A 113138-nucleotide genomic window follows, 5' to 3' on the forward strand; every position below is an offset into this window, starting at 1 on the left:
CGGCGCCGTGCCCGCCGTCGAACCGGATCTGCTCGCCGGACCGTTCGCGCACGTCATCGTCGACGAGGCACAGGAGCTGACGGACGCCGAGTGGCAGATGCTGCTGCTGCGCTGCCCGTCCCGGAGCTTCACCGTCGTCGGCGACCGCGCCCAGGCCCGCCACGGGTTCACGGAGTCGTGGCAAGAGCGGCTCGAAAGGGTCGGGCTCGACCGGATCAGCGTGGCCTCCCTGAGCGTCAACTACCGCACGCCGGAGGAGGTCATGGCGGAGGCCGAGCCCGCGATCCGCGCGGCGCTCCCCGACGCCAACGTGCCCACTTCCATCCGGGCCGGCGGCATCCCGGTCGCACACGGATCCGTCGCGGAGCTGGACACCGTCCTCGCGGACTGGCTCGCCGCCCACCCCGACGGGATCGCCTGCGTCATCGGCGCGCCGGAGTTCCGGGCCACCTCCCGCGTGCGCTCGCTGACCCCGCAGCTGTCGAAGGGGCTGGAGTTCGACCTGGTCGTCCTCGTCGACCCGCAGTCCTTCGGCGAGGGGATCGCGGGGGCCGTCGACCGCTACGTCGCGATGACGCGCGCGACGCAGCGGCTCGTCGTCCTCACCGGCGGCTGACGGACGGCCCGGCGCCGCGGTGCCGGCGGGGCCTGGGGCTCATGCGGCACCGTCCCTGAGGGAGCGGCCGAACTGCTCGTCCAGCACGGACAGCCGGCGCCAGTACTCCTCCTCGTCGATCTCGCCCGCGGCGAAGCGCCGGCCCAGGGCGGCGATCGGCGAGCGTTCGCCGTACCCCGTCTCCCGGATCTGCCAGGGGCCGCGGCGGGCGCCGCGCCATCCGGTGCGGCGCAGCAGGGTGACGACGGTGATCACGACCGCCGCCCAGACCAGCGGGAAGAACAGCACCCACGGGCCGGGCCCGTCGTACGCGAGGGTGGTCAGGGGGTTCATCTCGGTTCAGCTCCTCGGAAGCGCGGGTTTTCGTCTCGCTTCGAGACTCGCTCGGCGAGGGGGTCCGGGTCGTCGTACGGCCGGCTGCACCGGGGGTACTTCCACGGGAGTACCCGCGGGCGGGGGTCGGCGGGACGCGGGGGCCCGGGGGCGGGGGCGGGGCGCGGGTGGGGTCAGCCGAGCCAGCCGGGCCGGACCAGACCCGACTCGTAGGCCAGTACCACCAGTTGGGCGCGGTCGCGGGCCCCGAGCTTGATCATGCTCCGGCTGACGTGCGTCTTGGCGGTGAGGGGGCTGACGACCAGGCGCCGGGCGATCTCCTCATTGGACAGTCCCATGCCGACCAGGGCCATGACCTCCCGCTCGCGGTCGGTGAGGCGTTCCAGGGCGGCCGTGGAGGCGGGCTGTTTGGAGCGGGCCGCGAACTCCGCGATCAGGCGGCGCGTGACTCCGGGGGACAGCAACGCGTCCCCGTCGACCACCGCACGGACGGCACGCAGGAGTTCCTCCGGCTCGGTGTCCTTGACGAGGAAGCCCGAGGCACCCGAGCGGATGGCCTCGAAGACGTACTCGTCGAGCTCGAAGGTGGTGAGCATGACCACCCGGACGGCGCCCAGCGCCTGGTCCCCGGTGATGGCGCGGGTGGCGGCGAGCCCGTCGAGGGCGGGCATCCTGATGTCCATCAGGACGACATCTGGACACAGGGCGCGGACGAGCCGGACGGCTTCCTCCCCGTCGGCCGCCTCCCCCACGACCTCGATGTCGGGCTGGGCGTCGAGCAGGGCCCGGAACCCGGCCCGGACGAGCAGCTGGTCGTCGGCGAGCAGCACGCGGATCACGGGGCCTCCTGGTGCGGGACGGGCTTCAGCGGGACCCGGGCGACCACCCGGAAGCCACCGTCCGGGCGGGGGCCGGCCTCGATGGTGCCACCGAGGCCGCCGGCCCGCTCGCGCATCCCGGCGAGGCCGTTGCCGCTGCCGCCCGCGGGCGCGGCGGTGGCCGGGCCGTCGTCGTCCACGCGCAGTTCGAGGGTGTCCGGCAGCCAGCCGAGGCGGATGCGGGCGGTGCGCGAGCCCGAGTGGCGCACCACGTTGGTGAGGGCCTCCTGGAGGATGCGGAAGGCGGCGAGGTCGGTGCCGGGCGGCAGGCTGCGGGCCCGCCCCTCGGTGGAGGTGTGCACGGTGAGCCCGGCGGCGGCGGCCTGTTCGAGGAGTTCGGGGAGCCGGTCGAGACCGGGGGCGGGGGCGCGCGGAGCGGCGCCGGGGGCGCGGAGGGTGTCCAGGACCTGGCGGACCTCTCCGAGGGCCTCCTTGCTGGCGGCCTTGATGGTGGTGAGCGCCCTACGGGCCTGCTCGGGGTCGGTGTCGAGCAGGGCCAGTCCGACGCCGGCCTGGACGTTGATCACCGAGATGCTGTGGGCGAGCACGTCGTGCAGCTCGCGGGCGATCCGCAGGCGTTCCTCGTCGGCCCGCCGGCGGGCGGCCGCCGCGCGCTCGGAGCGTTCTCTGGACCACTGGTCTCGGCGGACGCGGATCAGCTCGAAGACGGCGAGCACCGCGAGGATCCAGGCGGTGATGCCCAGTTCCCGCGCCCAGGGCGCCGGGCCGTCCCCGGGGGGCGGCAGCCGTTGGTAGAGCCAGTGCCCGATGAGGAGGTGGCCGGTCCACAGCAGGGCGACGGCTCCCCAGGCGGCCCGCCGGTGTCCGGATATGACGGCGGCGAAGCAGGCGACGGCGAAGCTGACGAAGACGGGACCGTAGGGGTAGCCGGCCGCGAGGTACACCAGGGTGACGGCGCCGACCGCGTACGCCACGGCCACCGGGTGGCGGTGGCGCAGGAGCAGCAGGGCGGGGCCGAGCAGCAACAGGATCCGGGCCCAGACGTCGAGCGGCACGCGGCCGGTCTGCGCCTGCGCGGCCCAGCCCGTCCCGGCCTGGGCGAGGACGGCGACGAGCAGCGCGGAGCGCCAGCCCAGGCCGCGCCCGGCCCCTTCCACCCACCGTCGCCACGGCGGACCGGGGCTTTCGCGCTGTTGTTCCATACCGTCACGCTAGACGCGCGCCCACGTCACCGGCGTCACCCCGGCGTAGCGTTTGCGGTGTACTCCCCCGGTAGTACACCGGCCTGCTCCCCGGGTGCCGGCCGGCGGCCGCAGGGGGTCGGCACGTGCGCGCGGGCGGGAGCGGAGCCTGCCGCATTCCGGCCAATCGGTGACGTGTACATGACATCTCCGGACCCCTGTGGGACATTCCGTGACGCACGCACTCCGCACCGGCCTCGCACCACACCCCCACAAGGACGTGTCAAGGAGGAGCGACATGCTGCACCTCGCGCCACCGCGCCTGCGGAATCTCGGCATCGCGGCCCTGGCCCTCGCGGCCGCCGTCACGGGCGCCACGACCGCCACCGCGTCGCCCGCCGCCGACCAGAAGGTCGACGGCGTCATCGTCGTCGCGGGCAACACCTGCACCTGGAGCAACGCCCGCACCAGCGCGAATCCCCCCACCGCCCTCACCGTCGACCGCACCACCGTCAACAAACCCGGCGGCAACCTCGCCTGTGACGGGGGCATCAACGCCACCCTCAACAACAACCCGGCCTTCACCTTCGACTCCACGGCCGGCACCGCCCGTACCGACCTGATCGACATCACCGGGCAGCAGAGCTTCATCTCCTGCCGCTACAAGGCCGCCAACATCGTCTGGGACCGCGACGCGACCACCGGGAAGTACGTCAACCGGGCCTTCACCGCGACCAAGGCCTCGGGCAGCTTCCTGTGCCCGGGCTCGGTGACGACGGCTGCCGGCGGCGCGTCCATGCTCTTCCACTGATCCGCCCCGCCCGCCCCCTCCGCTCGACCGCTCCATCCGATCGCCGGCCGGTCCCGCCCCAGTTTGGGCGGGACCGGCCCGCGTCACTCCGGGCCGCCCGGCCCCCTCGCGTGCACCGCGCGCAGCCCCTCGACGAGCAGGTCGAGGCCGAAGTCGAAGTGTGCGGCGAAGGCAGTGCCCGCCAGGACGGGAAGGGCCGTGGTCAGGTGCGGGTACGCCCCCGCCGCCACCGCCTCGCGCAGCCGGGAGGGGTCCGCCGGTCCCCCGTCGCCCGGCTGGAGGGCCGCCTGCTCCTCCAGGGTGTGGCCGACGGTGAAGTTGACGACGGTCAGGACGGCGCGCGCCGCGTCCCCGTCCCCGAAGCCCGCCCCCCGCACGGCCCCGACGAAGGCCTCCGCGAAGCCGAGCGTGTTCGGGCCGGTGGCATGGGTGCCCGCGTAGACGCGCGCGCCGTCGCGGTGGGCCAGGAGGGCGCCCCGCATCCGGTGGGCGAGCGCGGTCAGCCGTCCGCTCCACTCGGGGTCCGGCACGGGTGCGGTGGCGCACCCGGCCAGCATCCGTTCGGCCATCGCGGTGAGCAGGTCCTGCTTGGTGGCGAAGTGCCGGTAGAGCGCCCCCGCCCGGACCCCGAGCGTCTCGGCGAGCCTGCGCATGGTGAGGGCGTCCAGGCCGGCTCCGTCCAGCAGGACCAGCGCCGCGTCGACGGTGCGGTCCCGGTCGAGCCGCGCCGGGCGGCCGCGCGCCGCGCGGGTCACACCGGCGGCCTCGGAGGGTCGTGCGGGGGGCTGCCGGTCCGGTGTCGGGGTTGACGGTGTGCTCATGGACCTCACTATAGTGAACATCGTTCACGTGAACGATGTTCACTAAATTGGGCCGACCGCATGGAAGAGGCACCATGGACACCGATGTGATCGTCGTGGGCGCGGGCCCGACCGGGCTGATGCTCGCCTGCGAACTCGCCCTGGCCGGCGTACGGGCGCTGGTCGTGGAGCGGCGTACCGAACCGCAGCGCGATTCCCGGGCGCTGACCCTGCATCCGCGCAGCATCGAGCTGATGGACCAGCGGGGCCTGTCCGACCGGTTCCTCGCGCTGGGCCGGACCGTGCCCGGCTGGCATTTCGCCGGTCTGGACACCCGGCTGGACTTCGCGCCGCTGGACACCCGGCACGGGTACACGCTGTTCCTGGCCCAGGCCCGGACCGAGGCGGTGCTGGCGGCGCGGGCGCACGAGCTCGGCGTGGAGGTCCGCCGGGGGCGCGAGGGCGTCGGCCTGCGCCAGGACGCGGACGGGGTGGAGCTGGACGTACGCGGCCCCGAGGGCGTCGAAACCGTGCGCGCGGCGTACGCCGTCGGATGCGACGGCGGGCGCAGCTTCGTGCGGCGGGCGGCCGGCATCGAGTTCCCGGGCACCGACGAGACCCTGACCGGGATCCTCGGCGACTTCGCCGTGGCGGACGCCGGGGGCGCGGAGCGGGCCCGCCAGCACGGGGTGCTGGCCGTCCCGCTGGCGGGCGGCCTGACCCGCTTCGTGGTGGTGGATCCGGAGCGGATGCGCACGCCGAGCGGCGAGCCGGTGACCCTGGAGGAGTTCCGCGCCTGCCTGGTACGGGTCTGCGGGAGCGACTGCGGGGTCGACGGGCCCCGGTGGCTGTCGCGGTTCGGGAACGCCACCCGGCTCGCCGCGCGGTACCGGTCCGGGCGCGTGCTGCTCGCCGGGGACGCGGCGCACGTCCACTTCCCCGCGGCGGGGCAGGGGCTCAACACCGGGCTCCAGGACGCGGTGAACCTGGGGTGGAAGCTGGCGGCCGAGATCCGCGGCCGGGCGCCGGCCGGGCTCCTCGACACCTACCACCGCGAGCGGCACCCCGTCGGACGGGCGGTCACGGAGAACACCGAGGTCCAGACCCTGCTGATGGAACTGACGCTCGTCGCCCCCTACCAGCGGCCCGTGGCGGCCCTGCGCAAGCTGTTGGACGGCCTCCTCGGCATCGGGGAGGTCAACCGGCGCCTGGCCGGGGAGGTCTCCGCCCTCGACATCGCCTACCCGACCACGGCCGGGGCGGACGCCGATCCGCTGGTGGGCGCGCGCATGCCGGACATCGCCCTGAGCGTCGCCGGATCGGGCGTCCGCCGCGCGTACGAGCTGCTGCACGAGGGCCGCTTCGTCCTGCTCGCCCTGGACGGGGAGGACCACGCGGGCGCGGGCGGGGCCCCGGAGTGGGCCGACCGGGTCACCGCCGTCACCGCCGTCACCACCACCGCCACCGGCGCCGGGCATCCCCGCCTCGACGGGGTCACGGAGGTCCTCGTACGCCCCGACGGCCACATCGCCTGGGCGAGCCGCACGGCCGGCGCCGCCGCCCGCGGCTCCGGCCGGTCCGCCGCCCTGACCGCCTGGGCCGGCGCCCCCGGCCGGGCCTCCGGCGCGGCGGTGGCGGTGGCCTGACGGGCGCGCCCGGCCGGGAGGCGGGCCGACCCGCAAGCCGCCGCCACACCGCCCCCACCAGCCGGTATCGCCCGGCACGGCGGGCCGGACGGACGGTCGGGGCGGGGCCGCGGCGGCCCGCCGGGACGGTACCGGGTCGCCAGGCTCCGGGCGGGGACGGAGCATGGAGGGAGCTCCGTCCGGGTGAGGAGGCCGGTGATGGCCGATGATGCGCAGCCCGCCCCGCGCGCCACCGGCGCCGGGACGGGAGCCGGGGCGGCGAGGTCTCCGGCGGCCGGTGCGGTGGCTGCGGGCGGGTTGCTCGACGTCCTGGGAGTGGCCGCGGTGGTCCTCGACGCCGAGGGCCGCATCAGTCTGTGGAGCCCCCAGGCGGCGGCCCTGTTCGGCTACAGCGCCGAGGAGGCCCTCGGCCGTCCCGCCGCGGCCCTGCTCGTGGCGGAGGACGACCAGGAGGAGGTCCTCGGCCTCTTCGCCCGGGTGATGGCGGGCGGCGGCGCCTGGGCGGGTGTCTTCCCCGTCCGCCGCAGCGACGGCCGGACCGTGCTCGTCGAGTTCCGCAACATGCGGCTCCAGGCCGGCAACGGCCGGCTGTACGCGCTGGGGCTCGCCTCCGAGCAGGCCACCCTGCACCGGGTCGAACGGGACCTGGCCCTCTCCCTGCGGCTGGTCGACCAGTCCCCCATCGGCCTGGCCGTCCTCGACACCGACCTGCGCTACGTCCTGGTCAACCCGGCGCTGGAGCGCATCCACGGCGTATCGGCCGACCGCCACCTGGGGCAGCGGATCGCGGAGATCCTGCCCTTCCTCGACGGCACCGCCATCGAGGACCGGATGCGCGAGGTCATGGAGACGGGCGTGCCGGTGCTGGACGAGTTCACCACCGGCCGGATTCCGGACGACCAGGACGGCGAGCACGCCTGGCTGGTGTCGGTGTACCGGCTGGAGGACCAGGCCGCCCGGGTGATCGGCGTCGCGATCTCGGTGATGGACGTGACCGACCAGCACCGGACGGCCGTCTCCGCCGCCCACGCCCGGCGCCGCCTGTCCCTGATCGCGGACGCCTCCGTCCGCATCGGCACCACCCTCGACCTGGACATCACCGCCCGGGAGCTGGCCGACGTGGCCGTGCCCGAGGTGGCGGACATCGCCGCCGTGGACGTCCTGGACACCATCCTCACCGGTACCCGGCCGGGCGAGGTGGCGGGCGAGGGTGCCCTGCGGTTCCGCGCGCTGGCAGTGAAGTCCGCCTACCGCAGCCCCGCCGAGGAGGCCGCCGACCCGGTCGGGGACGTCGCCCTCTACGGCCCCGCCCGGCTGGTGTCGCGCTGCGCCCGTACCGGCCGGCCCGTCCTCGTACCGCGCGTGCTGCCGGAGGACCTGCCCCGCATCGCCCGCGACGCGGACGCCGCCCGGCTGCTCGGGGAGGCCGGCGTGCACTCGTACCTGGCGGTGCCGCTGATCGCCCGGGGTCAGGTGCTCGGCGCCCTCGACCTGAAGCGGGCCCGCAACCCGGCCCCGTTCGGGCCCGACGACGTCCTGCTGGCCTCGGAACTCGCCGCCCACGCGGCCGTGTCCATCGACAACGCGCGCTGGTTCCAGCGGCAGCGGCACGCCGCCCTCGCCCTCCAGCGGCACCTGCTGCCCCAGCATCCGCCGGCCTCCCCCGGGCTCGACATCGCCTACCGGTACCAGCCGGCCGGCGCGGCGGACGAGACCGGCGGCGACTGGTTCGACGTCATCCCGCTCACCGGGGACCGTACGGCGCTGGTCGTCGGCGACGTGATGGGCAGCGGCATCAACGCCGCCGCCACCATGGGCCAGTTGCGCGCGACGGCCCGCGCCCTGGGCCGCCTGGACCTGGACCCGGCCACCGTCCTGACCCACCTCGACGCGGCCACCGCCGACCTCGGCGAGGCGATGGCCACCTGCGTGTACGCCGTCTACGACCCGCACACCCGGCTGTGCCTGTTCTCCACCGCCGGCCACCTGCCGCCGGTCCACCTGCACGGCGGCCGTCACCCGCGCCTGCTGCGCCTGAAGTCGGCCGTCCCGCTGGGCGTCGGCGGCATCCCCTTCAGCACCACCGGCCTCACCCTTGCGCCCGGCGACGAGCTGGTCCTCTACACCGACGGGCTGGTGGAGACCCGCGACCAGGACATCGACACCCGGCTGCTGACCCTGACCGACCTGCTGGCCGGCCCGCACCGCCCCATCGAGGAGACCTGCGACCTGCTCCTGTCCGCGCTGCGCCGCCCCGACACCCACGACGACGTGGCCCTCCTCATCGCCCGCGTACGGGCCTGACCGCTCACGGGTGCGGGGCGCGGGAGCGGATGCGGGCCGCGAGGACGGCCACGTCGTCCTCGGCGTGCAGCGCGTCGAGGCCGGTGACGATCGCGTCGGCCGCATCGGCGACGGTCCCCACGGCGGGCACCCGCAGGGCGGTCAGCCGGGCCAGGGAGACGTCGATGTCCTCGCCCCGCCGCTCCACCAGCCCGTCGGTGTACAGCAGCAGGGTCTCGTCCTCGGCCAGCGGGTGCGCGGCCGACTCGTAGCCGCCGAGGCCCGTGCCCAGCGGGGGGCCGACGGGCACGTCCAGGAGCCGGCCCGTGCCGTCGGCGGCGAACACCGCGGGCGGCAGGTGCCCGGCACTGGCGTAGACGGCGGTGCCGCGCCCGGGGTCGACGCGGACGAGCAGGCAGGTGGCGGGGCGGCGTCCGGCGTCCTCGGCGACCAGCGCGTCGAGCTGGCGCAGCACCCGGTGCGGGGCCAGGTCGGTGGACGCGACCTCGCGCAGGGTGGAGCGGTAGGCGTTCATGTCGACGGCGGCGTCCAGCCCGTGCCCCATGACGTCGCCGACGACGAGCAGGGTCCGTCCGAAGTGCAGGCGCACGGTCTCGTACCAGTCGCCGCCGACGAGGGCGCTCGATCCGACCGGCAGGTAGCGGCCCGCGATGAGGAGGTTCGGGTGGGGCCTGCCCGGGTCGGAGACCAGCGCCCGCTGGAGGTTCAGCGCGACGCTCTCGGTGGCGGCGAGCCGCCGGGCGTGGCGGATGTGCACGGCGGCGACGCGGGCCGCGAAGTGCAGCGCGGCGGCCTCGCGGTCGGTGAAGGCGGCGCCGGTGCGCACCACGAGGAGGTTCCCGTACGAGGTGCCGTGGCGGGTCAGCGCGAGGGACAGCCCGTGCAGCGGGGCGCCGCCCGGCCGCAGGATCCAGCTGCGCAGCGGGTGCCCGTCGTCGACGGCGCGGACGGCGGGACGGACGGCCGGGGCCGGCGGGCGCAGCAGTCCGGTGGCTCCGGCGACGGCCACCCGTTCGACGCGGCCGCCCTCGCGGACGAGGTCGACGGCCACCGCGTCGCACAGGGCGCGGAAGAGGAGGGCGGCCAGTTCGCCGCAGGTGGCGGTCTCGTCGTCGGTCGTGCCGATCGCGTCGAGGGTCTCGTCCGGGGACGGGACGAAAGCGCGGCTGTCGCGATCCGGCACAGTACCTCCGCCCGCCGGGCGGCCCCGTGCGGGCCGCCGGTCGGTCCATTGCACCAGTCCGGGCCCGGCGCGCGGCGCAGCGCGCCGGGCCGTCTTCACCTGCGCGGAGTCAGCCGCTCCCACAGGAAGGTGTGCACGAGGGCCTCGTTGAAGGCGGTCTGGCGGTGGTCGGTGGCTCCGGCGTGGCCGCCGCCGAGGTGTTCGTGGAAGAGGACGGGGTGGCCGAGCTCGCGCAGCCGGGCGGCGGCCTTGCGGGCGTGGCCGGGGTGCACCCGGTCGTCGCGGGTGGAGGTGAGCAGGAGCAGGGGCGGGTACGGTGCGCCGTCGGCGGTCATCCGGTGGTACGGGGAGATCCGCTCCAGGTGGGGCCGGTCGGCGGGGTCGTCGGGGTCGCCGTACTCGGCGGTCCAGCTGGCTCCGGCGAGGAGCTTGTGGAAGCGGAGCATGTCCAGCAGCGGAACGTGGGCGACGACGGCGGCGAACAGCTCGGGGTAGCGGGTGAGCATGGCGCCCATCAGGAGGCCGCCGTTGCTGCCGCCCTCGATGCCGAGCTGGGCGGGGGTGGTGATGCCCCGGGCGGTGAGGTCGCGGGCGACGGCGGCGAAGTCCTCGAAGGCGCGGACGCGGTGGGCCCCGAGGGCGGCCTGGTGCCAGGCGGGCCCGTACTCGCGGCCGCCCCGGATGCCGGCGACGACGTACGTCCCGCCGCGGGCGAGCCAGGTGCGGCCGGTGACGGCGCTGTACTGCGGGACCATCGAGATCTCGAAGCCGCCGTAGCCGTAGAGCAGGGCCGGGCCGGGGCCGGGGCGGTCCGCGGGGCCGACGACGAAGTAGGGCACCCGGGTTCCGTCGGCGGAGGCGGCGAAGTACTGATCGACGGTCAGTCCGGTGGTGTCGAAGAGCGCGGGGCCCCCTTTGACGCCCTCGCCGCCGTCGGGGGATCCGGCCGTGCCCCGGTGGAGGGTGGAGGGCTGGAGGAAGCCGGTGACGTTGAGGAAGTACTCGTCGCTCTCGTCCGGGTCGGTGCACACGACGGAGGCCGTCGACAGCGGCGGTACGCCGGCCAGCGGTGCGCGGCTCCAGCCGCCGGGGCCGGGGGTGAGGAGTTCCAGCCGGGAGGAGACGTCGGCGCGGGTGGTGAGCAGGAGGTGGTTGCGGGTCCAGCTGTGGCCGCCGAGCGCCGTGTGCGCGTCGGGGGTGAACAGTACGTCGGGCTCGCGTCCGCCGGCGCGGAAGGCGTCGAGGCCGAAGGCCAGGAGGCTGCCGGGGGCGTGGCCGAGCCAGGGCGATCGGGGGGTGACCAGCAGCCACTGGCGGTGGACGGAGGCCACGGCGTCGTCGGGCACCTCGATCTTCTCAGGCTGCCGGGGCACACCCTCCGGGGCGGCGGGCAGCAGGAACAGCTCCTGGTTCCAGAAGTCGATCTGGCGGGAGACGAAGTCCCGTTCGAAGCCGGGGGTGTGGTCGCGCCAGCCGGAGGCGGACAGGTCGGCGGGGCGGCCCTCGTAGAGGATCTCGGCGGTTTCCAGGGGGGTGCCGCGGCGCCAGCGGCGGACCTGGAGGGGGTAGCCGGAGGGGGACATCGAGCCGGGGCCGAAGTCGGTTCCGATCCACACGTGGTCGTGGTCGATCCAGCCGATCCGGGTCTTGGCCTCGTCGACGGCGAAGCCGCCCTCGACGAAACGCAGGGTCTCCAGGTCGAACTCGCGCACCACGCAGGCGTCGGCGCCGTCGCGGGACAGCGAGACGAGGGCGTGCCGGTGGCCGGGCGGCAGCACGCTGCTGCCGGCCCAGACCCACTTCTCGCCCTCGGCCCCGGCGAGGGCGTCGAGGTCCAGGACGGTCTCCCACGCGGGGTGTTCGGTGCGGTACTCCTCCAGGGTGGTGCGCCGCCAGACGCCGCGCAGGCGCTCGGCGTCCTGCCAGAAGTTGTAGAGGTGGCGCCCGCGCCGGACGACGTAGGGGATGCGCCCGTCGTCGTCGAGGACCTCGCGCACCTCCTGCTCCACGGCCTTGAAGCCGGGGCCGGTGGTCAGCGCCTCCACGGTCTCGGCGTTGCGCTCCCGCACCCACGCGAGCGCGTCCTCGCCGGACACCTCCTCCAGCCAGAGGTAGGGGTCGGGCTCGTGCTCGCGGAGGTCGCCGCCGGCTTCGTCGCTCATCCGACGATTGTGCCCGACCCGCCGCCCGCGCGGCCCTGCCGCCGGGCCGGTCACGACCCGTCGCATACCTGCGGACGGAGAGTGCCGAATGGTGGGCCAAGAAGTGCCGAACGGTACCAATCGGACGCCGAAAATTAATCTCTCGTCCAACTCTTGATCATGTTACGATCCATTGGCCGGTCAAGAGGCGGGCCAATCTGACGAGAATGCCATTAACAGCGGGGGCTCATGGCACATCATCAGCATTTACGTGAGGTCGAACGACCGCGGCACGTCGGGGCGGTGATCCTGGCCGCCGGACACGGAGAGCGCATAGGGGCCGGACCGAAGGCCTTGCTGGAGGTCGGCGGAAAACCTCTCCTCTTACATGTTCTGGAATCGATGGGTTCCAACTCCAGCATCGAATCGGTCGTGGTGACCGCGCCGCCTTCCTTGGTCGCGGATTTCCGGAATCTGGTCGCATCGACGGACCGGGAAGTCACCGTACGCGTCACACCTGGCGGACCGACCCGACAGCACAGCGCGCGGCTGGGTGTCGAGGCGCTGCCCCCGGAAGCGGACTGGGTGGCCATCACCGATGTCGCGCGCCCCTTCACACCGCCGGGAGCGGTCGACGCGCTGCTCGACGAGCTCCGCGGGACACCGGGCTCCGCAGGGTCCTCGCGCCCTCCCTGCGGGATCGTCCCCTCGCTGCCCCTGGTCGACAGCCTGCACCTCCTGGACGAGGACCCCTTTCTCGGGGCGCCGTTCGACAGGGCTCTGCTGCGGGCGGCCCAGACGCCGCAGATCTTCGACCGGAACTGCGTGAGCGAGGCCCATGCGGCCGCCGCGCGGGACCGCCTGGCGTTCACGGACGATGCCGGCATGATCCGGCACTTCGGAGGCACCGTGACCGCCGGGTCGGGCGACGCCTCCAATTTCAAGATCACCTACGAACGCGATCTGGCTCTGGCGGAAGCCCTCTACGCCCATCTCTCCTCGGCGCCGCCGTCAGGGTCGTCCGCGCATGGGTGACCTGCGAGGCAAGGTGGCCGTGGTCACCGGCGCCAGCTCGGGCATAGGCGCCGCGACGGCCCGGAGGCTGCACGCACTGGGTGCCCGGGTGGTGCTGGGAGCGCGGCGGGGCGACCGCCTGAAAGAGCTGGCCGAAGAGCTGGGCGACGAACGGGTGGCCTGGGCGGAGGTGGACGTCCGCTCGCGCGAGCAGGTAGAACACCTGTTCTCCCGCGCGGTCGACGCCTTCCGCGGAGTCGACTGCTTGGTGGCCAACGCGGGGGTGGGGGCCTACGGCGGCATCCTCGACCTCTCCGACACCCGGGTCGAGGAGCTCGTCGACACCAATCTGACGGGAACGATCTGGTCGGTGCGGCACGCCGTCCCGCTCCTGAGCGCCCGGGGCGGCGACATCGTCCTGGTGAGCTCCGTGGCCGGCCTCCGCGGACGCCCGGACGAAGCCGTGTACGCGGCCACCAAGCACGCCGTGGTCGGCCTCGCCGGCTCCCTCGACCGTGAGCTGCGGCCGAAGAGAATTCGCGTCACCGCATTGTGTCCGGGAGCGACCGATACGGAATTCGCCATGGGAAGCGGGCGGGCGCCCGGAATGCCGGAACTCCAGACGATGATGCGCGCCGAAGACGTTGCCGACGCCATCGCATATTCCCTCACACAACCCCCTTCCATGAGGACTCTGCTGTGGAGCATGCGCAGCGTGACGTCCGAGAACTGAGAACCAAAGGACTCGAAAGCTCTTGCCATGTCACACGTGAGGTCCATTGCCGTGCGCGCGCCGGCAAAAGTCAACTTGCAATTGGGAGTCGGGGGGCGACGCGATGACGGTTACCACGAACTCGCGAGCATATTCCTCGCGGTCTCCTTGTGCGATCGCATAACGCTCACGGCAGCGGACGAACTCCGTGTCACGGTAGGCGGGCCGGGAGCGGTCGGCGTACCCGCCGACGGATCCAACATCGCCGCTCGGGCCGTCGAACTCCTCGCGAAGAAGTGCGGTCTGCACCCGGGTGTCCGCGTGCACATCGACAAACACATCCCCGTGCAGGGCGGCATGGCCGGGGGCAGCGCGGACGCGGCCGGCGCGCTGGTGGGCTGCGACGCCTTGTGGAAGTTGGGCCTGGGCCGCCCCGAGCTCATGGCACTGGCCGCGGAGCTCGGCAGCGACGTTCCCTTCAGTCTGCAGGGAGGAGCAGCCTTCGGATCGGGCCGCGGTGAACGGCTCACCGTCCTCCCCGTCGGTGCGACCACGCACTGGGTCTTCGCCACCGCCGGTTTCGGCCTGTCCACACCGGCCGTCTTCGCGGAGCAGGAACGGCGCCGCAGGAGTGCGGGCAGGCCGTGGACCGCGCGCGGCATCCCGTCACCCCGGATGTCACGGAAGCTGGTCGACGCCCTGGCCGCGGGCGATACCGGGGCCCTGGCCGACGCGCTGCACAACGACCTCGAACCAGTGGCCACCTCCATGCGACCGGACCTCACCGCCACCCTGCGGACCGGCACCGATGCCGGCGCCCTGGCCGGCATCCTCTGCGGTTCCGGGGCCACCGTCGGTTTCCTCGTGTCCGACGGTCACCGGGCGCGGACCGTCGCGGAGGAACTCCTCTCATCGGGTACCTGCGCATCGGCCCACATCGCGTGTGGTCCCGTACCCGGACCCGAGCCGGAAGAAATCATCACGACGGGAGAAAACTGATGGCGACCCAGGCCCACTCGCACGAGGAACTCATGGCGGTACTCCGTCAGATCTGGGAGGACGTCCTGGAGACCACGGTCGACGATCCCGACGAGAACTTCATCGACCTGGGCGGAGACTCCCTGTTGGCGCTCGTCGTGGCCAACCGTGCTCAGGAGGCCGGTCTCACGATGCCGCCCACCGGTGTCCTGCGCCGACCGACACTGCGCGAGCTCACCGCGGCTGTCATGGATCCGCGCCAGTTCGAGCAGTGGTAGCCGGCGAAGCCCATGAGTAGCGATGAAAGGGGGGTTCCCTTGTCCCCGCGGCACCAGGTCTCCTGGAACCAGCGGCACCGGCTGGGTCAGATCCGGAGCGAAAAGGACGCCGGCGTCTACCGTCCGCACCACCCCTCGGTGACGCTCCGGATCCGCGGTGCGCTGCGTACGGCCGCACTGGAAAGCGCGTGGTTCCGCCTTCAGGAGCGCCATCCGGTCATTCGCTGCGGCTTCGGCCTCGACGACTTCACCTGGCGGCTCGACACACCGGCCGAGGTGAGCGCCGTCGTCCTGGCGGACGCGACGGAGGCGGACACCGAGAGCAGCGTGGTGGCCCGGATGGAACGTCTCGTCGACGCCCCGTTCGACTTCGGACGGGGGCCGCTGGCGCGGCTGGTGCTGCTTCGCCGCCCGGAAGAGGACCTGTTCGCCCTGGTCCTCGACCATCTGGTGGCCGACTTCTGGTCGCTCGACCTCCTCATGAGCGACCTCACGGCCCTGTACGCGGACGAGCTCGGCCTGACGGCGAAACCCCTGCCCCCCGTCCCCCTCCCCTATCCCGAGCAGGTGCGGCAGCAGAACGCCCATCTGGAGTCGGCCGACGGCATCCGGGCGCTGAACGTCCTGGCCGGCGCGCTGCGGACGGTGGGGCCGATCCCCACCACCGGCTTCGAAGGCTTCTCGGGCCGGACCCACGCCGGCTACGACCGCACCGGTCTCGTCCGCGCGTCCTTCGGCACCGGTCTCACGAGCGCCGTCTTCGCATGCGCACGCGGTTACCGCCTGACTCCGTGGACGCTCATCCACGCGGCCCTCCACCGTGCGCTCTACGCGCTGAGCGATCAGCAGTCCGTCGGTACGACGCTGATGACGGCCAACCGGGAATCGACGGCCGTCCACCAGACCGTCGGCTTCCTCGCCAGCAAGGTCGTCGTCGCGACGCAGCGCGACGACGGGGCCGACACCGCGTCGTTCCTGCGCGGATTCCAGCGCTCGATGATGAACGCCCTCGACTTCACGGCGATTCCGTGGCCACGGCTCATCGCGCACATGGAGCCCGACGCGCTCGGCCGCCACGCCCAGGTCCCCTACATCTCGTTCAATCCGCAGAACTCCACCATGCGACGGTGGATCGGGGGCTGGGAGTTCCCCGGATGCGAGAGCGAGCCACTGGACCTCGCGGGCAGTACACCCGACGCGGCCGTCGTCATCTCCCTCACCGAGGTGGAGGGGGACATCTCGGTGTCGCTCTATCACAGGACGGACTGGTACCCCGCGGAAGCCGTCGAGCGGCTCTGGCGGGTCACCGAGCACACCCTCCGGGACTGGGTGCGCGAGGCCGGAACCGGTGACGGGGCTCCGTGAACCTCACGGCCAGGCTTCCCCGACTGGACGGCCCCGCCCGGCCCCTGTTCGTGGGGACGTTCGCCTATGCGCTGGGCCGGGGCATGTACGGCACCGGCAGCATCGTCTTCTTCACCCTGTCGTTCGGGCTCTCCGTGCAGCAGATCGCCTGGTCACTGTCCGCGGCCGGCATCGCCGCGTTCTGCGCGGCGATGCCGGCCGGATACCTGGCGGACCGCTGGGGTCCCCGGCCCATGACCATCGCGGTGACCGTCCTCCAGGCACTGCTGCTCGCACCGATGCTCCTCTCCGGGTCGCCGCTGGTGGTGGTGCCGTTGATGATCGTTCTCGGTGCCGCGGACCGCGTGAATTCCATCGCGCGACGCACCTTGGTCTCCCATGTGATGGGTGAGGCGACACGGGTACGCACCCAGGCCTACCTGCGCAGCGTCGCGAACACGGGTATGTCCCTCGGCGCACTGGCCGTGACTCCCCTCCTCGCCGTCGGCAGCCGGGGGGCGTTCCAGATCCTCATCGCCGTGACGATGGGCGCCTACGGGCTGGTGGCCCTCACCACGCTGCGGCTCCCCGCGAACTCCAAGCCCGCCTCGACGGCGGCCGGGAGCGCCTCCACCACCCCCCGGCAGTCCGCGGCAACGCCCGGCCCGGCCCGGCGGCGTCTCGTGGCCTTCACCGCCTTGGGGCTGCTGAACGGGCTGTTCGCGCTCCACATCAGCATCCTGGAAGTGGGCCTGCCGCTCTGGATCACCCAGCACACCGACGCCCCCGCGTGGACGGTCGCCACCCTGGTCTTCGTGAACACGGTCCTCGCGGTCCTGCTCCAGGTGCCGGCGAGCCGCGGCTCTTCGAGCGTGCGCGGCGCCGCCAGGGCCCTTGCGGCCTCCGGGCTCTTCACAGCCCTGGCCTGCGTCCTGCTGGCCACGACCGCGAGGGGAACCGGAACCCTCGTGATCGCCGTGCTCGGCCTGGCCACGGTGGTCCTGACCGTGGGCGAGCTGCTCCAGTCCGCCGGCGAGTGGGGTTTGTCGTTCGGCCTCGCGCCCGCGCACGCGCAGGGCCGGTACATCGGGGCCTTCACCGTCGGAACGACCGTCCAGGACATCGTCGGCCCGGCCGTCGTGGGCGGCGTCGCGCTCGCGTACGTCCCGGGCGGCTGGCTCGTCCTCGGCGCGGTGTTCCTCGGGGGCGCGGTGCTGATCGCCCCCATGACCCGCCGGGTGGCCGCCCTTCACCGCGACGTGGACGGCCCGCAGCCCGGGGGCGAGCATGCCGTGCCGCCCGCCCCCGCAACCAACGCCAGGAGTTGACCATGTCCCAAGTCCGCTCGACGCTGCATCGGCGCTTCGACGAGGTGGCGCAGCGGTTCCCCGGCGCCACGGCCGTCATCGACGACGGGGGCTCCATGTCGTACGCGCAACTGCGGTCCGCCTGCCGGGAACTGACCGACGTCCTCGTCCCGCTCTGCACGGGCGACGACCATGTGATCGCCACCCGCCTGGGCCGCGGCAGGCCGGCTCCCGTCGCCTTCCTCGGGATCCTGGGCAGCGGCCGGGGCTACCTGCCCGTCGATCCCGACCATCCGCGGGCGCGCCGGGACCTGCTGCTCGATGACAGCGGGGCGCGGCTCGTCGTCACCGACGGCCCTCTGGAGGAGGACGAGTCGCCCTTGGCCGAGGTGGGAGGACTCACCATCGCGCGCCGTGACGCCCGTCCGGTCCGTTCCGGTGGGCAGGTCCCGGCCGGCACCGCGTACGTCATCTACACCTCCGGCTCCACGGGCACGCCCAAAGGGTGCGTCGTCGGTCATTGCCAGGTGCTCGCGCTCCTGGACGCATGCGCGACGGTGTTCGCCTTCCGCCCGGGCGACGTTTGGACGGTGTCCCACTCCTTCAGCTTCGATTTCAGCGTCTGGGAACTCTGGGGCGCCCTGCTGAGCGGGGGCACGGCGGTGCTCGTGCCCACGCACGTGGCCCGCGACCCCGAGGGCTTCGCCCGTCTCCTTGCGTCGCGGCAGGTCACCGTGTTGAGCCAGACACCGTCGATGTTCGGTTTCCTCGTCGGACAGCTGGGCCGGGATCAGCGGTCGCTGCCCCGGCTTCGCTACGCCGTGCTGGGTGGCGAGGCCGTCAGCCTCCAGGACGCCCGGACGTGGCTCGACGCCGGTATGGCGCCGAACGCACGGCTCGTCAACATGTACGGAATCACGGAAACCACGGTGCACGTCACCCATGTGGAACTCGACGTCGGAACGTGCCGCGCGGCAGCCGTCGGCCGCACCCCGATCGGCCGGCCGCTCCCGCACCTCAGCGTCTCGCTGAGGGACTCGGCGGGGCGGCCGGTGCCCGACGGGACGCCGGGAGAGATGTGGGTGGCCGGAGACGGAGTCTGCGCCGGATACCTGGGACGGCCCGAACTGACCGCCGAGCGATTCGTGGTGGACCGCTCGGGGGCTGAACCGCTGCGTTCCTACCGCAGTGGAGACTGGGCCGTACGCGCGGCCGACGGGACCCTCCACTACATCGGGCGGGTGGACGGACAGGTCAAGCTGCGGGGGCATCGCGTCGAACTCGCCGAGGTGGAGGCAGCGATCGCCGCCCTCGAAGGAGTGGACGGCGCCGGCTGCGCCCTGCACACGAACCAATCCGGCAGGGACGTCCTCGTGGCCTACGTCGTCACCGCCCCGGACGCCTGCCCGGACCCACGAAAGCTCCGCTCGGACCTGGGCGGCCGTCTGCCCGCCCACATGCGCCCCCATCGGTTCACGAGGGTCCGGGCCCTCGCCGTCACGGTCAACGGGAAGCTCGACCGCGACGCCCTGCACACCCTCCCGGTGCTCGACTGGGACGTCCGGCCGGCGACGAACCGATGACGCCCGCCCTCCCCCTCGTCGTCGTGTACGACCGCGGAGCGGCCGACGCGGGTGAGATCGCGAGGTCCCTCGCCGCCGTCGCACCCCTCGTCTTCGTGACGCGGCACGGCTCCGGCCATGCCGAACCCCTGCTCCCCCTGCTCCGCGACCTCGGAGAGGTGGTCACGTTCCGGCACACACCCGAGGAGGTGGCCGGCCGGCTGAAGGAGATCGGCCCGGGCGGCATCACCACCTTCAGCGAGTCCATGCTCGGCGTCACGGCCGGACTGGCCGCCGGGCTCGGCCTTCCCGGCCACAGCCGTGACACCGTACGGCTCCTGACGGACAAGTTCCTCCAGCGGCAGCGGCTGAACGAGACCGGGGCCGGCGGCGTCACCGGGCAGCTGCTGACCCGGCCCGGGGAATGGCCCGGAGCCGTCCGGCACGTGGGACTGCCGGCCGTCGTCAAACCCGTACGGGGCGAGGGGAGCCGGAACACCTACCGGGTCGACGACGCCACGGAAGGACTCGCACTCGTCACCGGGCTGCTGGCCACCGAACCCGCTCTCGTACTGGAGCAGTTCCTCGCGGGACGAGCGTCCGCCCCTTACGGCGACTACGTCTCCGTGGAGAGCATCAGCTGCCGGGGAGTGGTCTCGCACATCGCCGTCACCGGCAAGTTCCCGCTCCTCCACCCGTTCCGGGAGACCGGCCAGTTCTGGCCCGCCGCACTGGCCGAGGAGGAGGAACGGCGTGTGCTGGGCCTCGCCGGAAAGGCCATCGCATCCCTCGGGATCACCACCGGACTCACCCACACCGAGATCAAGCTCACCGACGCCGGCCCCCGGGTCATCGAGGTCAACGGGCGACTGGGCGGCTACGTCAACGATCTGTCCCTTCGCTCGGCAGGGCTCGACCTCGTCCGACTGGCCGGGCAGGTGGCGCTCGGCGAGGCCGTCGTGGCGCCGCCGGTGACGCACGGCCGGGTCGTGTTCCAGTACTCGAATCAGGCGCCTCCCCACCCCTGCCGGCTCGATGCCGTGACGGGCCGCCGTCAGCTCCGCGACACCACCGGGATCACCGGCTACCGCGCTCTGGTCCGGCCCGGCACGTGCGTCGAGGGCGGGGCGATGACCCGCGACCTGGACCTGATCCTGGGCGAGGCCCGTGACCACGCCGGCATGTTCGCGGTACGGGACGAGGCCCTGCGCCGGCTCTCCTTCACCTTCACCCCCGCGGGCTCCCCGACTCCGGTGGAGGTCGCCGCGCCGCGACTCCCCTCCCTCGGAGCGTCGTGGGTCCAGGCCTAGGGCCGGCCGGGGCGGTGGTGGAGGGTGGTGAGGGTGGTGAGCTCCGCTTCCGTCAGGCGCAGGGCTCCGGCGGCCACGTTGGCGGTGAGGTGGTCCGGGTTGCCGGTGCCGGGGATGGCGAGGACGTGCGGGCCGCGGTGCAGGGTCCAGGCCAGCCGGACCTGGGCGGGGTCGGCGCCGTGCGCGCGGGCGACGGCGAGGAGTTCCGCGTCCTCCCTGCCGCTCGCGCCGCCCTCGCGGCCGGTGGTGGCGATCGAGTAGAACGGGACGAAGGCGATGCCCTGCTCCCCGCAGTGGCGGACGAAGGCGTCCTGGTCGGGGCGCATGCCGATGCCGTACGGATTCTGCACGCAGACCACCGGGGCCACGGTCCGTGCCTCCGCGAGCTGTTCGGGGGTGACGTTGGAGACGCCGAGGTGGCGGATGAGCCCGGCCTCGCGCAGTTCGGCCAGGACGCCGAAGCGCTCGGCGACGGAGTCGGTGCCGAGCACGCGCAGGTTCACCAGGTCGAGGTGGTCGCGGCCGAGCTGGCGGAGGTTCTCCTCGACCTGGCCGCGCAGGTCGCCCGGGCCGCCGTGCTCCGTCCAGCGGCCCGAGACGTCGCGGGCCGGGCCGACCTTGGTGGCGATGACGAGGTCGTCCGGGTAGGGGCCGCCCAGCGCGCTGTTGATCAGCTCGTTCGCGGAGCGCAGCGGGGAGAAGTAGAAGGCGGCGGTGTCGATGTGGTTGACGCCGAGTTCGACCGCGCGGCGCAGGACGGCGATGGCCCGGGCGCGGTCGCTGGAGGCCGCGTCCGCCCGCAGGGCCGCGCCGCTCTGGGGCAGGCGCATGGCGCCGAAGCCGATGCGGTTGACTTCGAGGTCGCCGAGCTTCCAGGTGCCCGACGCGGCGGCGGTGATCGTTTCCGTGGTCATGGTCGTGGTCATGGGCGAATGATCCGTCAGCCGCTACGCTCCCCACCACGGATTCACGCATGTGTGAATCCGGGAGGGAGGGGCGGACCCGGTGGTGCGGCTCGGACATCCCGCCGGGGCGGTCAGGCTGGCGTTCTCGGCCGCTGACCTGGCGCAGGTGCGGTTCGCCGTCTCCCCGATGTGGGAGGTCGGCACGAGCATGCGGCTGCTGCGGTCCGGCGCCCCCCATCCCGTGCACGGGCCGTGGGCCGCCCAGGTGGGGCCGCGGCTGGCGGCCGCCGGGCTCGACCGGGGCCGGCTGGCGGAGCTGGTGCCGCCGCGCGGCTTCGTACCGGACTTCCTGAATCCGGCCCCCGACGGGCCCGCGCCGACGCTGGCCGAGGAGCTGGCCCGGATCAGGGCCGTGCCCGCGGCCGCCGTGCGGCGGGACCTCGACCGGGTGGCGCGGGAGCAGGGGCGGCTCGGCCCCCGGTCGCGGGCCCTGTACGCGGATCCGCCCGGGCGGCTGGTCCGGCTCGCGGAGGAGATCGAGGAGTACTGGGAGCTCGCTCTGGCCCCCTATTGGGCGCGGATCCGGGCCGTGCTCGACGCGGACGTCTTCCACCGGTCCCGGCAGGTCGCCGAGCAGGGGACGGCCCGGCTCTTCAACGACCTGCACGCCTCGCTGAGCTGGTCCGGCAACGCGCTGCGGCTGGCACTGCGGCAGCGCTCGCTGTCCCGCAGGACGGCGGGGACGGGGTTGGTGCTGATCCCCTCGGCGTTCACCGGGCCGGTGCCGCTGACCCGGGTGGCGTTGCCGGAGCCGCCGCAGCTGGCGTATCCGGCACGCGGCACCGGCGGGCTGTGGGCGCCCCGACCGGCCGTCGGGACGGCGGCGCTGGCCGCCGTACTGGGCCGCTCGCGGGCCCGGTTGCTGGCGGAGCTGGACGCCCCCGCCTCCACCACGGAGCTGGCCGCCCGGACGGGGCTCTCGCCCGCCGGGGTGTCGCAGTACCTGACGGCCCTGCGCGACGCGGGCCTGGTCAGCGCCCACCGGGCGGGCCGCTCGGTGCTCTACGCCCGCACTGCCGTCGGCGAGTCGCTGCTGACCGCGGGCGCCCCCTAGCGCTCCGCACGGGCCCGGCGTAGCGGCGGGGGCGGCATCGCGGCGGGGGCGGAGCCCACGCCTTCGCAATTCGGCCACGCGGGTGCACCACGGAGCGTTAGGGTCAGCCCCGCGCAGCTTCGCCACGGCGGTCATGGGCAGGGGCCGGGACCGGGCGGGGCAGGGGAGAAAGAGGCCGCCTTGAGTGGTGGGCAGACAAAACTGGCCGAGCACCCGGTACTGATCTTCATCGGCGTCGTCGCCACGATCATCGGCGCGCTGGCCGCCGGCAAGGACCTGTTCGGGTCCGACGATCCTCCGTCCAGGGCTGCGGACGCGGCCCCGTCCGTATCGCGTCCCGCCTCGCCGCCCGGTGACGACGGCGCGGGCGCGGCACCCACGCCGTCGCCGGACCGGACCCGGACGGCCGGCCCCGACCCCGATGCCGGTTCCGGGCCCGTTCCGGAGACATCCGAGCCCGGGGACCTCTTCCCCGGAGGGGACGATCCGGCGCCGAAGGCTCCCGTGGTTCCCACCGTGAAGGCCCAGCCCCCGGGCCACTCGGGTCCGTTGGTCGTGCGCATCGACATGGGGCTGAGCGGAAAGGTGGGGCCGAACACCTACCGGGCGCGGTCCGCGCCCGGCGCCGACACCTACGTCCAGGACGCCGGGGGCCGGCTGGACCGCGGCTGCTACGTGCAGTGGACGCTGAGGCGCGGCGGCGACGTGGTGCAGCTGGAGCGCAGCGAACGCTGCCGGCCGCCGAGCATCACGCTCTTCAACTTCGACAGCGGCAGCCTCCAGCAGCCGGGTTCGTACACCCTGACGGCCGACGTCACCACCGACTGGTCGCAGACCGGGAGCGCGAGCGTCACCTTCGAGGTGGTGCCCAAGTAGGGCGTGGCCGCACGCTTTTGCGATAGACACTGTCTACCCCGCGGTGGTAGACAGTGTCCATGAATGAGGGACCGCTGCGCGAGCGGCTGATCGACGTCGGCGTGGAGATGGTCACGGCGGAGGGCACCGGGGCCATCGGCCTGCGGGAGATCGCCCGCCGGGCCGGGGTCTCGCACGGAGCTCCCCGGCGGTACTTCCCCACGCACCACTCGCTCCTGTCCGCCATCGCCCGGCGCGGGTTCGCCGAGCTCGGCGCCCTGCTCGCCGCCGCGGCCGCCGGGGAGGGGACCCCGCGCGGGCAACTGCGGTCGCTGGCGCGGACGTACGTGGGCCATGCGCTGGAGCGGCGCGGGATGTTCGAGCTGATGTTCCGCCACGACCTGCTGGACGGCACCGGCCGGGAGGGCGCGCACGAGCCCCGGCTGCGGGAGTCGACGCTGCCGCTGTTCGCCCTGCTCGTCGACCTCGTGTCCCGCTGCGGGGCGGCCGCCCCCGAGGTCACGGCCGCCGCCCTGTGGGCGAACCTGCACGGGGTGGCCCAGCTGTGGGGCGCGGGGACCCTGCCGCTGATGCTGAACGGCGGTGCGGACCCGGGTACGGGGGCGGATCCGGACGCGTACCTCGACCGGCTCGTCGGCGCCGCCCTCGACGCCCACCTCGGGGCGGGGCCCGCATGAGGCCGCTGACGGCGCTGCTGGCCAGCGCCGCCGGAGCCGCGCTGGTGGCCCTCGACGGCACCGTCCTGATCGTGGTCCAGCCCGCCCTGCGCCGCGATCTGGGGGCGAGCGCCGCGCAGGTGCAGTGGACGAGCACCGCCTACCTGCTCACCGTCGCCGCCTTCCTGGTCATCGCCGGGCGGCTCGGGGACCGGTACGGGCATCCGCGGCTGCTGCTCGTGGGGGCGCTCGGCTTCGCGGCCGCCTCGGCCGGGATCGCGCTCGCGCCCGGGGTGGGCTGGGTGATCGCGCTGCGCGCCGTACAGGGGCTGTTCGGGGCGCTGCTCCAGCCCGCGACGCTGGCCCTGTTGCGGCTCGCGTACCCGCCGGAGCGGCTCGGGCGGGCGGTCGCGGTGCGGACCGGGGTGATCGCCGTGGCCGCCGCGACGGGGCCGCTGACCGGCGGGCTGCTCGTCGCGCGGCTGGACTGGCGGGCGGTGTTCCTGCTGAACGTGCCCGTCGCGCTGGGCATCGCCGTGCTGGCGGCGGCCCTGCGCCCGCCCGTGCCCGGCCGCGCCGGCTCCGGCCGGCTCGGTGTGCGCGGGCCGGCCCTGCTGGCGGCGGCGCTCGCGGCCGCCGTGTACGCGCTGGCCGGGGTACCGGAGCACGGCTGGAGGGGAATGCCGGTACGGCTCGGATCCACGGCGGCACTCGGGCTCGGGCTGCTCTTCGTCCGCGGTGAACTGCGTTCGCGGCGGCCGATGGTGCCCGTCGCGGTGGCCCGCTCCAGGCCGGTCGCGGCGTCGCTGGCGCTGCTGCTGGCGGTCTCCGGCGGCCTGTTCGGAGCCCTGTACACGGCCACCTTCCTGCTCCAGGACGTACGGGGGCTCGACCCGCTCGCCGCCGGGGTCCGGGTGCTGCCGATGACGGCGCTGATGGTGGCCGGGGCGCCGCTGTCGGGCCGGGCGGTGCGCCGGTACGGGGCCCGCTCGACGGCGCTGGCCGGCACCGGCCTGGTGGTGGCGGGGATCGCCGCCCTGGGTTCGGGCGGGCCGGTGGCGTTCGGGGTGCTGGGCGCGGGGTTCGCGGCGGTGATGGTCACGGCCACCGGGACCGTGGTGGGGGACGCCCCGCCGGGGTACGCGGGGGTGGTGGGCGGCCTCAAGCAGACCGCGATGAACGTCGGCCCGTCGATCGGAATCGCCCTCGCGGCGAGCGCCGGAGCGGGCACCGGAGCCGGAAGCGGTGCAGGGGCCGGGGCCGCGGGGGCGGCGCTGCCCGTGCTCGCGCTGCTGGCCGCCGCCGGGCTGGTCGCGGCGGCGCTCCTGCCGGGCCGGACGCCCATGGGGGAGGCGTCCGGCCCGGCCGGGGTCACGGGGCGAGGGTCCAGCGCTGCACGGGGGTGCCGGCGCAGGCGGTACGGGTGAGCCCGGTGCCGTTGGCGGTGCCGTAGCCGGCCGGGGTCAGGCACTGTCCGGCCGTACGCAGACTGCCGTCCGGGCCGGGCTGCCAGACCTGGCCGGAACTCCCGGAGCAGGCCTGGACGGTGACGGCGGCGGGGTCGCCACCGTCCAGGCAGACCCCGGCGAGGCCGGTGAGGCGGCCGTCGGGCCGCAGCGTCCAGCGCTGGTTCGGCCCGCCGTGGCAGGAGTACAGGGTGGGCCGGGTGCCGGGGGCGGTCGCGCTGTGCGGGAGGTCCAGACAGCTCCCGGAGCCGGAGTTGACGAGGGTGGCGTCGGTGGGCAGCGGCGCCGGGCGGCCGGTGAGGGTGATCTCGGCGGCGCTGGTCCAGGGGCCGCGGCCGCCCGCCTCGGTCAGGGACTTCAGGCGCAGGTAGCGGCCCGCCCGGGGGGCGAGGGGCACGGTCTTGGCCGTCGGGGTGTCGGCGAAGGTGCCGGTGGCGACGGGGGCGCCCCAGTCGGTGGTGGTGTCGGACACGTAGACCTCGTACCCGCCGATCCGGCCGTTGGCCCCGCCGTCCTGGCGGGGCAGGTAGCCGAGGCCGTCGACGCCGTAGCGGGCGCCGAGGTCGATGCGGATCTCGTGCGGGAGGGCCGCCGGGGTACCGGCGGACCAGGCGGTGTGCCAGAGGGTGGCCGGATTGCCGTCGAAGGAGTTGCGGGCGGCGCCGTTCTCGGCGGCGGTCTCCTGGCTGTCGGCGGAGACCAGGCTCCAGGCCGTCTGCGGGATCGGTGCCGAGCCGGTGGGGACCGGCTCGGCCGCGGGGACGGAGGTGCCGGTGGCGGTGACGGTGAACGCGCCCGTCCGCGTACCGGTCTTGACCCACAGGACGCCGGCCCGGTCGGCGGGGTCGTGGAACCAGCCGGTGGCGGCGGCGTCGTAGGCGCTCTTCGAGGCGAGGCGGGGCAGCGCGGCCCCGTCCACGGCGAGGGCGCTGGGGGCGGAGGCGACGTGGAGGGTGAACTCGTAGCCGCGGGAGGCCTGCTGTCCGGCGTAGCTGCCGGTGGGGGCGCCGACGGAGACCGTGACCGTGCCGGGGCCGGCGGCCGGGGCGCTGACGTCCACGCGCTGGCGGGCGTAGGCGCCGGACTGGTAGGCGCGGGTGCGGCCGTCGTCCTCGTAGAGGCTGAAGGTGGAGGTTCCGCGCGGGTGGATGTCGTAGGTGAGGGTGGAGAGGGGCTTCTCCCCCGTGTAGTTCATCTGCGGCCACATCGGCACGATCGCGCCGCCCTTGACGAACAGCGGGAGCGTGTCGAGGGGGGCCCGGTAGCCGTTCAGCCAGCCCGGTCCGGCGTACGTCCTGCCCGTCCAGTAGTCCGTCCAGGTCCCGGCGGGCAGGTAGATGCCGTCGCGCACGGAGGTGTCGGAGACGACGGGGGCGACGAGGAAGGAGTCTCCCGCCATGAACTGGCCGCTGGTGAGGTTCCCCCGGGCCACCGGATCCTCGGGGTACTCCAGGACCATGGCGCGGGTGCTGGGGACGCCGGTTTCGTGGGCGACGCGGCTCATCGTGTAGAGGTAGGGCATCAGCCGCATCTTGAGCTGGAGGTACGTGCGGTTGATCGACCGGTACGGCTCGGCGAAGCGCCAGGGCTGCTTGTCCTGGTAGCCGGCCGTCGGGTTGGCGGCGCCCCAGCCCGACATGGTCATGAAGGCGGGGGTGAAGGCCTTCCACTGGAGGTCGCGGACGTAGGTCTCGGGGCTGCCGCCGAAGATGCCGTCGACGTCGCCGGAGGCGTAGTTCAGGCCCGACAGGCCCGCGCCGGCGAGGGCGGGGACGTGCCAGCGCATGTCGTCCCAGGTGCCGTTGGTGTCGCCGGTCCAGACGACGGCGTTGCGCTGGGTACCGGCCCAGCCGTCGACGGTCCAGACGTAGCGGCGGGCGTCGGAGTTCTTCTCGATGCCGTCGACGGCCTGCTGGACGCCGTCGAAGGCGTATTCGTAGCCGCCGCCGATCCAGGCGACGTCCGTCTTGACACCCCTGCTGCCCGCCTTGCCCACCTCGTCGGCGATGGAGCCGAGGCCGGTGGAGGTCCACAGGCCGGTCTGGAAGCCCTTGGCCTTCAGGGCGTCGACGGTGGACTTCAGGGGCGCGGTGTAGCCGCAGCCGTAGCCGTCGTTGGGCAGGAACCAGCCGGAGGGCATGTCGGCGGCGCGGGCGTCGGCGGCGTACCCGGCGACGTCGGGGGTGGTCTGGTGGCGCGCCCGGTCATGGTCGCCCTGGTAGGCGGGGTTCGAGGCGTTGAAGCAGTCGGCGTTGCCCAGTTCGAAGCCCCAGGCCGGGGCCATGAACGGTTTGCCGCTGACGTCGGTGTACGCGTCGAGGACCGACTTGAGGGAGCCGCCGGTGAAGTACCAGGCGTCGAAGCGGTTCTCGTCGTGGGTCAGGGCGGTGGGCGCGTCGAAGGCGTACGAGCCCGGGGCCCAGGTGTTGCGCATGACGCCGTAGTCGTTGGTGGACATGTAGAAGGGGGCGGGGCTGGCGTTGTCGTTCTCGCGCCACTTGTTGTCGACGGCGACCGGGACGGTCTTGCCGCGCAGGGCCCATTCGCCGAGGCGCAGGCCGGTCCCGTAGAACTGCTCGTCGGCGCCGCGGGCCAGGTACTGGGTGGTGTGGCCGCCGCCCCAGGCGGTGGGCTTCGTCTCCTCCCACAGGAGGGTGGAGTCGTCGGCGCGGTAGGCCGCGAAGCGCAGGGGCGATTTGTAGACCCGGATCGAGACGGAGCCGGTGGTGATCCGGTAGTACGGGCCCGCATCGGCGGAGGCCGCCGTGACCGGGCCGAAGTCGGTGGTCGGGGCGAGGTCGGAGCCGGCCGGGTCGTCGGCGAAGGAGCCGTCGGGGGACAGCCAGAGCCGGAAGATGTCGGCCCGGGCGACGACCACGCGGGCCTTGGCGCCGCTGGAGGTGCTGACGGTGAAGGTGCCGCCCGCCTGGGAGAGACCGGTGACCGAGCCCGCCGTGGACGCGGGGGCGGCGCTCGCGCCCGGCGCGGTGGCGGACGCGGTGGACGCGGACGCGGCGCGGGCGGTGGCGGGTCCGGCGGCGGCCAGTGCGGCGACCGCGAGCGCGGCGGCGAGCAGGGCCGCGAGCGGGGACCGGCGGGGACGGGGGGCGCGGGGGCGGCGGCGGGGTGGTGGGTCGATGAAACTCATCGGGCAGCTCCTCGTGCGGTCCGGATCACGGACACACCGCTTTGGCATGCACCCGGCAAGATAGCGGACTCGGGTGCCGCTGTTGAAGGAATCTGCTCGAAGTCGTCCGGCATCGCGCATATTTGAGCATCCGGGCGGACGGAAACGGCCCAGGAGGGCGCTTCCGTCCGCCGGTCACGCGGGCGTACGCGTACGGACGTCAGGCGGCGGTGACGCGGATCTTGGACTGGCCGTGGCCGAGGAGCTCCCAGTCGTCCATGAAGCGGGCCCGGAGTCCGTGGCGGGCGGCCAGGTCGACGAGGGTCCGGGTGCGGTAGTAGAAGTCCTCACGGAGCACCTGGTGTTCGGTGCCCTCGGTGCGGTCGAAGGTGAAGTCGAACCGGCCGCCGGGCGCGAGCACGCGCCCCACGTGGGCCAGGCACTCGTCGATGACCGGCAGCGGCGAGTGCGAGAACACGCTGTGCGCGTGCACCACGTCGAAGTGGCCGTCGGGCAGGAAGTCGAAGGTCAGGTCCTGGGTGAGGGTGAGGTGGGGCTGCTTGTCCTGGAGACCGCGCTCCGTGAGGGTGCGCTTGGCGGCGATGAGGATGTCGGGCGATATGTCGATTCCGTAGTAGTGGCCCGCCTCCAGGTGGTCGATGAAGCGCCAGCCGGCGCGCAGGTTGCCGCAGCCGATGTCGAGCATGCGCTGCTGCGGGGTGAGGCCGTGGCCCATGAGGTAGTCGAACTGCATCTTGCCGAGGGCCAGCCAGCGCTCGTGGGTCTGGCTGCCGACCGCCGCCTCCGGACTGCGGCCCGCGTCGGAGGCCATGACGGCCCGGTAGTAGTCCACGTGGCCGGGGTGCTTGAAGCGCAGCCAGCTGTCGCGCGCCGCGCGCTTGACGTAGGGGGCGATGCGGGTCGGGTTGCTCAGCGCGTAGCGGACCTTGTGGCCGACGCTGGCGCGGTCGGCGGTGAGGTTCTTCTTGGTTGCCATGAGGGGTCTCCCCTGGGATCCGGACGACGGGCGGTGGTGTGCGTGCGTGCGTACGGGGAACTGCGGGAACGGAGGCCGTCGGGCCGTCGGGCCGTCAGGCCGTCAGGCCGTGCGGCGGCGCAGGACGGTGAGGGCGAGGGCGAGCAGCAGGCCCGCAGCGCCGAGGTACAGGGCGGTGTCGATCCACTGGAGCGTCCAGAAGTCACTGCTCGGATAGACCTTGTGGTAGCGGGCGACGAAGTCGTGCTCGGCCATGCACCGGCGCAGCTCCTCCCCCGAGGTCTGGCAGACGTTCCAGATGGAGTGCTCGCGGCCGTCGGGCGTCAGGTAGCCGAACTCCCCCGTGGACCAGGCGCTGCCGACGGGCCGTTTGGGCGTCATGCCGGGGGTGATCCGGGTCTCGGGATCGATCCAGCCGCGGCGGAAGAACGCCGTGCACGCCATGGCGGTGCCGGTCACCACGACGGAGACGGCCATCGCCGGAACCACCTTGCGCACCAGCAGCCCGGCGAGGGTGCCGACGGTCAGCGCGAACAGGGCGCAGGCCACGGCCGCCGGGCCGGTCGCGTTGTAGATGACGGCGTCGTGCCAGTACGGACCGTCCAGGGTGTTGGCGATCGGCGCCCACCACCAGGCGACGAGTGCCGCGATGACGAGCGAGACGAGCAGCGTGCAGAGCGCCGCGAGGCCGAAGCGGGCGGCGAACCAGCGGCGCGGGCCGACGCCCTGCGTGAGGGCCAGCCCGAACGTCCCGGTCTCCAGCTCCCGGCCGATCAGCGGGGCGCCCCAGAACACCCCGATGAGGGCGGGAAGTGCCAGGCCGAGGGTGCCGAGGATCCGGATGCCGGTGGTGTTGCCGTCCATGATCCGGAAGGTGTCGAGGCCCTCGCAGCCGCCGTTCCAGCCCGGACAGGGGGTCCAGCCGGTGGCGTCGATCAGCGAGACCATCTCGGAGCGCTCGTACACCACCCAGCCCGCGCAGAGCAGCAGTACGGCGGTGGCGGCGAGGATCAGCAGCCGTTGCTGGCGCCAGGCCAGCCAGATGACGCCCTTCACGCGGCGGCCTCCGGGCGGGTCGGGAGGACGGCCGTCGCGGTCGCCGTGGGCGGATCCGCGGGGGTCGCCGGGGTCGCGGGGGTGCGCAGGTGTGCGAGCAACAGGGTTTCCAGGGAAGGGGTTTCGGCCACCCAGCGGTCGTCGGTCCCCTCGGGCCGCGGGGTGCCGGGGGCGGTCCGGACGAGGGCGGTGACCTGACGGCCGGTGACGGCGGCGTGCACGACGGTGCTCCGGTCGAAGGCGCGCGGCAGTCCGTCGCGCTCCATCGGATCGGCCCGGCCGGTGAGCCAGGTGTGCGCGTCGCAGAGGTCCTGGACGTCTCCGGCCAGGCGGACGGAGCCGCCCTTGAGGAGCAGGACGTGGTCGCAGACCTCCTCCAGCTCGGCCAGGACGTGCGAGGACAGCACGATGCTGGCGCCGCGTTCGGCGGCCTCGGCCATCAGCAGGGACATCACCTCGTGCCGGGCGAGCGGGTCGAGGTCGGCCAGGGGCTCGTCCAGCAGGAGCAGGTCCGCACGCTTGCCGAGGACCAGCGCGAGGGCGACCCGGGTGCGGTTGCCCCCGGAGAGCGAGCCGACCCGGGCGTGGAAGGGTATGTCCCCGGAGCGTACGAGGCGTTCGGCGACGCCCTCGTCCCAGTGGCCCGGGTTCAGCATCCGCCCGAGGCGCAGGGTGTCCGCGACGGTGAAGCCGGCGTGCAGCGGCTTGTCCTGGGCGAGGTGGGCCGTGCGGCGGCGGGCCTCGGGGGTGCCGGGGGCGGCGCCGAGGACGCGTATCCGGCCGCCGCTGGGGCGGGCCAGGCCCGCGGCGAGCCGGAGCAGGGTGCTCTTGCCCGCGCCGTTCGGGCCGACCAGGGCGGTGACGTGCCCGGCGGGCAGTTCGATGTCGCACGCGTGCAGGGCCGGGCGTCCTGCGTAGTCCCGGCCGAGCCGGGTGGCCCGTAGGGCCGGCGCGTGGGTCGGATCGCTCACGCCGTGTCCTTTCTCGACGGTCCGGGCGGGGGCCCGGAGCTGCTGAAGCTTTCGTCCACGGCGGCCGCGATGAGCGCCGTGATGTCCTCCCGGTCCAGGCCCGCCTCGCGGGCCCGGGTCATCCAGGCGGCCAGGGCGGTCCGCAGCGGGGAGTCCGCCGCGGCCTCGGGGTGGGACAGGGACCTCCGTACGAAGGTGCCCGCGCCGGGGCGCGGCTCGACGAGCCCTTCGCGCTCCAGCTCCCGGTACGCCTTGAGCACGGTGTTGGGGTTGATCGCGGTGGCCGCGACCACCTCCCGGGCCGTCGGCAGCCGGTCGCCCGGTTCGAGCACGCCCAGGCGCAGGGCCTGCTTGACCTGGGTGACGAGCTGCAGATAGGTGGCGACGCCACTGCGCCGGTCGACTCGGAACTCCATCCTCCACCTCATTCCACTAACACGTTAGTGGAATAGTGCAGAGTCGGAGCGGGCGCGTCAAACCGGCCGCGAGCAGGCGGAGTATGACCGAACCGTCACAGCTCAGGGGGGAGGGAACGGGTGGGGGGTGCGGTACATCTAGGTGATCGGCGGGCCGTACGGCGGCGCGCCGATCGTTGACGATGACGGCGAGAACCGGCGGCGCCGGGTGTGAGCAGCAAGGTGGGGCGCGGGATGAAGGCGGAAACGGTGGCGGACGCGGGGGCCGGGGCGGCGGCGCGGACGCGGGCTGAGGGTGACCCGCAGGAGGGGGCTGCGACGCCGGACCGGCAGAACGCGGAGGCCGGGGGAACCGGCCAGGACCGGGAGTCCATCCGGCCCCCGGCGGACCCCGGCTCGGCGGAAGCGGACGGTCCGGCGGAAGCGGACGGTCCGGCGGAGCCCGGCGGCGCGGACGCGGACGCACCCACGGCCGAAGCCGAACGCGACCCGGCCGAACCGGAGACGGCCCCGGCCGCCCAGGAACCCGCCGCGACGCCGGGGGAACCCGACGAAGCCCCGGCGTCCCCTGCCGACGGCGAACCCGGGCCCGCCCGCGCCCGGAAGGAGCCGGCCGCAGCGCAGGCGCCCACGGCCGACGGCGACGGCGAACGCGAGGCCGACCAGACCCAGTCGGAACCGGCCGACGTACCGGCGGCCCCCGCCAAGGCCGAACCGGAACCCCCCGCGGCCGCGCGGGCAACCGCCGATGCGGAAGCCTCCCCTCCCGGCACCGGGCCCGAAAGGCCCGCGCGGGACCCGAAGGAAGCCGGCGCGACCGAGGCTGCGCCCGCCCGACCGCGCCACCCCGACACCCCGGCGGAAGCGACCCCCGCCAAGGCCGAAGCGGAGCCCGCCCGTACCGGCGCGGGACCGGTCGGCACCCGGGAGAAGAACGCCGGCGCCCAGGCCGACCACCGGCCCACCCCCACGGAAGCACCCCCGGCCACGGCCGAAGCGGAGGCCGACCCGGCACCGGCGGAACCCACCGAAGCGGAACCCACCCGGACCCCGGAGAAGACCGCCCCCGAGGCGGCACCCGAGCACGCCGGAGCGCCCTCCCCCGACGCACCCGACAGCCCGCGCCCGGCAGCGGTTGCGGACACGACGGAAGCTGACGCGGCCCGGCCGGAGGCCACCGCCGAGCGGGCGGCCGGCTCGAAGGCGGGCCGGGACGGCAACGGCGCCGGGGCCCCGGGCGAGCCGCGCCGTCCGGCCTGGGCCGCCAAGAACGGCCCGGCCCCGGCGCGGGCCGCCAAGCCCTCCTGGGCCAAGGCCGACACCGACACCGACACCGACACCGACCCGACCGCGGACGCCCCCGAGACCGACGCCGAGCGGACCAGTCAGTTCGTGGCGCTCAAGCCGCTGGAGGCAAAGCCCGCCCCCGCGACGGAGCCGGCGCGTCCCGTTCGCCCCGAGCCCGTCGAGGTGACGCGCGAGGCCCCGCTGCCCGCGCTCGATCTGCTGGCCGAGCTGACCAACACCCCTCCCCCGCCGGAGACCCCGCGCCGTACGGCCACCCGCCGCGTCAAGGTGTGGACGCCGATCGTGCTGCTGCTCGCCGCCACCGCCGCCGGGGTGCAGCTGGTGCGTCCGCTGCCCGCGCCGGAGCTGGTCGTGGCCGGGGAGGCCTCGTACACCGTGCCCGGGCAGACGGCCATCCCCTGGCCCGCCAAGGGCCAGGGCGCGATCCGCGTGCCCGGCTCGGGCGACATCGCCACCTTCGGCGAGCAGAAGCCGGTGCCGACGGCGAGCGTGGCCAAGGTGATGACGGCGTACGTGATCCTCAAGGGCCACCCGCTGCGCAAGAACGAGGCGGGCCCCGGCATCGAGATCGACGCGGCGGCCGTCGCCGACGGCACCGTCGCGGACGAGTCCCGCATCGAGGGCCTCACCGCCGGGACGAAGTTCAGCCAGCAGGACCTGCTGAAGATGCTGATGATCCCGTCGGGCAACAACATCGCCCGGCTGCTGGCCCGTTGGGACACCGGTTCCACCACCCCGGACGCCTTCGTCGCGAAGATGAACGCCGCGGCGAAGGAACTCGGGATGACGAACACCACGTACACGGATCCCAGCGGCCTCGACGCCGGCACCGTCAGCACCGCCGTGGACCAGCTGAAGCTCGCCGAGGCCGCCATGAAGGAGGAGGCCTTCCGCGCGGTCGTCTCGCTGGGGAACGCGCCGATCAAGGGGCTGACCGCTCCGCTCATCAACAACAACGACCTGCTCGTCGTCCGGGGCCTGAGCGTCTCGGGCATCAAGACCGGTTCGAGCAGCGCGGCCGGCGGCACCCTGTCGTGGGCCGCGTACAAGACGGTCGGCGACGAGACCCCGCTGATCCTCGGCACGCTGATGGACCAGCACGTCGACGGCCCCGACCCGGAGGGCGCGAACAGCCTGAAGCTGGTGAAGGCCAACGCCCGGACGGTCATCGAGGCCGTCCGCGCGGCGCTCGCTCCGGCCCAGGTCATCCGCAAGGGACAGACGGTGGGCCACGTGTCCGACGGGCTCGGTGGCCGGACCCCGCTCGTGGCGACGAAGGACCTGGTCGTGCCCGCCGTGCCGGGGCAGCGGCTGCGGCTGGCACTGGGCAAGGGCGACAAGCCGGTGCCGCACGAGGCGAAGGCGGGGACCGAGGTCGGCACGCTGACGGTCGGGGACGGCAGCGGCGCCAAGAGCGTTCCGGTGGCGGTGGGTTCGGCCCTGGCCGAGCCCTCGTTCGGTGCGCGGATCACCCGGCTCTCCTGAGCCGGGACCCGTCGTGGTTCGATGGCCGGATGGACATCCGGACCCGCGAACCCCATGACCTCGGCGCGTGCGTGCGCATGCTCGCCGAGGTCCACCACGGCGACGGCTACCCGGCCGACTGGCCCGCTTCGCCCGCGCGGTGGCTGTCGCCGTCCGGGCTCCTCGGCGCCTGGGTGGCCGTGGCGCCGGACGGCCCGGCGGCCGGTCACGTCACCCTGTCCCGCAGTGGACCGGGGGACGCCGCGCCGGAGCTGTGGAGCCGTCGGACGGGGACCTCCGCCGGTGCCGCCGCCGTGCTCGGCCGACTGTTCGTCTCCCCGGCGGCCCGGGGGCGGGGGGTCGCCGCCCTGCTGGTGGACCGGGCCGTGCGCGCGGCGGCGGAGCGCGGACTGCACCCGGTGCTCGACGTACTGGATTCCGACGGGGCGGCCGTCGCCCTCTACGAGCGCCTCGGCTGGGACCTGTTGGGCACCGCCCGGCAGCGCTGGAGCCCCACGCGCACGGTCACCGTGCACTGTTACGCCGCGCCCGCGGACCTCCCCGCGTAGCGCCCCACGGACCGCCCCGCCGTACGGCGGCTACGCGTTGGCGATGACCAGCAGCGTCCGGGCCGCCGCTCCGCCCGCCGGGAGCGAGCACCGGTGGGGGACGTCACCCCTGTGGTGGGCGCTCTGGCCGGGGCGCAGCCGCAGCGGCTCCTCGCCCTCCACCTCCAGGAGGATCTCGCCCTCCAGCACGTAGAGGAAGTCCTCCCCGGGGTGCGCGAACCAGCCGCGTTCGCCCCGGCCGGGCTCGAAGTGGTGCTCGTAGGCCTCCATCAGGCCGCTGCGCCCGCCGGGGATGAGCACCCGCGCCACCTGTCCGGCGGTTTCGGTCACCCGGATGACCTGCGGGTCGCTCTCGTGGCTGACGAAGCCCGGGCGGTCCGGGGGCCGCAGGAAGGTTCCCGGGGTGACGTCGAGGGCCTCGGCGATGCGGTAGATCGAGCTGAGGCTGGGGGTGGCCAGGCCGCGTTCCAGCTGGCTGAGGAAGGGCTGGGAGAGGCCCGAGCGGGCGGCCAGGACGGCCATGGACACGCGGCGCGCCGTGCGGCACTCGCGGATCGCCCGCCCGACCTCCAGCGCTTCGGGGGTGGGTTCGGGTCGAGACACGCTGGTGAACGTATCCCATCGGTCCGGCGGGTCCGGGCGGACCCGGAGGGTTTCACATCGCCGCAACACCCCGTTGATAAGCGTGGTCAATTATTGACCTCACTTATCGAGGTACGAGGAGTCGTTCGGTGCATGCCATTCCATCCCCGGCCGGCCGGGCCGTCCGCCGGGTCGTCCCGGCCCTGGGCGCGGCCGGCGTGGTGCTCGCGCTCTGGTTCCTGCTCGCCCGGTCCGGCGCCGTGGCCCCGGGGCTGCTGCCCGGACCCGCCGAGACGGTCGCAGCGCTGGTGGCCGGCGCCCGGGACGGCACCCTGGCCGCCGACCTCGCCGCCAGCCTGGCCCGCGCGGGCCAGGGCTTCGCGCTGGGGGCGGTGGCCGGTGGCGCGCTCGGCTTCGCGACCGGGTACCTGCCCCGGCTGTCCGCCGCAGTCACGCCCCTGGTCTCCTTCCTGCGGCCGATCCCGGCCATCGCGCTGGTTCCGCTGGCCACTGCCTGGTTCGGCATCGGGGAGAGCGCCAAACGGCTGCTGATCGCCTACGCCGTCCTCCTCGCGGTCTGGCTCTACGTACACGACGGGGTCTCGCGGGTGCCGGACTCCTACCTGCGGGCCGCCCGATCGCTGGGGGCGCCGCTGCACCGCCGGTTCACCGAGGTCCTGCTGCCCGCCGCCGCGCCCGCGCTGCTGGCCGCGCTGCGCTACGGGGCGTCGGTGGCCCTGCTCGCGCTGGTCGCCGCCGAACTGGGCGGCGCGGACAGCGGGCTGGCGTACCGGCTCCAGGTGGACGGCCAGTTCCTGCGGGTGGACCGGATGTTCGCGGGGCTGCTCGTCCTCGGGCTCCTCGGCGTGGCCGCCGACCTGCTGCTGGCCGCCGCCGGACGCCGCTTCGCGCACTGGAGCGCGTCATGAGCCTGGACGTACGGCTGGAAGGGCTCGTACTCGGGTACGGGGGCGCGCCGGTGCTGGAGCGCACGGACCTGGAGTTTCCGGCGGGGTCGTTCACGGCGCTGCTGGGGCCGAGCGGCGGCGGGAAGTCGACGGTGCTGAACACGGTGGCCGGCTTCGTGCGGCCCGCGGCGGGCCGGGTGACGGTCGGCGGGACGCAGGTGAACGGGCCGGGACCGGAGCGGGGGGTCGTCTTCCAGCACTACGCGCTCTTCCCGTGGCGCACGGCCCGGGGCAACGTCGAGTTCGCCCTCAAACGGTTCGGGCTGCCCCGGGCGCAACGGCGCGAGCGGGCGCTGGCCGCGCTCGCGGAGGTGGGTCTGGCGGACGGCGCCGAGAAGTACCCGGCGCAGCTGTCGGGCGGCATGCAGCAACGGGTGGCCCTGGCGCGGGCGTTGGCGGCTGCGCCGCAAGTGCTGCTGATGGACGAGCCGTTCGGGGCGCTGGACGCGCTGACGCGGACGCGGATGCAGGTGCTGCTGCGGGAGCTGTGGGAACGCAGCGGGACCACGGTGCTGTTCGTGACGCACGACCTCGACGAGGCGCTCGCTTTGGCGGGGCGGGTGGTGGTCCTCGGCGGCTCCCCGTCACGTGTCCTGGCCGACCACCCGCTCCCCCAGGGCCCTCCGCCCCCGGCCCTGCGGCCCCGGATAGAGGCGCACCTCTTCACCCCCTGACCCCACCCGCCGGTCCGCACGCCCCGCCCCCGGTGCCCGTGGCAGGCCGGGGCCCGTACGCCGCCCCGGCCCCGCGCGCCCGGACCCGGCCCCGCCCCGCCCCGCCACCCCCGCCTCCCCGCCCGGGAACCGACCCGGACCCTCCACCCACCACCCCGCCTCCCGCCCGTAGACCGACCCGGACCCTCAGGCCCCGCTCGCTGCCCGAAGGCCGGCCCGGCTCCTCCGACCACCGCTTCCGTCCCCCGTGCCCGCCACCCAGGAAGGCCCCCTCCCGTGCTCAGACCCCGCTCCCGGACCCGGTCCCGGACCGTCCCCGGGCTCCTGCTGCTCGTCCTGCTCCCGCTGTTCACGGCCACCGCCTGCGCCGGCTCCGGCTCCGGCCGGCCTGAGGGCGGCGGCGGGCGGCGGGCCGTGACGGTGGCCGGCAGCGACCAGCTGGCCGCCGCGCCCCTCTCGCTCGCCCAGCAGCGCTCCCTCTGGACCGCCGAGGGCCTCGACGCCACCGTGACCACCCTCCCCACCGGCCGCGACGCCCTCAACGCCGTCCTCGGCGGCCAGGCCCAGTTCGGCGTCGTGGGCGACCTGCCCGCCGTCACGGCGGCGCTGGGCGGCCGCGACGTACGGATCCTCGCCGACCTCTCCCGCTTCTCGGACTGGCGCCTGCTCACCCGCACCGACCGCGCGATCAGCGGCTTCGGCGCGCTGAAGGGACACAAGGTCGGGGTCCCGCAGGGCACGAACGTCGAGTACGCCCTGTCGCGGATGCTCGCCTCCGCCCAACTGACCCCGGCCGACGTGACGGTGGTCAACCTGGCCCCGAACCAAGTCGCTCCGGCCCTCGCCCGCGGCGACGTCGACGCCGGCGTCACCTTCCCCAGCTTCTACGACGCCGCCCGCACCGCCCTCGGCGCCCGGTACGCCGAACTCCCCTTCTCCGGCTACACCGCCCGCACCCTGCTCGTCGCGGGACCGGGCGCCGACGACGGGGCGGCCACCGCCGTCCTGCGTACGGTGCTGCGCGCACAGCGGGCCGCCGAGGCCGACCCGGCCGCCGCGCGGGCCGCGGTGGTGACCCAGTCCAAGGGCGCCCTGCAGGCCGGGTACGTCGACGCGTTCCAGCCCCGCTACACGTACGGGGCGAGCCTGGCCCCCGAACTCCTCACCGACCTCGCCGCCGAGGCCGCCTGGGCCAAGGCCGCCCAGTCCCTGCCGGGCGCCGCCGATCCGGCCGCCCTGCGCACCCGGCTGCACCCGGCACCGCTGCGCGCGGCCGACCCGGGCGCCGTCACCCTGCCCTGACCCCGCCCCGGCGGCCCCAGCGGCCCCCGCACCCCCGGCGTCCCGGAACCCGGGCGCCCCGAAACCCCGCACCACACCCCAGGAGGACCCCGTGACCATCGACCAGAACACTCTGCGCCGCCGCGGCACCGGCCTGCGCGCCCACCACCCCGAGCTCAGCTTCGGCGGCTACACCCTCTACACGCCCATCGCGGGCGACGGCCGGATCCACCTCGTCGACATCGACGGCCGGCCCGCCCACACCTGGAACTCCCCCCACCCGCCCGGCCGCCAGGCCCAGTTGCTGCCCGGCGGCACCCTCTTCTACGCGGCCAAGGACACCACCGGCCCGAGCCTCTTCCCGATCTGGGACGTCTACCACGGCGGCATCTTCCAGGAACTGGCCCCGGACTCCACCGTGCTGCGCGAGGCCCGCCACCCCTTCCACCACCACGACGCCTCGGTCCTGCGCAACGGCAACCTGCTGATCTGCGCCGTGGAACCGCTGGCTCCGGCGGACGCGGCCCGGATCCGGGGCGGCATCCCCGGCTCCGAGGCGGCGGGCGGGGCGATCTACGGGGACGTGGTCTACGAGATGACCTGGGAGGGCGAGGTCCTCTGGCGCTGGGCGGCGATCGAGCACCTGGACCCGGCGGAGGTCCCGCTGAACCCGCACTTCGCGCGCGAGCACTGGCCGATGGCCAACACCGTCAACGAACTCGCCGACGGCGGAATCGTGGTGGGCTTCCGCAGCGCCTCCACGACGGTGGCCGTGGACCGCGCCGACGGCTCGGTGCGCTGGCGGATCGGCCCCGACGTCCTCGCGCAGCAGCACCATCCGCACGAACTGCCGGGCGGCACGATCCTGGTGTTCGACAACGGGACCTACCGCGACACGACGTCCGTGCCGTACTCGCGGGTGCTGGAGCTCGACCCGGTGAGCGGCGAGCGGGTGTGGTCGTACGAGGACAACCCGCCTCAGAACTTCTACAGCCCCTACATGTCGAGTGCGCAGCGCCTGCCGAACGGGAACACCTTCGTCGCGGAAGGGTCGTTCGGGCGGCTCTTCGAGGTGACGCCCGAGGGGGACGTGGTGTGGGAGTTCGTCGTCCCGGAGTTCGGGGCGTTCAGCCGGGGCACCGGCCTGGAGTCCTCGCGCGGGGCGCAGAACGCGGTCTTCCGCGCCTACCGGTACGCGGCGGAGCAGGTCCCCTGGCTCTGATCCGGCCGGACCGCGAGGGGCGGCCGGACCGGCGCCGGTCCGCCCCCGCCGTCGTGGCGGGGGCGGACCGGTCCGGGCGTCTGCGTCCGGGACGTCAGTTGTTCGAGCCGACGGTGTTGTTGTGGCCCGCGTTGAAGACGTCGTCGGCGGCGAACTGCAGCCAGTCACCGAAGACGAGGGTGTAGCTGGGGCCTTCCGGGATGGTCACGTTCACGTCGGCGCTCGCGGCGCCGGCACCACCGAGCACGATGGCGGCGGTGGCGAGGACGGCGAATGCGGAGCGGACAGATCGCATGAATGACACCTTTCGGGAGGAACGGGAACAGTCCCCGAAAATAGGGCGGTGGGCTGCTCCTGTCCCGGCGGCGTTCCGCGTCGCGCCGAGTCCAATCCGAATGGCCGACACCCCCGATCCCCCGACGGCCCACCGGACGATTTGATTCCGCCACGCCTTCCGGCCGCGCCCGGCCGGGCGTGGAGCCGGGCGTGGAGCCGGGCGTGGAGCCGGGCGTGGCCGGAAGCCGACGGACCGGGGTGAACGGTGGGCTACGGGCTGGTAACTTGCGCGAGTTGATCAAGGCCGGGGCCCGGTTCGCGGTGGCGCCCGGCCGGAGCCACCCCCATCCAAGGAACCACATTGGCACGCACCGTCCGCACGACGGCCCTCACGTTCGCGCTCTCCCTCGCCCTGCTGCCCGGCGCCCCGGCGTTCGCCGCCGACTCCCCCACCCCGCACCTGGACGCGGTGGAACAGACCCTGCGCCAGGTCTCCCCCGGCCTGGAGGGCTCCGTCTGGGAGCGCACCGCCGGCAACCGCCTCGGAGCCACCGTCCCCGGCGGCGCCGACTGGCTGCTGCAGAGCCCGGGCTGCTGGGGCGACCCCGCCTGCGCCGCGCGCCCCGGCTCCGCCCGGCTGCTCGACACGATGCGCCGGGACATCGCGCGGGCCCGGCAGAGCGTGGACATATCCACGCTGGCCCCCTTCCCCAACGGCGGGTTCCAGGACGCGATCGTCGCCGGGCTGAAGGAGGCTGCGCAGCGGGGCGACCGGCTCCAGGTCCGCATCATGGTCGGCGCCGCGCCGCTCTACCACGCCAACGTGATCCCGTCCTCGTACCGCGACGAGTTGGTGGCCGAGCTGGGTCCGGCGGCGGCGAACGTCACGCTGAACGTGGCCTCGATGACCACCTCGAAGACCGGCTTCTCCTGGAACCACTCCAAGCTGGTGGTGGTGGACGGCAATTCGGTGATCACCGGGGGCATCAACAGCTGGAAGGACGACTACCTCGACACCGCGCACCCGGTCAACGACGTCGACCTGGCGCTGTCCGGCCCGGCGGCGGGCTCGGCCGGCCGTTACCTCGACACCCTGTGGGACTGGACCTGCCGCAACAAGGGCAGCTGGACCAGCGTCTGGTTCGCCTCCTCCAACGGGGCGGGCTGCCTGCCCACGCTGCCCCGGCCGGCCGCGCCGGCGGGTGGCGGCGGCGACGTCCCGGCGGTGGCGGTGGGCGGCCTCGGCGTCGGCATCCGGCAGAGCGACCCGTCCTCGGCCTTCCGGCCCGTACTGCCGACGGCCTCCGACACCAAGTGCGGCATCGGCGTGCACGACAACACCAACGCCGACCGGGACTACGACACGGTCAACCCGGAGGAGAGCGCGCTGCGGGCGCTGGTCGCGAGCGCGACCGGGCACGTCGAGATCTCCCAGCAGGACCTGAACGCGACCTGCCCGCCGCTGCCGCGCTACGACATCCGCCTCTACGACACCCTCGCCGCGAAGCTGGTGGCCGGGGTGAAGGTCCGCATCGTCGTCAGCGATCCGGCCAACCGGGGCGCGGTCGGCAGCGACGGCTACTCCCAGATCAAGTCGCTCTCGGAGGTCAGCGACGCCCTGAAGGGCCGGCTGACGGCCCTGACCGGCGACGCGGGCAGGGCCAGGACCGCGATGTGCGACGGTCTTCAGCTGGCGACGTTCCGCGCCTCCGACCGGCCGACGTGGGCGGACGGCAAGCCGTACGCCCTGCACCACAAGCTGGTCTCGGTGGACGACGCGGCCTTCTACATCGGCTCGAAGAACCTCTACCCGTCCTGGCTCCAGGACTTCGGCTACGTCGTCGAGAGCCCGGCCGCCGCCCGCCAGCTGGCGGCCGGGCTGCTGGCCCCGGAGTGGCAGTACTCGCAGGCGACCGCCACGTACGACTACGCGCGCGGCGTCTGCCAGGGCTGACCGGGAGCGGCCGGGGCGCACCGCGCGCCCGGCGGCGCCGCTCCGGCCGCCCCCCGGGTCAGCGCCTGCGCTGTCCCGGGGTGCCCGCCAGGAGCGCCTCGGAGACCAGCCGGACACCCCGGGACAGCCGTCCCAGCTGTTCGAGCTCGATGGCGTACATCCGGATGGTGTTCTCGATGACCGACTCGGCGACGCCCATCATCGGCAGTTCGGCCCGGCTGGTGTGCAGGGCCACGCGCACCGCGCGCGCCTCGTGCTGGAGCTGGAGCTGCGCGTGCCGGGCGAGGAGGGCGTGGTGACGGGTCAGTGTCAGGTAGCCGCCGTAGCGGGCCGGGAGCAGGTCCCGCAGCCAGCGGGTGGCGGTGCGCTCCCAGTCGTGCGAACCGGGGGCCTTCACCTGGAGGGGCCAGTCCGGGCTGCGCGTGAGGGTGGCCGTCTGGGGCATTCTCGTCACTTCCGAATGGTGTCGAAGCACTGATCGAGAGGGTGTGGGGGGCGGCCTCGGCCCAGGGGTTGACCGAGGCCGCCGGGGGCGCTCCTCCGGGGATCCGCAAGCCCTGACCTGTCACCCGGTCCCGCCGTGAGGAGGAGCGGCGTACTGGGTGTCTGTTCAAGAGGACGTGGGGCCGTCCTCCCTGGCATCTGATGGATCCGGAGCGCCGCCGTCAGTAAACATATATACCGTCGAGTACGCAAGCGCATGAAAAATTTCATACACACCCGGGCTCTGAATATCCCGCTGCGGAACCGGCCCGCGACGTGCCGCCGGACGGTGCCCCCCGCAGGGTCCTAGAGGAAGAATCCGTGCTGGTCGGCGACCTGCTCGTACTGTTCGAGACGCGCCTGGGTGCGCTCCGGATCGGCGTCCGCCATCGCCTGGAGCAGGGCGGCGGACAGCATGCCGGGGGCCGCGTACGAATCGAAGACCAGCCGGGATCCGGTGCCGGCGGTGAGCACCACGTCGGCCTCCTCCACCAGCGGGCCCAGGGTGGGGTCGGTGATCAGCACCACGCGCAGCCCGGTGCTGCGGGCCGCGCGCAGGGCCGCCAGGGTCTCGTTGGCGTGCCGGGGCATCGCAAAGGCCAGCACCCAGCTGCCGCCGGCCGCCCGGGACTGGAGCAGGGCGTCGTAGGCCACGCTGCCGCCCCGGGTCACCACGCGGACGTCGGGGTGGATGCGCCGGGCCGCGTAGGCGAAGTACTCGGCGAGGGAGACCGAGATGCGCAGGCCGAGGACGGTCAGCGGGACGGAGCGGGCCAGGTCCCGGCCGATCTCCAGGATCCGGTTGGTGTCGTCGAGGAGCCTGCGGACGTTCTCCAGGTTCTCGATCTCGGCGTCGACGGCGGCCTGGAGTTCGTTGTGACGGATCTGCTCGCGGCTGTCGGGGGTGCGGGCCACCGCGCTCAGCGCGATGGGCTGGAGCACGTCGCGCAGCGCGGGATAGCCGCTGAAGCCGAGCGAGGCCGCGAACCGGGTGACGGAGGGCTGGCTGACGCCGACACGTTCGGCGAGCTCGGTGATGGAGAGGAAGGCGGCCTCGGTGAGGTGGTCGATCAGGTACTGGGCGATCCGCCGCTGACCCGGTGACAGGCGGTGCCCGTCGAAGAGCGCGAGCAGCCGGTCGGCCGCCGGTTTGCCCTGCTCCGGTCCGGCCGTGCCCGGCGTGATCGCGGCCGCCTGTGCGCGCGCCTGCTGCCCCGATGACACCGGAGGGCCTCCTTCTCACGTCACTCTTGTTCCAACATAGCCCACGCTCCGTGGTCGGATGATCATTGTGCCGTGCGGGGCCGCCGCCCCCGTGGACGCGGCGGCCCCCCGGCGGGACGGGCCCCTCAGGCCTCGGACCGCGGCCGTCCGGGACGGCCCGGGCCCCGGGTCAGGGTGTACCCGTAGATGCCCGCGAGGGCTCCGAGCACCCCGCCCGCGGCGGTCCACAGCCAGCGGTCGGACCACCAGCCGCCGGACCAGCCGTCCTCGGGCGCGCGGGCCGCGCGCTGCTCCTCGGAAGCCCCCGCGATGCCGGGGACCAGCGGCTCGGCCAGGACGGCGTCGACCGCCCGGGCCCCGCCCGTCTCCTTCACGTCGGCCTCGACCTGCGCCCGTACGGGCAGGCCCAGGTCCTCCGCGGGCAGCCCGACGACGGTGAGCCGGACGTAGTAGCTGCCCGGGAGGGGGTCGTTGGACCAGGCCTCGGCCCCGGAGCTGACCGTGCGCAGGACGCAGGCCAGTTCCACGGTGGCGTCCTCCTTGGCCGCCGCCGCGCTCTGGGTTCCGTAGGTGCAGGCCTGGCGGCGGCGCAGCCCGTCGTAGACGTCGAGCCGCCAGATGGAGGCGCCGTGGCGCACGGCCGGTTCCGGGAGGGTGACCGCGGCCCGTACGGTGACCCGCTGGCCCGCGTCCACGGGCAGGACCCAGTACAGGTAGTCGCCGCTGGAGGCGGCCGCGGTGGCCTTCTGGCCGGGCCGGAAGGGGGTCGCGGTGCGAAAGCCCGTGCCCGCCTCGGTCGGACCGTCGCCCTTGGCCCCCGCGCTCGGCGTGGGGCTCGGGGCGGCGGTGGCGGCGGCCGCGGGTGCCAGGAGGGCGGCGCCCGCCAGCAGGGCGGCCGTCAGGGTGCGTACGGCGTGCATCAGTTGGTCCTCCAGACGGAGATGCGCCAGCGCGAGATCCAGCCCCAGACCAGCCCCGCGAGCAGGCCGGTGAGCACCAGCAGACCGAGCAGCCACCAGCCCCGGCCGAGACCGAAGGAGGCCACGTCGGAGGGCTCGTCGGGGCCGTCCACCAGGTCGACGGTCAGCTCGAGCGGCATGCCGGGCGCGGTCTTGACGGCCGGGCCCGCGGAGAAGGAGTTGCTGACCTGGAGGCAGACCGTCTCGGGCACGTCGGCGGCGTCCCCGTCCAGCGGGGCCTTCGGGTAGCGCAGGCCCGTGGAGACGACGTCGGTACGGCCGTCGCCGGCCTCGGAGCCGCGGACGATCTCCCGCCCGTGGACGGTGGAGGCGCGCAGCAGCACCCCGTAGTCGTTGTTCACGGCGCGGTCGGCGCCGATGCTCACCGACGCCCGCAGTTCCTGCCCGGGGCGGACGTCCACCCGGTACCAGCGGTGTTCGCCGAAGGCCTCGCGGTCGCTGTAGAGACCGGCCTTCAGCTGCGGGGCGCCCTCGCAGCGCCCGGCGCCCTCGGTGGCCACCGGGGTGACGACGGGGTCGGCGGCGCGGTCGACGAGCTGTCTGACCCTGCCGGAGAGTTCGGCCGTGTGCGCCACCGAGGTGTAGGTGCCTCCGGTGGCCTCCGCGATGCAGGTCAGCTGGGCCCGCGTCTTGGCGTCGGGCACGAGGCCCAGGGTGTCGACGACGAGGTGGATGCCCTTGGCCGCGATGTCGCGGGCCACTTCGCAGGGGTCGAGCGGGGCGCAGGTGTCCTCGCCGTCGGTGATGAGCACGATCCGGCGGGTGGCGTTGCCGCCGTCGAGGTCCTGGGCGGCGGCCTGGAGGGCCGGCCCGATGGGCGTCCAGCCGGTGGGCGCGAGGGTGGCGACGGCCGTCTTGGCCTCGGTGCGGTTGACCGTGCCGACGGGGTAGAGCTGCTTGGTGTCCTTGCAGCCGAGCGCCCGGTCGTCGCCGGGGTAGGTGGCGCCCAGGGTCCTTATGCCGAGGCGGACTTCGTCGGGCACGGCGTCCAGGACCTCGTTGAAGGCCTGTTTCGCGGCGGCCATGCGGGACTGGCCGTCGATGTCGGCCGCGCGCATCGAGCCGCTGACGTCGAGCACCAGCTCGACCTTGGGCGGCTCTTTGACGGGTCCGTCGGCGGCGACGGCGTGGGAGGGCAGGAGCCCCGCGGTCAAGGCGACGAACAGGCCGCAGGCCCGGACCGCCAGCCGTTTTCTTGTGATCATCGCCGGATCGTATTGAGGATCCGACGGCAAACCAAAACGTGCTGCAACGGCCGCCGTTCACCCGCGCGGCGCCGCCGGGGCGACCCGGCGGGCGGTGCGGCGGCGGCCCCGCGGGCGGTGGCGGGGCGCCCTACCAGCGCACCGGCAGCCGGCTCACCCCGCGCATCAGACTGCCCGGCAGCCACTGCGGCGGCCCGGCGTCCGGATCCTGCTCCAGTGCGGGGAAACGCTCCAGCAGGCGACGGAGCGCGATGCGGCCCTCCATGCGGGCCAGCGGGGCGCCGAGGCAGAAGTGCAGGCCGTGGCCGAAGGCGAGGTGGCCCTGCGGCGCCCGGCGGATGTCGAAGACGTCCGGGTCGGCGAAGCGGCCGGGGTCGCGGTCGGCTCCGGCCAGCGAGACGAGGACGACGGCTCCGGCGGGGATGACCGTGCCGCCGATCTCCACGTCCGTGGCTGCGTGCCGGTAGGTGCTGTTCTGCACGGGCCCGTCGTAGCGGAGCATCTCCTCGACGGCCCCGTCGAGGAGGCCGTCGGGGTCGGCGCGCAGCGCGGCCAGCTGGCCGGGGTGGGCGAGCAGCGCGCGCACGCCGTTGGAGATCAGGTTGACGGTGGTTTCGTGTCCGGCGACCAGCAGGAGGAAGGCCATGCCGATGAGTTCGTCCGGGGAGAGCGAGTCGCCGTCCTCGTCACGGGTGCGGATGAGCGCGCTGAGCAGGTCCTCGCCGGGGGCCTTGGCCTTGAGCGCGATCAGCTCCCCGAGGTAGCCGCTCAGCTGCTGGTGGGCCTCGTTGCCGACGACGCCCGGTACGGGTGTGACGACCGCGTTGGACCAGCCGCGGAAACGGTCCCGGTCCAGGTCGGGGACGCCGAGCAGCTCGCAGATGACCGTCATCGGGAGCGGGAAGGCGAGCTCCTTGATCAGGTCGGCCGTGCGCTCGGGGCGGGCGGCCATGGCGTCGAGGAGCTCGCCCGTGACCTCCTCCACGCGCGGGCGCAGTCCTTCGACCCGGCGTGCGGTGAACTCGCGGGCCACCAGGCGGCGCAGCCGGGTGTGGTGCGGCGGGTCGGCCTCCAGCATGTTGGAGTTGGCGGCGGTGGGCTCGATCTCGGGGAACAGGCCCGCGTTGCGCCAGTCCTTGCGCAGGGCCGGATGGTTGAGGGCCTGACGGGCCTCCTCGTACCCGACGACGATCCAGCACGCGACCTCGTCGGGCGAGCCCGCGCCGACCCGGTGGACCGGTCCGGCCGCGCGCAGCGCCGCGTAGTAGGAGTAGGGGTCGGCGTCGAAGTTCCCGGCGGCGGAGGTGATGTCGACTACGGGCATGGGATCACCGTACGACGGCCGACGCCCTCTGGAGACGGCCGGATCCGGCCACATGGAGGCCGCGTGTCCGGAGCGTGCCGTCAGCCGGCGAGCCCTTCGGGGAGCGGGCCGCTGTGCAGGACGCCGAGGTGCTGCGTGGCCCGGGTGAGGGCCACGTACAGGTCGCTGGGCTGGAACCGTCCGGGTTCGACGACGATGACGGTGTCGAATTCCAGCCCCTTGGCCTGGCGCGGGTCCAGCAGGACGACGGCCCGGGTGAGGTCCGGTTCCTCCCCCGCCGCCACCCCGGGCAGGGCGGCGGCCAGGGCCGGGTGCAGGGGCCGCGGGGCGATCACCGCGAGGCGGCCCTCGGCGGGCGTGCCGGTGCGGACGGCCGCCGCGAGGGCGCCGGGCAGGTCCGCGCTCTCGCGCACCCAGGGCCGTACGCCGGTGGAGCGCACCGAGCCGGGCGGTTCGAAGCCGGGGTCGTGGGCGCGCAGTACGGCGGCCGCGACCTCCATGATCTCGGCCGGCGTACGGTAGTTGACGCCCAGGCGCACCCGCTCCCAGCGCTCGCCGACGTACGGGGCCAGGATCCGCCGCCACGAGCCGCAGCCCGCCTCGTCCCCGGTCTGGGCCGGGTCGCCGACGAGGGTCATCGACCGGGTCGGGCAGCGTCGCATCAGCAGCCGCCAGGCCATCTCGGACAGTTCCTGCGCCTCGTCGACGATGACGTGCCCGAAGCTCCAGGTGCGGTCGGCGGCGGCGCGTTCGGCGGTCGTGCGGTGGTCGTCCTCCTCCTGCCGCTCCGCCATCCGTTCCGCGTCGATGAGGTCGTGGGCGGCGAGGTACTCGTTCTCCGCGTCCTCGAACTCGTAGGAATCGGAGCCCTGGGAGAGGTCGAGGACGCCCTGGGCGTAGGCGACCCGCTCCAGCCGGTCGCGTTCGGCGGCGGCCCGGTCGGCGCTGTCGTCGACGCCGAGGAGTTCCGCGGCCTCGTCCAGGAGCGGCACGTCGGCCGGGGTCCACGGGCCGCCGGTGCGCCGGATCAGCGCGGCGTCGGCGTCGGTGAGGTGGGAGGGGTCGGCGAGGAAGCCGGCGACGAGCCGCTCGGGGGTGAGGTGCGGCCACAGGGTGTCGATGGCGGCGTGCACCTCGGCGCTGGTGGCGATCTCCTTGCCGAGCTGGGCGACGTCGTCCGGGCCGAGCAGGTTGGGGCCGCCGTAGGGGTCGGCGCCGAGCCGGTCGGCGAGCTGCGCGGTGAGGGCGTCGATGACGGCGAACGCGAAGTAGGGGCGGGCCAGGTTGTGGGGCAGTGCGGTGGCGCGGGCCCGGTCGCGGGCGGCGTGTGCCATGGTCCGGTCGAGCAGCAGCGTCCCGTAGTCGTCGTGGTCGACCTCCAGAGCCGGTTCGGGGACCACGTCGTGCTCCTCGCCGCTGCCGGCGGGAACGCCCTCGGGGAGGGTCTGCCGGTCGGCGACGACCCGGGCGAGGACCCCGGCCATGGCGGCGCGGCCCTTGACGGCCGCGGCGCCGGGGCGGTCGGTGCCGGTGGCCCGGACGCCGGGGAACAGGTCCGCCGGGGAGGCCAGCAGCACCCCGGTCTCACCGAGGGAGGGCAACACCTCGCCGATGTAGCCGAGGAAGGCGGGGTTGGGTCCGACGATCAGTACGCCGCGCCTGGCGAGGAGCTCGCGGTGGGCGTAGAGGAGGTAGGCGGCGCGGTGCAGGGCCACGGCCGTCTTCCCGGTACCGGGGCCGCCCTCCACGACGAGGACGCCCCGGTGCGGCGAGCGGATGACCCGGTCCTGTTCGGCCTGGATGGTCCGCACGATGTCGTGCATGCGGCCGGTCCTGGCGGCGTCGAGGGCGGCGAGCAGCACGGCGTCCGCGTCGGCGCCCTCGTGGCCGGTGCGTTCGGTGTCGGCGAGGTCGAGGATCTCGTCGTGCAGGCCGGTGACCTCGCGGCCCCGGGTGGTGATGTGCCGGCGGCGGCGCAGCCCCATCGGCACGTGTCCGGTCGCGAGATAGAACGGGCGTGCCATTTCGGCGCGCCAGTCCAGTACGAGGGGAGTGCGTTCGGCATCGTCCTGCCGGATTCCGATGCGGCCGATGTGGTGGTCACGGCCGTCGGAGAACTCCAGGCGGCCGAAACAGAGTCCTTGTTCGGCGGCGTTCAGCGCGGCGAACAGACCGGACTGCTCGGCGACGAGCACATCCCGCTCCAGCCGCGCCTGGAACCCGTTCCCGCCCTGGCGCAGGGCCGTGCGGACGGCGCGGTCGGCCCGGTCCCGGAGGTCTTCGAGCCGCGCGTACAGCTCCGTGAGGAATTGCTGCTCACTCTGAAATTCGATGTTTGACAATTCCACTCCCGGCGCGATACGATGCCTCTGTAAACCTTGTTCACGCCTGTTCTCGAACGCGGCGCGAACCAACAAATATACGTGAATGCACGCCCTGGACGTCAATTCGTCCGGGGCGTTTTTGTTATTCCCACCCCCGCTTGCGCCGCACGGGGAACGGACCTCGCGCCAGGCGAGGCGTTCGGGGTGGTTTCTCCTAGTCTCTCCTCGCACGGGCCGTTCCGTCCGCCGCCCCCGAGGAGACGCATGTCCCGAACCCGCCGGTCCGCCGCCCTCGCGGCGGGCACCCTCCTCGCCGCGGGCCTGCTCGTGTCCCTCCCCGCCGCGACGACCGCCGGGGCCGCCGGAGCGGCCGGCGTGCAGCGGGTCCGGCCCGGGCACGACGGGGGCCACGGGTCCGGCGACGCGGAGGCCGCACTGATCGGCGCGGAACACGCGCGGGCGCACGCCGGCCGGCGGGCCGCCGCCCGGAACGCCGGAGGCTATCCGCAGGCCACCCGTACCGCGTCGCTCTCCGCGCTGACGGACTCCCAGGCCCGGGCGAACGCCGGCTTCAGCGCCGCTGCGTCGGGCCGGTTCGCGCAGTACTTCCCCTCCCCCGACTTCGGCGTCCACCTCGCCCAGCTGCCGACCGGCAAGGTGCTGCTGTTCTCCTTCGAGCGGGTGGAGACCGACCCCACCAAGGAGACCGGCCCCACCGACCGGACCGGGCCGACCAACGCGGGGCGCGCCTACCTGTGGGACCCCGCGCGCGGGACGGGCGCCCGGGCCTTCCACGAGGTCCGGCCGCCGACCGTGCTGATGCCCGACGGGACGCACGTCCCGCGCCCCGCCCCGTTCTTCTGCGCCGGGCACGCCTTCCTGCCCAACGGGATGGTCGCCGTCTTCGGCGGCAACACCGGCGGCAAGGGCGGCAGCGGAGCCCGGCTGTCCTTCGTGTTCGACCCCTGGACGGAGACCTGGTACCGCAACCGGGACATGTCCGTGGGCCGCTGGTACCCCTCGGTGGTCACCGGCGCCGACGGCCGCCAGATCATCATGTCGGGCCAGTCCGAGCGCGGTACGGGCACCCCCACCCCGGTCGTGGAACGGTTCCCGGCGAAGGGGCTGCCCGTGCCCCGGCGGACGTACGACATTCCGCTGGACATCGCCTCCGAACGGTTCGGCGCGGACGCCCCGTTCCGCAACGACTACCCGCACCTGTTCTCACTGCGGGACGGGATGATCTACGGGCTGGGGCGCGACGCCGACCAGCAGTGGCGGTTCGACCCGGCCGCGCAGACCCGTACCGACCTGCCCCGGCGCCCCGCCGACTTCCGCGGCTACGGGTCCGCCGTGCCGCTCCCGGCCGGACTGCGCGGCCCGGACTCCGTTCTGGTCCTCGGCGGCGACCCGCACGACCCGAACACGTACGAACTGACCGGCGCGGGCTGGCAGACCCGGGAACCCCGGGCCTTCGGCCGCACCCAGGACGACACGCTGATCCTGCCGGACGCCACGCTGCTCACCGTCAACGGCGCCCTGAGCACCCGGGACTACGGCAACGGCCCGTTCAACCCGAAGGCCGACCTCAAGTACCGCCAGACCGAGCTGCGGGACGCGGCCGGTCACTGGCGGCTGGGCCCGGCCCAGCGGCTGCCGCGCGGCTACCACTCCAACGCCCTGGTGATGCCGGACGGCCGGGTGATGGTGACCGGCGACGAGCTCCAGCAGATCGCCAACGACCCCGACATCGGCGACGCGATGGACGGCAGCATCGAGCTGTACGAGCCGGCCTACCTGCACCGGGGGCCGCGGCCCGCCCTCGACCGGGTCCCCGCCGCGGCGCTGGCCCACGGCACGGGCTTCGAGGTGCGCAGCTCGACGGCCTCCGCCGTGCGGCGGGCGGTGCTGCTGGCACCGACGACGGTCACCCACGCCGTGAACACCAGCCAGCGCCACCTGGAACTGCCGATCACCGGCACCCGCGGCGACACCATCGCCCTGCGCACCCCGCCCACCGCCGCCGACGCCCCGCCGGGCTACTACATGCTCTTCCTCCTCGACGCCGACGGCGTCCCCAGCCCGGCCCGCTGGGTGAAGCTCGGCTGAGGGGCTGCCCCGCGCCGGGCACGTCGCACGGATGGCTGTGGACGACGCTCCCCGGCACGACAGGCCACCGGGGGACTCGTAGCGTCGGCAGCGCGGGCCGAGGCGGCCCGGCGAGGTGAAGTCTCCTGATGAGAGGCCGTGCCGATGCGAAGCGAAGCCGCGATATCGAGCCTGCTCCGGGTCCACCGGGGCACCGCCGAACCCGAGGAACTGGCCGCGATCACCGTGGTCGTCGCCTGCCTCGCGGGCCGGGCCGCGGCCCGCGCCGCCGCCCCGGCCGGGCGGGCCGGCGCGCACCACCGCCCGCGGCCGCGGCCCGCGGGCCACGGCTGCTGGGCGGGGTGCTGGGCCTGCGGCTGAGCCGTCAGGGGCGGTGCAGCAGCCGCTTCATCGCGTCGAGCAGGACGGCCTCCGGGTCGGCGGCGGCGCCCTCCGAACGCCAGGCGACGAACCCGTCCGGGCGTACGAGGACCGCTCCGTCGGCCGCGAGCTCGTGCAGCTCCGCCCAGTCGGCGCCCTCCGACGGGACCAGGTCGGCGCCGGAGCCGGAGCCGATGGCGTACGCGTCCAGGCGGGCGCCCGTCTGCCGCGCCACCCCGGCCGCGGCCGCCTTCCAGGGCGAGCCCTCGCCGCTGAGCAGCACGAACGCCCGCTCGTACAGGTCGATCGTGGAGATCCGCTCGCCCGCCCGGGTCAGCCACATGTGCGGGGCGCGGGTGCCGACGTCGCCCCTCAGCCGCATCGTGTCGGGGATGACCGGCCGGGACGGGTCGCCGCCGAGGACCGCGCCCTTCCCGTAGGCGTAGCCCATCGCGGTGGTGAGGACCCCGCTGCCCGGACCGCCGCCCATGGTGGGCGGCGGCACGTACCCCGGGTGGCTGTGCTCGGCCGAACGGGCCGAGGCGCGCTCGCTGGTGGCGCGGGCCACCGGGAGGCGCTCCTGCTCGTAGGTCTCCAGCAGTTCCGGTCCGGCCGCGCCACCGAGGACGGCCGCCACCTTCCAGGCGAGGTTGTGCGCGTCCTGGATGCCGGTGTTGGAGCCGAAGGCGCCGGTGGGGCACATCTCGTGGGCCGCGTCGCCGACGACGAAGACCCGGCCGACCCGGTACTTCTCCGCCACCCGTTCGGCGGCGTGCCAGGGCGCCTTGCCGCCGATCTCCACGTCCAGGTCGGGCACCCCGATGGCCGCACGGATCTGCGCCGCGCAGCGCTCGTCGGTGAAGTCCTCCAGCGTCTCGCCCGTCTCGGGGTGCCAGGGGGCGTGGAAGACCCACTGGGTCTCGTTGTCCACGGGCAGCAGCGCCCCGTCGGCGCCCGGCTTCAGCAGGTAGCAGACGATGAAGCGCAGGTCGCCGAGGACGCCGGCGAGCCGCTCGGAGCGGAAGACGATGCTCACGTTGTGGAACAGCTCGCCGTTGCCCGTCTGGCGGATGCGCAGGGCCTCGCGGACGGGGCTGCGGGGGCCGTCGGCGGCGATGAGGTAGTCGGCGCGGACGGTGAGGTGTTCACCGGTCTCGCGGTCCTTGACGACCGCGCTCACGCCCTGCTCGTCCTGGTCGAAACTCATCAGTTCGGTGGAGAAGCGCACGTCGGCGCCCTGGGCGCGGCTCTGCTCGGCCAGGACCGGCTCGATGTTGTTCTGGCTGCACAGGCACCAGCCGGTGGGGCTGAACTTCTTCAGCGCGCCCGACGGATCGACGGCCTTGATCAGCCACTTGTGCTCCCCGCCGACGAGCGAGGACTCGCTCTGCAGGATGCCCTGATTGGCCTCCAGGGCGGAGGCCTCCTTGCGGATGGCGGGCTCGACCCCCGCCGTGCGGAACAGTTCCATCGTCCGGGCGTTGATCCCCCGGCCCCGGGGGTGGACGGACGTACCGGCGTGCTTCTCGACCAGCAGGTGCCTGATGCCGTGGCGGCTCAGGAACAGCGAGGTGGACAGGCCCACGAGGGAGCCGCCCACGACGAGGACCGGTACACGAACATCGGCATGCTCTTCCATCAGCTGCGGGCTCCTGTTTCGTGCGGGGGGCAGTGGACGCTTTATGCCCCCGATCGGGGTTCTCGCCCTGGCGAGTCGCGTCTTGTCACCCGCTTGATCCGGAGATGTAGCGATCCGTACCCGGCCGGATGACGATGAGCGACAGCGGCGGCCCCTCGCACCACACCCCCGCCGTCCCCGACCACGGAGGCCCGCGGACCCGCAGGCACGAAGGAGTGAGGAAATGACAACCACCCTGTCAGAGCGGGTGTCGCAGTCGGCCTTCGACGGCTCCATGCTCCGGGTCGTCCTGCTGATGGACCTGCACGAAGGCGCGCAGCAGCGCTTCTTCGACGCCTACGAACAGCTGCGCCACGACATCGCGTCGGTGCCCGGGCACCTCGGCGACCAGCTCTGCCAGTCCTTCGCGAACCCCTCGCAGTGGCTGATCACCAGTGAGTGGGAGAGCGCCCCGCAGTACCTCGCCTGGGTGAACAGCGAGGCGCACGCCGAGCAGGTCCGGCCGCTGGGCGCCTGCGCCCGCTCGATGCGCCCGCTGACCTTCACCGTCCTGCGGGAGACCGGCAAGCGGTACGAGGCCCCGCAGGGGCCGGGGCGCGCCCGGCTGCAGGGCGCGCCCCGGCTCGGCGCGGGCGTCGTGCGGCACGCGCTGACCTTCACGGTCAAGCCGGGCAGCGAGGAGCGGGTCGCGCAGATCCTGTCCTCGTACGACTCGCCGCGGGCCCGCGTCGACGACCACACCCGGCTGTGCCGCACCTCGCTGTTCATGCACGGCAACCGGGTCGTACGGGCGGTCGAGGTCGAGGGAGACCTGACGGCGGCCCTGCGGCACGTGTCGGAGCAGCCCGAGGTGCGGGCCGTGGAGCACGCCATCAACCCGTACCTGGAGCAGGACCGGGACCTGGCCGATCCGGAGTCCGCCCGGATGTTCTTCATGCGTGCGGCGCTGCCGGCCGTCCACCACGTGGCCGCGCAGGGCGCGCAGCCGTCGGAGGTGTCGCGGCACGCCCTGTACTACCCGGCCAAGCCGGGCTGCGGTCCGCTCGTGGCCCGCTTCCTGGCCCGGCAGGACGAGACGGCCGCGAAACTCCCGACCAGTCCCGTGCTGAGCAGCAGCATCTTCCAGCGCGACGACGTCGTGGTGCGGCTCCTGGACGTCCGCGGGCCGGCCGACGGCCGTTTCGCCGGCGGTTTCGGCATCGACGGACCCCGCAAGGCGGCGGTGCTGCGGCGCCTGCTCGCCGGGGAGCCCACCGGTGCGGGCGACGCCCCGCACCCCATGAACCCGATCACCGACCGGCACGCGCCGGAAGAGGACTGATCCGGAACGCAACGCCCCCGCAGCACCCCCATCCCCATCCGGCAGCCCATGCGCGCACCGCCAGGCTCCCGATCCGCCAGGAGGAAGTCAGCATGACCAGACATCACCCGCGCATCGTCGACCTCAGCGAGACCCAGCCCAACCTCAGGCGCGGAGGTGACCTGCGCGCCGTGCTGACCCCGACGTCGGTGGGTTCGACCAGCGGCTTCATGGGCCTGGCGGTGATGGCCCCGGGCGAGTCGATCGCCGAGCACTACCACCCGTACTCGGAGGAGTTCGTGTACGTGGTGGCGGGCAGCCTGGAGGTCGACCTCGACGGCGAGCCGCACCCGCTGCGCGTCGACCAGGGTCTGCTCGTCCCGCTGAACGTGCGCCACCGCTTCCGCAACGTCGGTGACACCGAGGCCCGGATGGTCTTCCACCTGGGTCCGCTCGCCCCGCGCCCCGAGCTGGGGCACGTCGACACGGAGGAGGCCCCGCACCCCGAGGCCTCGCTGTGGGCGGAGCGTCCGCCGGAGCACACGGGAGCGGTGTCGTGACCCGGCGGCGGGTGGCCGTGACGGGGGTGGGCGTCGTCGCCCCCGGGGGCATAGGCACCCCGGCCTTCTGGGACCTGCTGTCCAACGGCCGTACGGCGACGCGCGGCATCACCCTCTTCGACCCGGCCGGGTTCCGCTCCCGGATCGCCGCCGAGGTGGACTTCGACCCGGCGGAGCACGGTCTGGGCGAGGACGAGGCGGCCCGGGCGGACCGGTACATCCAGTTCGCCCTGGTCGCCGCCCGCGAGGCGATGGCCGACGCCGGCCTGGAGCTGGACGGCGAGAGCGCCTGGCGCACCGGCGTCTCCCTGGGCACGGCGGTCGGCGGGACCACCCGGCTGGAGCACGACTACGTCGCGGTGAGCCAGCGGGGCGAGTGGTGGGACGTCGACCACCGGCTGTCCTCCCCCTTCCTGCACCGCGCGTTCACGCCCGCCACCCTCGCTTCGGCGGTGGCGGAGCGGACGGGGGCGCGCGGCCCGGTGCAGACCGTCTCCACGGGCTGCACCTCCGGGCTGGACGCCGTCGGCTACGCCGTGCACTCCATCCAGGAGGGCCGGATGGACGTGTGCATAGCCGGGGCGTCGGACTCCCCGGTCTCCCCCATCACCGTGGCCTGCTTCGACGCCATCAAGGCGACCTCGGCCAACAACGACGACCCGGCGCACGCCTCCCGGCCCTTCGACGCCGACCGGGACGGTTTCGTCCTCGGCGAGGGCGGCGCCGTCCTGGTCCTGGAGGAGCTGGAGCACGCCCGGGCCCGCGGGGCGACGGTCTACTGCGAGATAGGCGGGTACGCCACCTTCGGCAACGCCCACCACATGACGGGGCTGACCGCCGAGGGCCTGGAGATGGCCCGGGCCATCGAGACGGCGCTGGCCCAGGCCCGCATCGGCTCCGGTGAGATCGACTACGTCAACGCGCACGGCTCCGGCACCAAGCAGAACGACCGCCACGAGACGGCGGCGGTCAAGCGGGTGCTCGGGGACCACGCCTACAAGACGCCGATGACCTCCATCAAATCCATGGTGGGGCACTCCCTCGGCGCCATCGGGGCGATCGAGCTCGCGGCCTGCGTCCTGGCGATGACCCATCACGTGGTGCCGCCGACCGCGAACTACGAGACCCCCGACCCCGAATGCGACCTGGACTACGTGCCGCGCACCGCCCGCAGCCACACCCTGCGCAGCGTGCTGTCCGTCGGCAGCGGATTCGGCGGCTTCCAGTCCGCCGTCGTCCTGACCCAGCCCAAGGAGGTACGCGCGTGAACAGCCGTACTGCCGGCAAGACGGTGGCCGTTACGGGCATCGGGGTCGTCGCGCCCAACGGGATCGGCGCGGACGCCTTCTGGAAGGCGACCCAGTCCGGCGACAGCGTCCTGGACCGGGTGACCCGGCAGGGCTGCGAGCACCTTCCGGTGCGGGTGGCCGGGGAGGTGCGGGGCTTCGACCCCGGGGCGCTGGTCGAGGAGCGGTTCCTCGTCCAGACCGACCGGTTCAGCCACTACGCGCTGGCCGCCGCCGACCTGGCGCTGGAGCACGCCCGGCTCGGGCGGGCCGACTACGAGGACGACCCGTACGCGGTGGGCGTCGTCACGGCGGCCGGCTCGGGCGGCGGCGAGTTCGGGCAGCGCGAGCTCCAGCGGCTGTGGGGGCAGGGCCCCCGCTACGTCGGCCCGTACCAGTCGATCGCCTGGTTCTACGCGGCCAGCACCGGCCAGATCTCCATCCGGCGCGGGTTCAAGGGCCCCTGCGGGGTCGTGGCGAGCGACGAGGCGGGCGGGCTGGACGCCTTCGCGCACGCGGCCCGGGCGATCCGCCAGGGCAGCCGGGCCATGCTGGTCGGCGCGACGGAGGCCCCGCTCGCCCCCTACTCGGTGGTCTGCCAGCTCGGTTACGAGGGCCTCAGCACCTGGGACGACCCGCAGCGCGCCTACCGGCCCTTCACGGCCAAGGCGTGCGGGTTCGTACCGGCGGAGGGCGGCGCGATGTTCGTCGTCGAGGACGCGGAGGCCGCCCTGCGGCGGGGTGCGACGGTCCGGGCCCTGCTGGCCGGGCACGCCGCCACCTTCACCGGGACGAACCGGCCGGACGCCTCCGGCGAGGGCCTGGCCCACGCCATCCGCGGCGCGCTGCGCGAGGCGGGCTGCGCCCCCGAGGAGGTGGACGTGGTCTTCGCGGACGCCCTGGGCACCCCCGAGGCCGACGCGGCGGAGGCGCGGGCGATCCACGACGCGCTCGGCGGCCACGGCTCCAGAGTGGCGGTCACCGCTCCCAAGACGGGGACCGGGCGGGCGTACTGCGCGGCCGGCACCCTCGACGCGGCGGCGGCCGTACTGGCCCTGGAACACGGGGTGGTGCCGCCGACCCCGAACGTCTTCGACGTCTGCCACGACCTCGACGTGGTCACCGGCAGCGCCCGGGTCGCCCCCCTGCGGACCGCGCTCGTCCTGAGCCGGGGCCGGATGGGATCGAACGCGGCACTCGTCCTGCGCAAGGGGCCCGCATCCCCCGCGTAGGGAGCGGGACCCGGTTGGTCAGGGCCGCGCAGGGTTCGGCGCGGCCCCCGGAACAAGGAACAGAGAGAAGGCACCATGTCCGACCGACTGACCATCGAAGAGCTGGCGAAGCTCATGAAGACCGCCGGCATCACCGTCGACCCCACCGAGCTCGCGAACCGTCCGGAATCCCAGTTCGACGACTACGGGCTCGACTCGCTCGGCCTGCTCGGCATCGTCGGCGAGCTGGAGAACCGGCGGGGCCGCTCGCTGCCCACGGACGCGGACCGCTGCAAGAGCCCCCGCGAGTTCATCGACCTCGTCAACAACAGCCTCATGACCGGAGCCTGACATGCCTGGACACACCGACAACGAGATCACCGTCAACGCGCCCGTCGACGTCGTCTGGGACGTCACGAACGACCTGCCCAACTGGCCTGAGCTGTTCAGCGAGTACGCGTCGATCGAGATCCTGGAGAAGGCCGGGAACACCACCCGGTTCCGCCTCGCCATGCACCCGGACGAGAACGGCGTCGTGTGGAGCTGGGTCTCGGAGCGGACCCTCGACCGCGACGGCCTCACGGTCAAGGCCCGCCGCGTCGAGACCGGCCCGTTCGCCCACATGGACATCCACTGGGAGTACGGCGAGGCGCCCGGCGGCGGCACGCGGATGCGCTGGGTGCAGGACTTCGCGATGAAGCCGGAAGCGCCCATCGACGACGCGGGGATGACCGACCGCATCAACCAGAACTCCCGCATCCAGATGGAACTGATCCGGGACAAGATCGAGCAGGGTCATCACGGCCGGCGCCGGCCCGCGGCGGCCCGGCGCTGAGACGGCGCCCCCGCTCACCGCGCCCCTCCCCGCGTCCCGCTTCCCTCTTCTCCGAGCCGAAAGGCAATCCTCCCGATGCACCAAGCCCTCATCGTGGCCCGCATGGCACCCGGTTCGGCGCCCGACATCGCCGGCCTCTTCGCCGCCTCGGACGCCGGTGAACTCCCCCATCTGGTCGGGGTCAGCCGCCGCAGTCTCTTCCAGTTCGGGGACGTGTACCTGCACCTGATCGAGTCCGAGAAGGACCCCGGTCCGGCCATCGCGCAGGTCACCGGCCACCCGGAGTTCCGCGACCTCAGCGACCGGCTCTCGGCGTTCATCAGTCCGCACGACCCGGAGACCTGGCGGGGCCCCAAGGACGCCATGGCCCAGCGGTTCTACCGCTGGGAGCGGGGCGCCGTCCGCTAGTGCGTACGGGTGCCCTTGCCGCCGCCGCTCCGGCCGGCCGGCCTGGGCACCCACGGACACCGCTCGTGACGGGGGGAATTCGGCAGGTAGTTTTTACGTGAAAACCTGACTGAATTACCGTCAATAAGCTTCCGCTTCATATCTCGTTTTGATAACGACATCCTCCAAAAGGCCTGGACCTTTCCGGATCGACGCGCGTAACTCCCTTATTTTTATTGGCAATTGACAGTTCATCAAATCGAGTCACCAGGTAACGGATAGATTTCTCGGACCCGGCTCCCGTTTGTCCGAATTCTCCACGGCGTACGTCTGGCAAGCTTCCGCGCACCCACTCTCCTGACCAGGACTTGAGGTGCGCATGACAGCACGACGCACGGCCGGCCGACGCCGCAGACCGCGTGAACACCGGCGCAGACCCCGCCGGCTGATACTCCTCACCGCCGCCATGGCCACGGCGGCGGTGATCGCGGGCGGGATCGCCTACTCGGGCCTCGGCCCGGACGCAGAGGCGACCACCCCCGCGCAGGCCTCGGGGGCCGGCGCCCCCACCGCACCGGCCGCCGCACCGGCCCGCGACGCGGAACCGGCCGCCCTCTCCAAGGCGCCGGCGAACGAGAACGCCCGCGGCATGGTCTACGACGGGCTGGAGGCCGCCCCCCGGGGCGACCGCTGCGTCGGCGTCTACCGCACCGACGCCGGCCTGTGCACCCACGGGCCCGACGCACCCCCCGGGGGCGTGGACATCAAGAAGGACGTCCAGCCCGTGGTCCGCACCAAGGCCCCCGCGGCCGACCCCGCGGCCCCCGCCGCCGCCGACCCGGCCGCCACGGAAGGCGGCGGGCGTCCTCAGGACGCGCCCGCCGCCGACGCCCGCGGCGCGGGCACCGCCGCGGCCGCGGCCCCTCCTGCCTCCGGCAGCCAGGGCATCGCGGCCGGTCCGGCCGGACAGACCGTCCAGTGCGACGGCGACGGCACCTCCGGCAACCGCGTCCAGGTCGTCTACGCGCACGGCCCGGGCCGCGACCGGTACGCCGAGTACCTGGCCTCCTTCCGCAAGTGGGCGGCCGACGCAGACGTCATCTACGCGGCCAGCGCAAAGGAGACCGGCGGCATCCGGCACATCCGCTACGTTACCGCCGCCGACTGCACGCCGTCCGTGATCGGCATCGAGCTCCCCGACTCCGCGCTCGCGGAGTTCAGCGCCACCAACGCCGCGCTCGCCGCGAAGGGCTTCGACCGGCGCGACCGCAAGTACATGATCTTCGCGGACACCCAGATCTACTGCGGCATCGGCACCTTCAACGGCGACGAGCGGCCCGGCCAGAACAACCTGAGCAACTTCGGCCCCTCCTACGGGCGCACCGACTCGGGCTGCTGGGGCGGCCACACCGCCGCGCACGAACTCGGCCACAACCTCGGCGCGGTCAACAACAGCGCCCCCAACACCAGCCGCGGCGCACACTGCACGGACGAGTTCGACGTCATGTGCTACTCCGACACCCCCTACTACCCGCAGATGCGCAACGTGTGCACGAACCAGGCCTCCGAGAACATCCTGGACTGCAACCACGACGACTACTTCCACACCAGCCCGAAGCCAGGCAGCTACCTGGCGACCCACTGGAACATCGCCGACAACCAGTTCCTGATGCGCACCGACGGCGGCGGCACCGGCCCGGGCCCCGGCCCGAACCCGAACCCCAGCCCGACGGCGAAGCCCACCCCCTCCCCCTCGCCCACCAAGAAGCCGGGCGGCGGACCGGCCGTGACGGCCGGCCAGATCCAGTCCGACTCCGTGGTGCTGAGCTGGCCGCGCACCGAGGGCGCGGCCTGGTACCAGGTCCTGCTCGACGGCAAGCACCTGACCTGGGTGCAGTCCACCTCGCTGCGCGTCTACCACCTGCGGCCCGGCACCGCGTACACCGCGGCCGTCTCGGTCCGGGACACCTCCGGCCGTGACAGCGGCCCCGGCAAGACCGCGTCCTTCCGTACGACCGCCTCCGGCACCACCACCGCCCCGGGCACCCGCTACGTGCTCGGCAACGGCAGCAGCGGCATGTCCGCCGAGCTGTGGGACGGCCGCACCGCCGACGGGACCGTCCTCGTGGCGGGCCGCACCAACGGCTACGCCCAGCAGCAGTGGTACTTCGACGACGCCGGGAGCGGCCTCGTACGGATCCGCTCCGCCGTGTCCGGCAAGTGCCTCCAGCCCGGCGGCGCCCCCGCCGCGGGCATGTGGGTCGCCCAGCGGCCCTGCGCCGCCACGGCCGCCCAGCAGTGGCGGCTGACCTCCCGCGACGGCGCGGTGACGGTCACCGACCCGGGTGGCGGCTTCGCCCTCACCGTCAGCGGCCGCCCCTACTACGGGAGCTGGCTGCTCGACCTCCAGCGCGCGGACGGCCGTGCGGCGCAGTCCTGGACGGTCCGCAAGGCGGGCTGACCCGCGGGGCCGGAGGGCGGTCACCCCCACGGCCGCCCTCCGGCCCCTCCCCGGGCCCGCGTCTCCCCGCGCCTCCCCGCGCGGGGAGGCTCCCAGACCTTCCCCGCGTCCCCTCGTCCCCTCGTCCCCCCACGCCCACCCCTGCCTCCCTCCTCCCGCCTGGAGCACCATGACCATGCGCCCGCGGTCCCCGCGCCCGTCCCTCGCCACCCTCGCCTTCGCCCTGCTGTTCCTCGCCCAGGCCCTGGCCCTGGCGCTGGCCGGCACCGCCCACGCCCACGGCGACACCCTGAAGGTGGTGATCACCGGTCAGCGCGACGCCCGCGTCACCGCCGACGTCACCTGGGAGAACGACGGTGATCCCGTCGAGGAGGCCGTGGCCGCCACCGTGAACGCGGTCAGCGCCGACGGCACCCGTACGGCGGGCCCGTGGCGGCTGGTCCGCGACCTCGCGGGCGGGGCCGCCGCCTGGACGACGGCCGAGACGCTGCCGCCCGGCAGCTGGACGGTGACCGTCGACGCGGGCTTCCCCTCGTTGGGCCACGCGGAACGGGAGATCGCCGTCCCGGTGGTGGACCCGGCCCCGACGGCCGCCCCGTCCGGCCCGGTGACCGCGGCTCCCCCGGCCCCGGCCGCCCCAGTACCGGCCCGGCCCGCCTCCACCGGCCGGGACGCCGGGACCGGCACGGGCAGCGCTGCCGGCCCCGGCACGGACGGCGCCGCATGGTGGACCACCGCCGGGGTGGCCGGGATCGCCCTGGCCGGCGCGGCCGCCGGCGTCCTGCTGCGCCGCAGGCGGCTGCGTCACCGCTGACGGAGTGTCGCCCCGCGCCCCCGGCCGGGGCCCTGCAAGGTGGTCCCGTCAGCGGCCGAACGGTTCGGCGGACGTGGCGGGAGGCGCACATGAAGGGCACCGAGGTGATCGCGGACGGCTTCGGACGCATCCGGGAGGTGGTCCACGAGACCGTCGGGGGACTCTCGGCGGACCGGCTCAACGCACGCATCGACCCGGCGGCGAACTCGGTCGCGTGGCTCGTATGGCACCTGACCCGGGTGCAGGACGACCACGTGGCCGACGCCGCCGGTCTCGGCCAGGTGTGGACGGCCGGGGGCTGGGAGGAGCGCTTCGGGCTGGGGCTGCCCGCCGGGGCCACCGGGTACGGACAGACCGCCCGGCAGGCCGGGACCGTGCGCGTGGACTCCTCCGAGCTCCTGCTGGGCTACTTCGACGCGGTCCACGCGCAGACCCTGGACTTCCTGCGCGGGCTCGCGGCGGCCGACCTCGACCGCGTCGTCGACGAACGCTGGGACCCGCCGGTCACCCTCGGCGCCCGTCTGGTCAGTGTCCTGGCCGACGACCTCCAGCACGCGGGCCAGGCCGCCTACGCCCGGGGCGTCATCGAACGCCTGGGGTAGCGGGCTTAGGGTGGTGACCTGTGACGACACCTGTGAACTCCCGGTTCGGCGACCCCTTCCTGTTCGAGGCCGAACGGCACGCCGCGTGGGGCGCCGCGCAGCTGCGGACCCTGATGGCCTTCCTGCCCGAGGGCGAGTGGAGCGCCGACCTCGACGCCTGCCTGTACCGGCAGGGCGGCCTGGACCTGCGCGTGTCCGTCCTCGGGACCTACGACGCCGCCGCGCGGTCCTGGATGTGGGGCTGGGCCAATCCCGGCCTGCGCGCCACCCCGGTGGTGGCGCTCTCCGCGCGCGCCGGTGAGTACGGGCGGGCGTACGGCATACCCGAGTTCGCGCACGAGGTGCTGGACCTGTCGGGGTTCGCGGACCCGGGGCGGGCCGCGGAGACGCTGGCCTTCGCCGCGATGGGGGTGCTCGGCGCGCCGGGTTACATCGGTGTGCAGGCCGGCCCGGACACCCGGCTGTTCCTGCTGCCGGACGACTCCCGGGTGCCCTACGCCGCCTTCGACCCGGTGTCCCTGGCGAACACGCTGACGTCGGCGACGGGCCTGATCGGCCACTCCCCGTACGCCATGGTGGCGGGCTACTTCGAGCGCTTCGGCCTGCCGCAGCGGCAGGAGCCCGGCCGGATCAGCGCCGCGCTGCCGGGCGAGGTGACGGCCGTGGTCGAGTTCGACGCCCCGGGCCGCATCGCGAACATCCGGATGACGCTGGCCGGGCACGCCTGATCGGTGCCCGGAGCGCGCCCGGGCCGGTCCCGGGCGCGCCCGGTCCCGCTGCGGCGTCAGTCGTCCGGAGTGTGGTCGCCCGCGCGGGCGAGGCCCGAGTCCGCCGAGAGGTCGAGCGTACGGGGGGCCGCGGGATCGCTGAGGCCGTCCTGCACCTCGCACCGGCCCGCGCCCGCACGGCTGGTGACGCGGTAGCGGGTGGCCGGGGGGACGGTCAGATCCAGCCGGCCGGTGCCCGCGCGGGCGGTGACCCGGTCCGGCGGGACCAGGAAGCGGACGTCCGCCCGGCCGGCTCCGGCGCTGAGATCGGCCTGGCGTGAGGCGAGGCCGACGGTGCGCAGGGTGCCCGAGGCAGACCTGGCCCGCAGGGGTCCGCGCAGGCCTTCCAGGACCAGGGTGCCGGAGCCGGTGTCCGCGTCGACGGGCCCTTCCAGACCGCTGACCGTGATGCGTCCCGAGGTGCCGGAGACCGTGACCGGGATCCCGGTGGGCACGCTCACCGCGAGGCGCACGGAGCAGCCGGGCGCGTCGGCCCGGTCCAGGGTGTCGCCGGGGCAGCTCGGGGTCAGCCGGAGGGTGTCGCCGACCCAGCTCCGCTCGATGTCGGGCCGCCCGAACGCCCAGCGGACATCGGCCCGGTAGCCGACGTCGGCGTCCGCGCGCGCGGTGACGGCGAGGTCGGCGGCTCCCGCCACGATCTCCACCGCGGTCACCGCCCGGCCGTCGCTGCCGCCGCGCAGGACGGCGCGCTGCCCGGCTCCGTGCGTCCAGACCTGCCAGCCGGCCGGCAGCAGGACGAGGACGGAGCCGAGGGCGGCGGCCGCGTGCCAGGCTCCCCGGTGCTTGCGGCGGACCGCCGGGTCCGGCGCCGGAGGGTCCGCCGCCGGGGTCACGGCGTGCCGTCCAGGAAGCGCAGGACGGCGAGGACCCGGCGGTGCGCCTCGGCGGCCGGGGGCAGGTCGAGCTTGGCGAAGATGTTGTTGATGTGCTTGGCGACCGCGCTCTCGCTGACGACGAGCGCCTGGGCGATGGCCGCGTTGGAGCGGCCCTCCGCCATCAGCGCGAGGACCTCGCGCTCGCGCGGGGTCAGCCGCTCCAGCGGGTCGGGGCCGCCGCGCCGCAGCAGGAGCTGGGCGACGACCTGGGGGTCGAGGGCCGTGCCGCCCGCGGCGACGCGGCGCAGGGCGTCGATGAACTCCTCGACGTCGGCGACGCGCTGCTTGAGCAGGTAGCCGATGCCGGATCCGCTCTGGGCGGCCAGCAGGTCGGCGGCGTAGCGCTCCTCGACGTACTGGGACAGCAGCAGCACGGCGGTGCCGGGGTACTGGCCGCGGATCACGAGGGCGGCCCGGACGCCCTCGTCGGTGAAGCCCGGGGGCATCCGGACGTCCACGAGGGCGAGTTGGGGGCGGTGTTCCTCAACGGCGGCGAGCAGTCCCTCGGCGTCGCCGGTCTCGGCGCACACCTCGAATCCGGCCATTTCGAGGACTTTGACAAGACCTATGCGCAGGAGGACGGAGTCCTCCGCGATCACAGCCCGCACGGCAGCTCCACGGTGACGACGGTCGGGCCCCCGACGGGGCTGTTGATCAATAGTGTTCCGTCGACCGACCCTACGCGTTTGCGCAGGCCGACCAGTCCGGTGCCGCCCGCCGGATCCGCGCCGCCGACGCCGTCGTCGGTGACGACGACGCGCAGCAGGTCCGCGCGGCCGGCCGGGACGCGGCTGACGCGCACCGAACAGCGTTCCGCGCGGGCGTGTTTGGCGACGTTGGCGAGGGCTTCGGAGACGACGAAGTAGGCGACGGCCTCGACGGTGGGGCCCGGACGGCCGGTGAGGTCCACGGCGAGGTCGACGGGGAGCGGGGCGCGGGCGGCGATCCCGGAGAGCGCGGCGTCCAGGCCGCGGTCCTCCAGGACGGCCGGGTGCAGTCCCCGTACCAGGTCGCCCAGTTCCTCGATGGCCTCCTTGGCCTCGCGGTGGGCCTCGTCGATGACGGCCCGGGCTTCGGGCGGCAGGCCGGGGAGGGTGGCGCGGGCGATGCCGAGGTTCATGGCGAGGGAGACCAGCCGCTGCTGGGCCCCGTCGTGCAGGTCGCGTTCGATGCGGCGGCGTTCGAGGTCGGCGGCGTCCAGGACCCCGGCGCGGCTCTCGGCGAGGTCGTCGACGCGCCGCTGCAGTTCGCGGGCCCGGCTGGGGCCGAGCAGGGCGGTCGCGGCGAGGGTGTCCAGCCGGGTGAGGGCGGCGGCGGCCCACGGCGCGGCGCACAGCAGCAGGGCGCCGAGCACGGTGATCACGTCGTACTGGGCGGCCAGGCCGGGCAGCCGCTCCGGAGGGCCGGCCACGCCGGGCAGGCCCGGAAGCCGGTCCGGGGGGAACATCCAGGCCCATCCGTACACACCGGCCGCGGCGGCGCCGAGGATCCAGGCGAGGACGAGGAGGACGGCGCCGGTGGCCATGAGCGGGCTGACCGCGAGGTGGTAGCCGAGCTGGCGCCAGGTGGACTCGGAGCGCAGCCGTTCGACGAGCCCGGACGGGGTCCGCCAGGGGTGCGCGTGGCGGACGGCGGGGACGTCCAGGTCCAGCAGCGACCAGAAGCGGCTGCGCTGGAGCACCGTCAGCAGCGGGCTCAGCGCGACGGCGGGCAGCAGCGGGCCGGGGCTGTGGCCGGGCCGCACGGCGACGAACAGGCAGCCGAGGAGGAGGGGCAGGGCGGGCGGGATGGCGGCGGCGGCGAAGGCCGTGTTGCGCCGGGACCACGCCGACCAGGGGGTGTGCGCGGCGATCCGGGTGTACGTACGCGTGAGCGCGCCGCGAGTCGTCATGGCCGTACGGTAATCGCACTGGTCAGGGCGGTGCCATCACCCTGGTGCCCGGTGGGGGGTGGCGCAGGCACCACCCCCGGTTCGGACGGTGGAGCTACTGATCTTGGCGGCGTGCGGAACCAGAGTGGTGGTGTGCCCGGCGGACGGTCCGGCGGGCCGGAAGGAGCCCCGTCGCCATGAGCCTCGCCGTCCCCCGGATCCAGGTCCGGCGCACCGCCCGCCTCTCGACCGCGCTCACCGCCGCCGGGCTCGCGCTGGTGCCGTGGATGGCGGTGCTGGCGAAGACGATGCCGGTGACGGCCGAGGTGTCCAACTGGTCGGCCGCGTGGATCGGACTGGACGCGATGCTGGCCGTCGGACTCGCCGGTACGGGGGCGCTGCTGCGCAGGGGGGACCCGCGGGTCTCGCCGGTGGCGGCGGCCACCGCCGCGCTGCTCCTGATGGACGCCTGGTTCGACGTCACCACCTCGGCGGGCACGAGCGGTCAGGGCATGGCGCTCGTGCTGGCGCTCGCGGCGGAGCTGCCGATGGCGGGGCTGTGCGCGGTGGTGGCCGCCCGTCGCGCGGTTACTCGATGACGAGCTCGACCTCGATGTTGCCGCGGGTGGCCTTGGAGTAGGGGCACACCTCGTGGGCCTGCTTGACGAGCAGGGCGCCGGTCTCGCCCGCCAGGGATTCGGGGAGCTCGATGCGCAGGGTCACGGCGAGGCCGAAGCCGCCGGCGTCCTGGCCGATGGAGGTCTCGGCGGTGACCGAGATGTCGCCGGTGTCGATCTTCGACTGGCGGCCGACCAGACCGAGCGCGCTGGCGAAGCAGGCCGCGTAGCCGGCGGAGAAGAGCTGCTCGGGGTTGGTGCCCTGGCCGTTGCCGCCGAGTGCCGGGGGCATGGCGAGCGCGAGGTCGATCTGGCCGTCGGAGCTGACGGCGCGGCCCTCACGGCCGTTGGCGGTGGCGACGGCGGTGTACAGCGCGTCCATCGGGAGGTCCTTTCAGAGGGGCGGAGCGGCCGGTGGCCGTTCCTCGTCCACTAATAGACCACACAATTCAGTTGTGCACAACTCAATCGCTTACGGGTGTGCTCCGGTACACTGGCCCGCATGACCGAGCAGCCCGCGGACACCCTCCGCGACCAGGACTTCCTTCGCCTCGACGGGCAGATCTGCTTCGCGCTCAACGCCGCGACCCGCGCGTTCGGGGGCCTCTACCGCGTCGTCCTGAAGGACCTCGGGCTCACCTACCCGCAGTACCTGGTGATGCTGGTGCTCTGGGAACACGGCACGACGCCGGTCAAGGAGCTGGGACTGCGCCTGCGCCTGGACTCGGGCACGCTCTCGCCCCTGCTCAAGCGCCTGGAGGCGGCCGGCCTGATCCGGCGCGAGCGCAGCACGCTCGACGAGCGCTCGGTGCGCGCGGTGCTGACCCCGGAGGGCGTCGCCCTGCGCGAGCGCGCGGTGGAGGTGCCGCGCCGGATCGCCGCGGCCACCGGCTTCGAGCTGGCCGAGATCCGCGACCTCCAGGCCCGCCTGGGCCGGCTCACCGCCGCCCTCGACGCCGCCGCCCCGCAGGACTGAGGTACGCGCGCCGGGTCGCCGGTCCGGGAGCGGCGGGTCGCCGGTTCAGGAACTGCGCTCCATCGTCGGGCGCAGCCGCTCCAGCAGGGCGTGGAGCGTGGCGCTCTCGTCCCGGTCGAGGGTGTCCAGCGCCCCGTGGGTCGCCTGCATCTCCTCGCGGACCCGGCGGATGGTCTCGCGGCCCCCGTCGGTCGCCACGACGTTCTTGACCCGCCGGTCGGCCGGCGAGGCCTCCCGGCGCACCAGTCCGCGCGCCTCCAGCCGGTCCACGATCCCGGTGACGTTCGAGGCGTCGCAGGCCAGGAGGGTGGCGAGGCCGCGCATCGGCACGGGTCCGTCGAGCTGGGCGAGGACCTTGGCCTGGGTCGAGGTGAGCCCGTGCCGGGCGGCCGCGGCGGCGAAGTCCCGCCACTGCGCGGTGCCGATCGCGGCGAGCAGTTCGAGCAGTTCGAGCTTGGTGGGGCCGTACGGGGCGGTGGCGCTCATACCTCCGGAGCGTACTCCAGGATGCTTGACATTATCAACCTTTTACTTGACCACCTTAACTATTGGTGGATACCTTCACCCAAGTACTTGATGACATCAAACATCTGCGTCCTGAAGCAGTAAGAAGGTCCTGCCAGTCATGAGCTCCGCCGCATCCGCCCCCGCCGACGCGAGGAACAGGAACGAGACGGTCATCGTCTTCGCCCTGAGCCTCGCCGCCATGGTCGTGTCGATGATGCAGACCCTGCCCGTACCGATCCTGGGTTTGATCCGCAACGACCTCGGCACCTCCACCGCCAACGTGAGCTGGGTGACCACCGCCACCCTGCTGTCCGCCGCCGTCTTCACCCCCCTGCTCGGCCGCTTCGGCGACCAGCACGGCAAGAAGCCCACGCTGGTGGCCGTCCTCGGCGTGATGGTCGCGGGGTCCGTCGTGGCGGCACTGGCCACCTCGCTGCCGCTGCTGATCCTGGGCCGCGTGCTCCAGGGCGCGGCCACCGCGATCTTCCCGCTGGCCCTGTCCGTCCTGCGCGAGGAGGTCCGGCCGCAGAAGCTGCCCGGTGCCATGGCGCTGGTCAGCGGCACGCTCGCGTTCGGCAGCGGCCTGGCGCTGGTCGCCACCGGCCTGCTCACCTCCGGTGACGACGCCGACTACCGCAACGCCTTCTGGATGGCCACGGGCTTCGCCACGCTGGCCCTGCTCGCCGTCGTCTTCCTGGTCCCGGCCACCCGTCACAAGACCGGCGGCCGCACCGACTTCCTCGGTGCCCTGACCCTCGGCATCGCCCTGCTGCTGCTCCTGCTGCCCATCTCCCAGGGCCACGAATGGGGCTGGGCCTCCGCCCGCACCCTCGGCAGCTTCGCGGGCGCGGCCGTCATGACCGCCGTCTGGGTCCTGGTCGAGCGCAAGGTGCGCGAACCCCTCGTCGACATGAAGATGTTCGTCCACCGCCCGGTGCTCATGGCCAACCTGGCCGGCATCCTCGTCGGCTTCGGCATGTTCGCGAACTTCCTCGGCGTCTCCTACCTCGTGCAGATGCCGGAGAAGCTCACCGGCTACGGATTCGACGCGTCCATCCTGCGCGCCTCCGTGCAGTTCCTGCTGCCCGGCGCGATCGTCTCGCTGCTCGCCTCACCCGTCGGCGGCCAGCTGGTCCGTCACCGCGGTCCGCGGATCGCGCTCGCCCTGGCCGCCGCGCTCGGTGCCGCCGGCTTCGGCTGGCTCGCCCTGGACCACGGCCACACCTTCTCGGTGATCGGCGCCGGTCTCGTCGTCGGCGCGGCCGTCAGCTTCGGCTACGCGGCCATGCCGGCCGTGATCATGGCCAGCGTCCCGCACCACCAGAGCGGCATCGCCAACGGCATCAACTCGATCTCCCGCTCCACCGGCAGCGCGATCGGCAGCGCCATCGTCACCACCATCCTGGCCTCCAAGACGATCGAGCACCTGCCGCCGGGCGTTCCCGCCCTGCCCGCCGAATCCGGCTTCACCCTCACCTTCGGGATCGGGGCCGCCGCCTTCGCGCTGGTCGCACTGATCAGCTGGCTCGGACTGCGCTCCGGCCACGGCCCGCGCACGCCCGTGACCGCCTCCGCGCCGGCCGCGCCGAAGGCCGCCCCGACACCCGTGCAGAAGGTCGTGGACACCGCCGACGCCGTCTGATTCCGCACCGCTTCCCGCCGCTGCCTCCCGGTCCCTCGGACCGGGGGGCAGCGGCGCGTCCGGGTCCGCGAACCCCTGGAGGGGAGGGACGGCCACCCTCCGCAACGCGTTGTCAGTGGGGCTCGCTAGTCTCCCGACATACCGCAGCTCACCGGGCGTTGGCGCCCTCCTTCGGGCTGCGCAAGGGCATTTTCGGACAGGCGGAGGGGCACGGCTGATGGCGTGGCTGGCGTTGGACGAGGGGTACGAGATCTCCCTCGTGGAGGGACGGGTCGCGGTGCGGCGGCCCGCGGGGCGGCAGTTGAAGACGGTCCCGAAGGCGTTGCGCGACCACCCCGAGGTGGACCGGCTGCGCCGGCTCGCCGAGTGGCTCGACCGGCACGAGGCGGCCTGCGCCGCCCAGGTGGACACCTGGATGGTGTCCTCCCTGCCGGTCCCGACCACCCTCCTCGCCCGGGTGTGGCCCGACGCGGCCTGGCAGGCCGCCCTGCGCGACCTGGCCGTCGTCCCCGGCTTCGACCCCGACGAGGTGGGCTTCCTGCGCGACGCCACCCCCGAGGGCGAGTTGAAGGTGGTCAACCTCGACGGTGAGACGGTGCGCCTGCGCCCCCGCACCGTGACCCTGCCGCACCCGGTGCTGCTGCCCGACCTGGACGACGTACGGGAGTTCGCGGCCGAGCTGGACATCGTCCAGCGCGTCGAGCAGATCCACCGGGCGACCTGGGCGAAGCCCGCGGGCCTGGCACCGGCGGCGACCGAGGTCCAGGACTACGCGGGCGGCGTCTTCCCCACCCGGTTCAGCCTCGCGGCCCGCGCCACCAGCCTGGGCTACCGGGTCTCCGGCGGCTACGCCACCTGCAAGGTGCGCGACACGGGCCGGGCGGTGGAGGCGGCCGTCTGGATCGGCGAGCCGTACTGGGAGGACGACACCCGGACCGGGCCGCTGAACTGGCACGACGGGGAGGGCCGGGCCGTACGGCTCGGCGAGGTCGGGCCGGTGGCCTGGTCCGAGGGGATGCGGATGGCCGCGGCGCTCTACGCCGGGCGCAAGATCGAGGAGGGCGGGGACGCATGAGCACCACCGACACCGTGAACACCACCGGCGGTACCGACCACGCCGTCGGGGAGAACGCCGGACTGCTCGCCGCGGGCGCCGTCCTGCCCGTCGGCGCCACCGGCGCCGGGCCGTCCGCCGTGCCGCTCACCGCGCGGGCCTACCACCACCCCGCGCTCGGCGACGAGCGGGTCGTCGTACGGCTCGCCGCCGCCGAGCTGGGCGCCGCCGAGGACCTGGCGGCGGGCTTCCTGGGCCTCGTACCGCAGGGCGAACCGCCCGTCGTCGGTCTCGGGCGGCGCCAGGCGCTCGGCTTCCCCGAGTGGGTGCTCGTGCACCACCCCGAGGACGGGCACCACGCCCTCGCCGTCGTGCCCGAGCTGGACCGGCTCGCCCGACAGGCGAAGACCAAGCCCAAGGCCGCCCTGGACGCCTGCCACGAGCTCGCCGAGCGGCTCGCCGCCGCCGTCCCGCACTTCCTGCCCGTCTTCCACGAGCAGGCCGCGCGGATCTTCCTCGGCGTCGAGAACGCCACCTACGCCGCCCAGCTGTTCGGCCGGGCCCGCGCGAGCGAGGCCCGCTACGGACTGACCGTCGACGAGGACCGCCTCGACGCCGTCTTCCTCGAATTCGCCCTCGCCGGCGCCCTCCCGGTGAAGGTCCTCACCGGATACGGCAAGGAACTGGCCCTGCGGGTCTCCCCCGCCGAGGCGTTCACCCGCTTCCGCCGCCTGTGCGTACGCCGCACCGCGGGCGGGCTCGCACCCTCCGCGCAGGCCACCACCGAACTGCGCCGCCTCGCCCGGGCCGCCAAGCTGGACGGCGGTGAGGCCGAACAGGACTACCTGGCCGAACTGCTGCCGCTCCCCGCCACCCTGCGGGCGGCGGCCGGCTGGTGGAAGTCCCACCGCGGCGCCCTCGTCGCGCTGGCCCGGCGCGTGCCCTCCGTACGGGGCATCCTGCTCGGGATGACCCCCGGCAGCGGCGGCGAGGCGGGCGACATGGCCGCGTTCTGGCTGGAGGTGCTGGAGGAGTCCGGCGCCACCGCCGCCCTCTCCGACGCCACCCTGCCCGCCGAGCAGCGCTGCGCCGACGGCACCGCCGGCTGGCTGGAGCGCTTCCACACCGCCCGCCACGGCGGCTGGGGCAAGCCGCCCACTCTGCCCGCCCTGCTGGATCTCGTCACCCGCTGCGCCGAGCGGCTGCGCGCCGAACTCGACGCCCCCGGCCGCGAGGAGGGCCTGCGCCTGGCCCTCCAGGACGTCAACCTCATCGACCTGCTGCTCTCGCTGGGCCTGCCCGTGGCCGACCCCGGCACCGAGCGGGGCGGGTTCATGGGGCTGGAGCAGTGGGCCCAGTCGCCCGAGCCCCGCGATCTGCGCGCGCTGTGCGCCGACGAACGGATGCGGCCCGCATTCCTGCGCACCCTGAACGGCTCCCGCCACCAGCACGGTACGGGCAATCGCGACACCGTCCGCAAGCTCGCCGCGTGCCCCGGCAGCAGCCCGCTGGTCGCCGAGTGGGTCCGCCAGGTGGCCGCCGAGTCCACCGCCGCCGCACTGCCGGAACTGCCCGAGGCGATCCGACGGCTGACCTGGCTGCCGGCCGAGGCGCTCGCCCTCGCCCCCGTGGAGGTCTCCCGGGCCGCCTCCGCCGACCTCGGCGCGATCCTCGCCCGCACCCTGCGCGGCGGCCTGCTGGAGGAGCTGGTCTGGCCCGCCTGGGAGAGCGCCGTCGCCGAACTGGCCCCCGCGGACGGGCGCGTGCGCCTGACGGTGATGGACGCCTGGCCGTACGTCATCGTCGCCAACGCCACCCAGGTCCGCGTCCTCGACGCCGACTCCACCGTGCTCACCCACGACCTGCGCGTTCCCGCGGACGCCAGCCACCGCCGGTACGGCTTCCACTACGCCGACGGCGACCTGCTGGTGTTCTGGGTCCCCTACGACGGCCCCGTTCAGGGCTACTGGCTCAGCGCCCCCGGCGACGTCCTGACCCTGGACACCCGCGCCACCTACTGGTCGGTGCGCACCGAGCACGTCACGCTGCCCCTGCCGGGCGGCGGCCGCACCACCGGCGCCGGAGTCCTGCACCGCGGCGACAGCCTGCTGCCCGCGGAACGGCCCGTCATCGGCGACGGCACCTCGTACTGGACCTGGGAGACCGCCGGAGCGCGGGGCTCCGAGCACGAGGAGGCCGGCTGGGCCGAGTACGACCCCGCCACCGGGACCACCGGCCGGCGCTCCCTGCCCGGCTTCCTCGCCGACGCCCTGGCCGGCCACCCCACCGGCGCCATCCCGTCCGGCCGGCCCGGCCAGGACTGGCTGCGCCCGACGCCCGCCGTCACGGGTTCGGTGCTCGGCGCGCCCGTGGACGGCGTGCTCGGCTGGCGCACCGTGCGGCTGCCCGGCCGGGGCTGGCACGGCTGCGACACCGCCGGCCGGTCCGTCTCCCTCGGCGAGGGGCACCACCACCCCCGCCACGCGGTGACCCTGCCGGGCGACGACCGGCCGCGCGCCGTGTCCTGCGACTGGCGCACCCTCACCCTGCACGACCCCGAGGGCGTCGCCGTCTCGCGGATCACCGGCGACCACCACGGCGAGGCCTACTCCGCGCGGGGCGCCGAACTCCCGCCGCTCCCCTACTGGTACTGCCTGCGCGCCCGGGACCCCGAGGGCTCGGCGGCGCTGCGCGCGGTGGACACGGCCACCGCCACGGCCCTGTGGAAGGCCGCCGACGCGGCCGCCAAGGGCGAGGACGTGTCCCCGCTGGTGCGGGCCGCCCTGCCGCAGGTCACCGCGCCCGCGCTGCTCGCCGGCGTGGTCGCGGCCGTGCACGCCACCCGCGTCCAGGGCAGGGCGCTGGCCCAGGTCGCCGACTCACTGACCCGGGGACCGCGGGGGCCGCGCACCGCCCCCGCCGACCGGGGGCCCGGCGACAACGTCCTCGACGGAGCCCTGGACGGCCTGGTGGGCTCCGGCCACTACCGCTACGGCGGGGACAACGACACCGCGTACCGGTTCCTGCGGGAGCTGGCCCGGGCGGCCGCCGACACCGCCGCCCCGGGCGTGCCCGGACGGCTGCACGTGGACGTCCCGAAGCTGGCGTACTCGGCGTTCCCGTGGACCGCGCCGTTCCTGGAGCAGCCCGCGGCGGTCGCGTACCGGATGGCGGTCACCGGCGCCACGGACGAGCAGCGCACCGCCCTGCGCCGCCTCCTCGGCGAGGTCGACGCGCTGGGTCTGGACACGGCCGAGGGATCCGCCGCGCGCTGGCGTCGGATCCGGGTCCGGCTGGACGAAGGCCTGCTCGTCGGCGACAACGGCCGCGAGCGCAACCTGCGCCAACCGAGCGTCATGCCGCTCGGCGGGGGCGCCGTCCTGGCGGTCACCGCGCAGGGTGAACACCCGCCCCGTGAACGGGTCTTCGAGGCGCTGCTGCACGACCCGGCCGGGGCGTTCGCCCTCCCCGCCCCCTACACCGGGGTGGGGCCGGGCGCACCCGTCGGCGACCCGGACCGGCAGGCGGGCTGGCTCGCCGCCTTCCTCGCGGAGACCGACGCCCGCGGACCGGCCCCCTGGTTCCCGGGGGCCGCCGAGGAGTTCGGCCGGCTGACCGGGGTGTCGGCCGCCGTGGCGCGGCTGGTGCTCGCGGGACTGCCGCGCGTGGACTCGTACGAGCAGGGGTTCCTCTCCCCCGAACTGCGCGCCACCCTCGGGGTGAAGGCCACCGAGGCCGCGCACGCCCGGGACGACCTGAAGGACCTCGGCTTCGACGTGCGCCGGGAACTGGTCGCCGCGCTGCTGCCCGCCGACCCGGCACTGCTGTGGACCGAGGGCCCCGACGCGGCCGCCGCCGCGCGGGTGTGGAACCAGCGCGTGGGGCGCCGTACGCCGGTGCCCGAGTGGCTGCTCGCCGACGCCGCCCGCGAGGTGCGCACCGGCTGGCGGCCCCACCGCGCACTGCCCGCCCTGCTGGACCCCGCGGCATCGGCGGCGCTGTCCGCCGACGTCGAATGGGCCGTCAAGGGGGACCACGCCCAGCCCGTGGCCCCCGTCACCCGGCCCTTCGACGACTCGGTGCTGACCGCGGCGGCGGCCCTGACCGCCTGGCTCGCGCACCGGCTGCCCGCCGGGCATCCCGTACGGGCCTGCCTGCCGCCCGCGCTCACCGCGGTCCGCCAGCGCCTCGCGGCGCCCGGACTGCTGCTGACGGCCGGCCACTACACGAGCCTGTCAGAGTTCCGGAAGGCGGCCGGCGCCCCGACCGAGACCGGCCCGGGGTTCGAGCGGTACGGCGCGGTGGTCCTGGCCACCCACGACGACCGGCCCCGGCCCGCACTGCGGACCTCGCTGCTGGACTCCACCGGCTCGGACCCGTACCTGCCGCTGCTGCGCGGCACCGACCAGTCGCCCTCCGCGCCGGAGACGGCGCTGCGCCTGGCGCACGACCCGGGCTTCGCGGCGCTGCTCGCCGACCCGGGGGCCCCGGTGGCGGGCGCGGTGGACGGGGACGGCACCTGGTGGGCGCAGGATCCGGGCCGCAGCGTCCCGGAGCTGGTGGCGCAGGCGGCCGACGCGTACGGGCTGGGCGCCGACGCGGCCGCCCTGTACCTCGTCCTGCTCGCCATGCCGGACCCCACCGACCGCAACACGGCGCGCTGGACGGGCTGGAAGCCGGCCCGGATGAAGGCCGCGCGGGCCGAACTGGGCGCGACGGAGCTGGTGGTGACGGCCAGCCGCAGCCGGGCCGGGCGCACCCTGTTCCTGCCGGGGGGCTGGGCCGAGCCGGCGTCGCCGGTGCTGCCGGTCGAGCGGTGGAAGCTTCCGATGTACTCCCTGGTCGCACCCGGGGGGCACCCGGCGCTGGGCGTGCTCGTCCCCACCGAGCCGGCCGCCGACCTGTACCGCCGGGCGTGGGGGCGGGTCCGGGAGGGCGACGGGCCGCGCTTCGAGCAGCTGAAGGTGAAGCGCACCGCGGCGCGGCGGCGCTGAGCCCGCCGGACCGGGGGCGGGGCGCGCCCGCCGCGCCCCGCCCCCGGTCCGGGAGCCCCGCTCCGGGCGGACCGACGTCCGGAGCGTCCGAAGCCCTCCGCAGTCCTCCGCAGCCTTCGACAATCTTTCAGAACGAGAACCCGAGGAACCGATGAACCCCACCGAACAGCCCGCCGCCGACCGGCAGGTCGTGCCCGCCGAGGAGCGGTACGCCGCCGAGCTGGCCTTCCTCGCCGCCCAGGACACCGGGCCGCGCCCGCCGGGCTGGGCGCTGACCCCGCGCGCGGTCGTGACCTTCGTCTGCGGCAGCGACGGCGCGGAACTGGCCCTGGCCAAGCGGCGGGCCGGGCTGCCGTCGAAGCTGGTGATCGCGCCGAAGTTCGTCGGCGAACGCGCCCTGGTGGAACGGTGCGTGGTGACCCTGGCCGGGGAGCGCGGGCTGCTGCTCACCGGTGAGCCGGGCACGGCCAAGTCGATGCTGTCCGAGCTGCTGTCGGCGGCCGTGTGCGGCACCAGCGCCCTGACCGTGCAGGGCACGGCGGGCACCACCGAGGACGCCTTCCGCTACGGCTGGAACTACGCGCTGCTCCTCGCCCAGGGTCCGACGCCCGGGGCGCTCGTGGACTCCCCCGTCCTGTCCGCGATGCGCACCGGACGCGTGGCGCGGGTCGAGGAGATCACCCGCTGCCTGCCCGAGGTGCAGGACGCCCTGGTCTCGATCCTGTCCGACCGGCGGGTCAGCGTCCCCGAACTGACCGCCACCGAGGACGCGTCGGTCAGCGCGGCGCCCGGCTTCACGGTCATCGCCACCGCCAACCTGCGCGACCGGGGTGTCTCGGAGATGTCCGCCGCGCTCAAGCGGCGCTTCAACTTCGAGACGGTCGGGCCGATCGCGGACGCCGACGCCGAGGCCGCGCTGGTGCGCCGGCAGGCCGTGGCCGCCGTACAGCGGGCGGGGGCGGCCTTCGGGGTGGACGACGCGGTGCTCGACGCGCTCGTCACCGTCTTCCGCGACCTGCGCTCCGGGCGCAGCGCCGAGGGCTGGGACGTGGAGCGGCCCGGTACGGTCATGTCCACCGCCGAGGCCGTGCAGGTGGCGGCCTCGCTGGGGGTCGCGGCCGCGTACCTGCCGGGCGGGGACGTGCTGGACCTGCTGCCGGGGCACCTGCTGGGCGTCGTGCGCAAGGATGACCCGACCGATCACGGGCGGCTGCTGGGGTACTGGGACGGCCCGGTCCGCCGCCGGGCCGAGGACGGCTCGGCGATGTGGCGCCGGCTCTGGGACCTGCGCGGGAGCCTGCGTTGACGGTCACCGATCCGCGGCGGGCGGTGGCGGCGCTCGCCGCCTCGCGCGAGCCGTACCTGCTGGGCGTGCGCCACCACAGTCCCGCACTGGCGGCGGTCGTGCCGGCGCTGCTGGAGGAGTCGGGGGCGGAGGTCGTCTGCGTGGAGCTGCCGGCCGAGTTCCAGCCGTGGCTGACGCACCTGGCCGACCCGCAGACGTGCGCACCGGTGGCGCTGGCCGGGCTGGGCGCCGACGGCCGGCTGGCCTTCTACCCGTTCGCGGACTTCTCCCCCGAACTGGCGGCGGTCCGCTGGGCACGGAGCCGGGGCGTGGAGGTCGTCTGCTGCGACCTGCCGCTCGCCGACCGCGGGTGGTCCGCGGAGCCGGCGGCTCCCGGCGCCGCGCAAGGCCCGGACGGGACGGGCGCGGCGGGCGCGGCGGGCGCGGCGAGCGGGCCGCCGCGCTACGCGGACGGAATCGCCCGGGCCGGGTCCGGGCGCACGGGGGACGACCTCTGGGACCGGGCCGTCGAGGTGCTGGCGCCCGGCTGTTCTCCCGAGGCGGTGCGCCGGGCGGCGCTCGGCGTCGGCTGGGCGCTGCGCGCCGACACCGGCACGGTGTCCGGTGTGGACCTGGCCCGCGAGGCCCACATGCGGCGCACCCTCGCCGACGCGGCGGCCGGCGGCCGCCGCGTCGCGGCCGTGGTCGGCGCCTTCCACGCCCCGGCCCTGCTGCCGGGGTACGCCGGCCGGCCGGGGCAGGACGCGGAAGCCGTCGTGGGAGCGGGGGGCGGGACGGAGGTGGTGACCTCGTTCGTGGCCTACTCGTTCGACCTGCTCGACTCCCGTTCCGGCTACCCCGCCGGGATCCGCGATCCGCTCTGGCAGCAGGCCGTGCTCACGGCGGGCGGGGACCCCGAGCGGGTGCGGGAGGCGGCTTCGGTCGCCGTCACCGGCGTGTGCCGGGAACTGCGCCGCGCCGGGCACACCGCCGGGACCGGCGAGGCCGCCGAGACGCTGCGGCTCGCCTGCGACCTGGCGGTGCTGCGGGGGCTCCCCGCGCCCGGCCGGGGCGAACTCCTGGAGGCCGTCCAGACCGTGCTCGGGCACGGTGAACCCCTCGGCCGGGGGCGGGCGCTGGCCCGCGCCCTGGAGGCCGTACTGGTGGGCGCGGGCCGGGGCCGGACCACCCCGCACGCGCCGCGTTCCGGGCTGGGTCCGGCCGTGGAGGCGGAGCTGGCCGCATTGCGGCTGCCGTCGCCCGAGGACCCGGCCGCCCGGGAGGTCCGCCTCGATCCGTTGCGTTCCGAGCTCGACGGGCGCCGCGAAGTGCTGCTCCGGCGCCTGCTGGTGTGCGGGGCGTCCTACGGGGAGCCGGTGGACGTGGCCGCCACCGGCGACGGCACCGCCCTGGGGAGCAAGTGGCGGCTGTCCTGGACCCCCTCCGTCCCGGCCCGGCTCGACCTGGCGGGGGTCCGCGGCGTCACCGCCGCCCAGGCGGCCGCCGGGACGCTGCGCGAGGTGGCGCGCCGCGAGGCGGCCGAGGGCGGCCCGACGGCGGCGCAGGTGCTGACCGGGCTGGCCGCCGCCGCGCGGTGTGACCTGCCCGGGCTGGTCGACGTACGGCTGGACGAGCTGGCGCGGGTGCTGCCGGCCACCGCCGCTCTGCCGGAGCTGCTGACGGCCGTCGACCTGGTGGAGGGGCTGCGGCGCGGCCACCTGCCCGCCGCCCCCGCGGCGCGCGAGCGGGCCGGCGCGCTCGTCGGTGATCTGCTGGACACCGCCGTACGGGCCCTGCCGGGCCTCGCCGGGAGCGACGACCCCGCCGACGCGGGGGCCCTGGTGGCGCTCGCCGACCGGGCCGCCGCCCGCCGCCTGGGGCTGCGCATGGACGCCGCTCTGGCGGAACTTACCGCCGACGGCAGCCCGTTGATGCGGGGTGCGGCCCTCGCCGTGCGGGTGCTGCTGGACCTCGACACCGCGGCCGGGCTCGGCGCGCGCGCCGCCGCCTGGGTCGACGGCGCGGCCACCGCCGAGGGGCGCCGTGCGCTGGCCCGCCGGCTCACCGGCCTGCTCAGCGCCGCCGGGCCGCTGCTGGACGCCTCGCCCGCGGCGCTGACCCCGCTGCTGGACCGGGTGGACGGCCTCGCCGACGCGGAGTTCCTGGAGCGACTGCCCGCGCTGCGGGGCGGGTTCGACGTACTGGCCCCGGCAGCGCGCGAGCGGCTGCTGGCGACGGTGACCGAGCGGCTCGGCGACCGGGTCGACCTGTCGCTGGACGCGCCGCCCGCGCTGCTCGCGCTCTGGGCCGCCGCCGACGCGGCCGGGCTCGCCGCGCTCGCGTCGCTTCCGGCGGCGCCCGCCCCGGCCGGGTCCGCACCGGCTGCGGCCGGGCGGGGCGGGGAGGTGCCGGCCGGTCCCCGGCCGCAGCGGGACGGGCGGCGGCTCGCCCCCGCCGACCGGTGGCGGCTGCTGCTCGGCCGCCAGCGCGACCGGCTCCCGGCCGGTGCGCGCCGCTACGCCCGGGCGCTCGACGAGCTGTACGGGGCCGGGCGCGGCGAGGGCGCCGACGACGTGGGCCGCGCCGGCCCGGGCGGCGGGGACGAACCCTCGTTCCCGACCGCGCGGGAGTGGTCGGCGGAGCTGGAGTCGCTGTTCGGGGCGGACGTACGGGAGGAGGTGCTGGCCGACGCGGCCGGGGCGGGCCGTACCGACGTGCTGGCCCAGCTCGATCCGGACTCCGTACGCCCCTCCGTGGAGCTGCTGACCTCGGTGCTCTCGCTGGCGGGCGGCATGCCGGAACAGCAACTGGCCCGGCTGCGGCCCTTGGTGCGCCGGCTCGTCGACGAGCTGGCCAAGGAGCTGGCCACCCGGCTGCGGCCGGCCCTCACCGGGGTCGCGACCCCGCGCCCGACCCGCCGTCTGGGCGGCCGACTGGACCTGGCGCGCACCCTGCGGGCCAACCTCGCGCACACCCGGCGCACGGCCGACGGCCGGGTCGTGGTGGTCCCGGAACGCCCGGTGTTCCGCACGCGCGCGTCCCGCGAGGCGGACTGGCGGCTGATCCTGGTGGTCGACGTCTCCGGGTCCATGGAGGCCTCGGTGATCTGGTCGGCGCTGACGGCGGCGGTGCTGGGCGGGGTGCCGACGCTGTCCACGCACTTCCTGGCCTTCTCCACCGAGGTGGCCGACCTGACCGACCGCGTCGACGACCCGCTGTCGCTGCTGCTCGGGGTCCGCGTGGGCGGGGGCACGCACATCGCGGCGGGCCTCGCGCACGCGCGGACGCTGGTCACCGTACCGAGCCGCACCCTGGTGGTCGTCGTCAGCGACTTCGAGGAGGGCGCGCCGCTCGCGGGTCTGCTCGCGGAGGTACGGGCCCTGGCCGCCTCGGGGGCCCATCTGCTGGGCTGCGCCGCCCTCGACGACGCGGGCGCGCCCCGGTACTCGGTGCCGGTGGCGCGGCAGCTCGTGGCGGCCGGCATGCCGGTGGCCGCCCTCAGCCCCCTCGCCCTCGCCCGCTGGGTGGGCGACCGACTCCGTGGAGAAGCCCGATGAGCCGTGACCTGCTGCCCCCCGTCGCGCCCGAAGTCCTGGCGGAGGCGGTGGAGGGGCTGACCGCCCGGCTGCGCAAACGGCTGGACGCGGCCGTCGCGCAGTGCGGGGCGGGGGCCGTGGCGGTGGCCGTGGCCGGGGCGGAGGGCGGCGTCAGCCTCCGCTTCGGCGAGGACGCGGTGGTGACGCTCCGCCCGGGCCCGGCAGGCACCATCACCGACCCGGGCCAGGCGTCGTGCAGTTGCCTGCTGGCCCCGCGCTGCCTGCACCGCGCGGCGGCCCTGGGGGCGGCCCCCCTGGCGGACCCCGCCCTGGACCCGGCTGGTGACCCCGCCCTGGACCCGGCCGCGGACCGTGCTGGAGACCCCGCCACGGAGCCGGCCGAAAACCGCACCCCGGACCCCGCCACGGAGCCGGCCGGGGTGCCCGCCCCGACCCCCGCGGCGAAGCCGGCTCCGGCGACGCCTGCGGGTCCCGCCGTGACCCCCACGGCGAACCCCGCCGGGGAAGCAGCCGCGGACCGCACCCCGGGCCCCGCCACGGAGACGGTCGTGGCTTCGGCGTCCGGGGCGGGCGCCGCCGCCGCGCCGGGGGACGGGCGGGCCGGGGACGCTCCGCTGACGGGCGCGCAGGTCGCGGCCGGGGCCGGGCTGTGGGCGGCCGCCGCCGAGGCGCTGGCCGCCGGGGTCAGCGCCGCCGGGGCGGTGGCCCAGGCGGAGCTGCTGCGCGCCGCGCACACCGCACGCCTCGCCGGGCTGCCGCAGGCGGAGGCCGCCGCCCTGCGGGTCGTACGCGGTCTGCGTGGTGCCCGGGAGCCCGCGGCCGCCCAGCGGCTCGACGACCTCACCGCCGCGTTCCGCGAACTGCTGCACACCGCCGCCCTGCTGGCATCCGGCACGGACGGTCCCGGAGCGAGCGGCGGGCGCCGGGCCTACGCCGCCGCGGGCAGCCTGCGGGTGTACGGCCTGTGCCGGGAGCCGGTGCTCACGGCGACGGGCTACGCGGGCGTGGTCACCCACCTGCTCGGCGACGACGGCCGCGCCTACTCGCTGTCGGACGTCCGGCCCGGCGGCCTCGCCCGGGCCCGCGGCGCGGGAGCCGCCTCCGTGGCCCTCGGCGGCGGCGCCCTCGACCACGCCGGGCTGGCCCGGTCGGGCCTGCGCGTGGTCGGGGCGACGGTGTCCGCCGACGGGCGGCTCGGTGCCGGGCGCGGGGTCCGGGCCACGCCCGCACCCGGGGCCACCTGGGCCGAGGAACCGTCGGCCGCCCTGTTCGCCCGCCCGGTGGCCGGGGCCGTCGCCGGGCTGCTCGCGGAGCCGGGCCTGCTCGGCGTCGACATCGAGGTCGTCGGCGCGGCGGGCGACCACCTCCTGGTACGGGAGCCGCGCGCGGACGCCCCGCTGCTGCGGCTGCGTCCCGCCCATCCGCATCCGGAGCTGGGGCACGGCGCCAACCTGCGCCGCCTGGCCGGGTATCCGGGGCTGGCGGTGCGCGTGCTGGGCCGCCCCGACGCCGACCGGGCCGCGACCTTGAGCCCGCTCGCCGTGGGGCCGGTGCCCGGCGCCGCGTACACGCTGCGGCTGCCCCCGGAGTGGCACGAGCGCGCCGACCTCGGCTACGACCGCCTCCAGGGCGCCCACTTCCCGCCCGCCACCGCCACCGCCCCTGCCGCCGCCACCGCGGTCCCGCCCGTCGGCCCCGGGGCGGACCCGCTGGCCGACGCGCCGCTGTGGCGGGTCGGGCGGCTGCTGGAGACCGGTGTCGCGGGCGGCCGCCGGGCGGTGGCCGAGACCGCTCGGGGCCCGCAGCCGCTGACGGCGTACGGACCGCTGCGCCGGGCCGGCTTCACCGGGGCGGCCGATCTGGCCGCCGCCCTCGTCGGCGAAGCGGACCGCCGGCCCCGGAACGTCTTCGGCCGGCTCACCGACCCTTCGGCCGATGCCTACGCCCGGGCCTGGCTGGCGGCCGCCATCCATCTGACGGCGGCCCGGCGCACCCTGGTGACCGCCTCCTGGACCTGACGCCCGGGGCGGCGGCTCCGGCGCGGACCGGGGAGGGTTGCGCGCCGGTGGTTTCCGGCCAACTCGGTGGTGCGGTCGATCCGTGCGGCGGCTTTCGGGGGCACCGGAGGGCAGGCGGCGCGGGGCCGCGGGCGCGGCCGGATCCCGACCCCCGGTCCGGCTTCCGTCGCGAATCCAGCCCCTCTCGCTCGCGGCCTGTCCACACTCTTCCCCGGAGGGCCCCGCACCGCGGCCGGCCCCTGAACGGAGGGGGGTCCGATGCCACGGGAGGATCGTCGCCGCGTACCGGCCGGCCGGGGCCGCTCCCGGCCCGTCCGGCGCGTCCGGCCCGGGGGGCCCGGGCAGTTCGCCGCCCTGGCGGTGCTCCTGGTCGCCGGGGCCGTCCTGGCCGCGGGGGCGGGCCGGCCGGTGGTGCTGGCCGTCACGCTCGCGGCGGCCGCCGCCGTGTGCCGGCGCGCCCTGCACGCGGCGGCCCGGCGCTGAGAAGGGCGCCGGGAACAACGCCGAGAGTGGCGCTGAGGGCGGCGCCGGGCTAACGGCGGGCGCCCCCGGCCGGGTTGCCGGGCGGCCGGTTCCGTACGCGGACACTCCGTCCGGCCCGGTGCCGGGTTGGATGTCCGGTTATGGGTAGGCTCCCCGGGTCGGTGGAGTCTGAGCGGGGTGGGGTCATGGGTCGTCAGACAGGTGTACGCGGTGCGGCGCTGGCCGTGGCGCTGCTGCTCGGGGCGAGCGGATGCGGGGGCGCCCTGCCCTCGGGGCCGGACGGGCCCGACGGCAAGACCGGCAAGAGCGGCGCCCCGCCCGCCGCGAGCGCGCCCGCCCCCTCCGGCGCCGCGGGCGGTCCGGCCGCCGGTGACGTGCTGCCGGGGATGGTCACGGTCGCGGTGGCCCGGACCCAGCTGGCGGCGCTGACGGTCGGCAAGCCCGGCACGATGGCCGGCTACAGCCGCGACAAGTTCACGCACTGGGCCGAGCAGGGCAACAAGTGCGACACCCGTGAGGTGGTCCTCAAGCGGGACGGCGCGGACGTCACCCAGGACGCCGAGTGCCGCGCCCTGACCGGCCGCTGGAAGAGCCTCTACGACGGGGCGACGGTCACCGAGGCGTCGAAGCTGGACATCGACCACATGGTGCCGCTCGCCGAGGCCTGGCGCTCCGGCGCCGCCGGCTGGGACGCGGCCCGGCGCAAGGCCTTCGCCAACGACCTGACGCGGCCGCAGCTGCTGGCGGTCTCGGCGGGCTCGAACCGTTCCAAGGGCGACCAGAGCCCCGACCTGTGGCAGCCCACGGACAAGGCCGCGTGGTGCCCGTACGGACGCGCCTGGACCACCGTCAAGTCCCACTACGGCCTGACCGTGACCGAGGCCGAGAAGGCGAAGCTCACCGCGATGCTCGACACCTGCGCGTCATGAGCGCGCCCCGGCAGTGGCAGGACGAGGTCCCGGCCGGTCCGGGCGGGGCCATGACCGACGAGGTCGGCGTGATCACCGGCCCGCTCACGCTGCGCACGACCGCGGGCCCCGACGGCAAGGTCGCGTTCGAGGTCCAGTACACGGACGCCGACGAGTGGTACACGCTGACCGGCAGCCCGGTCGCGCACGGCGATCCGCACGCCCTGCACCGGGCCGCGCTGGCCGCGATCCGGGCCGGCGGCGGGGCGCAGGCCCCGGCCCCGCCCGCCTGACGGCCGCCCCGGCGGATCCCGATGGCCTGCGGGGGGCGCGGCTGACAGACTGGGCGGACTTGATCACTCCAGGAGGCACACATGGCTGACGCATCAGACACCCCGCAGGCCGACGCGGCGCGGGCGGACGTTCCGCAGGACGAGTCCCCGGCCGACGCCGCGAAGCGCAAGTTCCGCGAGGCTCTGGAGCGCAACGCCGCCAACGCGCACGCCCAGCAGGGCCACCAGAACCGTTCCAAGGTGCAGGGCTCCAGCAGCGGGGCCGGCGGCAAGAACAAGAAGGTCCGCCGCAAGACCGGCTGAGGCTGCGGGTCCGCCGCCCGGGAACGCCGGGGGCCGCCGGGAACCCGGCGGCCCCCGGCGTTCACCGGGACCGGGCGGGTCCGGGCAGTGGGACCGAGGGGATCGTTGGGCCGCACGGGTGATGAGCGATAACCCCTGGAGCCGGGGGCAGTTGATCAGGACGTCCCGCCGGGGACAGCTCATGCGACAGAAGGATCTTCACGATGCTCAAGAAGTTCATGGCCACCGCCGCGGTCACCGCCACCGTACTGGGCACGGGCGCCCTCGTGGCCTCCCCGGCGATGGCGATCGGCAACGACAACGGCGTCAACACCGTCAACGGCAACGGTGCCGCGCAGGTCTACGGCAACCAGGAGACCTCGGGCGACAAGAGCCCCCAGCTCAGCGCCATCCAGGGTTCGCTGAACAAGCTCTGCGTCGGCCTGCCCGCGAAGGTCAACGCCCAGTCGGTCCTCGCCGCGCTCAACGTCGGCGTCCAGGACGTCAACGTCCTGTCGAACCCGCAGAACCAGCAGTGCGCCGAGAACTCCACCCAGGCCAAGGGTGACGAGTCCCTGTCCCACATCGTGGACAACATCCCGGTCCTGTCGGGGAACCTGTCCGCCGGCAGCTGATCAGGGCGGCAGCGGCATCCCGAACGGCGTGACGACCCCGGTCGTCACGCCGTTCGGGCGTTCAGGCGGTGCCGGGCGGCACGGTCGGCGGGATCGGAAACATTTGGTCTAGACCTTGACAGGTCCAGACCACTTCGCTTCAGTGGCGGTAGTCGTCGCGCCCCCCACCTCACGCGACATGTCCCCCCACTCCAGGAGCAGTTACGTGATACGCACCCTCCGCCGCCGCACCCTCTCCTTCGCCGCGGCCGCCGCCGTGACCCTCGGCCTCGCGGTCGCCCTGCCCGCCTCCCCCGCCGCCGCGGCCCCCGCCTGCGCCGGGGCCTGGACCTCCTCCGCCGTCTACACGGGCGGCACGAACGCCTCGTACAACGGCCACAACTGGCAGGCGAAGTGGTGGACCCAGGGCGAGACGCCCGGCACCACCGGCCAGTGGGGCGTCTGGTCCGACCAGGGCGCCTGCGGCGGGGGCGGCGGCACCGACCCCGGCACCGGCAACCCGTCCGGATTCGTGGTCAGCGAGGCCCAGTTCAACCAGATGTTCCCCAACCGGAACTCCTTCTACACCTACAACGGCCTGGTCGCGGCCCTCTCCGCCTACCCCGGCTTCGCCAACACCGGCGACGACACCGTCAAGCGGCGCGAGGCGGCGGCCTTCCTCGCCAACGTCTCGCACGAGACGGGCGGGCTGGTGTACGTGGTGGAGCAGAACACCGCGAACTACCCGCACTACTGTGACGCGAGCCAGCCCTACGGCTGTCCCGCCGGCCAGGCCGCCTACTACGGCCGCGGCCCGATCCAGCTCAGCTGGAACTTCAACTACAAGGCGGCGGGCGACGCCCTGGGCATCAACCTCCTCGCCAACCCGTACCTCGTCGAGCAGGACCCGGCGGTCGCCATGAAGACGGCCCTGTGGTACTGGAACACCCAGAACGGCCCCGGCACGATGACCGCCCACGCCGCCATGGTCAACGGCGCCGGCTTCGGCGAGACGATCCGCTCCATCAACGGGTCCCTGGAGTGCAACGGCGGCAACCCGGCCCAGGTCCAGAGCCGGGTCAGCAAGTACCAGGCCTTCACCCAGCTGCTGGGCGTCACGCCGGGCAACAACCTCAGCTGCTGATCCGCCTTCCCGGGCCCGGCGGGCCCACCGCTCAGCCGCCGCGCAGCGCGGTGGCCAGCTGGGCCCGGGAACGGACGTCGAGCTTCTGGTAGATCCGGGTGAGGCGGGCCTCCACCGTCTTCACGCTGAGGAAGAGCTTCGCGGCGGCCTCCTGGTTGCTGGCCCCGCCGCCCACCAGCAGCGCCAGCCGGGCCTCCGCCTCGGTCAGCGCCGGCGCACCCGGGTGCGGGACGGCGCCCTCCCCCGGGGTCTCCCGGGCGAGGTCCAGCCAGGGCTTGGCCCCGGCCCGCCCGAAGACCTCGGCGGCCGCGGCCAGGGCGGTCCGGGCCGGGGCCCGGCGCCGGCGCCGGCGCTCCACCCGGGCCAGCGCCAGCAGCGTACGACCCTGCTCCAGGGGCAGCCCGAGGACTTCGAAGCGCTGGGCGGTGCGCGCCAGGAGCGCGACGGCCGGTTCGGGCTCGCCCTGGGCGGAGCGGCACAGGGCCCGGGCCCGGTCCAGGGAGGCGAGGACGGCGGTCCGGCCGAGGGAGCGGGCCACCGGCGTGACGCGGTCGAGGAGTTCCGTCGCCGCCGACGGGTCGTCCGCGGCGATCAGGGCCTCGGCCAGTTCCCCGTGCCAGCGCAGCACCGAGGGGTCCACCACCTGCTGCGCCCCCTCCAGTTCGGCGACCCGGCGCAGGGTGGCGACGGCCTTGGCGGCTTCGCCGGTGGCCAGTTCGACGGTGCCGAGGGCGTACAGGCCCCGGGAGAGGAAGACCTGGTCCTGCTCCTCCTCGGAGGCTCGGATGCCGCGGCGGGCGTATCCGGCCGCGCGCGCGAAGCTGCCGCCGGCCGCCTCGGCCGTGGCGGCGACGTACCAGGCGGGGCCGGGTGAGAGGCCCGCCTCGATGGTGAGCTCCAGGGCGCGGCGGGCGTGCGCGCCCGCGGGGGCGCAGCGGCCGCGCCGCAGTTCCACCTCGGTGAGGCTGCGCAGCACTTCGAAGACGTCCTCGGCGGAGCCGGTGCGCTGGACGGCGGGCAGCAGGACGAGGAGCTGGCGGCGGGCGTCGGTGAGCCGGTCGTCGAAGAGGGCGTGGCGGACGGCGAGGTACTGGGGGGCGTTGCGCATGCCGAGGGGGACCTCGGGGGCGGGCAGGGCGAGGGCCTGGGCCAGGATGTCCTCCGCGCCGGGGTCCCCGAGGATGCGGCCCATGCGGGCCCGTACGGTCAGCGCCATGGCTTCGGCGACCTGGTCGCCGCCCGCCTTGGCGAGGGCGCCGGCCTCGGCGGCGGCGTCCCGGGAGCGGACCGGGTCGCCGTCTCCGATGTTGTGCTTCCAGGCGATGCGCAGCTGGACGGCGGCCCGCAGGGAGGGGTCCCCGGCGGCGTCGGCGACTGCGTGGGCGATGGTCTCGTCGAGGTCGGCGAGGGCCTGGCCGGCGGCGTCGATCACGGCGAGGCGGGCGCGCACCCGCTGGGCGGGCGAGGCGTCGCGGGCCAGGACGGCCCGGGTGGCGCGGCGGGCGAGGTCGGCGCGGCCGGCCCAGCCGGCGTCCTCGGCGGCGGCGACGAGCCGGGCGAGCTCCTCGCGGTGCAGGAAGGCCGGGGTGCGTTCGGCGGCGAGGAGTCCGAGTTCGGCGGCGAGGGCGCGCTGGCCCCGGCGGCGGCAGGCGGCGGCCGCGTCGGTGATCTCGGTGGCGAGCCGGGCGTCGGGGGTGTCGACGGCGAGCGCGCGGTGGCGGACGGCCTGGACGGGGTCGTCCACGGCGGCGGCGAGCGCGGCGTGCCCGGCGGCGCGCTCGGGCCAGCCGGCGTCGGCGGCCAGGGCCGTCGGCAGGGCGCCGGCGGTGAACGTCACGGCGCCGTCCTCCCCCACAGTGACCAGCGCGGCCCGCTCGGCCTCGGCGAGTTCCTCTTCGGCGTCGGGGCGTCCGGCCCGGCGCAGCAGGGCCGTGGTGGGGCGGGCGGCGAGGGCGGCGAGCAGCAGGGTGCGGCGGGCGCGGGCCGGGGCGCCGGCCAGAAGGCGGCGGGCGACGTCGCGGGCCTGGCCGGAGACGGGCAGGGTGTCGGCGTGGTGGGCGCCGCCGCCGGGGCCGCCGCAGGCTTCGGCGAGGGAGTGGCCGAGGGCGAGGGCGAGCCGGGGGTTGCCGCCGCTGGCCTGGTGGATGCGTCCGGCGAGGCGGGCGGGCAGGTCGTGGCGGAGCAGGAGTTCGGCGACCTCGTCGGCGCCGAGCGCGGGGACGCGGACGGTGGGGGTGCCGGGTCCGCAGAGGGGTTCGGCGACGGGGGCGCCGCCTTGGACGCGTTCGGCGACGAGGACCCGTACGCGCGGCGGGGTCAGGCGCAGGACGAACCGGAGCAGATCGGTGCTCTCGGCGTCGAGCCACTGGGCGTTGTCCAGGACGAGGAGGACGGGGCCCGGGGCGGACAGGGTGCGCAGCACCTCGACGACGGCCAGCCGCAGGGCGACGTGGTCGCGCCCCGCGCCGGGGGCGTCGGCCTCGCGGCGGAGCAGGGCGATGGCGGTGCGCTGGGGTCCGGCGAGCCGGTCGAGGGCGGTTTGGGGGACGGAGGCGAGCAGGGCGGCCGCCGAGGCCTCGGGTATCCACTGGTCGGCGGCTTCGGGGGCGAGCCTGAGCACGCTCTCGCCCCGGGCCCGGGCGGCGGCCGCGACGGCGCGCGCCACCTCGGTCTTGCCCGCCCCGGCGGGTCCGGTGAGGACGGCGCGGCCGTGCGTGGTCAGCGCACGGTGGACCGCCTCGATGAGTTCACGGTGTCCGACGTTGGTGTGTCCGACCTCGGTGTCAGCGTGCCCCGTCGCCGCCACGCACAGCCACCAGCCTTTCGCGCCCCAGTTCTGTGCCCTTCCTGTGAAACGCGACAATACGAGGTCGGCCGCCCGGCGGACCCGGATTGTGACGCAGAATTCAGTCGGTGGACCGGAAAGCACGACGGACCTGTCGGTACGGGAGGTACCGGCAGGTCCGCGCGCTGGGGGATGGTCCGTACTATCGGCCCGTCAGGGGGAGTTGGGGGGCTCCACGGACGGGCCGGGACCGGTCAGAAGCCGAGGCTCCAGGAGTCGATCTTGCCGGTGTCGCCGGCCGCGTTGTCGTTGACGCGCAGCTTCCAGGTGCCGCCCGCGACCTCGGAGGAGGCGTTGACGGTGTACGTCTGGTTGATGTTGTCGGTGCTGCCGCCGGCCCGGTTGTGGAGCGTGTAGACGCTGCCGTCGGGGGCGACCAGGTCGACCTTCAGGTCACCGATGTAGGTGTGCGCGATGTTCACGCCCACCTTGAGGGCCGCCGGGGCGTTGCCGCTCACGCCGGAGACGGTGATCGGGCTCTCCACGGTGGCGTTGTCGGCGATCGCGAAGTCCGTGGTGTTCTCGAACGACGGCGTGGTGGGCGTCGAGGTCACGGCGGTGACGGTCTTGGCCGCGTCGGCGAGACCGGCGCCGCAGCCGCCGGTGCAGGTGCCGGCGAGCGGACGGGCGTTCGCCTTGATGGCGGACTCGACCTGCGCCGGGGTGAGCGAGGGCTTGGCGGCGACGAGCAGCGCGGCGAGGCCCGCGATGTGCGGGGCGGCCATGCTGGTGCCCTGGTAGGGCTTGTAGATCTCGGCGCCGGGCGTGGTGGTGCCCGCGTTCAGGCTGGAGAGGATGCCGTTCTCGGGGGTGGTGACGGTGCCGGGCGTGTCGGTGGCGCGGCGGGTCTCACCGCCCGGGGCGGCGACGTCGATGATCGAGCCGAAGTTGGAGTAGAAGGAGCGGTCGCCGGTGCGGTTGGTGGCGGCCACGTTGATCACGTTGTTGCAGCTGGCCGGGGTGAAGCCGGCCGCGTCCGCGTTGCTGTTGCCGGCGGCGACCACGACGGTGGTGCCGCGGCCGACGGCCGCGTTGATGGCGTTCTGGTAGCTGGTGGTGCAGGAGCCGGAGCCGCCGAGGCTCATGTTGATGACCTTGGCGGGGGTGGCGTTCGCCGGGACGCCGGGCACGGAGCCGCCGGACGCCCAGGTGATGGCGTCGACGATGTCCGAGGTCGCGCCGCCGCACTTGCCGAGCACGCGCACGGGCTGGATCTTGGCGTTGTACGCGATGCCCGCGACGCCCTTGGCGTTGTTCGCGGCGGCGGCGATGGTGCCGGCGACGTGGGTGCCGTGCCAGGAGGAGTCGCTGGCCTTGGAGCCGGTGCCGCACTCCTCCGCCGCGCTCCAGTCGCCCTGGTCGGCGGGGTTGCTGTCGCGGCCGTTGCCGTCGCGGGCGGCGGAGCTGCTGGTGATGAAGTCGTAGCCCGCGACGATGTTGGGGGCCACGTCCGAGTGGGTGACGTAGCCGGTGTCGATCACGGCGACGGTGACGCCGGAGCCGGTGGTCTTGTCCCAGGCGGCGGGGACGTTCATGCCCGCGGTGGGCTCGAAGAGGTCCCACTGCTTGGCGTACTCGGTGTCGTCGGGGGTGCTCATCGCGTAGGCGCGGGAGTCGGGCTCGACGTAGGCGACGTCGGGGTCGGCGCGGAACTGGGCCATGACACCGGCCGCGTCCGAGGGGGCGACGGCTCCGCCGAGGCTGACGAGGGCTGCGCCGGTGCCGAGGCGGCGGTCGAACGTGGCCTTCTTGCCGGCCTTCTTGCCCTTGGCGGCCGCGTCGTCGGCGGCGGCGGTGTTGGAACTGGCCTCGGAGGCAGAGGACTTGTAGCCGACGATGAGGTTCTCGACCGGGGCCGCGGCGGGTGCGGCGGGGGCCGCGGCGGCCGGGAGGGTGGCGGCCGGGTCGTTGCCCGCCGTCACAGCCACGGAGGCGGTGGCGGAGCCCGCGAGGAGGGTGACGGACATGGCCACCACGGATATCAGCCGACGTCTGGATGCGTGCACGTGTTCCCCTTTGGAGGCCGTTTCCGGGCAGGCCGGAGCGGCCGGTCGGTGCAGTGTGGGAGGTGGATCGGCGGCCGCGGGACCGGTGGGCGGGCTGGTCAGGCCCGCTCCGGCCGCCGCCGCGCGCCTCGTTGCCCGGCCACGACGGCGGGGCCTCGGCAACGGCGGTGCCGGCGGTCAGCGCGCCCTCGTACGGCTTCGCACCATGTGGGGTTGGTGCGGAGCCGGGCGGAGGCCGGAAGATCGCCGGTGGGCAGACAGTAGGCAACACGGGGGTGAACCCGATACGGGGAAAACCCTTGTCCGGACCCTGCCGGACCCCGTTCCTCCCGCCCCTCGCCCCCCCTCCCCCCTCCGCTACCTCGGGTTGAGCTTGCGGAAGTACGTCCAGCTGGTCTCGTTCGGCTCGCTCCACTTCTCCGGGGCGTGGGCGAACTCCGGGTGGTGCTCGGCGATGTGGTCCCGGGTGCGCGCGGGGACCTCGGCGTAGGAGCCGAGCTTCACGCCCCGGCAGTGGAAGGTGAGGCCGCCGGGCCGCTGCCCCTGTTCCATCCAGGGCAGCCACGGCGAGCGGCGGGTCCAGGACATCGTGGCGGGCACGCTCGGGGCGTCACCGGCGAGGGCCTCGGCGGGGACGAAGAACTGGAACAGCTCCAGGGCCCGGTAGGTGTCGTCCGCGGAGTTCAGCGGGTAGTCCGCGACGGGCAGCGGGGAGGGGTAGGCGAGCGGGATCTCCAGGCTGAAGCAGACCTGGTCGCCCAGCACCGTCCGCGGGACGGGGAAGGGACGCCACTGCTGGTTGGCCGGGTCGTTCCAGACGTGCACCACGGGCTTGCCCTCCCACGTCCGGAGGATCTCCCGGGTGCCGGGGTCGAGGTAGAAGGCCGCCTCGCGCGAGAGCATGCGGTAGCCGCCGCTCCCGCCGTCCTGCGGATCCGTTCCCGCCTCGATCCGGGCGACGTTGAGGCCCTCGAAGCCGAACAGGCGGCGGTAGGGCTCGTCGGGGGCCGAGGAGTACACGTCGCCGGACCACCAGAAGGTGACCTCCGCCCCGTCGAGGGAGGCGCGGGTGCGGGCGAAGTCGTGCAGCAGTTCTTCCGGTGTCATGCGGACCACTGTGCGTGGTCGGCTCCGCTCCGGACAAGCACCGGACGGGCCAACCGCGTCCGGTGCGCGCCCGGCGGACGCCGTACGCGCGGACGCCCGGTTGACGGCCGTGGCGGGCACCGGCGACCGTGACCGCCATGGGGAACGAACACCGACTTCTGGCGCTGCTCGTCTGCCTGGTGCTGGGCACCGGGCTGGCCGCCGCCGTGCTGGGCGCCTCCCGCGCGGCGGACTCCCGTCCGGCGGCCGTGGCGGGCTCCCGGGTGGACATCCGCGGGGTCCCGCTCGGTCCCCCGGCCCCGCCGGCGGGCTCCGGGGCCTCCGCCGGCTCGGTGCGCGTGGAGTGCGGGCGGGGCGGGGAGGGCCACCGCAACGAGGACAACCTGGTGGTCTCGCCGGGCGTGCGGGCGGGCGCCCACCACACCCACGCCTACGTGGGGAACCTGTCCACCGACGCCCTGTCGACCGACGACTCGCTGGCCGCGGCCGCCACCAGCTGCGCCGGCGGCGACCGCTCCACCTACTACTGGCCCGTGCTGCGCCGGGTGGACCGCCCGGGCGGCGGTGCGCACGAGTCCCCGGCGGGGCACGGCAACACCGGCGAGATCCTGCCGGAGGCCTCGGTGGAGGTGGAGTTCCGGGGCAGCCCGGTCAGCAAGGTCGTGCCGATGCCCCGCTTCCTGCGGGCGATGACCGGCGACGCGCTCGCGTACACGGCGGGAGCAGGGGCCGACGTCCGGGCCCGCTGGGGCTGTACGGGCTTCCCCGGCCGCTCCACCACCTCCTACCCGCGCTGTCCGGCCGGTTCGCTGATCACCCGTACGCTCGTCTTCCCCAGCTGCTGGAACGGGCTGGACACGAGCTCCCCCGACCACCGTTCGCACCTGCTGTTCCCCTCCGCGCGCGGCGTGTGCCCCCGGGACACCTTCCCGGTGCCCGAGCTGCGGATCTCCCTGTCGTACGCGGTGGCGCCGGGGATACCGGTCGCGCTGGACTCCTTCCCCGAGCAGCGGCACAGCCCGCGCACGGACCACGCGATGTTCGTGGACGTGATGACCGACGGACAGATGGACGCGGTCGTCGCCTGCCTCAACGAGGGACGCGACTGCCGCACCTGAACTGCGCCCGACCGCGCCGGAGCGCGCCCGGGTGACGCACGTCACGTGAACCGGAGGTGTATCCACCGCGTGTTCCGACCGCACCAGGCAACACCAGGCGGACGGAGAGGGTGAGATGGCCGGACCACTGTGGCCCCGCACTCGGCGGGGCTCGACCGACGAGGCACTGATCAGGGCGGTCTACGAGGAGCACGGCAACGCCCTGCTCGCGTACGCCACCCGGCTGACCGGGGACCGGGCCGCCGCCGAGGACGTCGTCCAGGAGACGCTGATCCGGGCGTGGCGGCACGCGGAGGTACTGGTCAACGGGAAGGGGTCGGTGCGCGGCTGGCTGCTCACCGTCGCCCGCAACATCATCACGGACCGCTATCGCGCGAAGGCCGCCCGGCCGCCGGAGGTCTCGGGTGCGGCGGCCTCGCCGCCCGTCGAGGGGGACCACGCGGACTCCGTCGTGGACACGATGACGGTGCTCGGGGCCCTCGACCGGCTGTCACCGGAACACCGGGACGTGCTGACGGAGTTGTACTACCGCCAGCGCAGTGTCGCCGAGGCCGCCGACCGGCTCGGGATTCCCGCCGGGACGGTCAAATCGCGCTCGCACTACGCGCTGAAGGCCCTGCGCGAGGTCTTCGCGGACGGCGCCGGCGACGGCACCGGGAACAGACGATCAGGCCGGCCGCCCCAGCAGCCCGGCGGACTGCGGGAGGTGGTGGCGTGAACCGGCAGCGGCACGAGGAGGAACTGCTCGGACCGTACGTGCTCGGCGTCCTGGACGACGAGGACGTACGGCGCGTGGAGGAGCACGTCGGCGACTGTGTGCGGTGCCGTGAGGAGGTGGCCGCGTTGCGCGAGATGGAGGGCGTGCTGGGCGAGGTGCCCGGGGAGGCGTTCCTCGAAGGGCCCCCGCAGGGCGGTGACCTGCTGCTCCAGCGGACCCTGCGGCAGGTGCGCGGGGAGCGGGCGGCGTCGGCGCGGCGGCGGGTGGGTCTGGCCGGGCTGGCCGTGGCGGCCTCGCTGGCGGCCGTGTTCTGGGCCGGGGCCCAGCTGGGGGCGGACCGGGAGCACCCCGGCGCGTTGCCCGGGCCGACGGCGCCCGCGCCGGGCGCTTCCGCCGCGCCTTCGCCCGTACCGGGGACCAGGGTGGCCGCCGCGACGGACCGGGGCACGGGCGCGCGGATGAACGTACAGCTGACGCCGGCGGCGAAGTGGGTACGGGTGCACGCGGCGGTGACCGGGATCCCGGCGGGCGAGCGCTGCCGGCTGGTGGTGGTCGCCAAGGACGGTACGCGGTCCACGGCGGGCGGCTGGGTCGTGGGGACGGCCGAGCACGGCGAGGGCAAGGGGGCGGCCCTGGACGGTTCGGCGGCGGTGGACCCGGCGAACGTCAGGGAGGTGCTGGTGGAGAACGAGTCGGGCCGGACCTTCGTGTCCGTGCCGGTGTAGTCGCGGGCGTGACGGAGCCCGGGAGCATGTCCAGCTCCCGGGCTCCTGCGTGCCACCCAATTGCGCACACCGGCGGCGTTTAAGAACGGGGATCAAGGTGAGGCCGACGTGTTCTGCCTTTGAACTACCGCGCCACGAAGAGAGGCGCAGGAGGGACTTGAACCCCCATCCGTCAGTGGTCGTCCCCGCTCGGTCGATCCGGTGTTCGGCGGCGAATACTGAGACTGGAGCGATAATCTGAATTTCAAAGGGGCCGCCTCTGCCTGCTTGGGCCACCCCGGCACGTGTGCCGGGGGAGGGATTCGAACCCCCACTGTGACACCCCTGTTGTCAGCTTCAACATCAGTTTCAGCTTGCGCTCTCGCGCACCCCCTGCGACACAGGGGGCGTTTTCGGGGCTACCCGAACAGGTAGCCGAACACGGCGTCGCCGACGCGCTGGTCGGTGACGTCGGTGCCGTTGGCCTCCTCGCGGGCGAACTTCACGGCCTGCTGGAGCCGCTCGACCCGGTCGAGGAGCTCGTTGACCCGGCGGGCCGGAAGGGCTCCGGAGAACTTCACGGTCGTCCAGTAGCCGACGGCCACGTCCTCGTAGTAGACCTCGACCTGGGCCGGGTGCTGCTCGGTGGCCTCGGCCTTGACGTGGTTGCGCGGGACCTTCTTGGTGCGGATCGTGCGCACGGCCTCCGTACGCCAGGAGTCCGTGGACGGGTCCAGGTTCCAGGACTCCGAGGCGTCCAGGACCGGCAGCTTGCGCACGAAGGTGTGCAGGTCGGTCAGCTGCTTCTCCAGGAAGAGCAGGTAGGGCACCGGCACGTCGGCGAGCAGCACGCGGCCGTCGACGACGACGTCCGCGGCCGCGGTGCGGTTGGCCCAGTCCTTGGTGGCCGCGACGTCGAAGAGGCGGGTCAGGGTGCTCGCCGTCGCGCGCAGGACGTCCTCGGCCTTGACCTGCACCCGGGTGGACTCGGGGGGCAGCTGCTCGCCCTCTTCGTCCTTGGGCTGGTACGTCCGCGAGATGCCGGCCAGCAGGGCGGGCTTCTGCACGTCGTGGTGAGCCTGGGTGAGCTCCTGGAGGGACTTGGACTTGACGCCCTTTTCGACTGCGATGATCTGATTCAGCTTCGGCACGTGAGCAACCTAGCCTTCTCCGGCGTGAGATGACCATCGGATTTACGAGGGGTCGTGGAAGCGGGCCTCGGGGGCGTCGGCGGACGGGCCGTCCAGCACGGGCCGGTCCTGCCCCTTGAGGTGGCGGTCGAGGAAGGCGCTCACGTAGCGCCGGGTCAGTTCGACGGCGCGGGCGCCGGGCAGGGGCGCGCCGGGGTGCGGCAGGCCCAGCTGGTCGCGCTGGACGGGGAAGTCGGTGAAGCCGAAGTGGTCGGTGCCGTCGAGGGTGATCCAGCGCTTCCAGCCGTCGAAGTGCCGCCAGGGGCCGGTCCAGTCGGCCGGGTCGGCCCCCGGTGTGCTCGTGGCCGAGCCCAGCAGCATGAAGGGGCGCCCGCCGATGCCCGCCGCCGGGTACGGCTCGGGCAGGGTGCCGTCCATGTCCAGCCCCGCGCGGATGCGCGGGTCGGCGGCCATCGCCGGGAGGGCGGAGGCCCCGCCGATGGAGTGGCCGGCCATGGCGATGCGGGTGGGGTCGATCAGGCCGGAGCGCTGCCAGGCCGGGTGGCGGCCGGTGAGCCGGTCCAGCAGGAAGGAGGTGTCGCGGGCGCGGACCGCGGTGACGGCCTCGCGGCCGCCCGGGCCCTCCGCCTGGCCGCAGGCCAGGCAGGTCAGGACGCGGCCGCCGGGGAAGGCGGTGGCGGCGCTCTCGTACGCGTGGTCGACGGCGGCCACCACGTAGCCGCGGGAGGCGAGCTCTTCGGCGAGGGAGCTGAGGGTGGCGCGCGGGACGGTGAAGCCGGGCGAGAGGACGACCAGCGGGTAGCGGCCCTGGACCGGGCGGGCCGCGGTGCGGGCGTGCCCGCGGGTGGCCGCGTACGCAGCGGGGTCGACGGCCCCGTCCATGCCCTGGTCGGCGAGGATCAGCCGGGCTTCCTCGGTGCTCATGTACGGCGCGGGGGCGCGGCCGGTGCCGCGTTCGGCCGGATAGCGCAGGGTGACCATCAGTTCGCGGGGCCCGGAGTGCGCCCACGGGTCGGTCCGGCTGCGGTCGACGAGGTGGAGGTCCTCCTGGCCGACGGCGAACCGGCCGGTGGGACGCGGGAGTTCGGGCCCGGCGGTGCGGGTGTCCGGGGCCGCCGCGGGCGCCTCCCGGGCGGCGGACGTCCCGGCGAGGGCGAGCGGGAGCGAGAGGGCGAGCAGGGCCACGGCGGCCGCGGTGCGGTGTCTGATCTGCATGGCACCGAACCTAGGCGGGCCGCCGTGACCGTACGTCGGCTCCCGGTCTGACGCGGGGTCAGCCTGAGGTCGTAGTGAGCGTCACCGGCAGGTCGAACAGGTCGTTCTGGGTGAGGATCGGCTTGTTGCGCAGTTCCTTCGGAGCGACGGCCAGGGTCAGGTCCGGGAAGCGGGCGTAGAGCGCCGGGAGGGCGACCAGGGCCTCCAGCCGGGACAGGGCCGCGCCGGGGCAGACGTGGGGGCCGTGGCCGAAGGAGATGTGCCGGTTGGGGGTCCGGGTGACGTCGAACGCGCCCGCGCTCTCGCCGTGCTGGGCCTCGTCGCGGCCCAGGGCGCCGAAGGAGACGATCAGACCCTCGCCGCGGGGCAGGATCCGGTCGCCCACCTCTATGTCCTCGGTGGCGAAGCGGATGAGGACGTGCGAGGTCGGGGTGGACCAGCGCAGCGTCTCCTCGATGACGTTCTCCCACGGCACCTCGCCCGCCAGCACCAGGGCGCGCTGCTCCGGGTGGGTCTCCAGGGCGACGACCGCGTTGACGATCAGGCTGATGGTGGTCTCGTGGCCGGCGGCGACCATCAGCTGGAGGGTGTTGGTGATCTCCTCGGTGCTGAGGTGGTCGCCGTCCTCGGAGGCCGCGATGAGCGCGCTGGTGAGGTCGTCGCCCGGGTTCTCGCGCTTGGACTCCACGATCCGGGAGAAGAGCGCGCCGAGGTCCGCCATCATCTGCGGGACTTCCTCGGGGAGGGTCTGGGTGGAGAAGAACTTCTCGAAGAGGGCCTTCAGGCGCGGGTGTTCGGCCGCGTCCACGCCCATCAGCCGGCTGATCACGTTCATGGGCAGCGGGTAGGCGAACCCGGCCTTCAGGTCGACGCTCTCCCCGGCCGGGAGCGCGGCGAGCCGGTCGAGCATGTCGGTGGTGAGTTCCTCGATGCCGGCGCGCAGCTTCTCGACCCGGCGCACGGTGAGGGCCTGGGCGACGAGGGTGCGCAGCCGGCGGTGCTCGTCGCCGTCGACGGTGAGCATGGAGCGGCCGGGGTTGGCGAGGCCGATCAGCGGCCAGTCCAGGGGGATCTCGCCGCGCTGCCAGGCGCCCCAGGCGTTGATGTCCTTGACCACTCTGGGGTCGGTGAGCAGTCTTCGCGCCTCGGCGTGGTGCGTGACCGCGTACACGCCGACGCCGCCGGGCAGCACGACGGGGACCAGCGGGCCGGCGGCGCGCAGCGCGGCGCTCTCGGCGTCGAGGTCGGCGACGAAGGGGTCGAGGACCAGGGGGGCGGGGCCGGTGTGGTCGATCGGGCAGGTCATCGGGCGGCTCCAAGCGCGGGGGTGGGTGTGTAGGTCACGGGAAGGGCGCTGAGCCCGCGAAGCCAGGGCGAGGGGCGCCGGGTGAGCGCCTGCTCGGGGCCGGCGAGGTCGACGTCGGGGAGCCGGTCGAGAAGGACTTCGATGCCGGTCCGCGCGATGACCTCGGCGACCTCCTGGGCCGGGAAGGGGCAGCGGTGTTCGCCGTGGCCGAAGGAGAAGAAGGCGTTGTTCCCGCCGGTGAGGGCGCCCGCGTCGGTCCGGACGTGGGGGTCGCCGTTGGCGGCGGCCAGGCCCAGCAGGACCAGGTCGCCGCGGCCGATGCGCTGTCCACCGAGCTTGGTGTCGCGGGTGGTCCAGCGGCCGGCCACGTTCTGGGTGGGGGTGTCCTCCCAGAGCACTTCGTTCATGGCCTCGCCGACGCTGTGCCGGCCGCCGGCCAGGGAGGCGGCGAAGCGGTCGTCGGTGAGCATCAGGCGCAGCGAGTTGCCGATCCAGTCGGCGGTGGGCTGGTGGCCCGCCGCCATCATCACCATGAGGTCCTGGGCGATCTCGTCGACGGTGAAGCCCGCGGTGTTGGCGAGCATCCGGGAGGCGACGTCGGGGCCGGGCTCGGCGGATTTGGCGGCGAGCAGCGCGTACATCGACTCGCCGAGGTGGCGCTGGCCGTCCAGGGCGCCCTCGCGGCCGTTGATCATGTCGTTCATGGCGGTGACGAGGCCGGGGCCCTGCTCGTCGGAGAAGCCGTAGAGGCGGGCGAGGACGCGCAGGGGCAGGAGCATGGCGTACTGGCCGACGATGTCGCACTCGCCCTTGCCGCACAGCTGGTCGATGAGCTCGTCGGCGAACCGCTCGGCGTGGCCCTTGAGTTCGAAGGGGTCCACGGCCTCCAGGGCGCCGGAGATCACGGCGGCGCGCTCGCGGTGGCGTTCGCCGACGGTGTAGAGGATGGACGGCTGCTTGCGGCCGATCATCGGGAGCAGCGGCCAGTCCGCGGGGATGCGGTCCCACTGGTTCCACAGGTCGGAGTCGCGGGAGAAGAGCTGCGGGTCGCTGGTGACCTGGTGGAGTTCGCGGTAGCCGAGGACCAGCCAGGCCGGGACGTCGCCGTCGAGGACGACCGGGGCGACGGCGCCGTGGTCGCGGCGCATCTCCCGGTACAGCTCGGCGGGGTCGGTCTGGAAGCGGGGGCCGCCGAGGTAGACGGGCTGGGGCTCGGGGGTGGTCACGGGGTGGGCTCCGGGATCGGGGACGGGAGGGCCGTCTGGGGGTGGTGTACGCCCTGGAGGTGCTGGAGGTGTTCGACGAGGGAGATCAGCACCTCCTTGCTGGACGCGCGGGAGCGCGCGTCGCAGAACAGCAGCGGGACCTCGGACGGCAGGTCGAGGGCGGCGCGGATCTGTTCCGGGGTGTGGCCGGGTCCGCCGAAGTCGTTGCAGGCCACGACGAAGGGCGTGCCGTGGTGTTCGAGGCGGTCGATGGCGTACCAGGAGTCGGCGAGCCGGCGGGTGTCGACGAGGACGACGGCGCCGAGGGTGCCGGAGAAGAGGCGGTCCCACAGGAACCAGAACCGTTCCTGGCCGGGGGCGCCGAAGAGGTACAGGACGTTGTGGGCGTCGAGGGTGATGCGGCCGAAGTCGAAGGCGACCGTGGTGGCGGTCTTGGCGCCGACGCCCTCGGTGTCGTCGACGGCCTCGCCCGCCTTGGTCATGGTCTCTTCGGTGTTCAGCGGGCGGATCTCGCTGACGGAGCGGACCATGGTGGTCTTGCCGACGCCGAAACCGCCCACGATCACGATCTTGAGACCGTTGTCGGCGGTGCTGCTGAGGTTCTGCCGGGGCTCGCCCCGGTCAGAGGTTGCGGAGTCCAACGAGCACCTGCTCCAGGATGTCGAGGTCGGGAAGGCGGTACGTCGTGGCGCGCGGGTGCCGGGCGCTGATGCGGCCGGTGCCGAGCAGGTCGGCGAGCAGGATCCGTACGATCGAGACGGGCAGGCCCAGCTCCGCCGCGATCTCCACGACGGCCGTCGGGAAGCTCGACATCCGCAGGATCGCCGCGTGTTCGGACTGCATGCCGGGTACCGGGTCGCATTCGGCGACGATGAGGGTCACCAGGTCGAAGGCGTCGGAACCGGAGCTGCTGCGGCCGCCGGTGAGGGTGTAGAGCCGGTCCGGGGAGTCGTCCCGGCCCGGCCTGCCGCGGCTCATCCCCGGGGCCTGGCGATCAGATGTTCGCTCAGCTGCTCGACCAGTTCCGACATGTTGTGGCCGACGAGGCCCGCGTCGGCGTCCTCGGTGGCGACGAGGGCGAGGTGGGCGCCCTCCCCGGCCTCGACGATGAAGAGGAGTCCGCCGTAGAACTCGGCCATGGCGGAGCGGACCCCGCCGGTGCCGTCGCCGAACTCGATCGACGCTCCGTGGGACAGGCTCTGGATGCCGGCGGCTATGGCGGCGAGCTGGTCGGCCTGGTCGACGGAGAGCTCGGGCGTGCGGCACAGCTTGAGGCCGTCGCGGGACAGCACGAGGGCGTGCCGGGCGCCGGGGGTGCGCTCCAGGAGGCCTTCCAGGAGCCAGCTGAGCGTCTCGTCGGTGGTGGAGCCGGTCATTGCGTGATGCCTTCCGGGTACGGGGGTTCGTGGGGGCGTTCGGGGCGGCCGGGCGGGGGCCCGGCCGCCCGGGGCGCCCCTAAGGCTGCTGCTCGGTGGCGCCGCGCACGGCCTGGCGGAAGCTGCCGAAGCGGGCGGCGGACCGGGAGGCGGCCGCGGGGGCGGCCGGGGTGCGGGCCGCCGCGTCGGCGTCGGGCCCCTCGGGATGGGCCGCGGCCAGGGTCCGGCCGCGCCGCCGCTGGGGCAGTCCGCTCTCGCCGAGCACCGGGGTCTCGCCGGTGGACTCGGGGTCGTGGGCGGGGTCGCCGGGGGTGCCGGCGGTGTCGTGGACGGGCTCGGCCTCGTACGGCACGGGCTCGGCGGGGACCGACGCGTCCGGGCGCGCGGCGGGCTCCGGGGCGGCCGGGAGGGCTGGGACGGCCACGGGGTCGCCGGGGGTGCGGCTGATCAGCTCCTGCGGGAGCATCATCAGGGCGCCGGTGCCGCCGCGCGCGGAGGGCCGGAAGGAGACCGTCAGCCCGTGCTTGCGGGCGAGGCGGCCGACGACGGCGAGGCCGAGGCGGGTGCCGGAGAGCCCGGCCAGGTCGAGGGACTCGGCGCCGACGGCCTGTTCGGCGCGGCGCAGCTGGACCTCGCTCATGACGAGACCGCTGTCCTCGACGGTGATGATGATCCCGGCGGGCACCTCTTCCACGTACACGTGGACCTCGGCGGTGGGCGGCGAGAAGTTCGCCGCGTTGTCGAGGAGTTCCGCGAGGGCGTGCATGACGCCCTCGGCCGCGTGTCCGGCGACGGCCGCGTCGCTGGTGGAGTGCAGCCGGACCCGCTGGTAGCCGCCGATGCGGCCCATCGCGCCGCGCAGGATGGACTCCATGACGATGGGCTTGGCCCAGCGGCGGCCGGAGCGGGCTCCGGTGAGGACGGCGATGGAGTCGGCGAGCCGGCCCGCCTGGGCGGTGCGGTGGTCGAGGTACAGCAGGTCGCCGAGGACCTCCTCGTCGGCGTGCCGGTGTTCCATCTCCCGCAGGTCGGCCAGCATTCCGGTGGCGAGCGCCTGCATCCGGCCGGCCGCGTTGGCGGCGGCGGCCATGGCGGCGGCCCGTCCGGACTGGGCGCGCCGCAGTTCTCCGGCGAGCCGTTCGCGGGTGGCGAGCTGGGCGGCGGTCATGCTGTCGAGCTCGGCGACGTGGTGGGCCGTCAGCCGGTCCACGTCGGCGGCGCGGCCGGCGGTCAGGTGGTCCACCTCGGCGGTGTGCGCGGCGAGCAGCCGGGCGCGTTCGGAGGTGTGGGCCGCCGTGTCGCGGGCCGCGTCGGCGGTGAGCCGGGCGATGTACGCGTCACGGGCGGCCATTTCTCCCGCGAGGGCGGTGAGCCGGCCGCGCAGCAGGCGGGCGCTGCGCGACCACCAGGTGACGGCGCAGGCGGACACGGCGAGCAGGAACGAACCGCAGGCCGAGAACCACCCGAGGGGCGTCTGGACCGAGGCCGGGGCCGCGGACACGGCCGCCGCGGAAAGGGCGCCCGCCGCGGCCGCGGTGACGACCAGCGCGAGTGCGGAGGGGCGGAAGGGGGAGGGCGACGCCGTCATGTAGTCAATGCCTCAAACCGGGCGTAAATGGAAGAGAGGGTTCCTGTGGCAACGAGGCACAACTATAAGAGGATTGCTGATCGTTTAGGAAAGGTCTTGACGATTATCACGCTCTGTAGCGCCCACTTAGGCTCCTTCTGGCGCGGTTTCGGGGCTATGCCATGGCATCCTGTGACGTCACAGCTCGCCGGACGGAATCGGCGGAGGGGCGTCCGGGGAATATGGGGAAGGTCATGAGGCTCTGCTTCCTGGTGGAGGAGCACTACCGTCGTGACGGCATGCCGAACGAGGTGATCCGGCAACTGACCGCGTGGGGGCACCAGGTGGACGTGGTGCGGCCGGGCGGCTCGCTGTTGCGCATGGGCGACGTCGTACGGTCGGGCGCGCACGACGCCTGGGTGCTCAAGACGGTCTCCGGCGGCCCCGGGCTCACCCTGCTCGAAGCGGCCGCCGCCGCGGGCCTCACCACGGTCAACGACGCCCGCTCGATCCGCGGCGTACGGGACAAGGCGCTGGCCGCCGCCATCGGGGCCGCCCGGGGCCTGCCCCAGCCGGACACCTACGCCGTCGCCCGCCCCGAACTGCTCGCGGAGCTCCCCGACAGCGCGTACCCGCTGGTCGTCAAGCCCGCCGACGGCAGCTCCGGCCGCGCGGTGCACCTGGTGCCCTGGCCGGACCGGCTCGCCGCGCTGCTGCCCGCACTCGCGGGCGAGGGCATGCTCATCGCCCAGCCGTACGTGCCGAACACGGGCACCGACATCAAGGTCTACTGCGTCGACGGCGAGCTCTTCGCCACCGAGCGCCGCTCCCCCCTGCACCCGGAGGCCGGAGTCCTCGAACGCCCGGTGCCGCTGCCCCCCGAGGTGGCGCAGATCGCCACCCGCGTGGGCGAGGTCTACGGACTGGACCTGTACGGGGTGGACGTGCTGCTGGGCCCCGACGGGCCCGTGGTGGTCGACGTGAACGACTTCCCGAGCTTCCGTCAGGTTCCCGACGCCGCCGCCCGGGTGGCCCGCGCCGTCCTGGCCCTCGCCCGCACCGGCGGCGGCCGCGTCCTCCCGCCCGCCCCGGCGTTCGCCCTGCCGGTGACGATCCCGCTCCAGGTGGCGGCGGGGGCGGGGGACGGGGCGTGAGGGCCGGCCTGATCACCCCCGACGCCGGGCATCCGCTGCTGGCGGCCACCGCCCGGCTGCTCACCGCCGCCGGGCACGCGGTGGAGGTGCTGGACCCGGCGGGCGGGGCCGCGGCGGCGGCCGGCCCGCGGGCCGACGTATACCTGCTGAAGTCGCGTACGCCGGCCGCGCTGGACCTGGCGCGCGAGCTGGAGCGGCGCGGCGCGCCCGTGCTCAACTCGGCGGCCGCCACCGCGGCCTGCCAGGACCGCACCGGCATGGCCGGCCTGGCCCTGCGCGCCGGGCTGCCCTTCTCCCCCACCCGCACCTTCGGCTCGCTGGCGGAGCTGGCGGAGCTGGCGGAGCTGGCGGAGCTGGCGGAGCTGGCGGAGCTGGCGGAGCGGACGCCCGCACCGGCCGACGCCGACGGGCCGCCCTGGCCGATGGTGGTCAAGAGCCGGGCCAGCCGCAAGCACGACCTCGTCGCCCGCGTCGACGGTCCGCGCGGGCTGCGGGAGCTGGTGGCCGCCTGGGGCCGGGAGCCGGTCGTGGTGCAGCCGTTCGCGCCCAACAGCGGCTGGGACCACAAGCTGTGGGTGGTCGGGAACCGGGTCTTCGCGGGCCTGCGCCGCTCCGAACTCGCCACCGGGCCCGGGGAGCCGTCGCGCGGCACGGACCGGCGGGCCGACGACCGGGCCGAACTGGCCCTGCGGGTCGGCGCGGTGTTCGCCCTGGACGTCTACGGGGTGGACGTCATCGACACCGGTGACGGCACCCCGCTCATCGTGGACGTCAACGCCTTCCCCGGCATCCGCGGCCAGGCCGGGGCCCCCGAGGCCCTCGCCGCGCTGGCCCTGAGCCGGGCCCGCGCCGCCGGCTGACCGGCCCGCGGCGAGCCGGTAGCGTGCGGGGCAGTCGACGGGAGGCGGTCCCATGCGCGCGGTGGTGTTCGAACGGTTCGCGGAAGCGGCCGAGGTACGGGACGTGCCCGATCCGGCGCCCTCGCCCGGCGGAGCCGTCGTCCGCGTCGAGGCGACCGGCCTGTGCCGCAGCGACTGGCACGGCTGGCAGGGCCACGACCCCGGCATCGCCCTCCCCCACGTCCCCGGGCACGAACTGGCCGGGGTGATCGAGGCGGTGGGCCCCGGGGTGACCCGCGTGCGCCCCGGGGACCGGGTGACCGTCCCGTTCGTCTGTGCCTGCGGCGGCTGCGCCGACTGCGCGGCGGGCGAGCACCAGGTGTGCGCGCACCAGACGCAGCCCGGATTCACGCACTGGGGCTCCTTCGCCGAGTACGTGGCCCTGGAGCACGCCGACGTGAACCTGGTGGCCCTGCCCGAGGAGCTCTCGTACGCGACCGCCGCCGCCCTGGGCTGCCGGTTCGCGACGGCGTTCCGGGCGGTGGTCGTACGGGGCCGGGTCGCGGCGGGCGAGTGGGTCGCCGTCCACGGCTGCGGCGGGGTCGGCCTGTCCGCGGTGATGATCGCGGTCGCCGCGGGCGCCCGGGTGGTCGCCGTCGACCCCGCCCCGGCCGCACGGGAGCTGGCCCGCGCCTTCGGCGCCGCGCACACCGTCGACCCCCGTGCGACCGGCCCCGGCGCCGTCGCCGGGGCGGTCCGGGACCTCACCGGCGGCGGCGCCCACCTCTCGCTGGACGCCCTGGGCTCCCCCGCGACGGCCGCCGCCTCGGTGGCGGGACTGCGCCGGCGCGGACGGCACGTCCAGGTCGGGCTGCTCCCGGCGGAGTCCGGCCCCGCGGTGCTCCCGATGGACCGGGTCATCGGCTGGGAACTGGAGGTGCTGGGCAGCCACGGCATGGCCGCCCACGCCTACCCGCCGATGCTGGAGCTGGTCCGCTCGGGCGCGCTGCGGGCGGACCTGCTGGTCACCCGTACCCTGCCGCTGGCCGCGGCCCCGGCGGCCCTCGCCGCGATGGACTCGGCGCCGGAACCCGGGGTGACGGTGATCCTGCCCGCCGGCTGAGGGTCCGGCTCCGGCTCCGGCTCAGGTGGCCACGTAGGCCGCGAGGTGTTCGCCGGTGAGGGTGGAGCGGGCGGCGACGAGTTCGGCCGGCGTGCCCTCGAAGACGATCCGGCCGCCGTCGTGGCCCGCTCCCGGACCGAGGTCGATGATCCAGTCGGCGTGCGCCATGACCGCCTGGTGGTGCTCGACGACGATGACGGACTTGCCGGAGTCGACGAGCCGGTCGAGCAGCCCGAGCAACTGCTCCACGTCGGCGAGGTGCAGGCCGGTCGTCGGCTCGTCCAGGACGTAGATCCCGCCCTTCTCCCCCATGTGCGTCGCCAGCTTGAGCCGCTGCCGCTCCCCGCCGGACAGCGTGGTGAGCGGCTGTCCGAGGGTCAGGTATCCGAGCCCGACGTCGGCGAGGCGGCCCAGGATCCGGTGGGCGGCCGGGGTGTGCGCCTCGCCCGCGCCGAAGAACTCCTGCGCCTCGGTGACCGGCATGGCGAGCACCTCGCTGATGTCACGGCCGCCGAGGTGGTAGTCGAGCACCGACGCGTCGAACCGCTTCCCCCCGCAGTCCTCGCAGGGCGAGGCGACCCCGGCCATCATCGCCAGGTCGGTGTAGATGACACCGGCGCCGTTGCAGGCCGGGCACGCGCCTTCGGAATTGGCGCTGAACAGGGCCGGCTTGACGCCGTTCGCCTTGGCGAAGGCCTTGCGGATCGGGTCGAGCAGCCCGGTGTACGTGGCGGGGTTGCTGCGGCGCGAGCCGCGGATCGGGCTCTGGTCGACGAAGACCACCTCGGCGCCCGCCGGGATCGAGCCGTGGACGAGCGAGCTCTTGCCGGAGCCGGCGACGCCCGTGACGACGGTCAGCACCCCGAGCGGAACGTCCACGTCCACGTTCCGCAGGTTGTGCCGGTCCGCGCTGCGGATCTCCAGCGCGCCGGTCGCCGCGCGCACCGTCTCCTTGACGCGGGCCCGGTCGTCGAAGTGGCGGCCGGTGATGGTCCCGCCGGTGCGCAGCCCCTCGACGGAGCCCTCGAAGCAGACCGTGCCGCCCGCCGTGCCCGCGCCGGGGCCGAGGTCGACGACGTGGTCGGCGATCGCGATCGTCTCCGGCTTGTGCTCCACCACCAGCACCGTGTTGCCCTTGTCCCGCAGCCGCAGCAGCAGGCCGTTCATGCGCTGGATGTCGTGGGGGTGCAGGCCGGTGGTGGGCTCGTCGAAGACGTACGTGGTGTCGGTGAGCGAGGAACCGAGGTGGCGGATCATCTTGACGCGCTGCGCCTCGCCGCCCGACAGGGTCCCCGAGGACCGGTCGAGGGAGAGGTAGCCCAGGCCGATCTCCACGAACGAGTCGAGGGTGCCCCGCAGCGTCGTGAGCAGCGGCGCGACCGAGGGCTCGTCGAGGTCCGCGACCCAGGCGGCCAGGTCGCTGATCTGCAGGGCGCAGGCGTCGGCGATGCTGAGCGCGCCGATCCGCGAGGAGCGCGCCCCTTCGGTGAGGCGGGTGCCCTCGCACTCGGGGCAGGTGGTGAAGGTGACCGCCCGCTCCACGAACGCCCGGACGTGCGGCTGCAGCGCCTCCTTGTCCTTGGACAGGAAGGACTTCTGGATCTTGGGGATGAGCCCCTCGTAGGTGAGGTTCACGCCCTCGACCTTCACCTTGGTCGGTTCGCGGTGGAGGAAGTCCTGCATCTCCTTCTTCGTGAACTTCCGGATGGGCTTGTGGGGGTCCAGGAGCCCCGACTCGGCGTAGACCCGTACCGTCCAGAAGCTGTCGGACTTCCAGCCCGGGATCGTGAAGGCGCCCTCGGCGATCGACTTGGAGTCGTCGTAGAGCTGGGTGAGGTCGATGTCGGAGACGGAGCCGCGGCCCTCGCAGCGCGGACACATGCCGCCGGTGCGGTTGAAGGTGGCCTTCACCGTCTTCTTCGTCCCGCGCTCGACGGTGATCGCCCCGCTCGCCCGGACGGAGGGGACGTTGAAGGCGTAGGCGCCGGGCGGGCCGATGTGCGGCTGCCCGAGCCGGCTGAAGAGGATGCGCAGCATGGCGTTGGCGTCGGTGGCGGTGCCGACCGTGGAGCGGGGATCGCCGCCCATCCGCTGCTGGTCGACCACGATCGCGGTCGTCAGCCCCTCCAGCACGTCGACTTCGGGGCGCGCCAGCGTCGGCATGAAGCCCTGGACGAAGGCGCTGTACGTCTCGTTGATCAGCCGCTGGGACTCGGCGGCGATCGTGTCGAACACCAGGGAGCTCTTGCCCGAGCCGGAGATGCCGGTGAACACGGTCAGACGGCGCTTGGGGATTTCGATGCTGACGTCCTTGAGGTTGTTCACGCGCGCGCCGTGCACGCGGATCAGCTCGTGGCGGTCGGCGGCGTGCCGCGCCGGGGCGTCCGTGTCCGGGTCCGGGTCCGTCCGCGGGGCCTTGCTCATGGTGTCTCCATCTGTCGGACGGGGCCGTCGCGGGGCGCCGCCGGTCCTCGTACGTGCTGCGTGGTCCGGTTCTACGTCGTCGGGGGTGGCCGCGGCAACGGCCACCCGGGCTCAGCGGTCCTGGATCAGGCCGAGGACGTTCCCGTCGGGGTCGGTCACCGTGGCGATCAGGCGGCCGCCGCCGACGTCCCGGGCGGGCTGGAGCACGGTGGCGCCCGCGGCGGTCACCTCGGCGACCTTCGCCTCGATGTCCGGGACGTGCCAGTAGGCCACGGGCGAGGCCGGGCTCTGCGGGCCGCCGGCGGGGACCAGGCCGATCTGCTGGCCCGCGGCCTCGAAGCCGACGTAGTAGGGGCTTTCGGCCGTGGGCCGCACGCCGAGCAGGGCGGCGTACACCTCCGTGGCCTTGGCCAGGTCCGAGACGGGGTGCAGCACGGTCTTGACGCCCTGGGTGGATGAGCCGGTCATGGTCGCTCCTGGGTTCGTGTGTCGTCCTTCGCCACGCTAGTCGCGGCCCGGCGGGCACGCTTCTTCATTCCTGACCGCTTCCGGCGCCCGCGTCGGCCGGCCGCGCCGACAGTTTCCGGCCATCCGCCTGCCACCTCGTGGCCATCCGAGGCTGCCACCATGCCGACCGGAAGCGAAGTTGTACATACAACTTCAATCCCTCTGTTCCTGTTCCTGTTCCTGTTCCTGTTCCGCCCCCGACGGGAGTCCCGATGTCCTCGACGGCGATCACCGATTCGCCCGCGCCCTGGCTGCGCGACAACTGCCCCTGCGACACCTGCCGCGATCCGCGCAACGGACAGAAGCTGTTCCAGATCACCGACCTGCCCCCCGGCCTGGCCGTCGGCTCCGTACGCGAGGTGCCCGGCGCGACCGGAGCGGGATGGGAGGTGGTGTGGGAGCCGGACGGGCACCGTTCGCTCTACCCGGCCGACTGGCTCGACGCCCACGCCCCCACGGGCGGCGCGCGCGGTACCGGGGGCGACGGCCGCACCGAGGCCGACAAGGAGCTGTGGGCCGCCGCCGACCTCGCCGGACGGCTGCCCGACGCCTCGTGGGACGCCTACGTCGGCGACCGCGCGGTGCGGATCCACGCGCTGGAGAGCGTGCGGCGCCTCGGCTTCGTCCTGCTGCGGGAGGTGCCGCGCCGGGACCGGATGGTCCTCGACGTGGCGGAGACCTTCGGCTTCGTGCGCCGGACGAACTACGGGGAGCTCTTCGAGGTCCGGGTCGAGCCCGACCCGAACAACCTGGCCTTCACCGGCGCCCTCATCACCCCGCACACCGACAACCCGTACCGGGACCCCGTCCCCACCGTGCAGCTGCTGCACTGCCTGCGCAACGAGGCGCGGGGCGGGGACTCCGGGCTGGTGGACGGCTTCCACGCGGCCGCGCTGCTGCGCCGGGAGGACCCACGGGCCTTCGACGTGCTGACCCGGGTGCCGGTGGAGTTCTCCTTCACCGACGCGCGGACCGAACTGCGCGCGCAGCGGCCCCTGATCGACGTGGACCCGCTCGGCCGGATCCGCGAGGTCCGCTTCAACAACCGCTCCATCGGCACCCTCCACGAGAGCGCCCCGGTCCTGGCGGAGTTCTACGCGGCCTACCGGCGCTTCGGCGAGCTGCTGTTGCGCCCCGCACTGCGCCTCGACTTCCGGCTCGCTCCCGGGGACTGCCTGATCTTCGACAACACCCGTCTGCTGCACGCCCGTACGGCCTTCGCCGAGAGCGGCGCCCGGCACCTGCAGGGGGCGTACGCCGATCTGGACGGGCTGGGCTCGGCCCTGGCCGTCCTGCGCCGGGACGGGGCCGCCGCGTGAGCGCCGCGACCGACGGACCCCACGGCCCCCTCGACCTGCTCGCCGCGCTCTTCGAGGGCGAGGGCAGCGCCGAGTACCTCGGCGAGGAGGTCACGCAGGCCGGGCACATGCTCCAGGCGGGCGCCCTCGCCGAGGCGGCCGGGGCCCCCGCCCACCTGGTGGCCGCCGCGCTGCTGCACGACATCGGCCACTTCCACGGGACGGTCACCGGCCGCGACCTGATGGAGGGCGGCCTGGACAACCGGCACAGCCACACCGGCGCCGACTGGCTGGCCCGCTGGTTCGGGCCGGAGGTGACCGAGCCGGTACGGCTGCACGTCGCCGCCAAGCGGTACCTGTGCACGGCCGAGCCCGGCTACGTCGACCTGCTCTCGGAAGCCTCGGTGCACACCCTGCGCGTCCAGGGCGGCCCGATGACCACGGAGCAGGCACGGGCCTTCGAGGCCCTGCCGGGGGCGGCCGACGCGGTCGCCGTACGGCGCTGGGACGAGCGGGCCAAGGACCCGCTGACGGACACCCCGGACTTCGCCCACTTCCGGCCGCTGCTGGCACCGCTGCTGCGCGGCGACGGCTGAGCGCCCCGGCCCGCCGGGCGCGCCCGCGCCGCCCGCGCTGCCCGCGCCGCCCGCGCTGCCGCGCCCGTCAGGGCCGCAGCCGGCGGCCCAGCGCGCCGGCCGCCGTCGAGTGCGCCGTGAAGGCCACCGTCCCCGGCAGGTAGCGGTCCTGCGACCACTCCACCGGCGTGCCCGCCGGGTCGGTGGCGCGCCGGCGCTCGCGCAGCAGCGCCCCGCCCTCGGGGCAGCCCAGCAGCCGCGCGTCCGCGGCGTCCGCGGCCGCGATGTCGATGGTGTGGTGGGCGTCACTGAACAGCACGCCGTGCCGGGCCAGCCGTTCCGAGTACGAGACGGTGTCCAGCGGCATCCCCGCCACCAGCACGCCGACGGCCTCCGGGTACGTGGTGCGCTCCACCATCACCGGCGCCCCGGACAGGGTCCGCAGCCGCAGCACGCGGTACACGGTCGCCCCGGCGGGGATCCGCAGCTGCTCCGCCTCCTCGGCGTCCGCCGCACCCCGGTCCACGGCGACGGTCCGGCCGCCCGGCTCCTCCCCCAGGGAGCGCGCCCAGCGGGTGAAGCTGCGCAGTTCGCAGGCGACGCTGCGCTCCGCCGGGCCGCCGAGCACCACCCGGCGGGTGCCCCGGCGGGAGGTGATCAGCCCGTCGGTGCGCAGCGCCGCCAGGGCCTGCCTGACGGTGCCCCGGGAGACGGAGTGGCGGCGGGCGAGTTCGTCCTCGGCGGGCAGCCGGGCGCCCGATCCGTACTCCCCCGCGGTGATGGCCGCGCGCAGCTCCTCGGCGAGCTTCAGGTAGAGCGGTGTCCGGCCGGCGGCCCGGTGGACCGCCGGAGCCTCCCGCCGCGCGTGCGGTTCCCGGGGGGCCTGCGGTTCGCGGGGGGCCGGTGCTGCTGCTGCCTGCGGTGCCTCGTTCACGGGTCCAGCCTGCCACGGCCACCGGGGGCCGCGGACGCCCCGCTCGACCCGGTCCCCGCCCGCCTCCCATACTGGGGCCGCATGAAAGGAGCCACATGAGAGGGAAGGACATGCCGCGCAGCAGTCCGCTGGTGCCGGACGGCGTGCGGGCCGAGCTCGCGCGGCACGACTGGGCGGCCGTCACCTGCGGTTGCGGCCGTCCGGCCGCGCATCTGGAGGACACGTTGTGGGACGCGGCGGAGGGGCATCCGGCGGCGTTCCACGCCCTGCAGGGGCACGTGTTCACCGGGACCCGGCTGTGGCCCCCGGCCCCGGCCGCCTGCGCGGTGCTGATGGCGGTCTGGTCGGCCGGGCCGCCCCGGCAGTCGGGCCGCGAGGCGCTGCTGTGGACGCTGCTGTCCCTGCTGAGCGCCGAGGACGACGGGGACACCCACGGGGCGGGCCTGTACGGGCAGGTCGCCGCGCACGTCCGGACCGGCCTGCCGCTGCTCGTCGGCGTGCTGGAGACCGGTCCGGGATCCGTCTGCGGGGCCTACGCGGAGGGCATCCTGGAGCTGCTCGTCCTGTCCGCCTGAGCGGTTCCACCGGTACCGGTACCGGCGCCCGTGACGCAGCGCCGCAGGACCTCCGGAGTGACGTCCTCCAGGGACCGCGCGAAGGTGCGCGCCGCTGAGGCGGGCACCTCCAGCAGCG

General features: G+C 74.6%; 100 protein-coding genes (2 of these 100 only partly in view). 59 read left to right on the top strand and 41 right to left on the bottom strand.

The features are described from left to right. Positions 1-616, top strand: the 3' end of a protein-coding gene (helR, locus tag ACGFXC_RS06890) for an RNA polymerase recycling motor ATPase HelR (RefSeq protein WP_393710254.1). Its footprint begins 1556 nt before the window's first position; 616 of the gene's 2172 nt are visible here — the last part of the coding sequence; its start codon lies beyond the left edge, outside the window; the stop codon is at positions 614-616. Positions 617-655: 39 nt separating this feature from the next. Here helR and ACGFXC_RS06895 read toward each other — a convergent pair whose 3' ends face one another. From ACGFXC_RS06895 to ACGFXC_RS06905, 3 genes are all read right to left on the bottom strand, one after another. Next, the gene (locus ACGFXC_RS06895) at positions 656-949 is read right to left on the bottom strand and encodes an SHOCT domain-containing protein (RefSeq protein WP_393710256.1); all 294 of its coding nucleotides are present in this window, start codon (positions 947-949) and stop codon (positions 656-658) included. 173 nt (positions 950-1122) lie between these two features. Beyond that, a complete protein-coding gene (locus ACGFXC_RS06900; RefSeq protein ID WP_393710258.1) occupies positions 1123-1788 on the bottom strand; it encodes a response regulator in 666 nt (221 codons plus the stop codon). Next, complete coding sequence (locus ACGFXC_RS06905; protein ID WP_393710260.1) at positions 1785-2990, bottom strand: sensor histidine kinase; 1206 nt, start codon at positions 2988-2990, stop codon at positions 1785-1787. Before ACGFXC_RS06905 ends, ACGFXC_RS06900 begins: the two co-directional genes overlap by 4 nt. Positions 2991-3267: 277 nt before the next feature. On the opposite strand from ACGFXC_RS06905, the gene ACGFXC_RS06910 reads away from it, so the two are divergent. Further along, positions 3268-3780, top strand: a complete 513-nt coding sequence (locus ACGFXC_RS06910; protein ID WP_393710262.1) for a hypothetical protein — start codon at positions 3268-3270, stop codon at positions 3778-3780. A gap of 83 nt (positions 3781-3863) precedes the next feature. On the opposite strand, the gene ACGFXC_RS06915 is transcribed toward ACGFXC_RS06910, so the two are convergent. Beyond that, positions 3864-4601, bottom strand: coding sequence for a TetR/AcrR family transcriptional regulator (locus ACGFXC_RS06915; protein ID WP_393710264.1), 738 nt, complete (start codon positions 4599-4601; stop codon positions 3864-3866). 74 nt (positions 4602-4675) lie between these two features. Here ACGFXC_RS06915 and ACGFXC_RS06920 point away from each other — a divergent pair, with 74 nt between their 5' ends. Beyond that, positions 4676-6226 (top strand): monooxygenase, encoded by a 1551-nt coding sequence (locus ACGFXC_RS06920; protein ID WP_393710265.1) that lies wholly within the window; start codon positions 4676-4678, stop codon positions 6224-6226. A gap of 198 nt (positions 6227-6424) precedes the next feature. After that, positions 6425-8530, top strand: a complete 2106-nt coding sequence (locus ACGFXC_RS06925; RefSeq protein WP_393710267.1) for a SpoIIE family protein phosphatase — start codon at positions 6425-6427, stop codon at positions 8528-8530. 4 nt (positions 8531-8534) lie between these two features. Here ACGFXC_RS06925 and ACGFXC_RS06930 read toward each other — a convergent pair whose 3' ends face one another. Next, positions 8535-9713: a PP2C family protein-serine/threonine phosphatase gene (locus ACGFXC_RS06930; RefSeq protein ID WP_393710269.1), complete on the bottom strand. Its 1179-nt coding sequence runs from the start codon at positions 9711-9713 to the stop codon at positions 8535-8537. Positions 9714-9808: 95 nt separating this feature from the next. Then, positions 9809-11875: a prolyl oligopeptidase family protein gene (locus tag ACGFXC_RS06935; protein WP_393710271.1), complete on the bottom strand. Its 2067-nt coding sequence runs from the start codon at positions 11873-11875 to the stop codon at positions 9809-9811. Positions 11876-12103: 228 nt separating this feature from the next. Here ACGFXC_RS06935 and ACGFXC_RS06940 point away from each other — a divergent pair, with 228 nt between their 5' ends. From ACGFXC_RS06940 to ACGFXC_RS06975, 8 genes are read left to right on the top strand one after another with little or no spacing between them, the layout of a single operon-like run. Continuing rightward, a complete protein-coding gene (locus tag ACGFXC_RS06940; protein ID WP_393710273.1) occupies positions 12104-12889 on the top strand; it encodes a 2-C-methyl-D-erythritol 4-phosphate cytidylyltransferase in 786 nt (261 codons plus the stop codon). After that, the gene (locus tag ACGFXC_RS06945; RefSeq protein WP_393710274.1) at positions 12882-13601 is read left to right on the top strand and encodes an SDR family oxidoreductase; all 720 of its coding nucleotides are present in this window, start codon (positions 12882-12884) and stop codon (positions 13599-13601) included. The genes ACGFXC_RS06940 and ACGFXC_RS06945 overlap by 8 nt, the downstream gene beginning before the upstream one ends. A gap of 27 nt (positions 13602-13628) precedes the next feature. Continuing rightward, positions 13629-14579: a 4-(cytidine 5'-diphospho)-2-C-methyl-D-erythritol kinase gene (locus tag ACGFXC_RS06950; protein ID WP_393710276.1), complete on the top strand. Its 951-nt coding sequence runs from the start codon at positions 13629-13631 to the stop codon at positions 14577-14579. Further along, positions 14579-14836 (top strand): phosphopantetheine-binding protein, encoded by a 258-nt coding sequence (locus ACGFXC_RS06955; protein ID WP_393710278.1) that lies wholly within the window; start codon positions 14579-14581, stop codon positions 14834-14836. Before ACGFXC_RS06950 ends, ACGFXC_RS06955 begins: the two co-directional genes overlap by 1 nt. Positions 14837-14875: 39 nt before the next feature. Next, a complete protein-coding gene (locus tag ACGFXC_RS06960; RefSeq protein ID WP_393710280.1) occupies positions 14876-16201 on the top strand; it encodes a condensation domain-containing protein in 1326 nt (441 codons plus the stop codon). Then, positions 16198-17508: an MFS transporter gene (locus tag ACGFXC_RS06965; protein ID WP_393710282.1), complete on the top strand. Its 1311-nt coding sequence runs from the start codon at positions 16198-16200 to the stop codon at positions 17506-17508. Before ACGFXC_RS06960 ends, ACGFXC_RS06965 begins: the two co-directional genes overlap by 4 nt. Positions 17509-17510: 2 nt before the next feature. After that, on the top strand, positions 17511-19070 hold the full coding sequence (locus ACGFXC_RS06970) for an amino acid adenylation domain-containing protein (protein ID WP_393710284.1): 1560 nt from the start codon (positions 17511-17513) through the stop codon (positions 19068-19070). Beyond that, a complete protein-coding gene (locus tag ACGFXC_RS06975) occupies positions 19067-20359 on the top strand; it encodes an acetyl-CoA carboxylase biotin carboxylase subunit family protein (RefSeq protein WP_393710285.1) in 1293 nt (430 codons plus the stop codon). Before ACGFXC_RS06970 ends, ACGFXC_RS06975 begins: the two co-directional genes overlap by 4 nt. On the opposite strand, the gene ACGFXC_RS06980 is transcribed toward ACGFXC_RS06975, so the two are convergent. Further along, on the bottom strand, positions 20356-21285 hold the full coding sequence (locus tag ACGFXC_RS06980; RefSeq protein WP_393710287.1) for an aldo/keto reductase: 930 nt from the start codon (positions 21283-21285) through the stop codon (positions 20356-20358). The genes ACGFXC_RS06975 and ACGFXC_RS06980 overlap by 4 nt on opposite strands. Before the next feature lie 166 nt (positions 21286-21451). Here ACGFXC_RS06980 and ACGFXC_RS06985 point away from each other — a divergent pair, with 166 nt between their 5' ends. From ACGFXC_RS06985 to ACGFXC_RS07000, 4 genes are all read left to right on the top strand, one after another. Next, positions 21452-22378, top strand: coding sequence for a DUF5937 family protein (locus ACGFXC_RS06985; protein ID WP_393710919.1), 927 nt, complete (start codon positions 21452-21454; stop codon positions 22376-22378). 180 nt (positions 22379-22558) lie between these two features. Continuing rightward, positions 22559-23254, top strand: coding sequence for a hypothetical protein (locus tag ACGFXC_RS06990; protein WP_393710289.1), 696 nt, complete (start codon positions 22559-22561; stop codon positions 23252-23254). Positions 23255-23313: 59 nt separating this feature from the next. Next, on the top strand, positions 23314-23931 hold the full coding sequence (locus ACGFXC_RS06995) for a TetR/AcrR family transcriptional regulator (RefSeq protein WP_393710291.1): 618 nt from the start codon (positions 23314-23316) through the stop codon (positions 23929-23931). After that, entirely contained in the window at positions 23928-25337 is a 1410-nt protein-coding gene (locus tag ACGFXC_RS07000; RefSeq protein ID WP_393710293.1) for an MFS transporter, read from the top strand. The genes ACGFXC_RS06995 and ACGFXC_RS07000 overlap by 4 nt, the downstream gene beginning before the upstream one ends. On the opposite strand, the gene ACGFXC_RS07005 is transcribed toward ACGFXC_RS07000, so the two are convergent. The 5 genes from ACGFXC_RS07005 to ACGFXC_RS07025 all read right to left on the bottom strand — a co-directional run bounded on the left by ACGFXC_RS07005 (position 25282) and on the right by ACGFXC_RS07025 (position 31943). Further along, positions 25282-28524 carry a TIM-barrel domain-containing protein gene (locus ACGFXC_RS07005; protein WP_393710295.1) on the bottom strand — a complete coding sequence of 1081 codons (3243 nt, stop codon included), beginning with the start codon at positions 28522-28524 and terminating at the stop codon, positions 25282-25284. The genes ACGFXC_RS07000 and ACGFXC_RS07005 overlap by 56 nt on opposite strands. A 199-nt stretch (positions 28525-28723) precedes the next feature. Then, positions 28724-29500 (bottom strand): class I SAM-dependent methyltransferase, encoded by a 777-nt coding sequence (locus tag ACGFXC_RS07010; RefSeq protein WP_393710297.1) that lies wholly within the window; start codon positions 29498-29500, stop codon positions 28724-28726. Positions 29501-29602: 102 nt separating this feature from the next. Beyond that, positions 29603-30556: a transporter gene (locus ACGFXC_RS07015; RefSeq protein WP_393710298.1), complete on the bottom strand. Its 954-nt coding sequence runs from the start codon at positions 30554-30556 to the stop codon at positions 29603-29605. After that, on the bottom strand, positions 30553-31527 hold the full coding sequence (locus ACGFXC_RS07020) for an ABC transporter ATP-binding protein (RefSeq protein ID WP_393710300.1): 975 nt from the start codon (positions 31525-31527) through the stop codon (positions 30553-30555). The genes ACGFXC_RS07015 and ACGFXC_RS07020 overlap by 4 nt, the downstream gene beginning before the upstream one ends. Next, complete coding sequence (locus ACGFXC_RS07025) at positions 31524-31943, bottom strand: GntR family transcriptional regulator (protein WP_393710302.1); 420 nt, start codon at positions 31941-31943, stop codon at positions 31524-31526. The genes ACGFXC_RS07020 and ACGFXC_RS07025 overlap by 4 nt, the downstream gene beginning before the upstream one ends. Before the next feature lie 234 nt (positions 31944-32177). Between ACGFXC_RS07025 and ACGFXC_RS07030 the strand changes: the two genes are divergently transcribed. Both ACGFXC_RS07030 and ACGFXC_RS07035 read left to right on the top strand, forming a co-directional pair. Further along, complete coding sequence (locus ACGFXC_RS07030; protein ID WP_393710304.1) at positions 32178-34736, top strand: D-alanyl-D-alanine carboxypeptidase; 2559 nt, start codon at positions 32178-32180, stop codon at positions 34734-34736. Between the two features lie 29 nt (positions 34737-34765). After that, a complete protein-coding gene (locus tag ACGFXC_RS07035) occupies positions 34766-35284 on the top strand; it encodes a GNAT family N-acetyltransferase (protein WP_393710305.1) in 519 nt (172 codons plus the stop codon). 30 nt (positions 35285-35314) lie between these two features. On the opposite strand, the gene ACGFXC_RS07040 is transcribed toward ACGFXC_RS07035, so the two are convergent. Beyond that, complete coding sequence (locus ACGFXC_RS07040) at positions 35315-35887, bottom strand: helix-turn-helix domain-containing protein (protein WP_393710307.1); 573 nt, start codon at positions 35885-35887, stop codon at positions 35315-35317. 128 nt (positions 35888-36015) lie between these two features. On the opposite strand from ACGFXC_RS07040, the gene ACGFXC_RS07045 reads away from it, so the two are divergent. The 4 genes from ACGFXC_RS07045 (at position 36016) to ACGFXC_RS07060 (ending at position 40011) form a co-directional block, all read left to right on the top strand. Next, on the top strand, positions 36016-36795 hold the full coding sequence (locus ACGFXC_RS07045; RefSeq protein WP_393710309.1) for an ABC transporter permease: 780 nt from the start codon (positions 36016-36018) through the stop codon (positions 36793-36795). Then, positions 36792-37508, top strand: a complete 717-nt coding sequence (locus ACGFXC_RS07050) for an ABC transporter ATP-binding protein (protein ID WP_393710311.1) — start codon at positions 36792-36794, stop codon at positions 37506-37508. Before ACGFXC_RS07045 ends, ACGFXC_RS07050 begins: the two co-directional genes overlap by 4 nt. Before the next feature lie 276 nt (positions 37509-37784). Continuing rightward, positions 37785-38810, top strand: a complete 1026-nt coding sequence (locus ACGFXC_RS07055; protein WP_393710313.1) for an ABC transporter substrate-binding protein — start codon at positions 37785-37787, stop codon at positions 38808-38810. Positions 38811-38901: 91 nt separating this feature from the next. After that, positions 38902-40011: an aryl-sulfate sulfotransferase gene (locus ACGFXC_RS07060; protein WP_393710315.1), complete on the top strand. Its 1110-nt coding sequence runs from the start codon at positions 38902-38904 to the stop codon at positions 40009-40011. A gap of 94 nt (positions 40012-40105) precedes the next feature. On the opposite strand, the gene ACGFXC_RS07065 is transcribed toward ACGFXC_RS07060, so the two are convergent. Continuing rightward, entirely contained in the window at positions 40106-40306 is a 201-nt protein-coding gene (locus ACGFXC_RS07065; RefSeq protein WP_393710317.1) for a hypothetical protein, read from the bottom strand. A gap of 342 nt (positions 40307-40648) precedes the next feature. On the opposite strand from ACGFXC_RS07065, the gene ACGFXC_RS07070 reads away from it, so the two are divergent. After that, positions 40649-42241: a phospholipase D-like domain-containing protein gene (locus ACGFXC_RS07070; protein WP_393710318.1), complete on the top strand. Its 1593-nt coding sequence runs from the start codon at positions 40649-40651 to the stop codon at positions 42239-42241. Between the two features lie 58 nt (positions 42242-42299). Here the strand turns inward: ACGFXC_RS07070 and ACGFXC_RS07075 are convergent, their stop codons facing one another. The 6 genes from ACGFXC_RS07075 to ACGFXC_RS07100 form a co-directional block, all read right to left on the bottom strand. Further along, positions 42300-42686: a hypothetical protein gene (locus ACGFXC_RS07075; protein ID WP_393710921.1), complete on the bottom strand. Its 387-nt coding sequence runs from the start codon at positions 42684-42686 to the stop codon at positions 42300-42302. A 344-nt stretch (positions 42687-43030) separates the two neighbouring features. Then, positions 43031-43948 (bottom strand): MurR/RpiR family transcriptional regulator, encoded by a 918-nt coding sequence (locus tag ACGFXC_RS07080; protein WP_393710320.1) that lies wholly within the window; start codon positions 43946-43948, stop codon positions 43031-43033. Positions 43949-44073: 125 nt separating this feature from the next. Beyond that, positions 44074-44868, bottom strand: a complete 795-nt coding sequence (locus tag ACGFXC_RS07085; protein ID WP_393710322.1) for a hypothetical protein — start codon at positions 44866-44868, stop codon at positions 44074-44076. Then, a complete protein-coding gene (locus ACGFXC_RS07090; RefSeq protein WP_393710323.1) occupies positions 44868-46133 on the bottom strand; it encodes a VWA domain-containing protein in 1266 nt (421 codons plus the stop codon). The genes ACGFXC_RS07085 and ACGFXC_RS07090 overlap by 1 nt, the downstream gene beginning before the upstream one ends. A gap of 130 nt (positions 46134-46263) precedes the next feature. Then, positions 46264-47457, bottom strand: a complete 1194-nt coding sequence (locus tag ACGFXC_RS07095; RefSeq protein WP_393710324.1) for a cytochrome P450 — start codon at positions 47455-47457, stop codon at positions 46264-46266. A gap of 80 nt (positions 47458-47537) precedes the next feature. After that, a complete protein-coding gene (locus ACGFXC_RS07100) occupies positions 47538-49799 on the bottom strand; it encodes a HelD family protein (protein ID WP_393710923.1) in 2262 nt (753 codons plus the stop codon). 246 nt (positions 49800-50045) lie between these two features. Between ACGFXC_RS07100 and ACGFXC_RS07105 the strand changes: the two genes are divergently transcribed. Together ACGFXC_RS07105 and ACGFXC_RS07110 are read left to right on the top strand one after the other, a co-directional pair. Then, positions 50046-51890 (top strand): galactose oxidase-like domain-containing protein, encoded by a 1845-nt coding sequence (locus ACGFXC_RS07105; protein WP_393710325.1) that lies wholly within the window; start codon positions 50046-50048, stop codon positions 51888-51890. Between the two features lie 144 nt (positions 51891-52034). Next, the gene (locus ACGFXC_RS07110) at positions 52035-52250 is read left to right on the top strand and encodes an acyl-CoA carboxylase epsilon subunit (protein WP_393710925.1); all 216 of its coding nucleotides are present in this window, start codon (positions 52035-52037) and stop codon (positions 52248-52250) included. 4 nt (positions 52251-52254) lie between these two features. Here the strand turns inward: ACGFXC_RS07110 and ACGFXC_RS07115 are convergent, their stop codons facing one another. Continuing rightward, positions 52255-53889 (bottom strand): FAD-dependent oxidoreductase, encoded by a 1635-nt coding sequence (locus tag ACGFXC_RS07115; RefSeq protein WP_393710326.1) that lies wholly within the window; start codon positions 53887-53889, stop codon positions 52255-52257. Positions 53890-54112: 223 nt separating this feature from the next. Here ACGFXC_RS07115 and ACGFXC_RS07120 point away from each other — a divergent pair, with 223 nt between their 5' ends. The 11 genes from ACGFXC_RS07120 (at position 54113) to ACGFXC_RS07170 (ending at position 64073) form a co-directional block, all read left to right on the top strand. Beyond that, on the top strand, positions 54113-55210 hold the full coding sequence (locus ACGFXC_RS07120) for a SchA/CurD-like domain-containing protein (protein WP_393710328.1): 1098 nt from the start codon (positions 54113-54115) through the stop codon (positions 55208-55210). A gap of 92 nt (positions 55211-55302) precedes the next feature. Beyond that, a complete protein-coding gene (locus ACGFXC_RS07125; protein ID WP_393710330.1) occupies positions 55303-55749 on the top strand; it encodes a cupin domain-containing protein in 447 nt (148 codons plus the stop codon). After that, positions 55746-57017, top strand: a complete 1272-nt coding sequence (locus ACGFXC_RS07130; RefSeq protein ID WP_393710332.1) for a beta-ketoacyl-[acyl-carrier-protein] synthase family protein — start codon at positions 55746-55748, stop codon at positions 57015-57017. Before ACGFXC_RS07125 ends, ACGFXC_RS07130 begins: the two co-directional genes overlap by 4 nt. Continuing rightward, positions 57014-58267, top strand: coding sequence for a beta-ketoacyl synthase N-terminal-like domain-containing protein (locus tag ACGFXC_RS07135; RefSeq protein ID WP_393710334.1), 1254 nt, complete (start codon positions 57014-57016; stop codon positions 58265-58267). The genes ACGFXC_RS07130 and ACGFXC_RS07135 overlap by 4 nt, the downstream gene beginning before the upstream one ends. A 75-nt stretch (positions 58268-58342) precedes the next feature. Next, positions 58343-58597 carry a phosphopantetheine-binding protein gene (locus ACGFXC_RS07140; RefSeq protein WP_393710336.1) on the top strand — a complete coding sequence of 85 codons (255 nt, stop codon included), beginning with the start codon at positions 58343-58345 and terminating at the stop codon, positions 58595-58597. Position 58598: 1 nt separating this feature from the next. After that, positions 58599-59081, top strand: coding sequence for an SRPBCC family protein (locus ACGFXC_RS07145; protein ID WP_393710337.1), 483 nt, complete (start codon positions 58599-58601; stop codon positions 59079-59081). A gap of 75 nt (positions 59082-59156) precedes the next feature. Next, positions 59157-59489, top strand: coding sequence for a TcmI family type II polyketide cyclase (locus tag ACGFXC_RS07150; RefSeq protein ID WP_393710339.1), 333 nt, complete (start codon positions 59157-59159; stop codon positions 59487-59489). A gap of 358 nt (positions 59490-59847) precedes the next feature. After that, positions 59848-61929: an RICIN domain-containing protein gene (locus ACGFXC_RS07155; protein ID WP_393710341.1), complete on the top strand. Its 2082-nt coding sequence runs from the start codon at positions 59848-59850 to the stop codon at positions 61927-61929. Positions 61930-62098: 169 nt separating this feature from the next. Further along, positions 62099-62743, top strand: coding sequence for a hypothetical protein (locus tag ACGFXC_RS07160; RefSeq protein ID WP_393710343.1), 645 nt, complete (start codon positions 62099-62101; stop codon positions 62741-62743). 89 nt (positions 62744-62832) lie between these two features. Beyond that, positions 62833-63345 carry a DinB family protein gene (locus ACGFXC_RS07165; RefSeq protein ID WP_393710344.1) on the top strand — a complete coding sequence of 171 codons (513 nt, stop codon included), beginning with the start codon at positions 62833-62835 and terminating at the stop codon, positions 63343-63345. Between the two features lie 20 nt (positions 63346-63365). Next, a complete protein-coding gene (locus ACGFXC_RS07170) occupies positions 63366-64073 on the top strand; it encodes a DUF6882 domain-containing protein (RefSeq protein ID WP_393710346.1) in 708 nt (235 codons plus the stop codon). Between the two features lie 56 nt (positions 64074-64129). Here ACGFXC_RS07170 and ACGFXC_RS07175 read toward each other — a convergent pair whose 3' ends face one another. Genes ACGFXC_RS07175 through ACGFXC_RS07185 form a run of 3 tightly spaced genes read right to left on the bottom strand, consistent with a single transcriptional unit; the run spans position 64130 to position 66899 of the window. Then, positions 64130-64966, bottom strand: a complete 837-nt coding sequence (locus tag ACGFXC_RS07175) for a hypothetical protein (protein WP_393710348.1) — start codon at positions 64964-64966, stop codon at positions 64130-64132. After that, entirely contained in the window at positions 64963-65616 is a 654-nt protein-coding gene (locus ACGFXC_RS07180) for a response regulator transcription factor (protein WP_393710349.1), read from the bottom strand. Before ACGFXC_RS07180 ends, ACGFXC_RS07175 begins: the two co-directional genes overlap by 4 nt. After that, positions 65604-66899, bottom strand: coding sequence for a histidine kinase (locus ACGFXC_RS07185; RefSeq protein ID WP_393710350.1), 1296 nt, complete (start codon positions 66897-66899; stop codon positions 65604-65606). The genes ACGFXC_RS07180 and ACGFXC_RS07185 overlap by 13 nt, the downstream gene beginning before the upstream one ends. A gap of 176 nt (positions 66900-67075) precedes the next feature. Between ACGFXC_RS07185 and ACGFXC_RS07190 the strand changes: the two genes are divergently transcribed. Next, on the top strand, positions 67076-67477 hold the full coding sequence (locus ACGFXC_RS07190; protein ID WP_393710352.1) for a hypothetical protein: 402 nt from the start codon (positions 67076-67078) through the stop codon (positions 67475-67477). Here the strand turns inward: ACGFXC_RS07190 and ACGFXC_RS07195 are convergent. After that, on the bottom strand, positions 67467-67877 hold the full coding sequence (locus ACGFXC_RS07195; RefSeq protein ID WP_393710354.1) for an organic hydroperoxide resistance protein: 411 nt from the start codon (positions 67875-67877) through the stop codon (positions 67467-67469). The genes ACGFXC_RS07190 and ACGFXC_RS07195 overlap by 11 nt on opposite strands. A gap of 120 nt (positions 67878-67997) precedes the next feature. On the opposite strand from ACGFXC_RS07195, the gene ACGFXC_RS07200 reads away from it, so the two are divergent. Then, positions 67998-68471, top strand: coding sequence for a MarR family winged helix-turn-helix transcriptional regulator (locus ACGFXC_RS07200; protein ID WP_393710355.1), 474 nt, complete (start codon positions 67998-68000; stop codon positions 68469-68471). Positions 68472-68516: 45 nt separating this feature from the next. Here ACGFXC_RS07200 and ACGFXC_RS07205 read toward each other — a convergent pair whose 3' ends face one another. Further along, the gene (locus ACGFXC_RS07205) at positions 68517-68957 is read right to left on the bottom strand and encodes a MarR family winged helix-turn-helix transcriptional regulator (protein WP_393710356.1); all 441 of its coding nucleotides are present in this window, start codon (positions 68955-68957) and stop codon (positions 68517-68519) included. 139 nt (positions 68958-69096) lie between these two features. Between ACGFXC_RS07205 and ACGFXC_RS07210 the strand changes: the two genes are divergently transcribed. From ACGFXC_RS07210 to ACGFXC_RS07265, 12 genes are all read left to right on the top strand, one after another. Beyond that, positions 69097-70620, top strand: a complete 1524-nt coding sequence (locus tag ACGFXC_RS07210; RefSeq protein ID WP_393710358.1) for an MFS transporter — start codon at positions 69097-69099, stop codon at positions 70618-70620. 217 nt (positions 70621-70837) lie between these two features. Then, entirely contained in the window at positions 70838-71695 is an 858-nt protein-coding gene (locus ACGFXC_RS07215; RefSeq protein WP_393710360.1) for a DUF4132 domain-containing protein, read from the top strand. After that, positions 71692-76668 carry a DNA-binding protein gene (locus tag ACGFXC_RS07220; RefSeq protein ID WP_393710362.1) on the top strand — a complete coding sequence of 1659 codons (4977 nt, stop codon included), beginning with the start codon at positions 71692-71694 and terminating at the stop codon, positions 76666-76668. Before ACGFXC_RS07215 ends, ACGFXC_RS07220 begins: the two co-directional genes overlap by 4 nt. 151 nt (positions 76669-76819) lie before the next feature. Next, the gene (locus ACGFXC_RS07225) at positions 76820-77974 is read left to right on the top strand and encodes an AAA family ATPase (protein WP_393710364.1); all 1155 of its coding nucleotides are present in this window, start codon (positions 76820-76822) and stop codon (positions 77972-77974) included. Next, positions 77971-81510: a DUF5682 family protein gene (locus ACGFXC_RS07230; RefSeq protein WP_393710366.1), complete on the top strand. Its 3540-nt coding sequence runs from the start codon at positions 77971-77973 to the stop codon at positions 81508-81510. Before ACGFXC_RS07225 ends, ACGFXC_RS07230 begins: the two co-directional genes overlap by 4 nt. Further along, positions 81507-83528: a hypothetical protein gene (locus ACGFXC_RS07235; protein WP_393710367.1), complete on the top strand. Its 2022-nt coding sequence runs from the start codon at positions 81507-81509 to the stop codon at positions 83526-83528. Before ACGFXC_RS07230 ends, ACGFXC_RS07235 begins: the two co-directional genes overlap by 4 nt. A gap of 258 nt (positions 83529-83786) precedes the next feature. Continuing rightward, the gene (locus ACGFXC_RS07240; RefSeq protein WP_393710368.1) at positions 83787-84011 is read left to right on the top strand and encodes a hypothetical protein; all 225 of its coding nucleotides are present in this window, start codon (positions 83787-83789) and stop codon (positions 84009-84011) included. Positions 84012-84196: 185 nt separating this feature from the next. After that, entirely contained in the window at positions 84197-84940 is a 744-nt protein-coding gene (locus tag ACGFXC_RS07245) for an HNH endonuclease family protein (RefSeq protein ID WP_393710369.1), read from the top strand. Next, positions 84937-85212 carry a hypothetical protein gene (locus tag ACGFXC_RS07250; protein ID WP_393710370.1) on the top strand — a complete coding sequence of 92 codons (276 nt, stop codon included), beginning with the start codon at positions 84937-84939 and terminating at the stop codon, positions 85210-85212. The genes ACGFXC_RS07245 and ACGFXC_RS07250 overlap by 4 nt, the downstream gene beginning before the upstream one ends. Positions 85213-85293: 81 nt before the next feature. After that, positions 85294-85515, top strand: a complete 222-nt coding sequence (locus ACGFXC_RS07255) for a DUF5302 domain-containing protein (protein WP_393710372.1) — start codon at positions 85294-85296, stop codon at positions 85513-85515. A 203-nt stretch (positions 85516-85718) separates the two neighbouring features. Then, entirely contained in the window at positions 85719-86129 is a 411-nt protein-coding gene (locus tag ACGFXC_RS07260) for a rodlin (RefSeq protein ID WP_393710373.1), read from the top strand. A gap of 205 nt (positions 86130-86334) precedes the next feature. Further along, positions 86335-87252: a glycoside hydrolase family 19 protein gene (locus ACGFXC_RS07265; RefSeq protein ID WP_393710375.1), complete on the top strand. Its 918-nt coding sequence runs from the start codon at positions 86335-86337 to the stop codon at positions 87250-87252. A gap of 31 nt (positions 87253-87283) precedes the next feature. On the opposite strand, the gene ACGFXC_RS07270 is transcribed toward ACGFXC_RS07265, so the two are convergent. The 3 genes from ACGFXC_RS07270 to ACGFXC_RS07280 all read right to left on the bottom strand — a co-directional run bounded on the left by ACGFXC_RS07270 (position 87284) and on the right by ACGFXC_RS07280 (position 93210). After that, positions 87284-90058 (bottom strand): AAA family ATPase, encoded by a 2775-nt coding sequence (locus ACGFXC_RS07270; protein WP_393710377.1) that lies wholly within the window; start codon positions 90056-90058, stop codon positions 87284-87286. Between the two features lie 233 nt (positions 90059-90291). Beyond that, positions 90292-92064 carry a S8 family serine peptidase gene (locus ACGFXC_RS07275; RefSeq protein ID WP_393710927.1) on the bottom strand — a complete coding sequence of 591 codons (1773 nt, stop codon included), beginning with the start codon at positions 92062-92064 and terminating at the stop codon, positions 90292-90294. Positions 92065-92460: 396 nt separating this feature from the next. Further along, positions 92461-93210: a DUF1838 family protein gene (locus tag ACGFXC_RS07280; RefSeq protein ID WP_393710378.1), complete on the bottom strand. Its 750-nt coding sequence runs from the start codon at positions 93208-93210 to the stop codon at positions 92461-92463. Between the two features lie 137 nt (positions 93211-93347). Here ACGFXC_RS07280 and ACGFXC_RS07285 point away from each other — a divergent pair, with 137 nt between their 5' ends. The 3 genes from ACGFXC_RS07285 to ACGFXC_RS07295 all read left to right on the top strand — a co-directional run bounded on the left by ACGFXC_RS07285 (position 93348) and on the right by ACGFXC_RS07295 (position 95771). After that, positions 93348-94328 (top strand): DUF1996 domain-containing protein, encoded by a 981-nt coding sequence (locus ACGFXC_RS07285; RefSeq protein WP_393710380.1) that lies wholly within the window; start codon positions 93348-93350, stop codon positions 94326-94328. 115 nt (positions 94329-94443) lie between these two features. Further along, positions 94444-95046 (top strand): sigma-70 family RNA polymerase sigma factor, encoded by a 603-nt coding sequence (locus ACGFXC_RS07290; RefSeq protein WP_393710382.1) that lies wholly within the window; start codon positions 94444-94446, stop codon positions 95044-95046. Then, positions 95043-95771 carry an anti-sigma factor family protein gene (locus ACGFXC_RS07295; RefSeq protein ID WP_393710384.1) on the top strand — a complete coding sequence of 243 codons (729 nt, stop codon included), beginning with the start codon at positions 95043-95045 and terminating at the stop codon, positions 95769-95771. Before ACGFXC_RS07290 ends, ACGFXC_RS07295 begins: the two co-directional genes overlap by 4 nt. Positions 95772-96169: 398 nt before the next feature. Here ACGFXC_RS07295 and ACGFXC_RS07300 read toward each other — a convergent pair whose 3' ends face one another. From ACGFXC_RS07300 to ACGFXC_RS07335, 8 genes are all read right to left on the bottom strand, one after another. Beyond that, on the bottom strand, positions 96170-96901 hold the full coding sequence (locus tag ACGFXC_RS07300; RefSeq protein WP_393710385.1) for a hypothetical protein: 732 nt from the start codon (positions 96899-96901) through the stop codon (positions 96170-96172). 42 nt (positions 96902-96943) lie between these two features. Then, positions 96944-98116 carry an alpha/beta hydrolase family protein gene (locus tag ACGFXC_RS07305; protein ID WP_393710387.1) on the bottom strand — a complete coding sequence of 391 codons (1173 nt, stop codon included), beginning with the start codon at positions 98114-98116 and terminating at the stop codon, positions 96944-96946. Positions 98117-98174: 58 nt separating this feature from the next. Then, positions 98175-99422 carry a cytochrome P450 gene (locus ACGFXC_RS07310; protein ID WP_393710388.1) on the bottom strand — a complete coding sequence of 416 codons (1248 nt, stop codon included), beginning with the start codon at positions 99420-99422 and terminating at the stop codon, positions 98175-98177. Continuing rightward, complete coding sequence (locus ACGFXC_RS07315) at positions 99419-100648, bottom strand: cytochrome P450 (RefSeq protein WP_393710390.1); 1230 nt, start codon at positions 100646-100648, stop codon at positions 99419-99421. Before ACGFXC_RS07315 ends, ACGFXC_RS07310 begins: the two co-directional genes overlap by 4 nt. Next, positions 100645-101289: an ATP/GTP-binding protein gene (locus ACGFXC_RS07320; protein ID WP_393710391.1), complete on the bottom strand. Its 645-nt coding sequence runs from the start codon at positions 101287-101289 to the stop codon at positions 100645-100647. The genes ACGFXC_RS07315 and ACGFXC_RS07320 overlap by 4 nt, the downstream gene beginning before the upstream one ends. After that, positions 101270-101626 (bottom strand): DUF742 domain-containing protein, encoded by a 357-nt coding sequence (locus ACGFXC_RS07325; protein ID WP_393710392.1) that lies wholly within the window; start codon positions 101624-101626, stop codon positions 101270-101272. Before ACGFXC_RS07325 ends, ACGFXC_RS07320 begins: the two co-directional genes overlap by 20 nt. Then, positions 101623-102024 (bottom strand): roadblock/LC7 domain-containing protein, encoded by a 402-nt coding sequence (locus tag ACGFXC_RS07330; RefSeq protein ID WP_351826555.1) that lies wholly within the window; start codon positions 102022-102024, stop codon positions 101623-101625. Before ACGFXC_RS07330 ends, ACGFXC_RS07325 begins: the two co-directional genes overlap by 4 nt. 79 nt (positions 102025-102103) lie before the next feature. Continuing rightward, positions 102104-103612, bottom strand: a complete 1509-nt coding sequence (locus ACGFXC_RS07335) for a sensor histidine kinase (RefSeq protein WP_393710393.1) — start codon at positions 103610-103612, stop codon at positions 102104-102106. Positions 103613-103845: 233 nt separating this feature from the next. Between ACGFXC_RS07335 and ACGFXC_RS07340 the strand changes: the two genes are divergently transcribed. Genes ACGFXC_RS07340 through ACGFXC_RS07350 form a run of 3 tightly spaced genes read left to right on the top strand, consistent with a single transcriptional unit; the run spans position 103846 to position 106707 of the window. After that, entirely contained in the window at positions 103846-104745 is a 900-nt protein-coding gene (locus ACGFXC_RS07340; RefSeq protein ID WP_393710395.1) for a RimK family alpha-L-glutamate ligase, read from the top strand. Beyond that, positions 104742-105605 carry a RimK family alpha-L-glutamate ligase gene (locus tag ACGFXC_RS07345; RefSeq protein ID WP_393710396.1) on the top strand — a complete coding sequence of 288 codons (864 nt, stop codon included), beginning with the start codon at positions 104742-104744 and terminating at the stop codon, positions 105603-105605. Before ACGFXC_RS07340 ends, ACGFXC_RS07345 begins: the two co-directional genes overlap by 4 nt. 52 nt (positions 105606-105657) lie before the next feature. Continuing rightward, positions 105658-106707: a zinc-dependent alcohol dehydrogenase family protein gene (locus ACGFXC_RS07350; RefSeq protein WP_393710397.1), complete on the top strand. Its 1050-nt coding sequence runs from the start codon at positions 105658-105660 to the stop codon at positions 106705-106707. Positions 106708-106728: 21 nt separating this feature from the next. On the opposite strand, the gene ACGFXC_RS07355 is transcribed toward ACGFXC_RS07350, so the two are convergent. Together ACGFXC_RS07355 and ACGFXC_RS07360 are read right to left on the bottom strand one after the other, a co-directional pair. Next, positions 106729-109131 carry an ATP-binding cassette domain-containing protein gene (locus ACGFXC_RS07355; protein WP_393710399.1) on the bottom strand — a complete coding sequence of 801 codons (2403 nt, stop codon included), beginning with the start codon at positions 109129-109131 and terminating at the stop codon, positions 106729-106731. 111 nt (positions 109132-109242) lie between these two features. After that, positions 109243-109599: a VOC family protein gene (locus ACGFXC_RS07360; protein ID WP_393710400.1), complete on the bottom strand. Its 357-nt coding sequence runs from the start codon at positions 109597-109599 to the stop codon at positions 109243-109245. A gap of 251 nt (positions 109600-109850) precedes the next feature. Here ACGFXC_RS07360 and ACGFXC_RS07365 point away from each other — a divergent pair, with 251 nt between their 5' ends. Further along, entirely contained in the window at positions 109851-110957 is a 1107-nt protein-coding gene (locus ACGFXC_RS07365) for a TauD/TfdA family dioxygenase (RefSeq protein ID WP_393710402.1), read from the top strand. Further along, the gene (locus tag ACGFXC_RS07370) at positions 110954-111532 is read left to right on the top strand and encodes a phosphonate degradation HD-domain oxygenase (protein WP_393710403.1); all 579 of its coding nucleotides are present in this window, start codon (positions 110954-110956) and stop codon (positions 111530-111532) included. Before ACGFXC_RS07365 ends, ACGFXC_RS07370 begins: the two co-directional genes overlap by 4 nt. A gap of 67 nt (positions 111533-111599) precedes the next feature. Here the strand turns inward: ACGFXC_RS07370 and ACGFXC_RS07375 are convergent, their stop codons facing one another. Continuing rightward, complete coding sequence (locus tag ACGFXC_RS07375; RefSeq protein ID WP_393710405.1) at positions 111600-112445, bottom strand: GntR family transcriptional regulator; 846 nt, start codon at positions 112443-112445, stop codon at positions 111600-111602. Positions 112446-112540: 95 nt separating this feature from the next. Here ACGFXC_RS07375 and ACGFXC_RS07380 point away from each other — a divergent pair, with 95 nt between their 5' ends. Further along, the gene (locus ACGFXC_RS07380) at positions 112541-113020 is read left to right on the top strand and encodes a hypothetical protein (RefSeq protein WP_393710407.1); all 480 of its coding nucleotides are present in this window, start codon (positions 112541-112543) and stop codon (positions 113018-113020) included. Here ACGFXC_RS07380 and ACGFXC_RS07385 read toward each other — a convergent pair. Further along, positions 112978-113138 carry the final stretch of an HAD family hydrolase gene (locus ACGFXC_RS07385; RefSeq protein WP_393710409.1) on the bottom strand. It continues 559 nt past the right edge of the window, so only the last 161 of its 720 coding nucleotides appear in the window; its start codon lies off the right edge, out of view; the stop codon is at positions 112978-112980. The two genes, ACGFXC_RS07380 and ACGFXC_RS07385, sit on opposite strands and share 43 nt — an antisense overlap.

The organism is Streptomyces sp. NPDC048507 (assembly GCF_043199995.1).
Classification (GTDB): domain Bacteria; phylum Actinomycetota; class Actinomycetes; order Streptomycetales; family Streptomycetaceae; genus Streptomyces.

Coding starts and splice junctions, on each gene's coding strand:
- ACGFXC_RS06950 (WP_393710276.1), top strand. CDS start 13,629: ATGTCACACGTGAGGTCCATTGCCGTGCGCGCGCCGGCAAAAGTCAAC.
- ACGFXC_RS07190 (WP_393710352.1), top strand. CDS start 67,076: ATGAGCCTCGCCGTCCCCCGGATCCAGGTCCGGCGCACCGCCCGCCTC.
- ACGFXC_RS07010 (WP_393710297.1), bottom strand. CDS start 29,500: ATGGCAACCAAGAAGAACCTCACCGCCGACCGCGCCAGCGTCGGCCAC.
- ACGFXC_RS07120 (WP_393710328.1), top strand. CDS start 54,113: ATGACAACCACCCTGTCAGAGCGGGTGTCGCAGTCGGCCTTCGACGGC.
- ACGFXC_RS07035 (WP_393710305.1), top strand. CDS start 34,766: ATGGACATCCGGACCCGCGAACCCCATGACCTCGGCGCGTGCGTGCGC.
- ACGFXC_RS07110 (WP_393710925.1), top strand. CDS start 52,035: ATGCGAAGCGAAGCCGCGATATCGAGCCTGCTCCGGGTCCACCGGGGC.
- ACGFXC_RS06925 (WP_393710267.1), top strand. CDS start 6,425: ATGGCCGATGATGCGCAGCCCGCCCCGCGCGCCACCGGCGCCGGGACG.
- ACGFXC_RS06905 (WP_393710260.1), bottom strand. CDS start 2,990: ATGGAACAACAGCGCGAAAGCCCCGGTCCGCCGTGGCGACGGTGGGTG.
- ACGFXC_RS07305 (WP_393710387.1), bottom strand. CDS start 98,116: ATGCAGATCAGACACCGCACCGCGGCCGCCGTGGCCCTGCTCGCCCTC.
- ACGFXC_RS07125 (WP_393710330.1), top strand. CDS start 55,303: ATGACCAGACATCACCCGCGCATCGTCGACCTCAGCGAGACCCAGCCC.
- ACGFXC_RS06995 (WP_393710291.1), top strand. CDS start 23,314: ATGAATGAGGGACCGCTGCGCGAGCGGCTGATCGACGTCGGCGTGGAG.
- ACGFXC_RS07160 (WP_393710343.1), top strand. CDS start 62,099: ATGACCATGCGCCCGCGGTCCCCGCGCCCGTCCCTCGCCACCCTCGCC.
- ACGFXC_RS07105 (WP_393710325.1), top strand. CDS start 50,046: ATGTCCCGAACCCGCCGGTCCGCCGCCCTCGCGGCGGGCACCCTCCTC.
- ACGFXC_RS07140 (WP_393710336.1), top strand. CDS start 58,343: ATGTCCGACCGACTGACCATCGAAGAGCTGGCGAAGCTCATGAAGACC.
- ACGFXC_RS07215 (WP_393710360.1), top strand. CDS start 70,838: ATGGCGTGGCTGGCGTTGGACGAGGGGTACGAGATCTCCCTCGTGGAG.
- ACGFXC_RS06970 (WP_393710284.1), top strand. CDS start 17,511: ATGTCCCAAGTCCGCTCGACGCTGCATCGGCGCTTCGACGAGGTGGCG.
- ACGFXC_RS07310 (WP_393710388.1), bottom strand. CDS start 99,422: ATGACCTGCCCGATCGACCACACCGGCCCCGCCCCCCTGGTCCTCGAC.
- ACGFXC_RS07195 (WP_393710354.1), bottom strand. CDS start 67,877: ATGGACGCGCTGTACACCGCCGTCGCCACCGCCAACGGCCGTGAGGGC.
- ACGFXC_RS07355 (WP_393710399.1), bottom strand. CDS start 109,131: ATGAGCAAGGCCCCGCGGACGGACCCGGACCCGGACACGGACGCCCCG.
- ACGFXC_RS07340 (WP_393710395.1), top strand. CDS start 103,846: ATGAGGCTCTGCTTCCTGGTGGAGGAGCACTACCGTCGTGACGGCATG.
- ACGFXC_RS06935 (WP_393710271.1), bottom strand. CDS start 11,875: ATGAGCGACGAAGCCGGCGGCGACCTCCGCGAGCACGAGCCCGACCCC.
- ACGFXC_RS07090 (WP_393710323.1), bottom strand. CDS start 46,133: ATGATCACAAGAAAACGGCTGGCGGTCCGGGCCTGCGGCCTGTTCGTC.
- ACGFXC_RS07085 (WP_393710322.1), bottom strand. CDS start 44,868: ATGCACGCCGTACGCACCCTGACGGCCGCCCTGCTGGCGGGCGCCGCC.
- ACGFXC_RS07205 (WP_393710356.1), bottom strand. CDS start 68,957: ATGAGCGCCACCGCCCCGTACGGCCCCACCAAGCTCGAACTGCTCGAA.
- ACGFXC_RS07065 (WP_393710317.1), bottom strand. CDS start 40,306: ATGCGATCTGTCCGCTCCGCATTCGCCGTCCTCGCCACCGCCGCCATC.
- ACGFXC_RS07075 (WP_393710921.1), bottom strand. CDS start 42,686: ATGCCCCAGACGGCCACCCTCACGCGCAGCCCGGACTGGCCCCTCCAG.
- ACGFXC_RS06955 (WP_393710278.1), top strand. CDS start 14,579: ATGGCGACCCAGGCCCACTCGCACGAGGAACTCATGGCGGTACTCCGT.
- ACGFXC_RS07025 (WP_393710302.1), bottom strand. CDS start 31,943: ATGGAGTTCCGAGTCGACCGGCGCAGTGGCGTCGCCACCTATCTGCAG.
- ACGFXC_RS06895 (WP_393710256.1), bottom strand. CDS start 949: ATGAACCCCCTGACCACCCTCGCGTACGACGGGCCCGGCCCGTGGGTG.
- ACGFXC_RS07220 (WP_393710362.1), top strand. CDS start 71,692: ATGAGCACCACCGACACCGTGAACACCACCGGCGGTACCGACCACGCC.
- ACGFXC_RS06980 (WP_393710287.1), bottom strand. CDS start 21,285: ATGACCACGACCATGACCACGGAAACGATCACCGCCGCCGCGTCGGGC.
- ACGFXC_RS07280 (WP_393710378.1), bottom strand. CDS start 93,210: ATGACACCGGAAGAACTGCTGCACGACTTCGCCCGCACCCGCGCCTCC.
- ACGFXC_RS07050 (WP_393710311.1), top strand. CDS start 36,792: ATGAGCCTGGACGTACGGCTGGAAGGGCTCGTACTCGGGTACGGGGGC.
- ACGFXC_RS07235 (WP_393710367.1), top strand. CDS start 81,507: ATGAGCCGTGACCTGCTGCCCCCCGTCGCGCCCGAAGTCCTGGCGGAG.
- ACGFXC_RS07285 (WP_393710380.1), top strand. CDS start 93,348: ATGGGGAACGAACACCGACTTCTGGCGCTGCTCGTCTGCCTGGTGCTG.
- ACGFXC_RS07165 (WP_393710344.1), top strand. CDS start 62,833: ATGAAGGGCACCGAGGTGATCGCGGACGGCTTCGGACGCATCCGGGAG.
- ACGFXC_RS06940 (WP_393710273.1), top strand. CDS start 12,104: ATGGCACATCATCAGCATTTACGTGAGGTCGAACGACCGCGGCACGTC.
- ACGFXC_RS07185 (WP_393710350.1), bottom strand. CDS start 66,899: ATGACGACTCGCGGCGCGCTCACGCGTACGTACACCCGGATCGCCGCG.
- ACGFXC_RS07005 (WP_393710295.1), bottom strand. CDS start 28,524: ATGAGTTTCATCGACCCACCACCCCGCCGCCGCCCCCGCGCCCCCCGT.
- ACGFXC_RS06985 (WP_393710919.1), top strand. CDS start 21,452: ATGTGGGAGGTCGGCACGAGCATGCGGCTGCTGCGGTCCGGCGCCCCC.
- ACGFXC_RS07360 (WP_393710400.1), bottom strand. CDS start 109,599: ATGACCGGCTCATCCACCCAGGGCGTCAAGACCGTGCTGCACCCCGTC.
- ACGFXC_RS06910 (WP_393710262.1), top strand. CDS start 3,268: ATGCTGCACCTCGCGCCACCGCGCCTGCGGAATCTCGGCATCGCGGCC.
- ACGFXC_RS07365 (WP_393710402.1), top strand. CDS start 109,851: ATGTCCTCGACGGCGATCACCGATTCGCCCGCGCCCTGGCTGCGCGAC.
- ACGFXC_RS07155 (WP_393710341.1), top strand. CDS start 59,848: ATGACAGCACGACGCACGGCCGGCCGACGCCGCAGACCGCGTGAACAC.
- ACGFXC_RS07150 (WP_393710339.1), top strand. CDS start 59,157: ATGCACCAAGCCCTCATCGTGGCCCGCATGGCACCCGGTTCGGCGCCC.
- ACGFXC_RS07000 (WP_393710293.1), top strand. CDS start 23,928: ATGAGGCCGCTGACGGCGCTGCTGGCCAGCGCCGCCGGAGCCGCGCTG.
- ACGFXC_RS07330 (WP_351826555.1), bottom strand. CDS start 102,024: ATGACCGGCTCCACCACCGACGAGACGCTCAGCTGGCTCCTGGAAGGC.
- ACGFXC_RS06920 (WP_393710265.1), top strand. CDS start 4,676: ATGGACACCGATGTGATCGTCGTGGGCGCGGGCCCGACCGGGCTGATG.
- ACGFXC_RS07260 (WP_393710373.1), top strand. CDS start 85,719: ATGCTCAAGAAGTTCATGGCCACCGCCGCGGTCACCGCCACCGTACTG.
- ACGFXC_RS07250 (WP_393710370.1), top strand. CDS start 84,937: ATGAGCGCGCCCCGGCAGTGGCAGGACGAGGTCCCGGCCGGTCCGGGC.
- ACGFXC_RS07225 (WP_393710364.1), top strand. CDS start 76,820: ATGAACCCCACCGAACAGCCCGCCGCCGACCGGCAGGTCGTGCCCGCC.
- ACGFXC_RS07245 (WP_393710369.1), top strand. CDS start 84,197: ATGGGTCGTCAGACAGGTGTACGCGGTGCGGCGCTGGCCGTGGCGCTG.
- ACGFXC_RS07335 (WP_393710393.1), bottom strand. CDS start 103,612: ATGACGGCGTCGCCCTCCCCCTTCCGCCCCTCCGCACTCGCGCTGGTC.
- ACGFXC_RS07275 (WP_393710927.1), bottom strand. CDS start 92,064: ATGTCCGTCACCCTCCTCGCGGGCTCCGCCACCGCCTCCGTGGCTGTG.
- ACGFXC_RS06975 (WP_393710285.1), top strand. CDS start 19,067: ATGACGCCCGCCCTCCCCCTCGTCGTCGTGTACGACCGCGGAGCGGCC.
- ACGFXC_RS07210 (WP_393710358.1), top strand. CDS start 69,097: ATGAGCTCCGCCGCATCCGCCCCCGCCGACGCGAGGAACAGGAACGAG.
- ACGFXC_RS07200 (WP_393710355.1), top strand. CDS start 67,998: ATGACCGAGCAGCCCGCGGACACCCTCCGCGACCAGGACTTCCTTCGC.
- ACGFXC_RS06915 (WP_393710264.1), bottom strand. CDS start 4,601: ATGAGCACACCGTCAACCCCGACACCGGACCGGCAGCCCCCCGCACGA.
- ACGFXC_RS06945 (WP_393710274.1), top strand. CDS start 12,882: ATGGGTGACCTGCGAGGCAAGGTGGCCGTGGTCACCGGCGCCAGCTCG.
- ACGFXC_RS07380 (WP_393710407.1), top strand. CDS start 112,541: ATGAGAGGGAAGGACATGCCGCGCAGCAGTCCGCTGGTGCCGGACGGC.
- ACGFXC_RS07115 (WP_393710326.1), bottom strand. CDS start 53,889: ATGGAAGAGCATGCCGATGTTCGTGTACCGGTCCTCGTCGTGGGCGGC.
- ACGFXC_RS07290 (WP_393710382.1), top strand. CDS start 94,444: ATGGCCGGACCACTGTGGCCCCGCACTCGGCGGGGCTCGACCGACGAG.
- ACGFXC_RS07240 (WP_393710368.1), top strand. CDS start 83,787: ATGCCACGGGAGGATCGTCGCCGCGTACCGGCCGGCCGGGGCCGCTCC.
- ACGFXC_RS07325 (WP_393710392.1), bottom strand. CDS start 101,626: ATGAGCCGCGGCAGGCCGGGCCGGGACGACTCCCCGGACCGGCTCTAC.
- ACGFXC_RS07255 (WP_393710372.1), top strand. CDS start 85,294: ATGGCTGACGCATCAGACACCCCGCAGGCCGACGCGGCGCGGGCGGAC.
- ACGFXC_RS07030 (WP_393710304.1), top strand. CDS start 32,178: ATGAAGGCGGAAACGGTGGCGGACGCGGGGGCCGGGGCGGCGGCGCGG.
- ACGFXC_RS07095 (WP_393710324.1), bottom strand. CDS start 47,457: ATGCCCGTAGTCGACATCACCTCCGCCGCCGGGAACTTCGACGCCGAC.
- ACGFXC_RS07350 (WP_393710397.1), top strand. CDS start 105,658: ATGCGCGCGGTGGTGTTCGAACGGTTCGCGGAAGCGGCCGAGGTACGG.
- ACGFXC_RS07145 (WP_393710337.1), top strand. CDS start 58,599: ATGCCTGGACACACCGACAACGAGATCACCGTCAACGCGCCCGTCGAC.